Origin of the sequence: Brevundimonas sp. VNH65 (assembly GCF_049445955.1) — a bacterium.
In the GTDB taxonomy this organism is placed as follows: domain Bacteria; phylum Pseudomonadota; class Alphaproteobacteria; order Caulobacterales; family Caulobacteraceae; genus Brevundimonas.
The window spans coordinates 54,081-160,782 of sequence record NZ_JBMSDX010000006.1; the positions used below are offsets into that span (position 1 = coordinate 54,081).

At 67.4% G+C, this 106,702-nt stretch carries 122 protein-coding genes, 1 tRNA gene and 1 pseudogene (1 of these 124 running past the window's edge); 69 read left to right on the top strand and 55 right to left on the bottom strand.

Annotated elements, in window-relative coordinates; all coding sequences use genetic code 11:
- On the top strand, nucleotides 1-359 hold the final stretch of the coding sequence (locus ACO2Q1_RS10885) for an IS110 family transposase (RefSeq protein ID WP_292118595.1). Its footprint begins 748 nt before the window's first position; the window shows 359 of its 1,107 coding nt (coding positions 749-1,107); the start codon falls outside the window, past its left edge; it ends in the stop codon at nucleotides 357-359.
- 512 nt (nucleotides 360-871) lie between these two features.
- The gene (locus ACO2Q1_RS10890; RefSeq protein WP_293824796.1) at nucleotides 872-2,908 is read left to right on the top strand and encodes a ParB/RepB/Spo0J family partition protein; all 2,037 of its coding nucleotides are present in this window, start codon (nucleotides 872-874) and stop codon (nucleotides 2,906-2,908) included.
- A gap of 190 nt (nucleotides 2,909-3,098) precedes the next feature.
- Here the strand turns inward: ACO2Q1_RS10890 and ACO2Q1_RS10895 are convergent, their stop codons facing one another.
- The 7 genes from ACO2Q1_RS10895 to ACO2Q1_RS10925 form a co-directional block, all read right to left on the bottom strand.
- Nucleotides 3,099-4,322 (bottom strand): Swt1 family HEPN domain-containing protein, encoded by a 1,224-nt coding sequence (locus ACO2Q1_RS10895; RefSeq protein WP_191558088.1) that lies wholly within the window; start codon nucleotides 4,320-4,322, stop codon nucleotides 3,099-3,101.
- A 36-nt stretch (nucleotides 4,323-4,358) separates the two neighbouring features.
- Nucleotides 4,359-4,673, bottom strand: a complete 315-nt coding sequence (locus ACO2Q1_RS10900) for a hypothetical protein (RefSeq protein ID WP_191558089.1) — start codon at nucleotides 4,671-4,673, stop codon at nucleotides 4,359-4,361.
- A gap of 56 nt (nucleotides 4,674-4,729) precedes the next feature.
- The gene (locus tag ACO2Q1_RS10905; protein ID WP_423329521.1) at nucleotides 4,730-7,237 is read right to left on the bottom strand and encodes a S8 family peptidase; all 2,508 of its coding nucleotides are present in this window, start codon (nucleotides 7,235-7,237) and stop codon (nucleotides 4,730-4,732) included.
- Nucleotides 7,230-8,435, bottom strand: coding sequence for an AAA family ATPase (locus tag ACO2Q1_RS10910; protein ID WP_191558091.1), 1,206 nt, complete (start codon nucleotides 8,433-8,435; stop codon nucleotides 7,230-7,232). Before ACO2Q1_RS10910 ends, ACO2Q1_RS10905 begins: the two co-directional genes overlap by 8 nt.
- A 463-nt stretch (nucleotides 8,436-8,898) precedes the next feature.
- Nucleotides 8,899-9,447 carry a hypothetical protein gene (locus tag ACO2Q1_RS10915; RefSeq protein WP_185224672.1) on the bottom strand — a complete coding sequence of 183 codons (549 nt, stop codon included), beginning with the start codon at nucleotides 9,445-9,447 and terminating at the stop codon, nucleotides 8,899-8,901.
- Nucleotides 9,437-10,042 (bottom strand): matrixin family metalloprotease, encoded by a 606-nt coding sequence (locus ACO2Q1_RS10920; RefSeq protein WP_185224673.1) that lies wholly within the window; start codon nucleotides 10,040-10,042, stop codon nucleotides 9,437-9,439. Before ACO2Q1_RS10920 ends, ACO2Q1_RS10915 begins: the two co-directional genes overlap by 11 nt.
- A 13-nt stretch (nucleotides 10,043-10,055) precedes the next feature.
- A complete protein-coding gene (locus tag ACO2Q1_RS10925; RefSeq protein ID WP_404413584.1) occupies nucleotides 10,056-10,751 on the bottom strand; it encodes a hypothetical protein in 696 nt (231 codons plus the stop codon).
- A gap of 199 nt (nucleotides 10,752-10,950) precedes the next feature.
- Here ACO2Q1_RS10925 and ACO2Q1_RS10930 point away from each other — a divergent pair, with 199 nt between their 5' ends.
- Both ACO2Q1_RS10930 and ACO2Q1_RS10935 read left to right on the top strand, forming a co-directional pair.
- The gene (locus tag ACO2Q1_RS10930; protein WP_191558093.1) at nucleotides 10,951-11,364 is read left to right on the top strand and encodes a four-helix bundle copper-binding protein; all 414 of its coding nucleotides are present in this window, start codon (nucleotides 10,951-10,953) and stop codon (nucleotides 11,362-11,364) included.
- Between the two features lie 322 nt (nucleotides 11,365-11,686).
- Nucleotides 11,687-12,259, top strand: coding sequence for a manganese efflux pump MntP family protein (locus ACO2Q1_RS10935; RefSeq protein ID WP_185224676.1), 573 nt, complete (start codon nucleotides 11,687-11,689; stop codon nucleotides 12,257-12,259).
- Nucleotides 12,260-12,303: 44 nt separating this feature from the next.
- Here ACO2Q1_RS10935 and ACO2Q1_RS10940 read toward each other — a convergent pair whose 3' ends face one another.
- Nucleotides 12,304-12,711, bottom strand: coding sequence for a MerR family transcriptional regulator (locus ACO2Q1_RS10940; RefSeq protein ID WP_185224677.1), 408 nt, complete (start codon nucleotides 12,709-12,711; stop codon nucleotides 12,304-12,306).
- Nucleotides 12,712-12,773: 62 nt separating this feature from the next.
- On the opposite strand from ACO2Q1_RS10940, the gene ACO2Q1_RS10945 reads away from it, so the two are divergent.
- The 4 genes from ACO2Q1_RS10945 (at nucleotide 12,774) to ACO2Q1_RS10960 (ending at nucleotide 14,729) form a co-directional block, all read left to right on the top strand.
- A complete protein-coding gene (locus tag ACO2Q1_RS10945) occupies nucleotides 12,774-13,160 on the top strand; it encodes an MFS transporter permease (RefSeq protein WP_185224678.1) in 387 nt (128 codons plus the stop codon).
- Nucleotides 13,157-13,375 (top strand): GDCCVxC domain-containing (seleno)protein, encoded by a 219-nt coding sequence (locus ACO2Q1_RS10950; RefSeq protein WP_276568684.1) that lies wholly within the window; start codon nucleotides 13,157-13,159, stop codon nucleotides 13,373-13,375. Before ACO2Q1_RS10945 ends, ACO2Q1_RS10950 begins: the two co-directional genes overlap by 4 nt.
- 33 nt (nucleotides 13,376-13,408) lie before the next feature.
- Nucleotides 13,409-13,768 carry a bleomycin resistance protein gene (locus tag ACO2Q1_RS10955; RefSeq protein ID WP_185224679.1) on the top strand — a complete coding sequence of 120 codons (360 nt, stop codon included), beginning with the start codon at nucleotides 13,409-13,411 and terminating at the stop codon, nucleotides 13,766-13,768.
- Nucleotides 13,769-13,853: 85 nt separating this feature from the next.
- Nucleotides 13,854-14,729, top strand: a complete 876-nt coding sequence (locus tag ACO2Q1_RS10960; protein WP_224762134.1) for a HEPN domain-containing protein — start codon at nucleotides 13,854-13,856, stop codon at nucleotides 14,727-14,729.
- Nucleotides 14,730-14,808: 79 nt separating this feature from the next.
- Here ACO2Q1_RS10960 and ACO2Q1_RS10965 read toward each other — a convergent pair whose 3' ends face one another.
- Entirely contained in the window at nucleotides 14,809-15,045 is a 237-nt protein-coding gene (locus tag ACO2Q1_RS10965) for a hypothetical protein (RefSeq protein WP_185224681.1), read from the bottom strand.
- Between the two features lie 436 nt (nucleotides 15,046-15,481).
- On the opposite strand from ACO2Q1_RS10965, the gene ACO2Q1_RS10970 reads away from it, so the two are divergent.
- The 6 genes and pseudogenes from ACO2Q1_RS10970 to ACO2Q1_RS10995 all read left to right on the top strand — a co-directional run bounded on the left by ACO2Q1_RS10970 (nucleotide 15,482) and on the right by ACO2Q1_RS10995 (nucleotide 19,603).
- On the top strand, nucleotides 15,482-15,778 hold the full coding sequence (locus tag ACO2Q1_RS10970) for a DUF736 domain-containing protein (RefSeq protein WP_185224682.1): 297 nt from the start codon (nucleotides 15,482-15,484) through the stop codon (nucleotides 15,776-15,778).
- A 70-nt stretch (nucleotides 15,779-15,848) separates the two neighbouring features.
- The gene (locus ACO2Q1_RS10975; protein WP_185224683.1) at nucleotides 15,849-16,736 is read left to right on the top strand and encodes an ArdC family protein; all 888 of its coding nucleotides are present in this window, start codon (nucleotides 15,849-15,851) and stop codon (nucleotides 16,734-16,736) included.
- A gap of 51 nt (nucleotides 16,737-16,787) precedes the next feature.
- Nucleotides 16,788-16,985, top strand: a pseudogene (locus ACO2Q1_RS10980) (DUF4238 domain-containing protein); the annotation flags it as partial.
- Entirely contained in the window at nucleotides 16,925-17,899 is a 975-nt protein-coding gene (locus ACO2Q1_RS10985; RefSeq protein ID WP_423329522.1) for a DUF4238 domain-containing protein, read from the top strand. The pseudogene ACO2Q1_RS10980 and the gene ACO2Q1_RS10985, both read left to right, overlap by 61 nt.
- A 157-nt stretch (nucleotides 17,900-18,056) precedes the next feature.
- The gene (mobC, locus tag ACO2Q1_RS10990) at nucleotides 18,057-18,578 is read left to right on the top strand and encodes a plasmid mobilization relaxosome protein MobC (protein WP_185224685.1); all 522 of its coding nucleotides are present in this window, start codon (nucleotides 18,057-18,059) and stop codon (nucleotides 18,576-18,578) included.
- Between the two features lie 5 nt (nucleotides 18,579-18,583).
- Nucleotides 18,584-19,603: a relaxase/mobilization nuclease domain-containing protein gene (locus tag ACO2Q1_RS10995; protein ID WP_185224686.1), complete on the top strand. Its 1,020-nt coding sequence runs from the start codon at nucleotides 18,584-18,586 to the stop codon at nucleotides 19,601-19,603.
- 15 nt (nucleotides 19,604-19,618) lie between these two features.
- Here the strand turns inward: ACO2Q1_RS10995 and ACO2Q1_RS11000 are convergent, their stop codons facing one another.
- Nucleotides 19,619-20,050: an LPD7 domain-containing protein gene (locus ACO2Q1_RS11000; protein WP_423329523.1), complete on the bottom strand. Its 432-nt coding sequence runs from the start codon at nucleotides 20,048-20,050 to the stop codon at nucleotides 19,619-19,621.
- 225 nt (nucleotides 20,051-20,275) lie between these two features.
- Here ACO2Q1_RS11000 and ACO2Q1_RS11005 point away from each other — a divergent pair, with 225 nt between their 5' ends.
- Nucleotides 20,276-20,632: a DUF7662 domain-containing protein gene (locus tag ACO2Q1_RS11005; RefSeq protein ID WP_423329524.1), complete on the top strand. Its 357-nt coding sequence runs from the start codon at nucleotides 20,276-20,278 to the stop codon at nucleotides 20,630-20,632.
- A 60-nt stretch (nucleotides 20,633-20,692) separates the two neighbouring features.
- Here the strand turns inward: ACO2Q1_RS11005 and ACO2Q1_RS11010 are convergent, their stop codons facing one another.
- The 8 genes from ACO2Q1_RS11010 to ACO2Q1_RS11045 form a co-directional block, all read right to left on the bottom strand.
- Nucleotides 20,693-20,920: an ammonium transporter family protein gene (locus ACO2Q1_RS11010; protein ID WP_185224709.1), complete on the bottom strand. Its 228-nt coding sequence runs from the start codon at nucleotides 20,918-20,920 to the stop codon at nucleotides 20,693-20,695.
- A gap of 10 nt (nucleotides 20,921-20,930) precedes the next feature.
- Complete coding sequence (locus ACO2Q1_RS11015) at nucleotides 20,931-21,314, bottom strand: copper resistance CopC family protein (protein WP_423329525.1); 384 nt, start codon at nucleotides 21,312-21,314, stop codon at nucleotides 20,931-20,933.
- 14 nt (nucleotides 21,315-21,328) lie between these two features.
- Nucleotides 21,329-21,655 carry a hypothetical protein gene (locus ACO2Q1_RS11020; protein ID WP_185224711.1) on the bottom strand — a complete coding sequence of 109 codons (327 nt, stop codon included), beginning with the start codon at nucleotides 21,653-21,655 and terminating at the stop codon, nucleotides 21,329-21,331.
- Between the two features lie 11 nt (nucleotides 21,656-21,666).
- Complete coding sequence (locus ACO2Q1_RS11025; protein ID WP_185224712.1) at nucleotides 21,667-22,848, bottom strand: copper resistance protein B; 1,182 nt, start codon at nucleotides 22,846-22,848, stop codon at nucleotides 21,667-21,669.
- The gene (locus tag ACO2Q1_RS11030) at nucleotides 22,848-24,656 is read right to left on the bottom strand and encodes a copper resistance system multicopper oxidase (RefSeq protein WP_293824830.1); all 1,809 of its coding nucleotides are present in this window, start codon (nucleotides 24,654-24,656) and stop codon (nucleotides 22,848-22,850) included. The genes ACO2Q1_RS11025 and ACO2Q1_RS11030 overlap by 1 nt, the downstream gene beginning before the upstream one ends.
- Nucleotides 24,657-24,796: 140 nt before the next feature.
- Complete coding sequence (locus ACO2Q1_RS11035) at nucleotides 24,797-25,345, bottom strand: RNA polymerase sigma factor (RefSeq protein ID WP_292077791.1); 549 nt, start codon at nucleotides 25,343-25,345, stop codon at nucleotides 24,797-24,799.
- A gap of 9 nt (nucleotides 25,346-25,354) precedes the next feature.
- The gene (locus ACO2Q1_RS11040; RefSeq protein ID WP_185224715.1) at nucleotides 25,355-25,795 is read right to left on the bottom strand and encodes a Spy/CpxP family protein refolding chaperone; all 441 of its coding nucleotides are present in this window, start codon (nucleotides 25,793-25,795) and stop codon (nucleotides 25,355-25,357) included.
- Nucleotides 25,792-26,070, bottom strand: coding sequence for a hypothetical protein (locus tag ACO2Q1_RS11045; protein WP_045811507.1), 279 nt, complete (start codon nucleotides 26,068-26,070; stop codon nucleotides 25,792-25,794). The genes ACO2Q1_RS11040 and ACO2Q1_RS11045 overlap by 4 nt, the downstream gene beginning before the upstream one ends.
- Nucleotides 26,071-26,197: 127 nt before the next feature.
- On the opposite strand from ACO2Q1_RS11045, the gene ACO2Q1_RS11050 reads away from it, so the two are divergent.
- From ACO2Q1_RS11050 to ACO2Q1_RS11060, 3 genes are read left to right on the top strand one after another with little or no spacing between them, the layout of a single operon-like run.
- Nucleotides 26,198-27,352 (top strand): acyltransferase family protein, encoded by a 1,155-nt coding sequence (locus ACO2Q1_RS11050; protein ID WP_423329526.1) that lies wholly within the window; start codon nucleotides 26,198-26,200, stop codon nucleotides 27,350-27,352.
- Nucleotides 27,349-27,825, top strand: a complete 477-nt coding sequence (locus ACO2Q1_RS11055; RefSeq protein ID WP_423329527.1) for a DUF411 domain-containing protein — start codon at nucleotides 27,349-27,351, stop codon at nucleotides 27,823-27,825. The genes ACO2Q1_RS11050 and ACO2Q1_RS11055 overlap by 4 nt, the downstream gene beginning before the upstream one ends.
- A gap of 49 nt (nucleotides 27,826-27,874) precedes the next feature.
- Nucleotides 27,875-28,366: a YybH family protein gene (locus tag ACO2Q1_RS11060; RefSeq protein ID WP_185224717.1), complete on the top strand. Its 492-nt coding sequence runs from the start codon at nucleotides 27,875-27,877 to the stop codon at nucleotides 28,364-28,366.
- Between the two features lie 293 nt (nucleotides 28,367-28,659).
- On the opposite strand, the gene ACO2Q1_RS11065 is transcribed toward ACO2Q1_RS11060, so the two are convergent.
- From ACO2Q1_RS11065 to ACO2Q1_RS11085, 5 genes are all read right to left on the bottom strand, one after another.
- Nucleotides 28,660-28,992, bottom strand: a complete 333-nt coding sequence (locus ACO2Q1_RS11065; RefSeq protein ID WP_191558025.1) for a hypothetical protein — start codon at nucleotides 28,990-28,992, stop codon at nucleotides 28,660-28,662.
- Between the two features lie 62 nt (nucleotides 28,993-29,054).
- Nucleotides 29,055-29,969: a copper homeostasis membrane protein CopD gene (gene copD / locus ACO2Q1_RS11070; protein WP_185224720.1), complete on the bottom strand. Its 915-nt coding sequence runs from the start codon at nucleotides 29,967-29,969 to the stop codon at nucleotides 29,055-29,057.
- Nucleotides 29,970-29,973: 4 nt separating this feature from the next.
- On the bottom strand, nucleotides 29,974-30,336 hold the full coding sequence (copC, locus tag ACO2Q1_RS11075; protein ID WP_165117293.1) for a copper homeostasis periplasmic binding protein CopC: 363 nt from the start codon (nucleotides 30,334-30,336) through the stop codon (nucleotides 29,974-29,976).
- A gap of 117 nt (nucleotides 30,337-30,453) precedes the next feature.
- Nucleotides 30,454-30,933, bottom strand: coding sequence for a DUF305 domain-containing protein (locus ACO2Q1_RS11080; RefSeq protein ID WP_135196095.1), 480 nt, complete (start codon nucleotides 30,931-30,933; stop codon nucleotides 30,454-30,456).
- A 162-nt stretch (nucleotides 30,934-31,095) separates the two neighbouring features.
- A complete protein-coding gene (locus ACO2Q1_RS11085; protein ID WP_185224721.1) occupies nucleotides 31,096-33,450 on the bottom strand; it encodes a heavy metal translocating P-type ATPase in 2,355 nt (784 codons plus the stop codon).
- A gap of 103 nt (nucleotides 33,451-33,553) precedes the next feature.
- On the opposite strand from ACO2Q1_RS11085, the gene ACO2Q1_RS11090 reads away from it, so the two are divergent.
- Together ACO2Q1_RS11090 and ACO2Q1_RS11095 are read left to right on the top strand one after the other, a co-directional pair.
- The gene (locus ACO2Q1_RS11090) at nucleotides 33,554-33,829 is read left to right on the top strand and encodes a metal-sensitive transcriptional regulator (protein WP_040349360.1); all 276 of its coding nucleotides are present in this window, start codon (nucleotides 33,554-33,556) and stop codon (nucleotides 33,827-33,829) included.
- A gap of 58 nt (nucleotides 33,830-33,887) precedes the next feature.
- Complete coding sequence (locus ACO2Q1_RS11095; RefSeq protein ID WP_292077770.1) at nucleotides 33,888-34,313, top strand: DUF305 domain-containing protein; 426 nt, start codon at nucleotides 33,888-33,890, stop codon at nucleotides 34,311-34,313.
- 510 nt (nucleotides 34,314-34,823) lie between these two features.
- Here the strand turns inward: ACO2Q1_RS11095 and ACO2Q1_RS11100 are convergent.
- Entirely contained in the window at nucleotides 34,824-35,000 is a 177-nt protein-coding gene (locus ACO2Q1_RS11100) for a hypothetical protein (protein WP_423329528.1), read from the bottom strand.
- Between the two features lie 132 nt (nucleotides 35,001-35,132).
- Between ACO2Q1_RS11100 and ACO2Q1_RS11105 the strand changes: the two genes are divergently transcribed.
- The 6 genes from ACO2Q1_RS11105 to ACO2Q1_RS11130 all read left to right on the top strand — a co-directional run bounded on the left by ACO2Q1_RS11105 (nucleotide 35,133) and on the right by ACO2Q1_RS11130 (nucleotide 42,426).
- On the top strand, nucleotides 35,133-35,702 hold the full coding sequence (locus ACO2Q1_RS11105) for a hypothetical protein (RefSeq protein ID WP_423329529.1): 570 nt from the start codon (nucleotides 35,133-35,135) through the stop codon (nucleotides 35,700-35,702).
- Nucleotides 35,703-35,769: 67 nt separating this feature from the next.
- Complete coding sequence (locus ACO2Q1_RS11110) at nucleotides 35,770-36,246, top strand: hypothetical protein (protein WP_423329530.1); 477 nt, start codon at nucleotides 35,770-35,772, stop codon at nucleotides 36,244-36,246.
- Nucleotides 36,247-36,314: 68 nt separating this feature from the next.
- Nucleotides 36,315-37,631, top strand: a complete 1,317-nt coding sequence (locus tag ACO2Q1_RS11115; protein ID WP_423329531.1) for an outer membrane beta-barrel protein — start codon at nucleotides 36,315-36,317, stop codon at nucleotides 37,629-37,631.
- Between the two features lie 70 nt (nucleotides 37,632-37,701).
- Nucleotides 37,702-39,915, top strand: coding sequence for a polysaccharide biosynthesis tyrosine autokinase (locus ACO2Q1_RS11120; RefSeq protein WP_423329532.1), 2,214 nt, complete (start codon nucleotides 37,702-37,704; stop codon nucleotides 39,913-39,915).
- A 103-nt stretch (nucleotides 39,916-40,018) separates the two neighbouring features.
- The gene (locus ACO2Q1_RS11125; RefSeq protein WP_423329533.1) at nucleotides 40,019-41,296 is read left to right on the top strand and encodes an O-antigen ligase family protein; all 1,278 of its coding nucleotides are present in this window, start codon (nucleotides 40,019-40,021) and stop codon (nucleotides 41,294-41,296) included.
- Nucleotides 41,293-42,426 (top strand): cell wall hydrolase, encoded by a 1,134-nt coding sequence (locus tag ACO2Q1_RS11130; protein ID WP_423329534.1) that lies wholly within the window; start codon nucleotides 41,293-41,295, stop codon nucleotides 42,424-42,426. The genes ACO2Q1_RS11125 and ACO2Q1_RS11130 overlap by 4 nt, the downstream gene beginning before the upstream one ends.
- A gap of 9 nt (nucleotides 42,427-42,435) precedes the next feature.
- Here the strand turns inward: ACO2Q1_RS11130 and ACO2Q1_RS11135 are convergent, their stop codons facing one another.
- The 3 genes from ACO2Q1_RS11135 to ACO2Q1_RS11145 form a co-directional block, all read right to left on the bottom strand.
- Nucleotides 42,436-43,122 carry a sugar transferase gene (locus tag ACO2Q1_RS11135; RefSeq protein WP_423329535.1) on the bottom strand — a complete coding sequence of 229 codons (687 nt, stop codon included), beginning with the start codon at nucleotides 43,120-43,122 and terminating at the stop codon, nucleotides 42,436-42,438.
- Between the two features lie 194 nt (nucleotides 43,123-43,316).
- Entirely contained in the window at nucleotides 43,317-44,129 is an 813-nt protein-coding gene (locus tag ACO2Q1_RS11140; protein WP_423329536.1) for a metallophosphoesterase family protein, read from the bottom strand.
- Between the two features lie 21 nt (nucleotides 44,130-44,150).
- Nucleotides 44,151-44,726: a polysaccharide biosynthesis/export family protein gene (locus ACO2Q1_RS11145; RefSeq protein WP_423329537.1), complete on the bottom strand. Its 576-nt coding sequence runs from the start codon at nucleotides 44,724-44,726 to the stop codon at nucleotides 44,151-44,153.
- A 157-nt stretch (nucleotides 44,727-44,883) separates the two neighbouring features.
- Here ACO2Q1_RS11145 and ACO2Q1_RS11150 point away from each other — a divergent pair, with 157 nt between their 5' ends.
- Nucleotides 44,884-45,855, top strand: coding sequence for a hypothetical protein (locus tag ACO2Q1_RS11150; RefSeq protein ID WP_423329538.1), 972 nt, complete (start codon nucleotides 44,884-44,886; stop codon nucleotides 45,853-45,855).
- Nucleotides 45,856-45,864: 9 nt separating this feature from the next.
- On the opposite strand, the gene ACO2Q1_RS11155 is transcribed toward ACO2Q1_RS11150, so the two are convergent.
- Nucleotides 45,865-46,260, bottom strand: coding sequence for a hypothetical protein (locus ACO2Q1_RS11155; RefSeq protein ID WP_423329539.1), 396 nt, complete (start codon nucleotides 46,258-46,260; stop codon nucleotides 45,865-45,867).
- A 199-nt stretch (nucleotides 46,261-46,459) separates the two neighbouring features.
- Between ACO2Q1_RS11155 and ACO2Q1_RS11160 the strand changes: the two genes are divergently transcribed.
- Nucleotides 46,460-47,407: a transglutaminase-like cysteine peptidase gene (locus ACO2Q1_RS11160; protein ID WP_423329540.1), complete on the top strand. Its 948-nt coding sequence runs from the start codon at nucleotides 46,460-46,462 to the stop codon at nucleotides 47,405-47,407.
- On the opposite strand, the gene galE is transcribed toward ACO2Q1_RS11160, so the two are convergent.
- The 3 genes from galE to ACO2Q1_RS11175 form a co-directional block, all read right to left on the bottom strand.
- The gene (galE, locus tag ACO2Q1_RS11165; RefSeq protein ID WP_423329541.1) at nucleotides 47,404-48,390 is read right to left on the bottom strand and encodes a UDP-glucose 4-epimerase GalE; all 987 of its coding nucleotides are present in this window, start codon (nucleotides 48,388-48,390) and stop codon (nucleotides 47,404-47,406) included. The genes ACO2Q1_RS11160 and galE overlap by 4 nt on opposite strands.
- A 13-nt stretch (nucleotides 48,391-48,403) precedes the next feature.
- A complete protein-coding gene (locus ACO2Q1_RS11170; RefSeq protein ID WP_423329542.1) occupies nucleotides 48,404-50,626 on the bottom strand; it encodes an AGE family epimerase/isomerase in 2,223 nt (740 codons plus the stop codon).
- A gap of 102 nt (nucleotides 50,627-50,728) precedes the next feature.
- Complete coding sequence (locus tag ACO2Q1_RS11175; protein WP_423329543.1) at nucleotides 50,729-51,514, bottom strand: crotonase/enoyl-CoA hydratase family protein; 786 nt, start codon at nucleotides 51,512-51,514, stop codon at nucleotides 50,729-50,731.
- Nucleotides 51,515-51,633: 119 nt separating this feature from the next.
- Here ACO2Q1_RS11175 and ACO2Q1_RS11180 point away from each other — a divergent pair, with 119 nt between their 5' ends.
- From ACO2Q1_RS11180 to ACO2Q1_RS11200, 5 genes are all read left to right on the top strand, one after another.
- Complete coding sequence (locus tag ACO2Q1_RS11180) at nucleotides 51,634-52,323, top strand: hypothetical protein (protein ID WP_423329544.1); 690 nt, start codon at nucleotides 51,634-51,636, stop codon at nucleotides 52,321-52,323.
- A 125-nt stretch (nucleotides 52,324-52,448) separates the two neighbouring features.
- Nucleotides 52,449-54,278 carry an aminopeptidase P family protein gene (locus ACO2Q1_RS11185; protein ID WP_423329545.1) on the top strand — a complete coding sequence of 610 codons (1,830 nt, stop codon included), beginning with the start codon at nucleotides 52,449-52,451 and terminating at the stop codon, nucleotides 54,276-54,278.
- Nucleotides 54,279-54,326: 48 nt separating this feature from the next.
- Nucleotides 54,327-54,584 (top strand): type II toxin-antitoxin system VapB family antitoxin, encoded by a 258-nt coding sequence (locus ACO2Q1_RS11190; RefSeq protein WP_423329546.1) that lies wholly within the window; start codon nucleotides 54,327-54,329, stop codon nucleotides 54,582-54,584.
- A complete protein-coding gene (locus tag ACO2Q1_RS11195) occupies nucleotides 54,581-54,982 on the top strand; it encodes a type II toxin-antitoxin system VapC family toxin (RefSeq protein ID WP_423329547.1) in 402 nt (133 codons plus the stop codon). Before ACO2Q1_RS11190 ends, ACO2Q1_RS11195 begins: the two co-directional genes overlap by 4 nt.
- Before the next feature lie 62 nt (nucleotides 54,983-55,044).
- Nucleotides 55,045-56,031 carry an aldo/keto reductase gene (locus ACO2Q1_RS11200; protein WP_423329548.1) on the top strand — a complete coding sequence of 329 codons (987 nt, stop codon included), beginning with the start codon at nucleotides 55,045-55,047 and terminating at the stop codon, nucleotides 56,029-56,031.
- Between the two features lie 18 nt (nucleotides 56,032-56,049).
- Here the strand turns inward: ACO2Q1_RS11200 and ACO2Q1_RS11205 are convergent, their stop codons facing one another.
- Nucleotides 56,050-57,834, bottom strand: coding sequence for an acyl-CoA dehydrogenase (locus ACO2Q1_RS11205; protein ID WP_423329549.1), 1,785 nt, complete (start codon nucleotides 57,832-57,834; stop codon nucleotides 56,050-56,052).
- A gap of 136 nt (nucleotides 57,835-57,970) precedes the next feature.
- Here ACO2Q1_RS11205 and ACO2Q1_RS11210 point away from each other — a divergent pair, with 136 nt between their 5' ends.
- The 3 genes from ACO2Q1_RS11210 to ACO2Q1_RS11220 are packed head-to-tail and all read left to right on the top strand — an operon-like array spanning nucleotide 57,971 to nucleotide 59,654.
- Entirely contained in the window at nucleotides 57,971-58,519 is a 549-nt protein-coding gene (locus tag ACO2Q1_RS11210) for a cytochrome b (protein WP_423329550.1), read from the top strand.
- Complete coding sequence (locus ACO2Q1_RS11215) at nucleotides 58,516-59,439, top strand: L-threonylcarbamoyladenylate synthase (protein WP_423329551.1); 924 nt, start codon at nucleotides 58,516-58,518, stop codon at nucleotides 59,437-59,439. The genes ACO2Q1_RS11210 and ACO2Q1_RS11215 overlap by 4 nt, the downstream gene beginning before the upstream one ends.
- A 38-nt stretch (nucleotides 59,440-59,477) precedes the next feature.
- Complete coding sequence (locus ACO2Q1_RS11220) at nucleotides 59,478-59,654, top strand: hypothetical protein (protein ID WP_423329552.1); 177 nt, start codon at nucleotides 59,478-59,480, stop codon at nucleotides 59,652-59,654.
- Nucleotides 59,655-59,660: 6 nt separating this feature from the next.
- Here the strand turns inward: ACO2Q1_RS11220 and ACO2Q1_RS11225 are convergent, their stop codons facing one another.
- The 5 genes from ACO2Q1_RS11225 to ACO2Q1_RS11245 all read right to left on the bottom strand — a co-directional run bounded on the left by ACO2Q1_RS11225 (nucleotide 59,661) and on the right by ACO2Q1_RS11245 (nucleotide 64,417).
- Entirely contained in the window at nucleotides 59,661-60,749 is a 1,089-nt protein-coding gene (locus tag ACO2Q1_RS11225) for a patatin-like phospholipase family protein (RefSeq protein WP_423329553.1), read from the bottom strand.
- Between the two features lie 18 nt (nucleotides 60,750-60,767).
- Complete coding sequence (locus ACO2Q1_RS11230; protein ID WP_423329554.1) at nucleotides 60,768-61,574, bottom strand: 3-hydroxybutyrate dehydrogenase; 807 nt, start codon at nucleotides 61,572-61,574, stop codon at nucleotides 60,768-60,770.
- 69 nt (nucleotides 61,575-61,643) lie between these two features.
- Nucleotides 61,644-62,417 (bottom strand): peroxide stress protein YaaA, encoded by a 774-nt coding sequence (gene yaaA / locus ACO2Q1_RS11235; RefSeq protein ID WP_423329555.1) that lies wholly within the window; start codon nucleotides 62,415-62,417, stop codon nucleotides 61,644-61,646.
- Nucleotides 62,418-62,480: 63 nt separating this feature from the next.
- Nucleotides 62,481-62,981, bottom strand: coding sequence for a YybH family protein (locus tag ACO2Q1_RS11240; RefSeq protein ID WP_423329556.1), 501 nt, complete (start codon nucleotides 62,979-62,981; stop codon nucleotides 62,481-62,483).
- A gap of 11 nt (nucleotides 62,982-62,992) precedes the next feature.
- A complete protein-coding gene (locus ACO2Q1_RS11245; RefSeq protein WP_423329557.1) occupies nucleotides 62,993-64,417 on the bottom strand; it encodes an FAD-binding oxidoreductase in 1,425 nt (474 codons plus the stop codon).
- Between the two features lie 98 nt (nucleotides 64,418-64,515).
- On the opposite strand from ACO2Q1_RS11245, the gene ACO2Q1_RS11250 reads away from it, so the two are divergent.
- From ACO2Q1_RS11250 to ACO2Q1_RS11265, 4 genes are all read left to right on the top strand, one after another.
- Nucleotides 64,516-64,926 carry an NUDIX hydrolase gene (locus ACO2Q1_RS11250; RefSeq protein ID WP_423329558.1) on the top strand — a complete coding sequence of 137 codons (411 nt, stop codon included), beginning with the start codon at nucleotides 64,516-64,518 and terminating at the stop codon, nucleotides 64,924-64,926.
- A 75-nt stretch (nucleotides 64,927-65,001) separates the two neighbouring features.
- Nucleotides 65,002-65,997, top strand: a complete 996-nt coding sequence (locus tag ACO2Q1_RS11255) for an SPFH domain-containing protein (protein ID WP_423329559.1) — start codon at nucleotides 65,002-65,004, stop codon at nucleotides 65,995-65,997.
- Nucleotides 65,998-66,018: 21 nt separating this feature from the next.
- Entirely contained in the window at nucleotides 66,019-66,477 is a 459-nt protein-coding gene (locus tag ACO2Q1_RS11260; protein WP_423329560.1) for an NfeD family protein, read from the top strand.
- Nucleotides 66,478-66,480: 3 nt separating this feature from the next.
- A complete protein-coding gene (locus ACO2Q1_RS11265; protein ID WP_423329561.1) occupies nucleotides 66,481-67,029 on the top strand; it encodes a hypothetical protein in 549 nt (182 codons plus the stop codon).
- On the opposite strand, the gene rnhA is transcribed toward ACO2Q1_RS11265, so the two are convergent.
- Nucleotides 67,026-67,466 (bottom strand): ribonuclease HI, encoded by a 441-nt coding sequence (gene rnhA / locus ACO2Q1_RS11270; protein WP_423329562.1) that lies wholly within the window; start codon nucleotides 67,464-67,466, stop codon nucleotides 67,026-67,028. The two genes, ACO2Q1_RS11265 and rnhA, sit on opposite strands and share 4 nt — an antisense overlap.
- 59 nt (nucleotides 67,467-67,525) lie before the next feature.
- On the opposite strand from rnhA, the gene ACO2Q1_RS11275 reads away from it, so the two are divergent.
- The 6 genes from ACO2Q1_RS11275 to ACO2Q1_RS11300 all read left to right on the top strand — a co-directional run bounded on the left by ACO2Q1_RS11275 (nucleotide 67,526) and on the right by ACO2Q1_RS11300 (nucleotide 70,397).
- Entirely contained in the window at nucleotides 67,526-67,753 is a 228-nt protein-coding gene (locus tag ACO2Q1_RS11275; RefSeq protein ID WP_423329563.1) for an AbrB/MazE/SpoVT family DNA-binding domain-containing protein, read from the top strand.
- Nucleotides 67,750-68,145: a type II toxin-antitoxin system death-on-curing family toxin gene (locus ACO2Q1_RS11280; RefSeq protein ID WP_423329564.1), complete on the top strand. Its 396-nt coding sequence runs from the start codon at nucleotides 67,750-67,752 to the stop codon at nucleotides 68,143-68,145. Before ACO2Q1_RS11275 ends, ACO2Q1_RS11280 begins: the two co-directional genes overlap by 4 nt.
- A 94-nt stretch (nucleotides 68,146-68,239) precedes the next feature.
- Entirely contained in the window at nucleotides 68,240-68,458 is a 219-nt protein-coding gene (locus tag ACO2Q1_RS11285; RefSeq protein WP_423329565.1) for a twin-arginine translocase TatA/TatE family subunit, read from the top strand.
- A 38-nt stretch (nucleotides 68,459-68,496) separates the two neighbouring features.
- Nucleotides 68,497-69,093, top strand: a complete 597-nt coding sequence (gene tatB / locus ACO2Q1_RS11290; RefSeq protein ID WP_423329566.1) for a Sec-independent protein translocase protein TatB — start codon at nucleotides 68,497-68,499, stop codon at nucleotides 69,091-69,093.
- A complete protein-coding gene (gene tatC, locus ACO2Q1_RS11295) occupies nucleotides 69,090-69,968 on the top strand; it encodes a twin-arginine translocase subunit TatC (protein ID WP_423329567.1) in 879 nt (292 codons plus the stop codon). The genes tatB and tatC overlap by 4 nt, the downstream gene beginning before the upstream one ends.
- 129 nt (nucleotides 69,969-70,097) lie before the next feature.
- A complete protein-coding gene (locus ACO2Q1_RS11300; RefSeq protein ID WP_423329568.1) occupies nucleotides 70,098-70,397 on the top strand; it encodes a hypothetical protein in 300 nt (99 codons plus the stop codon).
- A gap of 92 nt (nucleotides 70,398-70,489) precedes the next feature.
- Here ACO2Q1_RS11300 and glnA read toward each other — a convergent pair whose 3' ends face one another.
- Both glnA and ACO2Q1_RS11310 read right to left on the bottom strand, forming a co-directional pair.
- A complete protein-coding gene (glnA, locus tag ACO2Q1_RS11305) occupies nucleotides 70,490-71,899 on the bottom strand; it encodes a type I glutamate--ammonia ligase (protein WP_423329569.1) in 1,410 nt (469 codons plus the stop codon).
- A gap of 79 nt (nucleotides 71,900-71,978) precedes the next feature.
- Complete coding sequence (locus tag ACO2Q1_RS11310; protein WP_423329570.1) at nucleotides 71,979-72,317, bottom strand: P-II family nitrogen regulator; 339 nt, start codon at nucleotides 72,315-72,317, stop codon at nucleotides 71,979-71,981.
- A gap of 121 nt (nucleotides 72,318-72,438) precedes the next feature.
- Between ACO2Q1_RS11310 and ACO2Q1_RS11315 the strand changes: the two genes are divergently transcribed.
- Nucleotides 72,439-73,278 carry an NAD(P)H-hydrate dehydratase gene (locus ACO2Q1_RS11315; RefSeq protein ID WP_423329571.1) on the top strand — a complete coding sequence of 280 codons (840 nt, stop codon included), beginning with the start codon at nucleotides 72,439-72,441 and terminating at the stop codon, nucleotides 73,276-73,278.
- Between the two features lie 264 nt (nucleotides 73,279-73,542).
- Here the strand turns inward: ACO2Q1_RS11315 and ACO2Q1_RS11320 are convergent, their stop codons facing one another.
- The gene (locus ACO2Q1_RS11320) at nucleotides 73,543-73,977 is read right to left on the bottom strand and encodes a type II toxin-antitoxin system PemK/MazF family toxin (protein WP_423329572.1); all 435 of its coding nucleotides are present in this window, start codon (nucleotides 73,975-73,977) and stop codon (nucleotides 73,543-73,545) included.
- A gap of 6 nt (nucleotides 73,978-73,983) precedes the next feature.
- Nucleotides 73,984-74,241 (bottom strand): type II toxin-antitoxin system prevent-host-death family antitoxin, encoded by a 258-nt coding sequence (locus tag ACO2Q1_RS11325; protein ID WP_423329573.1) that lies wholly within the window; start codon nucleotides 74,239-74,241, stop codon nucleotides 73,984-73,986.
- A 279-nt stretch (nucleotides 74,242-74,520) separates the two neighbouring features.
- Here ACO2Q1_RS11325 and ACO2Q1_RS11330 point away from each other — a divergent pair.
- Nucleotides 74,521-74,603: transfer RNA gene (locus tag ACO2Q1_RS11330), tRNA-Leu, on the top strand.
- Nucleotides 74,604-74,665: 62 nt separating this feature from the next.
- On the opposite strand, the gene ACO2Q1_RS11335 is transcribed toward ACO2Q1_RS11330, so the two are convergent.
- A complete protein-coding gene (locus tag ACO2Q1_RS11335; protein ID WP_423329574.1) occupies nucleotides 74,666-75,073 on the bottom strand; it encodes an MliC family protein in 408 nt (135 codons plus the stop codon).
- A gap of 65 nt (nucleotides 75,074-75,138) precedes the next feature.
- A complete protein-coding gene (gene tadA, locus ACO2Q1_RS11340; RefSeq protein WP_423329575.1) occupies nucleotides 75,139-75,597 on the bottom strand; it encodes a tRNA adenosine(34) deaminase TadA in 459 nt (152 codons plus the stop codon).
- Between the two features lie 12 nt (nucleotides 75,598-75,609).
- On the opposite strand from tadA, the gene ACO2Q1_RS11345 reads away from it, so the two are divergent.
- From ACO2Q1_RS11345 to ACO2Q1_RS11355, 3 genes are read left to right on the top strand one after another with little or no spacing between them, the layout of a single operon-like run.
- Nucleotides 75,610-77,046: a pseudouridine synthase gene (locus tag ACO2Q1_RS11345; protein ID WP_423329576.1), complete on the top strand. Its 1,437-nt coding sequence runs from the start codon at nucleotides 75,610-75,612 to the stop codon at nucleotides 77,044-77,046.
- A gap of 2 nt (nucleotides 77,047-77,048) precedes the next feature.
- Entirely contained in the window at nucleotides 77,049-77,612 is a 564-nt protein-coding gene (gene rsmD, locus ACO2Q1_RS11350; RefSeq protein ID WP_423329577.1) for a 16S rRNA (guanine(966)-N(2))-methyltransferase RsmD, read from the top strand.
- A 15-nt stretch (nucleotides 77,613-77,627) separates the two neighbouring features.
- Nucleotides 77,628-78,677 carry a Kelch repeat-containing protein gene (locus ACO2Q1_RS11355; RefSeq protein ID WP_423329578.1) on the top strand — a complete coding sequence of 350 codons (1,050 nt, stop codon included), beginning with the start codon at nucleotides 77,628-77,630 and terminating at the stop codon, nucleotides 78,675-78,677.
- A 60-nt stretch (nucleotides 78,678-78,737) separates the two neighbouring features.
- Here ACO2Q1_RS11355 and ACO2Q1_RS11360 read toward each other — a convergent pair whose 3' ends face one another.
- From ACO2Q1_RS11360 to ACO2Q1_RS11370, 3 genes are read right to left on the bottom strand one after another with little or no spacing between them, the layout of a single operon-like run.
- The gene (locus ACO2Q1_RS11360) at nucleotides 78,738-79,529 is read right to left on the bottom strand and encodes a TrmH family RNA methyltransferase (RefSeq protein ID WP_423329630.1); all 792 of its coding nucleotides are present in this window, start codon (nucleotides 79,527-79,529) and stop codon (nucleotides 78,738-78,740) included.
- 2 nt (nucleotides 79,530-79,531) lie between these two features.
- Nucleotides 79,532-80,422 (bottom strand): class I SAM-dependent methyltransferase, encoded by an 891-nt coding sequence (locus tag ACO2Q1_RS11365; RefSeq protein WP_423329579.1) that lies wholly within the window; start codon nucleotides 80,420-80,422, stop codon nucleotides 79,532-79,534.
- Nucleotides 80,423-80,431: 9 nt separating this feature from the next.
- Nucleotides 80,432-81,889, bottom strand: a complete 1,458-nt coding sequence (locus ACO2Q1_RS11370; protein ID WP_423329580.1) for a glycosyltransferase family 2 protein — start codon at nucleotides 81,887-81,889, stop codon at nucleotides 80,432-80,434.
- A 91-nt stretch (nucleotides 81,890-81,980) separates the two neighbouring features.
- Between ACO2Q1_RS11370 and ACO2Q1_RS11375 the strand changes: the two genes are divergently transcribed.
- The gene (locus ACO2Q1_RS11375; protein ID WP_423329581.1) at nucleotides 81,981-82,640 is read left to right on the top strand and encodes a TetR/AcrR family transcriptional regulator; all 660 of its coding nucleotides are present in this window, start codon (nucleotides 81,981-81,983) and stop codon (nucleotides 82,638-82,640) included.
- 6 nt (nucleotides 82,641-82,646) lie between these two features.
- Here ACO2Q1_RS11375 and ACO2Q1_RS11380 read toward each other — a convergent pair whose 3' ends face one another.
- Entirely contained in the window at nucleotides 82,647-84,719 is a 2,073-nt protein-coding gene (locus tag ACO2Q1_RS11380; RefSeq protein ID WP_423329582.1) for a transglycosylase SLT domain-containing protein, read from the bottom strand.
- 110 nt (nucleotides 84,720-84,829) lie between these two features.
- On the opposite strand from ACO2Q1_RS11380, the gene dapA reads away from it, so the two are divergent.
- Both dapA and smpB read left to right on the top strand, forming a co-directional pair.
- Nucleotides 84,830-85,726, top strand: coding sequence for a 4-hydroxy-tetrahydrodipicolinate synthase (dapA, locus tag ACO2Q1_RS11385; protein ID WP_423329583.1), 897 nt, complete (start codon nucleotides 84,830-84,832; stop codon nucleotides 85,724-85,726).
- Nucleotides 85,726-86,217, top strand: coding sequence for an SsrA-binding protein SmpB (smpB, locus tag ACO2Q1_RS11390; protein WP_423329584.1), 492 nt, complete (start codon nucleotides 85,726-85,728; stop codon nucleotides 86,215-86,217). Before dapA ends, smpB begins: the two co-directional genes overlap by 1 nt.
- A 204-nt stretch (nucleotides 86,218-86,421) precedes the next feature.
- Here the strand turns inward: smpB and ACO2Q1_RS11395 are convergent, their stop codons facing one another.
- From ACO2Q1_RS11395 to ACO2Q1_RS11410, 4 genes are all read right to left on the bottom strand, one after another.
- Nucleotides 86,422-87,321 (bottom strand): hypothetical protein, encoded by a 900-nt coding sequence (locus ACO2Q1_RS11395; RefSeq protein WP_423329585.1) that lies wholly within the window; start codon nucleotides 87,319-87,321, stop codon nucleotides 86,422-86,424.
- A gap of 60 nt (nucleotides 87,322-87,381) precedes the next feature.
- Entirely contained in the window at nucleotides 87,382-88,371 is a 990-nt protein-coding gene (locus tag ACO2Q1_RS11400) for a hypothetical protein (RefSeq protein ID WP_423329586.1), read from the bottom strand.
- A gap of 101 nt (nucleotides 88,372-88,472) precedes the next feature.
- A complete protein-coding gene (locus tag ACO2Q1_RS11405) occupies nucleotides 88,473-89,396 on the bottom strand; it encodes a hypothetical protein (protein WP_423329587.1) in 924 nt (307 codons plus the stop codon).
- A gap of 121 nt (nucleotides 89,397-89,517) precedes the next feature.
- Complete coding sequence (locus tag ACO2Q1_RS11410; protein ID WP_423329588.1) at nucleotides 89,518-90,057, bottom strand: NYN domain-containing protein; 540 nt, start codon at nucleotides 90,055-90,057, stop codon at nucleotides 89,518-89,520.
- 40 nt (nucleotides 90,058-90,097) lie between these two features.
- Here ACO2Q1_RS11410 and folK point away from each other — a divergent pair, with 40 nt between their 5' ends.
- The 11 genes from folK (at nucleotide 90,098) to ACO2Q1_RS11465 (ending at nucleotide 100,073) form a co-directional block, all read left to right on the top strand.
- On the top strand, nucleotides 90,098-90,622 hold the full coding sequence (folK, locus tag ACO2Q1_RS11415) for a 2-amino-4-hydroxy-6-hydroxymethyldihydropteridine diphosphokinase (RefSeq protein WP_423329631.1): 525 nt from the start codon (nucleotides 90,098-90,100) through the stop codon (nucleotides 90,620-90,622).
- A gap of 105 nt (nucleotides 90,623-90,727) precedes the next feature.
- Nucleotides 90,728-91,087 (top strand): DNA-directed RNA polymerase subunit omega, encoded by a 360-nt coding sequence (gene rpoZ / locus ACO2Q1_RS11420; RefSeq protein WP_423329589.1) that lies wholly within the window; start codon nucleotides 90,728-90,730, stop codon nucleotides 91,085-91,087.
- Between the two features lie 128 nt (nucleotides 91,088-91,215).
- Entirely contained in the window at nucleotides 91,216-93,369 is a 2,154-nt protein-coding gene (locus ACO2Q1_RS11425) for a RelA/SpoT family protein (protein ID WP_423329590.1), read from the top strand.
- A 190-nt stretch (nucleotides 93,370-93,559) separates the two neighbouring features.
- Nucleotides 93,560-94,381, top strand: a complete 822-nt coding sequence (locus tag ACO2Q1_RS11430) for a TIGR00730 family Rossman fold protein (RefSeq protein ID WP_423329591.1) — start codon at nucleotides 93,560-93,562, stop codon at nucleotides 94,379-94,381.
- Nucleotides 94,382-94,397: 16 nt separating this feature from the next.
- Complete coding sequence (gene pyrE / locus ACO2Q1_RS11435; RefSeq protein ID WP_423329592.1) at nucleotides 94,398-94,985, top strand: orotate phosphoribosyltransferase; 588 nt, start codon at nucleotides 94,398-94,400, stop codon at nucleotides 94,983-94,985.
- 1 nt (nucleotide 94,986) lies between these two features.
- On the top strand, nucleotides 94,987-95,763 hold the full coding sequence (locus tag ACO2Q1_RS11440; RefSeq protein ID WP_423329593.1) for a pyridoxine 5'-phosphate synthase: 777 nt from the start codon (nucleotides 94,987-94,989) through the stop codon (nucleotides 95,761-95,763).
- Complete coding sequence (gene acpS / locus ACO2Q1_RS11445; RefSeq protein ID WP_423329594.1) at nucleotides 95,760-96,161, top strand: holo-ACP synthase; 402 nt, start codon at nucleotides 95,760-95,762, stop codon at nucleotides 96,159-96,161. The genes ACO2Q1_RS11440 and acpS overlap by 4 nt, the downstream gene beginning before the upstream one ends.
- 57 nt (nucleotides 96,162-96,218) lie before the next feature.
- Nucleotides 96,219-97,145, top strand: a complete 927-nt coding sequence (lepB, locus tag ACO2Q1_RS11450; protein ID WP_423329595.1) for a signal peptidase I — start codon at nucleotides 96,219-96,221, stop codon at nucleotides 97,143-97,145.
- Nucleotides 97,142-97,858: a ribonuclease III gene (gene rnc, locus ACO2Q1_RS11455; RefSeq protein ID WP_423329596.1), complete on the top strand. Its 717-nt coding sequence runs from the start codon at nucleotides 97,142-97,144 to the stop codon at nucleotides 97,856-97,858. Before lepB ends, rnc begins: the two co-directional genes overlap by 4 nt.
- The gene (era, locus tag ACO2Q1_RS11460) at nucleotides 97,855-98,811 is read left to right on the top strand and encodes a GTPase Era (RefSeq protein WP_423329597.1); all 957 of its coding nucleotides are present in this window, start codon (nucleotides 97,855-97,857) and stop codon (nucleotides 98,809-98,811) included. Before rnc ends, era begins: the two co-directional genes overlap by 4 nt.
- Nucleotides 98,811-100,073 carry a serine hydrolase domain-containing protein gene (locus ACO2Q1_RS11465; protein ID WP_423329598.1) on the top strand — a complete coding sequence of 421 codons (1,263 nt, stop codon included), beginning with the start codon at nucleotides 98,811-98,813 and terminating at the stop codon, nucleotides 100,071-100,073. Before era ends, ACO2Q1_RS11465 begins: the two co-directional genes overlap by 1 nt.
- A gap of 6 nt (nucleotides 100,074-100,079) precedes the next feature.
- On the opposite strand, the gene ACO2Q1_RS11470 is transcribed toward ACO2Q1_RS11465, so the two are convergent.
- Both ACO2Q1_RS11470 and ACO2Q1_RS11475 read right to left on the bottom strand, forming a co-directional pair.
- Complete coding sequence (locus ACO2Q1_RS11470) at nucleotides 100,080-100,859, bottom strand: NAD kinase (RefSeq protein ID WP_423329599.1); 780 nt, start codon at nucleotides 100,857-100,859, stop codon at nucleotides 100,080-100,082.
- A 31-nt stretch (nucleotides 100,860-100,890) separates the two neighbouring features.
- Nucleotides 100,891-102,036: a DUF2336 domain-containing protein gene (locus ACO2Q1_RS11475; protein WP_423329600.1), complete on the bottom strand. Its 1,146-nt coding sequence runs from the start codon at nucleotides 102,034-102,036 to the stop codon at nucleotides 100,891-100,893.
- A gap of 180 nt (nucleotides 102,037-102,216) precedes the next feature.
- Here ACO2Q1_RS11475 and ACO2Q1_RS11480 point away from each other — a divergent pair, with 180 nt between their 5' ends.
- Both ACO2Q1_RS11480 and ACO2Q1_RS11485 read left to right on the top strand, forming a co-directional pair.
- On the top strand, nucleotides 102,217-102,981 hold the full coding sequence (locus ACO2Q1_RS11480; RefSeq protein ID WP_423329601.1) for a class II aldolase/adducin family protein: 765 nt from the start codon (nucleotides 102,217-102,219) through the stop codon (nucleotides 102,979-102,981).
- Complete coding sequence (locus ACO2Q1_RS11485; protein ID WP_423329602.1) at nucleotides 102,978-103,781, top strand: hypothetical protein; 804 nt, start codon at nucleotides 102,978-102,980, stop codon at nucleotides 103,779-103,781. The genes ACO2Q1_RS11480 and ACO2Q1_RS11485 overlap by 4 nt, the downstream gene beginning before the upstream one ends.
- A 3-nt stretch (nucleotides 103,782-103,784) precedes the next feature.
- On the opposite strand, the gene ACO2Q1_RS11490 is transcribed toward ACO2Q1_RS11485, so the two are convergent.
- A complete protein-coding gene (locus ACO2Q1_RS11490) occupies nucleotides 103,785-104,288 on the bottom strand; it encodes a c-type cytochrome (RefSeq protein ID WP_423329603.1) in 504 nt (167 codons plus the stop codon).
- Nucleotides 104,289-104,471: 183 nt separating this feature from the next.
- Between ACO2Q1_RS11490 and ACO2Q1_RS11495 the strand changes: the two genes are divergently transcribed.
- The gene (locus tag ACO2Q1_RS11495) at nucleotides 104,472-104,744 is read left to right on the top strand and encodes a FeoA family protein (RefSeq protein ID WP_423329604.1); all 273 of its coding nucleotides are present in this window, start codon (nucleotides 104,472-104,474) and stop codon (nucleotides 104,742-104,744) included.
- Complete coding sequence (feoB, locus tag ACO2Q1_RS11500) at nucleotides 104,744-106,627, top strand: ferrous iron transporter B (RefSeq protein WP_423329605.1); 1,884 nt, start codon at nucleotides 104,744-104,746, stop codon at nucleotides 106,625-106,627. Before ACO2Q1_RS11495 ends, feoB begins: the two co-directional genes overlap by 1 nt.
- Nucleotides 106,628-106,702 lie beyond the last annotated feature (75 nt).

Sequence of the window (106,702 nt, forward strand, 5' to 3'; positions counted from 1 at the left end):
ATCCGCGCAGGCTGATGGCCTATCTCGGCCTGGTCCCATCGGAGCATTCCAGCGGCGAGCGTATCCGGCGCGGCGGCATCACCAAGACCGGCAACCGCGAAGCGCGGCGCATGCTCGTGGAAGCGGCCTGGAGCTATCGCTACCCGCCGCGGGTCTCGACCGGCAAAACCGACCTCGTCTCTCGCCAGCCGAAGGTGGTGCGGGACGTGGCGTGGAAGGCCCAGGTGCGCCTGTGCGATCGATATCGCCGGCTCAGCGCCGGCGGCAAGCGGCCGACTGTCGTCATCGCCGCCATCGCTCGGGAGCTGTCGGGCTTCATCTGGGCGATCGGTCAAGAGGTGCGGCCAGCGGCGCCTTGAGCGCCGAGCCCTGGCCCGTCAGGCCGGGGGCGGAGCGGAAGGTCAGGGACATCCTCGAGAGCCCAGTGGGCAGGTCATGTGCCGACGCCCGATCTAAGTCAGAGGCCAGCCCGCGACGAAAAGCGTTCATGCGGTAACCAACACGCGAATGGAAGACTGATCGACCGTCGCCAGCGCCGCTCCGCCCCCAACCTGACGAACCTCTCATCCTGCTCATCTCCGCGCCTGCGGCGCGGAGGGGTTTTCGCACGTCCAGACACTTGAAAAAGGACATGGAAGGGCTCCGCCCTCGCGCGGGCCAGGGTGAAGCGGCTCCGCCGCCGGACCGGCCGGTCTCCCCGGCCTTCCGCGCGGTCATGCTGTTCATGATCATCATCATCATCGGCTTGTGCAGCCCGGGCGATCCCCCTCCGGCCGGTCCGCCCTGGCCCTTGCTACCCCGGTCTCGCCGACGGGCAGGGTTTCAGGCGCGCAGTTCGCGTGCCTGCAACCCATGCCCAAAGGAGGCAGACATGACTGCTCAATCCATCGAAACCGTCGCGACGGAGGCGACCGCGCCGCAGCACGGCGCGGAACTGATCGTGCCGCTGAACCGGCTCAAGGCTTCGCCGAAAAATGCGAGGAAGACCCCGCACAACGCGGCGACCATCGAGGCCTTCGCGGCCTCCATCAGGGCCAAGGGGGTGTTGCAGCCGCCCGTGGTCGAGGTCGAGCGGGACGGGGAGGGCGTCCCGACCGGGAACTATCTCGTCACCATCGGGGAGGGGCGCCGTCAGGGGCTGCGGCTGCTGGCCAAGCGCAAGGCGATCAAGCGCACCCATCCGGTGCGGGTGATCGTGGACGCCGACAACGACGCCCACGAAATCAGTCTGGACGAGAACATGACCCGCGAGGCCATGCATCCCGCCGACCAGTTTGAGGCCTTCCAGCGGCTGGCCGTGGAGAAGGGCTACGGCCCCGAGGAAATCGGCGCCCGGTTCGGGGTGTCGGCCCACGTCGTGCGCCAGCGGCTGCGGCTCGGGTCGGCGGCGCCGGAGTTGATGGCGGCCTATCGGGACGGGACGCTGGCGCTCGACCAGTTGACGGCCTTCTGCGTCAGCGAGGACCGGGAGCGGCAACGGCAAGTGCTGGAGCAGGTCGGGCCGCACACCCCGGCCTACGCCATCCGCCGCGCCATGACCGAGGCCAAGGTCCGCGTCGATGACCGGCGGGTGCGCTTCGTCGGCGTCGAGGCCTATGAGGCCGAAGGCGGGGCGGTGCTGCGCGACCTCTTCACCGAGGACGGCGGCGGCTGGCTGGAGGACGTGGGGCTGCTGGACCGGCTGGTCGGCGACAAGCTGGCGGGGCTGGCCGAGGAGGCGCGCGAGCGCGAGGGCTGGAAATGGGCCGAGGCGGGTCTTGAGTATCCGGACCTCTCCGCGTTCGGACGGGTCTATCCGGTGGCGGTCGAGCGGTCGGCGGCGGACGCCGCCGTCATCGCGGCCCTGTCGGAGGAATACGACCGTCTGGTTTCGGAAACCGACGCGGCGGAGATGCTGCCGCCCGAGGTGGACGCCCGGCTGGAAGAGATCGACAAGGCCTTGCAGGCCTTCGGCCCGGACTTCGCCTACACGCCCGAGGCCAGGGCGCGGGCCGGGATCGTGGTCCTGCTGGGCCACGACGGTCTGGCCCGCTTCGAGCGCGGGCTGGTCAGGGCCGAGGACGCGGTGGCGGTCGCCGAACCGCCGCCGCCCTTCGAGGACGGAGCAGCTGAGGACGTCGGGACCGGGGCCGGGTCGGAGGCGGACCGGATCCGAGCCGAGCCGGAGGAGGCGGGCGCGGCCCTCTCGGACCGGCTGGTCATCGACCTGACGGCCCACAGAACCATGGGCCTGCGAGACGCGGTGCAGGCCGATGCGGGGGCGGCGCTGGCGACCGTGGTCCACGCCTTGGCCCTGCAGGTCTTCTATCCGACCTACGGCGTCTGGACGCCGCTGCAGCTTCGGATGACGGTCAGCGGACTGGAGCGGCTGGCGCCGGGGGTGGAGGACGGTCCCGCCGGTCGCCGGGTTCGCGACCGGTGCGAGGCGTGGGGCGCGCGCCTGCCCGAGCGGGCGGAAGACCTCTGGAGCGTGGTGACAGGTCTGGCGCCCTCGGAGCAGCTTGACCTGATGGCCTGCTGCGCCGGGGTCGGCCTCTACGCCGTGCGTGACCCGAACGACCGGCGGCCCGGCGCCTTGGCGCAGGCCGAGACGCTGGCGGCGGCGGTCGGCCTCGACATGACGGGGACGTGGTCGGCGACGGCGGCCAGCTACTTCGCCCGCGTGTCCAAGGCGCGGGTGCTGGACGCCGTGACCGAGGCCGTCAACGCCGAGGAGGCGGGCCGGATCGCCGGGTTCAAGAAGGCCGACATGGCCGAGGCGGCGGAGAGGCTGGTCGAGGGCAAGGGATGGCTGCCAGTTGTCCTGCGGACGGCCGTGGCCGGGGCGCCGGAGGAAGACGACGAGGGCGAGGCGGCCGAAGCCGTGACGCCGCCCGACGCCGACGCCTACGCGTTCGCGGCCGAATAGCCGCCGCGCCGGATTGAGGAAAAACTCGCCGCGCGCCCTTTGGGGGCGCGCGGCTTTTTCGTGAGTTCGAATGTCGGCACGTGACTCTTAGCGGTCATTTGCCAGGTCCCCTTCGGGGGGACGCGCTCAGGATCTTCCGCTTGTCCCGGCGGCTACCGTCCTCGGCGAGCCGAATGTGCCTTACCGTTAGTTACTGGCCTCGGATCGCCTTCAGGACACGCTTCGTCTCGACCAGCAGAAGCAGTTCGTCGTCCCTGGTGATGAGACGGGCGTGCATCGTCGTAATGCGGACAGGGAACAGGCGCTGGAAGGATTCCCGCACATCCTCTGCGCGGCCGAACACCGGCTTGAACACCGCCCGCCAGTTGTCCTTACGTTCGATGATCGCTCGATAGTCGGTGAAATCCGCATAGTCGATTAGCGGTTGCTCGGGATATCCGGCTTTCACTGCTTTATCTCGCTTGTCGATCCAAGCGTCGAGCATGTTGGCGGGGAGTTGCCGCTTCATCCAATCGTCGCCAAAAGCGGCCTGCATCACACGCTCGATGAAGCGACGGAGCGCGACTTCGAAGCGTTGCAGTTGATCGAACGCCTCCTTGGCACGGACGAAGCCATCCTCCTGCTCGTCGGGGCTCTCGGTCGTCTCTGGTTCCCGCAGACCAGCGATCCTCAGGCTTTCGCCGAAAGCCATCGGGGTGAAATCGGTAAGATCCGGATCGAAGCCCCGCTCCACATAGAAGCCAGAACGCAGCACGGGGTCGATCAACTGCTCGGGTGTCGGCGTCAGTAGGTCGCGCCAATCGCCGAGCCCCGGCCGCAGCGCTGAGGCAAAAACATGATCGTACGGGGGGCGACTCTCGATACCGCGGCCCATCGCTATGATCTCGGAGAACGCCTTGGCCGACACTAGGCTTTCCTCGATCTGGAGCCAGGGTGACCGCATGGAAGCCATAGCCGCCTGCAGTCGATCCTCGGTCCCCAGCACAGTGCGCGTGAGGCGGGCCCCCTCCATAGCCTCTTGGGCGATCCGGCTGAGCTCCATGGTCTCCGGAAGTCTGAACAGGCGTTCGTAGGCCTGCTGCGCTTCCATTGTTGCGCTGATAGATTTTCGAATATCCGAGTTAGGGTCGAACAAACCTAGGCGTCTTGCTTCCTCGACCGGCCCTTCGAGCAGCTTGCGCTGTCGCTCGAAGTCTTGGGTGATCTTGGCGACGCTGCCGACATCCATGAGATCGGCAAGCATTCTGCGGCGTTCTTCTTCCTGTCGGATGAAGTCCATTGTTGCCGAACCGATTCCTAGCCCTTTGTAGGCATCGTGCACGGGGTCGATATGTCGCCACAGGTCGCCCGAAGGCTTCATCATTCGCCGCAGCGCTTCTTGTTGCTCCCAAAGACGTCGGAATTCATCGGACATTGCGGACTCGCTTGCTGATTGTGCGCCCAATGTGCCTCATGCTGCGATCGCCCTCAGCGCCTTCTCAAGCGAGAATTTACCAGTCGTCCCATCTTCGAAAGTCACACCATAGCATCGCGTGGTGTAGCCCGGACCGCGATCGTGCGTGGGATAGAAGGATGCCGGAGGGGACGGTAATTCCCACCCGGTCTTCGCGCAGTAGTCGTCGTAAATGGCGCGGATGTCGGCCAGTTCGTCCCCGGCAAATGCCTGCTTCAACTCTTGGCCGTTCAGGATGAGCGTAAAATGCTCTTTGGCGGCTGCAACGGTCTCGAAGACTCGTCCGGTTCTGAGTGACACTGATCTCGCCATGACAAATCTCCTTAAGGTCTCGCTATCCGGCGAGCGGCGGCATCCATCGATGAGGATCAGACGCGCGGCGTAATGCGTGCGGCGGTCCGGATGTCAGCGATTTGGGTGCCGAGCGCCTGAAGGTTTTGACGCATATCGGTGAACACCGGCTGTTCGGCGTCGGGGTCGCTGATGGTGACAATCGCCGTGAACGGCACGCCGTCCTCGGGCATAACCTCCCCGGCGCGGGTCAAATAATCGACGAACAGCCGCCAGTTCGACGAGGGGCCGACACCCTGTGGAAAGGTCTTAGCCAGAACTTTCACCGGGCTCCACTTCAGATCGTGTTCGATCAGTTCCGCTTCGACGGCTGGTGATTCCCGCTTTGAGGGGAGGTAGAGCGGTTCAAGGCGACCCTTCCATCCGCCGCCCGCCTGTTCCTGCTGCAAGGTGGCGTTGATGTTCACCCGCACGAACTCCGAACCGAACCGGGCATCCAGTGGCGGCGTGGAGACAAGGGTAATCTTCGCCCGGCCCCGGCACTTGCCGCCTGGTCCCACCAGCGACGCCGGCCACGCAAAGCGGAAGTTGATCTGCTGATCGCGCCGGATGCGCGAAGCGAAGACAAGCGTGATGGCGTTCGGGCCGGATTCGAGAATCCGGTCGGCGGAAGGCGGCATGCCGAAGCCGACCATGTGTCGCGCAATCGGCGCGAGCGCCTTGGACTGCAAGGGCTTCGGCATTTCGGAGTGATGGACCAGCAAGCCAATCAGGGTCTCTCGCGAGACTTCCCCCTCAATGGCGTGGTCCAGAACGGCGGCGGTTTTCGCGGCGAGGGGCGAGGCGTAGCTCGTGCCGCAGCCATCTATGATCGTCCCATCGGGCAGGATCGAAAACAGCCCGTGTCCGATGATGGGATGCTGGGAACCCGCGCCGCCGACATGCGCCAAGTCCGGTTTAACCCCGGCGCGTAGACCAGGACCACGGCGACTGTACCGCGTGGGTGCAAAGGGTAGGCACCCGTCATGTCCCGGCGGATTGAGCGCGGCGACAGCGACATTGCGGGCGCTTTCGGCCGGCGTGAGCAAGCCGTCGTTGCGAGCGTTCACGAGATTGGCGAGCGCTGCGGTCGCGTCGGCGGGCCATTCGGCGCGGAGATCCTGGGGCTGGATATTGCCCGCCGAAATGAACACGACCGCATTGTTGGTCTCGGCAATCTGATCGAGCCGTGCTGCGTGCGGGCTGTACCGATCCGGCGCCGCCGGTTGCAGGATGTTGAGGCTCATGTTGAACACCCGCACACCGTGCCGGGCGCGAGCGTCGGAAACGGCGGTTTCCATCTCGTCGAAGAACTGCGGCAGGCCCTCGGGATAATAGGAGGCGAAGGCTCCGGCCTTGCGCTCATTCGGAAACACGGCGACGTCGACCAGCTCCGCGCCATCGGGCTCAGGACAGGTTTCCGCGCCGTTCAAGGCGCCGCCGACCGCTGCTAGGCCGCCGATAAAGGTGCCATGCGCGAGGTCGGCGTCTTCGTCGGCGAGAATGTCCCACCGATCGATCACCCAGTCCGAGAGCGCTTTACTGATGCCGCCGTCGATGATGCCGAGCCGTGGATGGGTGCGGCGGCTGTCGCGAGTAGGAATGGTGAGGTTCGTCGGCCGCGTGCGCGGCGCGGGCGTGGTCGCGCCTGTAGCCCGGACGACGATGCCGGGCAGTTCGATTCGCCGGACAAGCGGATGGCTGTCTAGGAAGGCAAGCAGGCGAGCGTGGCGTTTGACGTCGGGGTTGAACAGAGCCAACTCGCGACGGCGCTCACTGAGCGGGGCTTCGTTCAGCCGCAAGACGGGCTGATCGCTGGATTGGTCGAGCCGGACGGAGAGGATCGGCTGCTTGTGGCGGTGATTGGGCAGCCGCTCGACCGCGAGCCCATGACCGAGAGCATTGAAGCCTGCGATGAAACTCTCGGCGAGGCGACGATGGCCTCCGTCGAGGAGATCCCATTCCGAACGGGGCGGTGGGCTATCGAACAGCTCGACTTGGTAGCTGCTGCCGGTCATCGGGTTTGAAAGCCATGCGACGGCCTCTTCCACCGAGAAGCTGCGGCGGTCGGCGGGGCCGTAGAGTTCGATCCGGTCAATGGCGCCGGTTTCGCTCTTCCGGGCGGACGGGTGAGGCTCATCCTTCTGCTTCTGTTCGTTGAAGCGCATTTGCGTATGCGTCTCGGCCTTGGCGATCTCGCCCGCGACTTGGCGGAGAGTGTCAGGGCGGGCTTCGATGATCATGACGCCGAGATCGCCGCCGCCGACGACCGGGGTGCGATCGTTGCGGAACAGGCTCGCAACCGGTCGGTGGCTTTTCGCCCAAGCTTCACGGCGCAGAATGACCTTCACAAAACCGACGTCGCCTTGCGACTGCGCGCTGAGAACGCCGCAGATGGTGTCGATCTGGTTTGTGAGGGCCGCACGATGCTTGGCAAATTCGGCGTCACGGTGGGCGAAGAAGTCCTTTCGGCCGCCGCCTCCGCCAGCTTCGCGCGCTTCCTCGTAGTGTTCCGGATTGAGGACGATCTGGATCGGACTAGCCATTCAGCACCTCGCTTTCGCCCGACTTGGCTGAACGGCCGAGCTGACGGCTGACTGTCGATTTATCCTTGCCCGCGATCTCGCCGATGTCGGCCATCGAGAAGCCAAGGATCGGATCATCCCGCATGGCCCGAAACAGGTTACTCGAATCGTCGAACAGCAGCGCGCGGCGTTCGCTTTGAACTCGAGCGGCGTTCAGCGTGGCGAACTGGCGGAGCGTATCGAGCAGCCCACGCTTGTCCTCCTCCCGAACGGTGGTGGCCTTCTTGTACGTGCGGACAAGGGACTCGATCTCGGCGCCGGTCGAACCTTCAGTAAACCATGCGATCAGCCGCAAATGGATGTCCGGAGCCTTCACGGGCGGCATGAAATGAGCGGCGATCGCTTTCCGCATCTCGAAGTCCGGCTTAGGAATTTCAAGCTGAACCTCGAAGCGTCGCCAGACGGCGGTGTCCAAGAGCTTCGGGTGATTGGTGATCCCGATTGTGAAGCCGATATCGCGGCGAACATCGAGGTTCTGCAGAAGCGCATTCACGACGCGCTTGATCTCACCGACTTCCTGCGGGTCGTCTCGGACTTTCGCGATGGCGTCGAACTCGTCGAGCAGAAGGATGCAGCGATGGCGGTTGGCGAACGTGAACAAGTTACCGATGTTGCGCGCGGTAGTGCCCAGGAACGACGACACGAGACCGTCCAACTTCACTAGGACAACGGGAAGGTCGAGCTGCTGCGCAATCCAAAGCGCCAAGCGGGTCTTGCCCGTTCCTGGCACCCCGTAGATGAGGCAAGTCTTCGACGGCCGGATGTCGATCTCGGATAGGGCGTCGAAATTTGCCCATTCTTCGATGATGGTTTCGATGGCTTGGCTGACCGTCGCGTTGAACAGCGGCGCGGTCGGTTGGATGTCCGCCGGGAAGATGATGTCTGCTAGCGCCGCCGCCGTTTCGCGATCGACGGGCACGGGGGTCTTGCGCGTCAGAACTTCGCCGGGAATCTGAGCCTTAGAACGCTCGATACGACTCGGTGAAAGCTCCGTCGTCCGATCTGCGGTCGTCAGTATGCTGGTCAAGGCGGCGGCCTGCTTCGCATCTCCATCCTTGGCCAGCGCATCACGCAAGCGCTCGATCTGCTTGCGCAGGGCCGGCGACGCATCGGCCATGGCCGCGCGACAGAGAGCCTGGATGATCGAGAAATGGTCCATAAGCGATTCCCATCGGGGCGTTGCACGATCGCGCCTGTATGGTGCGTGTATACGGCTTGGCGATGCAGTTCAATATGGATTTGTTGCGATTATGAGGTGATCTGGCGCGCTGTGCCGATTGATTGTTGCGGAGGCTTGGCGGTAGCGCCACCTATAGCGCGCCTGGAGATGAGGGCGGGCGATCGTCAATCGCGGCGTTGCCGGCCAACGAACTCGACCGCCACCTCTTGGCTGCGTGTGATGCAATAGTCTTCAACCTGGCGGCGCTGACTGGCATAGAAAGGTCGCTGTCCGCTTGCTGGCCTGCGAGGCCAGAATCAGCGCGCCGCGCGGGCGGCCCCAAGGCAGCTGAAGGTCTTCTGTGCGGCCCGGTCCCAAGTTCCGCTTCTGGCGCACTGCTGCCGTGGGGCCGGTAGAGCACTCGTCGGCGGCCCGGCACCCTGGCGCCACAAAGCCGTTCGAGTCAGTCGGCCCGCCGAAGCGGCGGCAGATCGATCGATCGATAAATTTGTTCGACCGTCGCGCAGCTGGCTTCGTCCCGGCAATGGCCGGTCGCGCCTAGCTCCATGCCATTAGCGGCGGCGGGCGCGGACTGCAGGGTCGGTACATCCGGCAGTCTCACCCTGAGACGAAGCGTTCGCCCGCCGGCAAATGCGTCTTGCGCATCGTGCCGAACCAAGTCGGCGTTCCGGCCGTCAACCAGAACGGTCTCTTTCGACCAGCCCGTCCGGCCCAAGGCACCTTCCGGGAAGCCGACCTGAGGCCGGTATTCGAAGGTGATTTCGGAGGACCCGTCGCCGACGGCGATGAAGCTCGGGTCGACCACGCCGGGCGGCTTCGGTATTTCCCGGAAACCAGGGGGGAGGGCGATCTCACAGCAACGGTCGAAGGTTATGGTGCGCCATTCCGGCGGGGTGATCGAGCCGCCTTCCGGTTCCTGTTCGCAGCCGCTGAGCAGAACCAGGGCGGTCGACGCCAGGGCAGGGACGACGACCGACCATCTAGCGCGCACCGTACTGCCTCCGAAGCTCGAGCGTCTCGGCCGAACAGGGGCGCGTCCTTGGATCCCCCGCATAGGTGCCGTAGCTCATGACGCAGCTATAGTCGCCATGGTGACCGAAGCCGAGCGCATGACCGAGTTCGTGAAGCGCCACGTATTCGTAGCTGTAGCGCGTCGATGAAACCCCGCCGGAGTGCGGGCACTGCAGATCCCCGTCTGCCGTATAGTAGCTGCCGTTCCAGAACAGCATCTGGTCGTTGATCCCGATCCAGGCCGAATTCATGGTCGTTCCTGTGCTGGGGTAGCGCGTGGTCTGGCCCGGCACGGACGGTGACAGCCGCTGGGGGGCGAAGGTTACGCGGCCAGTATAGGCCTGATAGTCGGTCTGGTAATTTTGCGAAGACCATCCGTAGTTCCACAGCGACCCTTGGCCATTCCAGGTGGAGATCGCCCTCTGGGTGGCCGGATCGCAGGCGGGCGGAAGGTCGACGTGAATAAAGACCTGGGCCGACGGAGAGGCCCATTTCCGCTCCATGGGCGGCGTCTGGGCGAGCGCCGGTGCGGTCGCCAGGGTCAGGCACGAGGCGAGGGTGACGAGCGTCTTCATTCGGAACTCCGGGTTAAAGACCTGCGGCGGTTCGGGCCGCGGCCAGCGAGCCGACGGGCGGCTGACCGATCACGGTCGGCAGCAACTGCTCGCCCCTCACGACGAAACCCGGCAGCAGCTGGGCATAGGCGCCTGTTCGCGGTGAACGCCCCGCTTCCGCGACGAGTTGTTCGTAATAGTCTCGCGAGAGCAGCAGCAGGAACCGGTCGCCGGCTTCCGGGCGCAGATCGGTGCTCACATCCATGTCCGCGCCGGAAACCTGGCGTACAACGAAGTCGGCGCCCGCTGGCAGGTCTCCCTTCAGGCTTTCGACGACGCGGAAACCGATAGAAGATCCGAACCCGTCGCCGCCGTCGGCTTGACGCGCCTGCACCGCCTCGGCGACGACGACAACGGGAGCCAGGGTCGCCTGCTGGGCGAAAGTCGCTTCCCCCCGAATGGCGGCGGACGCCGCTTCGAAGAGATCGACCCCGCGAGCGCGCAGCCGCCGCACGTCGCTGGGATTGGCCCCGGCGGCGACTAGGAGGTGAATGCTTTCCGTTGTCAGGGTGCTCTCCAGCCGCTCTCGCGTAGCTCCTTGGCGTCCCAGCCCAGGCGGACTTATGCGTGACGAGGCGAGCAGCGCGCGAAACTGCCCGTCCCTGCCGGAAAGTCCGCGTCTGGCGAAGGCGTTCTCCCGACCGCGCTGCCGTTCGGCTGTCCGCGCCAAGAAAGCCTCGACCGGGTTGGCTACGGCAGCCGGTCTCCCGACGCCCGGCGGCTGGGCGTCGCTCGCCCCCGAGGGCGCGGTCTGGCTGCCGGCTGGAGGGCTGTAGGCGACGGACGCAAACGCGAAGCCTCCCAGGCTCCACCGTTCGGAACATCAGTTCAACGCCCGGGTTTGATTCCGATCAGCCAAGGAGCCCCTGATGCAAATCCAACCGATGATCAGCACCCATCCGGACGTGCGCGGCAGCGTCAATGACAGCCTTGTTCGCGCGATCGAGGCGGCCTACGGCTGCGCCGCCGTGTGCCGCATCTGCGCCGACGCCTGCCTCGCCGAGGAGATGGTGAGGGATCTGACCCAGTGCATCCGCCTCGATCTCGACTGCGCGGATGTCTGCTTGGCCACGGCAGGCCTCGCCGCGCGGCGCGCCGGCAGCAACGAGGCCTTGATCAAACGCATGCTCGAAACCTGCGCCGAGATTTGCACCGATTGCGCTGTCGAATGCGAGAAGCACGCGGAGATGCATGAGCATTGCCGCATCTGCGCCGATGAATGCCGCCGCTGCGAAGGCGCCTGCCGGGCGGCCGAGGCCTCGATCACGCCTTCGCGCCACTGAGGCGAACGTCGTCGCCAAGGCTTGGCCCGACACGTGCTGGACGATGTCCGTCGCCCAAGCACCCTCGCCCGGGCCGGTGATCTCAACAAGCGCACGATCATGATGCGTCGTCTTGTCGATGGACCTCTGTACGCAACGCCGGCTAGAAGGCCGCTTCCTGTTGGGGAGTAGCTTCCGGCGATTCATCGTCGGGGCCGGGTCAACACACTCGCGCTTGGCGCGTGGTCCGGCCAGCGGAACCGCCGCCTAGCGAGACCAGCGCGTCCCACCGCCGCACCGGCCGGGAAGGGAGGCGCTGTTCGTTGCCCGGTGGATGCCCGTCATGACTCCCGTCGCCATCGCCGTCCTGTCCCTCAGCATGTCCACTGACGCGTTCGCGGCAGCGGTCGGCCGTGGCGCTTCGCATCGACCGACCCTGCCAGGCGCGGTCAAGGCGGGACTGGTGTTCGGCGTCATCGAGGCCATCACGCCCTTGATCGGCTGGGCGCTTGGCATGGTCGCCGCTGGCCTCGTCGAAAGGATCGACCACTGGATCGCGTTCGGCTTGCTGGCCGCTGTCGGCGGCAAGATGATCTGGGAAGCGACCCGTCCGCGGTCGGAGGAAGCGGGCGAGGCGCCCCGCCGGTCCGGACCGTGGGGGCTGATCGCCACGGCTGTCGGGACCAGTATCGACGCTGCCGCCGTCGGCGTCGGCCTTGCCTTCATTGGAGCCAATATCTGGGTCATCGCCGCTTCTATCGGCGTCACGACCTTTTTGCTGACCACTGTCGGCATGCTGATCGGTCGGGCGGTCGGCCAGCGCTTCGGCAAAATGGCCGAACTGATCGGCGGCCTTGCCCTCGTCGCGCTCGGCCTGACTATCCTGCTTGAGCACCTGGGCTTTATCGGCGCTTGATCTGGCGTGAGCCTGTCCGCTCCCCGGGGCGCTCCGGCCCGCATCTATGCGATCGAGCCCAGTTCTTCGATCACCGGACACCGGACTCGGCCGCCCTCACTGCAGTCTGCGACGGCCTGCTTAAGCACCAATCGCAGCCGTTCGAGGTCCGCGATCTTGGCGTCCACGCTGGCGAGGTGGTCCTGGGCCATGTCGCGAACTTGGCAACACGCCTGCACGCCGGGCTCGCTGAGCGCGATCAGCCGCCGAATGGCGTCGATGCCGAAGCCCAGCTCGCGTGACCGACGGATGAAGCGCAGGCGTTGGGCGTGTTCCGGCTCGTAGCTCCTGTGGCCGCCGTCGGTCCGGGCCGGGGCTGGCATCAGGCCGATCCGCTCGTAATAGCGCACCGTTTCCAAGTTCACTCCCGCGCTGGCCGCGAGACGCCCGATCGTCAAACTTCGTGTGGACATGGCTCTTGATCCCGTAGTGGCTACGGGTTGTAGCCTCTAGCAGAAATCGAACGGGAGGCTCCATGGCCATCGATCAACACCGACCGAGAGATCCTGAGGTCGCCGTCAGCGCCTCGGCGGCCATCGGCGCCGCCGCCTCGGTGTTCGCCTGGGCCGCCTGCTGCGTGCTGCCCCTCGCTCTGTCGGTGGCGGGCGTATCCTTCGCCGGGGCCGCCGTCATCGCTGGCGCGAGAAACTGGCTGACGCTCCTGGCCGCCGTCATCCTCGCCGCCGGCTGGTTGCTCCATTGGCGCCGTCTGCGCATGTGCAAGAAGGACGGCGCATGCCGGCGCCCTTCGCGCCTGGCGTTCTGGCTGCTGGTGACCGCCAGCGTGCTGATCGTCCTGTCCCTGGCGTGGCAGCCCTACATCGAGCCCTGGGCCACGCCCCGACTGGCGGCGATGCGATGACGGCCGCCTTCGTTCTGGAGTCGACGCTGACCTGCCCGCATTGCGGTCATGTCGCGACGGAGACCATGCCCACCGACGCTTGCATCTGGTTTTACGATTGCCTCGGGTGCGGCTTGAAGCTGAAGCCGTTGCCGGGCGACTGCTGCGTATTCTGCTCCTATGCCGACGTGCCGTGTCCTCCGATCCAAGTGGATGGGAAGGGCTGTTGCGGCTAGGCTTCGGTGGCATCGCCGCATTCGGAGCTCGCCGTGACCGACCACGCAACGCCCAACCTGCCGTCGCGGGACTTCGAAACCACCTCCCGGTTCTACGCCAAGATCGGCTTCGAGGAGGGCTGGCGCGACGAAGGCTGGATGATCTTCAAACGGGGCGAACTCACGCTCGAGTTCTTCCCGCATCCGGACCTGGATCCGCTCACCAGCAACTTCAGCTGCTGCCTGAGGCTCGACGATCTGGACGCATTTTACGCAGCCTGCCTTGTCACCGGCCTGCCGGAAACCTGTTGGGGTCAACCCCGCTTGCACCCGCCAAAGGTCGAGGATTCAGGGCTGCGGATCGGCGCGCTGATCGACCCGGACGGGACCTTGGTCCGCCTGATCCAGAACTGAGGCTTCGCGCCTTGCTCCGATGCACTCCTTGGGCGAGACTCGCCCGATGAAGACTTCGATCGATCATCTGCCGCCGCGCAAGCAGGTGGAGCTGCGCCGGGTAGTCGAGGTGATCCGCGAGTCGTTCGCCGAGGCCGTCTCGACCCGCCGGGCCGAGCGGCTGAAGAACGGCAATATTCTCAAGATCATCCTCTATGGCTCTTATGCGCGCGGCGACTGGGTCCACGATCCGGTCGGACGCTATTTTTCGGACTTCGATCTGCTGATCGTCGTCGATCATGAAGACCTGACCGACGGCGAGTTCTGGCACGACGCCGAGAACAAGCTGATGCCGGGCGAGACACTGATCCGCACGCCGGTCAGCCTGATCGTGCACAGTCTTGGCGACGTGAACGAGCAGCTGGATCGCGGGCGCTACTTCTGGGCCGACATCGTGCGCGAGGGAATCGTTCTGTTCGACACGTCTGGCGCCAAGCTCCACAAGCCGGCGGACTTGAAGGCGAAGGTCGCCTTGGCCGAGGCGGAACAGCACCTAGAAAAGTGGATGGCCAGCGCCACTGGGGCGCAAAAGGGAGCCCGATTTTTCATCGAGAACGATCAGCCGAACTGGGCAGCGTTCTTACTCCACCAAGCCTCCGAGCATCTCTATCACTGCGTCCTGCTCGTGGTGACGCTCTACAGCGGCAAGGCGCACAACCTCGCGTTCCTACGCAAGAAGTGCGAAGCCATCGACGTCCGGCTGGCCGAGGCTTGGCCACGCGAGACCAAGTTCGAGCGCCGTTCCTTCGAGCTGCTGCGCGAGGCCTATGTGAAGGCTCGCTACTCCAAACACTACAAGATCAGCGCCGAGGAACTGGCCTGGCTGACGGAGCGGGTCGAGATTCTGCGGGCCGTCGCGACGACCGTGTGTCAGGAGCGCCTCGACCAGTTGCGCGAGGCGGCGCGCGATGACGACGCCTAGGACCGCCGATCTCACGCCGTAACCGCGACCGATGCACCAGCGAGCGCGGCTTTGGATCGGCGGTCGCCGATACGGGCGTTCAGTGCAGCACTTCGCCGCCGACCGGATCGACCTGACGCAGCTGGCCGGCGGCGTCCTGGACGAAGACCTCGACCCGCGCGCCCCTGTCGATCAGGGTCGTCGCCTTGACGAGCGCGGACTCGATGGCGTCAACGCTGAAGTCGAAATGCCCCGAGGTTCGGCCGTCGCGAAGAACCCGCCAGTCGCCATCGCCGCGGATCACAGCGAACTGGATGGTGTCGGGGTGCATCGCCAAGCGATCGCCTCCTTACGCGTCCGCCGGTCATGCGTGCGGTCGTAGCCAATCTACAGGCCTTCTCTGGGCAGGTTCAAGAAGGCCCTGATCGAGCCGATGTGCAGGGCCAGAAGGTCGGACCGGAGCGGGTCATGCGCGGGGAGGGCTCCGAGGCGGGGTGAGGGTCTCTCGCCGGCGGGCCAGCCCGCGCGGCCTCTCGAAGGGCTTGATCTGACCGAAAGCCGTCCGTCTTCCGCAACCGGCGCGGGGCGAGTTTCTTCCCCGGCCTGGCGGCCTCCTCGCGCAAGTCAAGAAACACGCCCCGCCCGGTCCTTCGCATGCGCTGCGGGGTCTCTCACGCCTGCGGCGCTGCGACCTGCGGGCCGTCCGTCTCCCGGTCCGTCGATCGCCATCGAGGCCGCGGCAGGCGTGGCCCGACAGCAAAGGAGAGACTTCCATGGCCACCATCGGTTCCTTCACCCAGCAAGCAGACGGAAGCTACAGCGGTTCGATCAAGACCCTGACCCTCAACGTCAAGGCGGCCCAGCTCCGGGCCAACGAGAAGACCGACGACAAGGCTCCAGACTTCCGCATCTTCTCCGGCCAGACCGAGTTCGGCGCCGCCTGGAAGAAGACCAGCCAGCAGAACCGCGACTACCTGTCGGTCAAGCTCGACGATCCCAGCTTCCCCGCTCCGATCTACGCCTCCCTGGTCGAGATCGAAGGCGGACACAGCCTGATCTGGTCCCGCTGAGCGAGCCGCGGCGGCGCTGACGACAGCGCCGCCGCCCCTTCTTCACATCCCATTTTTCGAGGAGGCCGCCATGTCGCGCCCGGACGAACCCTCACGTTCCGATCTCCACACCCGCATCACCCGCCAGATCGTCGCCCAGCTCGAAGCCGGCGTCCGGCCCTGGACCCAGCCCTGGGCCGCATCCGAAAGCGTCAGCCGGCCGCTCAGGCACGACGGCACGCCCTACCAGGGCATCAACGTCGTCCTGCTGTGGGGCGAGGCCGCGGCCCGAGGCTTCCAGTCCGCCACCTGGATGACCTTCCGTCAGGCGCTGGCGCTGAACGCCTGTGTCCGCAAGGGCGAGCGGGGTTCCACCGTCGTCTACGCCGATCAACTGGTCCGCACCGACGCCGATGACGCCGGCGAGGAGGCGACCCGGCGAATTCCCTTCCTGAAGGCCTACACCGTCTTCAACGTCGAGCAGATCGAGGGCCTGCCCGCGTCGTACGCTCCGGCGCCGACGCCGGTCCTGAACTCGGGTCAACGCCTCGCTCGGGCCGAGGCGTTTTTCGCCGCGACGGGGGCGGAGGTCCGTCATGGCGGCGGATGCGCCTTCTATGCGCCGGAGCCGGACTTCGTGCAGATGCCGGCGTTCGAGAGCTTCCGCGATCCGGAAGCCTATTACGCCACGCTAAGCCACGAGCTGACGCACTGGACCCGGCATCCCAGCCGGCTCGACCGCGACTTCGGACGCCGTCGGCACGGAGACGCCGGCTACGCCCGGGAAGAGCTGGTGGCCGAACTCGGCGCCGCGTTCCTCTGCGCCGACCTCGGACTGGCCCTGCAGCCTCGCGAGGATCACGCCGCCTATCTCGCCTCGTGGCTCCAGGTGCTGCGCGACGACACCCGGTTCATCTTCTCGGCCGCCGCCCACGCCCAACGCGCCGTGGCGTGGCTCCATGCGCTCCAGTCGGGATGATGTCTGGTCTCCGGCGTCAGCTTCAGCCAGCCTTCGCTCAGGAGGGTGGCGATGGCCGACAACAAGAACCAGCATTTTGTCCCGAAGGCCCATCTGAAGCCGTTCTCGGTCGACGGCGAAGGCAAGGCCATTCACCTGTTCAATCTGGACGCCGGCCGGGCCATCCCGAACGCGGCCGTCCGCAAGCAGTGCTCCCACGACTATCTCTACGGTCGGGACGCACAGCTCGAGAGAGCCATCCAGACGATCGAGGGGCGTACGGGTCAGCGATCCAGCGGCTGGTCATCCAGGGCGCGGACCCGACCGGGCTCGATCGCCTCGTGCTTCGCCGGTTTGTGCTTCTCCAGCATCTGCGGACCGAGGCCGCGTCCGTCAGCGCCAGCCAGATCGCCGCCGCCCTGGCGCAGCTGCCGGGGGTCTTGCCGGACGGGGCGGCGTTCGACCCGAAGGCGGCGATGCTCGAGGCGGTTCAGGCGGCGATGCTGTTCTATGCGCGCTCGATGAAAATCGTGGACGATCTGCAGATGACGCTCGTCCGGAACCGGACCGCCACGCCGTTCGTGACCTCCGACGATCCGGCGGTTCTCACCAATCGATGGCACCTGCAGAACCCCCGGGCGCGCGGGCTGGCGTTCGGGGTTCGCAGCGGCGGCGCGGTGATGCTGCTGCCGCTGTCTCCGGAGCTGCTCGTCGTCTTCCACGATCCGGGCGTCTACGCCGTTCCGCATCAGGACGGCGTGATCGAGTTGCGACGCGAGGACGACGTGCTGGCGCTCAACGACCATCAGATCCTGAACTGCGCGGCGAACCTGTATTTCCGGAGATGGGAAGACCGCACCGTGGTCGCGGGCGCGGTGAGGGAGGCGGCCGACCGTCGCCAGACCCCGCGACACCGGACGACCTATGCGGTCCGGGACGAGGTCGTCGGCGAGCACGTTCGCTACGAAGTGCGCCCCCTGGCCGACATCGTTCCGCAGGCCGATCGGGATGTGCTCGTGCACACCGAAACGCTCCGCGCCCGGCCCGCCCGATGGCCGAGGTTTCTGCAGTATCGGCGGGACGGCCGTCTGTACTCCAACGGAACGCGCACCGGGTTCGTGCGCGAAGGATGCCTCGCAGCGGGCTTCGTCGAGGGTGCCGGCTACCGACGCGTCAGGGTCTGAACCCTCCGGCTGGGGCGTCCGGCAGGACGGCGGGCGAGCGGCCGTCTTCGGTCGCCGAGGGGAGGGCGGCTACACCTGAGGCCTACGGGGCGAGGGGGGTGACGGTCTAGGGCAGGATAGGCTTTGCGCCGGCAATGTCTGACAAAGCCCCCGACCGATGGACCGCCTCACCCTTCGTCTTCCACCTGATCTGGCGCGCCGCTTCGACGCCGCGGCGGCCGGTCGCGGCGGGCGCTCGCGGTTCCTGCGCAGCCTGATGGAGGCGGCCGCCCAGGCGCCCGTGCCCGAAGCTCCGGACCGTCCGCCGGGCGGCGGGGCCGGCAAGCTGACCCTGCGCCTCGGGGCGGACGACCTGGCCCTGGTCGAGGCCGTGGCCGCCGGCGTGGGCCTGTCCCGGACCCAATGGTGCGTCGCCCTGATCCGCCGACGTCTCCATGGGTCGCCGCAGTTCAGTCCGCCGGACGCGATCGTCCTCATCGAGGTTCAGCGCGAGCTCCGGCGCATCGGCGTCAACGTCAACCAGATCGCCCGGGCCCTGAACACGGCGGTGATGGAGGGCCAGGTGCTCGACCTGGAGACCGCGCAGCTGGCCGCCTTCACCGAGGAGATTCGCCGCCATCTTCTCGGGCTGCGCGACGCCTTCGAGGGCAATCTCGCCTATTGGGCGTCCGAGCCTTGAGCCCGATGCGGACCCCGTCCGGCTTCGAGGAGGCGCTGCGCCCCCCGGTGGACCTACGGCGGGCGCGGCTGACCCCCGCGGTGCTCGGCAAGCTCTCGTCCAGGGCGCCGGACGCGGCGCGCAGTCAACTCATGCGCGTGGTCCGGGGCGCGCCGGAGGTCATGGTCAAGATCACCGGGCGCACGCGCGACGGCGGCCATCTCGTGCGCCATCTCGACTACATCTCCCGCGACGGCGCCCTGGCTCTGGAGGGGCCGGACGGCGAGCGGCTGGTCGGCCGTGAGGCGGTGAGGACGCTGGCCGGGGACTGGGCGGCGGAGCTGGCCGTGGAGCCGCATCGCCGGAAGGATTCGCCGGCGTCCCTGTCCGTGGTCCTGAGCATGCCGGCCGGGACCGAGCCCTATCGGCTGCACGATGCGGCGCGGGCCTTCGCCGCCGCGACCTTCGGCGACCGGTTCGCCTATGTGTTCGCGCTCCACGACGAGGGACGGCATCCGCACGTGCATCTCACCGTGCGGATGCTGGGTCGGGACGGGGAGAGGCTGAACCCCCGCAAGGCGGACCTGCAGGCCTGGCGCGAAGGGTTCGCCAGGACTCTGCGCGAGCGAGGCGTCGAGGCGGAGGCCACGCCACGCAGGGCGCGAGGCGTGGTGCGCAAGGCCGACCCGATCGCCATCCGGAAACTGCGGGAACGCGCGATGGCGGGTGGGACCGACATGCCCCGCGTCCTCGCCTCGGCCTGGCGCGAGGCGGTCGAGGGCGGGACGGGATCGGAGCCCTGGCGGCGGCCGATCCGCGCCCGCCAGCTGGCGGTCCGTAGGGCCTTCGTGGCCGAGGCCGTCGCCCTGCAGAAGTCTGGGGACGCCGCTGACCAGCGGTTCGGAGAGGCGATCGAACGGTTCGTCCGCGCATTGCCCGAGGTCGAGACCCGCCGCGACCTGCTGCGACGACGGATTGAAGCGGCCAGGGAGACGCCATCCCGCCAGCGGGATGACGGGCGGGCGCCGGGCGGACGCGCTCGATAGGGGCTCGCGCCCCGGTCAGCGGTCGCGGCCGCCCCTGGAGGGCCGGTCTTGCGCGTCGCGCGAGCGCTCCAGATAGGGCGCGGCGCGGGTCCAGGCGCGGGCGATCAGCCGCGCCTGCATCTCGGGATCGACCACCACGGCGCGGACGACCTGGGCGGCCATGGCCAGGCGCGCCTCCACCGTGCGGGAGGCGGGCTTGCGCTCCAGCGATCGGTCGCGGTCCGCCGCGGGCGGGCCTTGGTCGCGACCGGCTGGCGCGGCCGCCGCGCGGTCCCGTTCGGTGGGTCGATGACCTTTCACCTCGAGGCCGAGCGCCTGGGCCTGGACCCAGACCTCGCGCCGGAATGCGTCATCGCCGGCGACGCGGAGGCTCGACCATCCCCGGTGTTCGGCCACCTTGAGCATGTCGGCCACGGTGTCGGGGTACATCGAGAAAGCCTGCGCCAAGCTTCGTGTCCGGACGCGCATCGAAGCTGTCGCGGCTGCGGTCCGCGCCGGCATCATCGATCCTGACGAAGACGGGTCAAGGCGCGAAGGGTGAGGGGGCGGGCCCGGAACTTCTGTGAGGAAGCCCGGCGTTTCGCCGCCGATCGCCGCCGACGCTCACGCGTCCCCTGGCTCTCGATCGGCGCCTATCGTTCCCGGAACCCGCCATCAATGACCCTACACCGCTTGCGGCTGGTCGCGCGAGTCGGGTTGACCGGAGGCCATCAGAGAAAGGAAAACACGCCGATGCCCAAATACGCCCCGCTCGCAGCCTTCCTCCGACGCCAGAAGCGCGCCGAGGTGGACCTGACCTTCCGGGACATCGAACGGATCGTGGGCGGCATCCTGCCGAAGGCCGCGGCCGTGGAAGGATGGTGGAGCGCGGATCCGGCCGGGCCGGTCATGCCCCAGCACATCGCCTTTGCCGAAGCCGGCTTCGTCGCCGAACCCAGGATTCGGGCCGAGACGGTGCGCTTCGTTCGTGTGGAAACGGCGAGCTCACCGCTGGCGTCAGCCGCTCTGGCGCACGGTGTGACGCTCTGACATCCGATCACTTCCGGCGGCTCCCCTGGAGGCGGCCGCCGGAAGCGCCGATGCGGAGGATCAGTTGTGGTCGGCGTGGCCCTGGGGCGCGGGCGCGTCCGACGGAGCCGGCGCGGGCGGCGCCGGTTCGGCCGGGGCGGCCGGCTCAGTCTTCATGTCGTCGCAGCAGGTCATGGCGGCGTCCGCAGCCATGTCCTTGCAGCAGGCGCAGCCTTCTGCGGCCAGGGCCGCGCCGGCGCTCAGCGTCAGGATCGCGCCGGCCGCGGCCAGCAGGTTGGAAACCTTCATCGTCGTTCTCCTAGTGGACCATGAAGCGGATGGAGCCGGACATCTTGTGACCGTCCGGACCTTCGGCGGTCCAGGCGGCAGTGTAGGTCCCCGGCGAGAGACGCGGCAAGGCCACGCTGACAGCCGCGGCGGCCGGTGTGGCGGGCGCGGTCACGACGATCGGTTCCTGACCTTCTGCGCTGAGGGTGACGGTCTTGAGGACCATCGGGTGCGGGAAGGTCGCGCTGAACCGTTCGGGTGAACCGGATGTCATGGCGCCATCGGCGGGGGTGGTGACGATGCCCGAGGCGGCCGGGGTCGGGTGCTGCATCCCGGCATGGCCGGCGTGCGGGTCCTGGGCGGCGGCGGCTCCGGCGAAAGCCAGGGCGGCGGTGAAGGCCAGGGTGCGGATCATGGGGTGGTCTCCTCTCATTGTTTCGGGGGCGCGGGCATGGCGGACATGTCGTGCCCGGAATGGTCGGTCATCGGCTCCGGGGCCGGCGCGGTCGACGGCGGCGGCGCCGGAGCCGGAGATTCGGCGGCTTTCGCCGCGGGTCTCGCGGGAGCCGCCCGCGAGGGAGCCGCAGCGGCCGGCGCGGGCGAGGCCGCAGGCTCCGCCGGTCCGGTTACGGCTCGCGGCGTCGGGACGGGCGCAGGGGCCGTCACTTCGACTCCGACCGGGTCGGCCGGCTTTTGCGCCGGCTCGCAGGCGACCAGACCGAACGCGGCGATCAGGGGCAGCATAGTGTTCTTCATGGATGCGGTCCTCAGAACCAGGCCTTGAGGCCGATGACGAAGCGGGTGTCGTCAGCCTCGCCGCCTCGGGCCTCGATGTAGTCGGCGGTGTCTCCGAACGCGCGGCTCCACTCGACGCCGACATAGGGGGCGAACTCCTTGCGGAATTCATAGCGCAGCCGCAGGCCCGCCTCGACTGAGGACAGGCCCGAGCCGATCTCCAGCTCCGGAATGTCGCTCGCCGAGACGTCGATTTCGAGGCGCGGCTGGAGGATCAGGCGCTGGGTGATGCGCTGATCGTATTCGGCCTCGACGCGGGCGGTCAGGTCGCCCTCGGTCGACAGGAAGGCGGCGGCGTCGATCTCCCACCAGTGGGGCGCCAAGCCCTGCAGGCCGAGAACCAGATGCGTGGTGTCCTCGCCGTCGGGACGAAAGTCCTGACGCACGCCGGCCTGAACGTCCCAGAAGGGCGTCACCGCGCGGCTGTAGAGCGCCTGGACCTCAGCCTCCTCGAGCTCGCCGCCGAAGTCGCCTTCGCCCTCGGACTTCCACCAGAAGCGGTTGATGTCGCCGCCCGTCCAGCCCTGGACGTCCCAGAGATATGATTCGCCGTCGTCGCCGAAACCGGCTTCGAGACGGTCGACGATGACGGCGGTGGTGCGGACGTCGCCGTTCTCGCGGACCAGGGTCCGGCGAGAGGCGGCCATGGCCTCGGTGCCAAAGACGAGATCGGCCGCGTGAGCCGGGCCGCCCAGGGCGGCGGCGGGGAGCGGGTCTTCGGGCGGCCGGCCGGGATTGTCGGCGCTGGTGGGGACGTCCGGCGGCCCCATGCTCATGGCCGACATGTCATGCCCGGCGTGGGGATCGGCCTGGGCGGGGGCCATGGCGGACATGTCGTGGCCCGCATGGGGATCAGGCTGCGCCGGGGCCGGGGCCGCCATGTCGTGCCCCGCATGGGGATCGACGGGCGCGGGCTGAGCCGGCATCCGGTGGCCAGCGTGAGGATCGGGTGCGGGCGGGGTCGGCGCCGCCGGCATGACATGACCCGCGTGGGGGTCCTGCGCCGCCGGCCGGGCGGGCGCCTGCGGCGTCGGGGCCGGAGCGGGGCGGGCCGGCGCCGGCATCGTATGGCCGGCGTGCGGGTCCTGGGCCTGGGCGCTGAAGGCGCTGGCGGCGAGGACCAGGGGGGCGAGGGCGACGGCGAGGCGGATCATCAGTTGGCTCCGTCCATGGGCCGCACCGTCACGACGTTGAACATGCCGGCGTGCATGTGCATCAGCATATGGCAGTGGAACGCCCAGTCGCCGGGCGCGTCGGCGGTCAGGTCGAAGGTCACCTTGCCGCCGGGCGCGACGTTGACCGTATGCTTGAGCGGCTGATGTCCGGCCGGCCCGCCCGTCACCAGTTCAAAGAAGTGGCCGTGCAGGTGGATGGGATGGGCCATCATGGTGTCGTTGACCAGCGTCACCCGCACCCGCTCGTTGCGTTCGAAGCGGATCGGCTCGACCAGTTCGCTGAACTTGCGGCCGTCGAACCCCCACATGAACCGCTCCATGTTGCCGGTAAGGTGGATTTCCATCGTTCGCGACGGCGGGCGCTGGTCCTTGTTGGGCTGGAGCGACACCAGGTCGGTGTAGACAAGGACGCGGTGATCGACGTCTGTGAGACCGATCGGACGCTCGCCGAGGCGGTTGGCCGGGGCCATGGCGATCGCATCGACGCCGACGCCGACCGCCATGTCCGGCGGGGCGTTCTCGGGGTCACGCATGTTCATGCCGGCCATGGACATCCCGGCCATTTCGCCCGCCGGCGCCGCGCCCTGGGCCGGGGCTCCGTGGTCCATGCCGGCCATCACGCCGTGATCCATCCCGGACATGCCGCCCATTGAGCCGTGATCCATTCCGCCCATGCCCATGTCGCGCATGGTCAGATTGGGAACCTCGCGCAGCGGCGGAACCTCGGCGGTCATGCCCAGGCGGGGAGCCAGGGTCGCCCGTCCCATGCCGGAGCGGTCGATGGCTTCGGAGACGATGGTGTAGGCTCGGTCATCGGTCGGCCGGACGATGACGTCATAGGTCTCGGCCACCGAAATCTGGAACTCATCGGTCTCGACCGGGCGGACGTTCTCGCCGTCGGCCTGGACCACGGTCATCGGCAGGCCGGGAATGCGGATGTTGAAGATCGACATGGCCGAAGCGTTGATGATGCGCAGCCGCACCCGCTCGCCGGGCCGGAACAGGCCGGTCCAATTCTCCTGCGGACCGTGGCCGTTGATGAGATAGGTGTAGGTCGAGCCGTTGACGTCGAGGATGTCGCGAGGGTCCATCCGCATCTGGCCCCACATCCGCCGCTCCTCCAGGCTCATGCGGTCGCTGCCATCCAGGAGGCCCGCCAAGGTGGTGCGCTGCTGGTTGAAGTAGCCGGGGCTCTTCTTCAGTTTGTCGAGGATTTCGTGCGGATGCATGAAACTCCAGTCCGACAGGACCAGCACATGCTCGCGGTCGTAGGCGATGGGATCGGCGCCCGCCGGATCGATGACGATCGGACCGTAGTGCCCCATCGCCTCCTGAAGACCAGAGTGGCTGTGATACCAGAAGGTGCCCGACTGCTTGATCGGGAACTCATAGACGAAGGTCTCGCGGGCCTTGATGCCGGGAAAGCTGATGCCCGGCACGCCGTCCATCTGGAACGGCAGGAGCAAGCCGTGCCAGTGGATCGAGGTGTCCTCGTCCAGACCGTTGGTGACCGCTAGCCGGACATTCTGGCCCTCCCGCAGGCGCAGCAGCGGCGCCGGCAGAACGCCGTTGATGGTCACCGCATGGCCCGTGCGCCCCCCCACCGTGAAGGGCGAGTGGCCGACGGTCAGGTCGACGTTCGGTCCGGTCAGCGTCGGCAGGTCCGACCGCAGCCCCGCCGAACCCGTCTGCGCCCAGGCCGGAAGCAAGCCTTGCAGTCCCAGCAATCCACCGCCGATGGCGGCGCCCCGGAGAAGCGTTCGGCGATCAAGGCGAGCGGTCGACATCAGAGAAGTTTTCCTTGGTCGGCAAGTGAGCCGTTCGTTCAGATACGCATCTGAGCGGCGCATCCCTTGCGTCAGGTCGCCACAGTCTTCGAGATAACGCTCTTGCGCGCGCGCTCGGCACCGCGACGCCGAACCGGCGCTCAAGCCAAGGCGTCGACCAGCTTTTTTCGCGCGCGGGCGATCCGCGTTTCCACGGCCTTCGGCGTGATGCCCAATATGGATGCGACCTCCGCATGAGAGCGCCCTTCAAGCGTGGCCAACAGGAGTGGGGCCTTCAGGGCGTCGGGAAGCTCAGACAGCGCGTGTTGCAGGTCCTGGGCCCTGCGCTGATCGTCCAGCCTAGCTTCAGGCATGGGTGCGTCTTCCCCCACCGCCGTCGCCTCGGGAGCATCGAGCCCCATCACGCCGCGCACGACACGGCGAACGGAGCGCCGCCGGCTCCAGTCCCGACACTTGTTCAAGGCGATGGAACGCAGCCAGACATCGAAAGGCCGCGCCGGATCATATCGCCGCATGGCGAGCCACGCTGAGGCATAGGCTTCCTGAAGCACGTCATGCGCTTCAGCCTCGTCGCCGACGTAGCGGCGAATGAACCGGTAGAGGTCGGCCTTGGTGGCGGTCATCAAGGCAGTGAAAGCGGCCCGGTCTCCACCCGCCGCTCGGACCTCGATGCTGGCTTCAACCCCCACGCGCCGCGCTTAGCCGGCTTCGTAGCGTACGGCGTCGACGACGGCCGCGTCGAACACCTCGGCCTGTGCCGGGGTCAGAACGGATCGCATCTCGAACACATGGGTAATCGTCGCCTTTTGCAGATCGCCCATGGCGGTATGGAAGTGATCGACAGCCGCCTGGACCTGCGGCGTGTCCCCGTCGCTTGCGGCGATGGCGGCCGCGAGTTCGCGATTGGCGGCACGAACCTCCGCCTCCAGTGCCGGGCGACGCGCGGCGAAGCGGGCTTCAATGACGTCTAGACGGCGGTCCTGCTCCGCGCTGAGGTCGAGTTTTTCATGGACGACGCTGTGCAGGCTCGGCGGCTGGCGCTCGCGCATGATCCAGGTCGCGCTCGCCCAGGTCGCTGCCCCGCTGGCGAGCGCCGCCAAGATCGCCGTGGCGACGATCGACTTCCACGTCGCCCTCATCCCCAAACATCCAGGCTGGCCATAGGTGACAGGCCGGCTGACACCGTGAAGATACGCAGCTCTGAAGGCTCTGGCCGTGGGGTCATGAGCATCAGACCGCCGTTCGCACCGCCGACGACAAGGGCGATCGCCACGGCGGCGATCCGCACCTGACCCATTCGGGCGCGATCCCGGCGCTCGCCAATCCGGGACCAGACGGCGTCCTCCACGCCCGCAAGCCGTGAAGCGTCGCCGGGCGCAGCCGCTCCGATCAGTCTTTCGATGTCGTCAGTCATTGCGCACCTGCCTCACGCCCCCCCTCCATACGCGCCGGTTTGAGCTTCCCCTCATGAGGGGAAAGGTCCGGCCCCGCGTAGATACCAGAGAACGACCGGAATAGCCGTGTCGTCCAGGGGGATCGATGTGAGCGACAGGTCAGGCCCCGCCCGGGCTCCCTTCCCGGACGTGCTCGATCCCCTCACCAGCGTGAGGTTTTTCCTCGCGCTCGGCGTCGTGCTCTTCCATTTCCAGCTTTACTGGACCTTGCCTGCGGAGAGCGCGGGCCTGCTGAACCGCGCCCGGCTCGGCGTGGATGTCTTCTTCATCCTGTCGGGCTTCATCCTCGCGCACGTCTATCTGCAAGGGAACGGCGCGCCCGACTACAAGCGGTTTCTGGCAGCTCGGTTCGCCCGAATCTATCCGGCTCACCTGTTCATCCTCCTGGCCATGCTCGGGCTTGTATTGATCGCCCCGATGGTCGGCGTCGGTCTGGAGCCAGGCCGATTCAATCCCGCCGATTTCGCGGGCACTCTGCTGCTCGTTCAGGCCTGGTTTCCGCGCGAAACCATGGCGCTCTGGAACGGACCAGCCTGGTCGCTGTCTGCCGAATGGTTCGCCTATCTGTTCTTCCCGGCCTACGCTGCTGTCGCCCTCCGCCTGCGGTCGAGGCCGTGGGCTCTGATCGCACTCTCCGCGCTGCTGTTCGTCGCGCTTGACGCCTTTTACCGGACGCAGTTCGGGCGGGTCCTGCCACGGGCGGAGGACAGCCTGGGCATCCTGCGCATCATTCCCGAATTCCTCTACGGCATTGGCCTCTACTATCTCGGTCAGCGCTGGACGCCTTCGCCGCGAATGTCCCTCATGGGCGCCCTGGTCGCCACGACCCTGCTGCTGACGCTCATGCAGATCGGCGCCGACGACCGGGTCATCGTGGCGGCGGCCGGTCTCTTCATCCTGTCGCTCGCCCTGTTGGCCAAGGCTCCGGTCCGGACCTTCCTGTCTCACCCCGTCCTTCTGTTCGCCGGCGAAGCGTCGTTCGCCCTCTATCTCGTCCACATCCCCATCCTGATGGTGTGGCGCAATGCGGCGCAGGCGTTCTCCGGCTGGGGTGCGGACTATCGAATGGGCCTGGTCGAACTGGCCGCCATGCTTGTGTTGACGCTCGCCGCCGCGGCCGCCATCCATGTCTTCGTCGAGCAGCCTGGCCGACGGTGGTTGCGGGCGCGGCTGGCGCCGCAGCGCGCCGACCCTGTCGAGGCGCAGCGATCCGTCCACAGCGATCAGGGAGAACCCTTTTGAATCCCGCCAATCTGAACCGTCGTCTACTCATGGGCGCGGCCGTCTTCATCGGCATGGGCGGGTCCGCCTGGGCCCAGACCCGTCCGTCCAGAAACCTCACGGTCTTCAAGACGCCCACCTGCGCCTGCTGCGACGCCTGGATCGCGCACATGCGCCAGGCGGGCTTCACCACCACCATCACCGTCCTTCCAAGCCTTCAATCGGTCCGGAGCAGCCGGGGCATGCCGGACGCGCTCGCCTCCTGTCATACCGGTCTGATCGATGGCTATCTGGTCGAGGGTCATGTGCCGGCCCCGGACGTCATTCGACTGCTGACCGAGCGACCGGCGGCGGTGGGCGTCGCGGTCCCGGGCATGCCGCTCGGTTCGCCCGGCATGGAGACGCCGCAGGGGCGCAAGGAGCCCTACGACACTCTGCTGGTGCTTCGCTCGGGCGCGACCCGCGTGTTCGCCCGCCACAACCCGCCGGCCTGACGCAGATCGCGCTCAGCCCGTTCAGATCACCCACAATCCGGAGTTCGCCATGTCCCGCACCTCTCTCGCCCTCGTCCTGTCGCTCGCCGTGCTTTCGGCGACACCCGCCTTCGCCCAGGACCACGCCCACGTGCATGCCCAAGCCGCCGGCTCGGTCGCCGCGGAAGCTGCGGACGCGGCGGCGGCCGTCGACGCCTTTCACGTCGCCCTGAAGGCCGGCGACACGGCCGTCGCCCTGGCCCTGATGGCGCCGGATGTGATGATCTTCGAGGAGGGTGGCGCGGAGCGATCGCGCGACGAGTATGCGTCCCATCACCTGGGCTCGGACGCCGCCTTCGCCGCCGCCTCTGAAGCGACGGTGACGCGCAGATCGGGATGGGCCGACGGGGACATCGCCTGGATCACCAGCGAAGGCCGCACCACGGGCCAATTCAACGGCCGCGCCGTAGACCGCCTGACGACCGAAACCATGGTCCTCAAACGCCATGCCGACGGCTGGCGCATCCACCACATTCACTGGTCGTCGCGCGCGCCCGGCTGACGCTCAGGCCCGCGCCAGCGGGTCGCCGGCCCTGCGACGTCGGTGAGGAACATCGAGAAGACGCCCGCCCTCGCGGGCGGGCGTCCCCGATCATACGATCAGCAGCAGGTGCAGGCTTCCGCGCAGGCTGCGATAGCGTCGCAGCAAGCGCATACGGCCTGCGCCACGGCGTGCGGCGCGGCCGCGAAGGCGGCTGAACCGGAAGCCAGCAGCACCAGGGCTGCGAGGGTGAGCGTGCGTTTCATGGTTTTGATCTCTGTTTGATTGAATGAGTTCGGTCTTCTTCAACAGGATCAGCGTCGCGGGGGCGGGTCGTCCGCCTCCGCGGTGAAATCGGCATGCCGCGCATCAAGGGATGGATAGAGGACAGACGCATAGACCCGTGCGGGGGTGGGTTCACCGCCCTGAGGGACCAGGCCCTGGCAGATGGCCAGACACGCCTTATGGCACGAGATCCTGACGGTCTTCGGCTCGCAAGGGACGCCGTCGCCGCTCATCGACATGGACGCCATATCCTGATCGACCGGAGCTTCGCAGGCGATCGAAGCGGTGGACACGAACAGCACGGCAAACGCCGCTAGCAGCGCGGTCGTCAGTCGGACGAGGTCATGACGCAGGAACGGCATCGTCTGATCATACTTCAATGGCCGGCGGAGCGACGACCTCATTCAGATCATCGCGATCGCGGCTACAGAGACGCCGGGGGCGGTAGGGTTCCCATGACCGCCACGACGCCGATCAGGGCGAGTCCCAGACCCGTTTCGACCAACAGGCTGCGCCGGAGCGCGCTCATGGCGGCGAGGGAGGGTTGGCCCGTCTCCAGCGCAGAGCCCAGTGTCGGCGTCAGCCGGAACCGGTTGCTCGCCGCCAGCGCCAGCATCAAACCGAAGAGGACGAGCTTGGCGACCAGAAGCTGGCCGTAGAGGTTGCCCGCGATCGACGCCACGCGCTCGGGACCGATCAGGAACCAGCTGTTCACGAGACCGGTCAGCACCAGCAACAGGACCGCCAGCGTTCCCAGACCGGCGAAGCCATGCAGGGCGCGATGGATTGCACGATCGTCCGGACCGGCTCGGCGCAAAAGCAGGGCCGTCAACGCCGCCAGGGCGCCCAGCCACAAGGCCGCTGCCACCGCGTGAATGATGTTGGCGACGAGATGTATGGGCCCGCCAGGGCCCTCGGTGGCCGCGCCATGACCCGTCCACGCGAAGCTGGCGGCCACGATCAGACCCAAGGCGGCCGTCACGCTCCAGAGCGCGCGACCGGGTTTCAGGGCGACCAAGGCGACAAGCCCAAGCAAGGCGGCGGCGGCCCGCACGACCATCGCCATGCCCAGGGCCGTGCCGGTGACCATGAAGGACAGGGACGCGGGTTTGACGGCTTCGCTCAGCGACCCCGCCATGACGGCCGTCTGGGCCACCAGGGCGGCGAGCGAGCCGAGCGCGACGATGATCGCCGCGAGGCGCAATGTCGGTCGCGACCATTCCAGGTTCGGCGCGTCGGGGTCTTTGAAGCTGTAGAGAAGGAACAGCGGCGCGCCGAGAAGGACGACGCCGCCGGCGTATTGAAGCCAGCGAAGCGCGATGACCGCGACTTCCAGCACGGCGTCAGCGCACCGTGAAGGTGTAGGATCCCGTCATGCGGTGGCCGTCGCTCGACGCGATACGCCAGTCGACACGGTAGGCGCCGGCGGCCAGCGGGCGAGCCAGCGCGCCCGTGAGGGTCCTGCCGTCCTCGGCGACCGAGGTGCGGATCGCGATCTTCTCCCCCGCCGCATTGACGACGTCGAAGCCGGAAAAGGCGGGAACGCTGCGTTCGCTGAAGGTCAGGGTCAGCGTCCGGGTCGCGGCCACGGTGGAGTCGGGCGCCGGGGTGGCGCTGACCAGGCGAGCGTGGGCCGCCGCCGGTCCGGCGGCGAAGGCCACGACCGCCGCGACGGCGATGAAGGGCGCGGGGTTGAAGTAACGCATACTCAGTCTCCAGACGTTTGGCCGGTCCCGGCCTTCTGCTTCTCTACGCGCCACACGACCGCGTCCCTCATGAAGAGGAAGCGGGCGGCGGCTGAGGCCTTCCCCCGCACGCCGGGGTCAGCGGCGACGCTTCTCGAGGAGCGCCTGCATCTGGGCGATCTCCTCCTGTTGACCACGCACGATGCCGTCGCACAGGGCGATGATCTCCGGATCGGTCAGGGAGGCTTGCTCGCACATCAACACAGCCCCGGAATGGTGCGGGATCATCGATCGCAGGAATTCGTCGTCGCCAACGAACGCCTGGGTGCGCATGCCGACGAAGCTGCCGACGAAGATCACGACGGCGACCGCTCCAATGACCAGGTTCGTTTTGCGCGACGGGTACATGGACCGCATGAAGACGAGCATGAGGACCGCCATCGGCGCGACCATCATCAGGGTCATGTAGACGTTGTTCAGGTTGAGATAGAAGTGACCGAGCGTGGCGATCATCGTGTACATGACCAGGTACATGATGACGAAATCGAGCGCCAACTCGAGGTACAGGCTCCGATAAGGGCCGAGTCCACGAGCGTTGCCTTGCCCGCCGTGGTCCATCTGTTGATGAGACATCGTCCGTATCCTCTTCAGAAATTTCAGTTCGTCTTCGCCTGCCGCTGCGAATGCCTGGAGACTGCGGTCAGCGTCTAAATCAATCCGGCCCGTCACAGCCGGTTCCTCCCTTGGGTGGGTGGGCGGACTGGTGATTGCCTATCCTGGCTAAAGCCTCACCGCGCGCAGTCTCAGCGCATTGCCGATGACGCTGACCGAGGAGAGCGCCATTGCGAGCGCCGCAAGGGCAGGCGAGAGAAGCCAGCCGAAGACGGGATAAAGCAGGCCAGCCGCCACGGGGATGCCAAGGGCGTTGTAGCCGAAGGCGAAAACGAGGTTTTGGCGGATGTTGCCCATCACCGCGCGGGACAGACGCCGTGCGCGCACGATGCCTTGCAGATCTCCGCCCAGAAGGGTGACGCCGGCGCTTTCGATGGCGACGTCCGAACCCGCCCCCATAGCGACGCCGACATCGGCGGCGGCGAGGGCAGGGGCATCGTTGACGCCATCTCCCGCCATGGCGACGATCCGACCCTGCGAACGAAGCTGTTGTACTACAGACGCCTTGTCCTGCGGCAGAACCTCCGCCTGGACTTCGTCGATGCCGAGGCGACGCGCGACCGCTTCGGCCGTCGTCCGGTTGTCCCCGGTCATCATCACCAGCCGCAGACCGGCCGCTTTCAGCGCGAGGATCGCAGCCGGCGTGGTGGCCTTGATGGGATCGGCGATGCCGATGACCCCGGCCGCCTTTCCGTCGATAGCCACGAATATGGCGGTGGCGCCGTCGTGGCGAAGGGCCTCCGCCTTCGGCTCCAGCGCGGAGACGTCGATTGAAAGCTCGCCGAGAAAACGGGTGTTGCCCAGGGCGACCTGGCGGCCCTCAATCGTCCCGCGGACGCCGCGACCGACCGGGCTGTCGAAGTCCACGGCCTCGGTAAGGGGGATGTCCCGATCCTTGGCTGCCCGGACAATCGCGTCGGCCAACGGATGTTCGCTGCCCCGCTCGAGGCTGGCCGACAGACGCAGGATGTCCGCTTCCACGAAGCCCTGGGCTGGCAGGATCGCCGTCACCGACGGACGGCCCTCCGTCAGGGTGCCGGTCTTGTCCAGAACGAGGGTGTCGACTTTCTCGAAGCGTTCGAGCGCCTCGGCGTTCTTGATCAGGACGCCGGCGTGGGCGCCACGTCCCACCCCGACCATGATCGAGATCGGCGTGGCCAAACCCAACGCACAGGGACAGGCGATGATGAGCACCGAAACGGCGGCGACCAGGGCGTAGGACAAACGGGGCTCGGGACCGACCAGGCCCCAGACGACGGCGGCGAGCAGGGCGATCGCGATCACTGTGGGAACGAACCATCCGGAGACCGTATCGGCCAGCCGCTGGATCGGGGCGCGACTGCGCTGGGCCTGGGCCACCATCTGGACGATCTGCGCCAGCAGGGTGTCGGCGCCCACCTTGTCGGCGCGCATGATGAAGGATCCGGTCTTGTTGAGCGCGCCGGCCACGACGCGGTCGCCGACGTCCTTGGTCACCGGCATGGACTCGCCGGTCACCATGGATTCATCGACAGCGACCCGCCCCTCCAGGAGTTCGCCATCGACCGGGATCTTCTCTCCGGGCCGGACCCGCAGGCGGTCGCCGACGGCGATCTGGTCAAGCGAGACATCTTCATCGACGCCGTCCGCCCGGATTCGGCGGGCGGTCTTGGGCGTGAGGTCCAGCAGGGCGCGGATCGCGCCCGAGGTCTGTTCGCGGGCGCGCAGCTCCAGAATCTGGCCGACGAGGACCAGCACGGTGATAACCGCCGCCGCCTCGAAATACACCGGCGCGCTGCCGTCGGCCTTCAGGAAGGCGGGCGGGAACAGGGTTGGCGCGACGACGGCCACGACGCTGTAAAGCCATGCCACGCCGACCCCCATGGCGATCAGGGTGAACATATTCAGCCGACGGGTGCGCAGCGATGTCCAGCCGCGCTCGAAGAAGGGCCAGCCGCACCAGAGAACCACGGGGGTCGCCAAAGCGAACTGGATCCAGTTCGACATCTGGCCCGGGATGAACATGTGGAGATTGGCCAGATGTCCGCCCATTTCCAGGGCGAAGACCGGCAGGGTCAGGACCAGACCGACCCAAAAGCGTCTGGTGAAGTCGATCAGCTCGTGGTTGGGCGGGGCTTCCGCCGTGACCGTCTCCGGCTCAAGCGCCATGCCGCAGATCGGGCAGGAGCCTGGGCCTTCCTGCCGGATCTCGGGGTGCATCGGGCAGGTGTAGATGGCGCCGGGAACGGCCGGCTCGGCCTCCACGCGAGGGTTCAGGTAACGCATCGGATCGCCGATGAATTTGGTCCGGCACCCCGCCGAGCAGAAGAAATAGTCCTGACCGCCATGACTGGCTCGGTGAGCGGTAGTCGTCGGATCGACCGACATGCCGCAGACGGGATCCTTGACCGTAGCCGCGCCATCCGAGGCCTTCGCCCCGCAGCAGGCGTGACCCGAGGCATGATTGTGAGGATGCGTGGACATGTCGCTCTCTCCGGCTGACCGAAGGGCTCACATATACCCATGGGGGGGTATATCGCAAGATACCCGTCTGGGGTATATGGGGGTGCTCAGGAGGACAGGCCGCATGCAAACCGACACGAAACCCAAAGTCCTCAACAGGCTCAGTCGGATCGAAGGCCAGGTGCGGGGAATCTCCCGCATGGTTGAAGATGACCGGTATTGCGTCGACTTGCTGACGCAACTTCAGGCCGTTCGAGCCGCGCTCCATCGCGTGGAGACCGAAGTGCTACGGGATCACCTCGACCACTGCGTCATGGGCGCCATGACCGGCGACGATCCCGAGGATCGCAAGGCCAAGGCCGGCGAGCTGATCGAGCTCTTGGCGCGGGCCGGACGGTAGGGTCGGCGGAACGAATGGGCCCTCCTGGTCGCTAACGTCGGGACCCCAAGGAGCCGTCATGAAACGCATCAGCCTCGTCCTCGCCGCCTGCGCCTTGGCTACGGCCTGTTCCCCGCAAGCCGAAGAGCCCGCCGTAGCCACGCCTGAGGCCGCCGCAGCGGCAGACGCCCATGGCGGAATGGAGGGCGGCATGGCTGCGCCTGCGCCCGGCGACTCCGTCGCCACCCAAGGCTACAAGGCCTCGATGAACACGATGATGGAGGCGATGCCCGCCTTCACCGGGGACGCCGACATCGACTTCATGAAGCAGATGCGAGGTCACCACGTCGCCGCCGTCTCGGTGGCCCGTGTGGAGCTCGCGCAAGGCAAGGACGCCCAAGCGCGGGACCTGGCCCAGGAGGTGATCACGGCGCAGGAGCGCGAAATCACCCTGATCGACGCCTGGCTCGCCCAGAAGGGAGCGTCGGCGGCTCCCGCCGCCTGATCGCGAGATCAGCGCACCGCGTCCGACGACCAACGATGTGCGTAATCCGCCATCTGTCGTCCTCGTGGCGAAAGACCGATCGGCCAGTCCCGCCGTCCTCGAAAATCAGGACGCCGTCGGCCGCAAAGCCAGTGCGGCGTTTGCATCCCGGTCGTCGCGCGCGGCATGACACGCGTCGACGACGCTTGTCGCTATCGCCATACGATCGAGCCGGTAAGCTCGACGACGACCGTGCGGATGAGATACAGTGTACGTCCAAGTGATGGTGCACAGTGGCAAGGCGAACCGAACTCGTTGCATTGCAGCTCAGTGCTCAGAGAGTCCGATAGACCGCAAAAGATGACGAATTCACGCAGATGTTATTGCTTAGAATTTTCTGAATGTTTTCAGAATACTTCCCGTCTGTCGGTTGTTCAATCGGTCCGCCGGTTGATAAGCGAGAAAAAACCCCAAGCCGATCAGCGGCTTGGGGTAATTTGTGTAATCGAGTGGGAGTGATGTCGTCGCCGATCACCTCAATATCAGCGCGGCAAGCCCCGCCCAGGCTCCGAGGCTGAAGGCCAGGCCCAGACCGTAGCCGATCACGCGAAAGGTGCGGGGAGGCGGCGTGCCGGGCATCTCTGCAGGCGGCGCCAGGTCATGGGGGCTCTGAGTGTTCCGGGCGATGCTTTCGATGGATCGGCTCATGGTTCCACTATGGCAGGCGCCGCTTAACATCCCGTCTTCGCAACTGGTGTTAGCGAAGAAACGCTGTTTTAGTTTCAGGTGCGGCGCGATGTGGGTGGCGTCCAGGACCGGTGCTTGGTCGGCGGGGATAGGATGTCGTTGCTCAAAGGGTGTGTCGGCCTGATCGGCGCCGTAGGTGTCGCCGCTGGAGTCGGAGCCATTTCAGCTTTCCTCGCTCCCCATCCGAACCATCCTTTGGCGAAGCTTGGATTCGGACTTGAGGAAATTGCGGCCGCAGCGGCCCGGACCGGTGAATCCCGAGCCAGCGGGATCAATCGTCGTCTGCTTGACGCCACGCCGGGGTCCAGTCGGGCCTGGAACCGCCAGGCCTGGCTGGAAGGGCGGACCAGCGTTTCACCGGCCGCTGTTGAGGCCCTGCGCCGCTCCTATGGGGTGTCGCCGTTCGGTCCTACCGACAGCGTCTGGCGACTGACCTATGCCTATAATCGCTGGGATGCCCTGCCGCAGGATTTGCGTTATCGGGCGCGTGTCGAGCACCGATTGCACGTGCGAACCCACGGCCGCAGCGGCGTGCGCCCGGGTGAGATCGCCAATCCCGCCGGACGTCTGGCCGCGCGAATGAACCAGCGTCGGCAGCCACACGGCGGCAGGGGCCAGCGTGGCGGCGATGTCACGCATTTTGCGATGCAACAAAAAAGATAACGACGACGTCTTTACAACGCCGTTCTTCGGAGGCTTCCTTGCCCGGTCGTTAACGATGGGGGCGGGTATGGCGAAGCGACCAATTTCTGCGCTGGCGATCAGCGTGGTTCTAACTGGGTTTCTGACGGTCGTCGCGCCGGCGGCCGCGACGGTGGTGTCGGTGGCGGTCAGCCAGCCCGATCCGGTGTCTTTGCTGGCGTCACAGATCGCGACCATCTTGCAGAACGCGGATCTGGATGCTGCCGGCAAGGCGGACCAGGTCGCCCTGGCGATCGAAGCCTCCGAGCTCACAGATGAACAGGTCCAGGCCGCCCTGAATTCACCGACGGTCGCGGCGGCCGCGCCGGCGGGGACAGCGGCCGCCGCGGCCCTGGCTCAAGTAAAGGCGGCTGCGAGCGGCGAGGGCGGCCCGGCCTCGGGAGGAGCGGGGAGCGGCGGCGCCGGCGGGTCGAGCGGCGGTCCCGGAGGCGGTCTGCCGAGCGGCGGATCGACGGGCGGCGGCGCAGGCGGCGGAGGCGGCTACAGCGGGCCTCCGACCAACTGACGTCGAAGCCGCCAGTCGGCATTTGGACACTTTGACATCGGTCCGCATGCGCGGACGAGGGGTGGGGCATGGGCAGGCGAACGGTCAGCGTCTATTGCGCATTGGGCTCGGTGTTCGGCTCGGTCATGGCGGTCGTGCCGGTCGAGGCCCAGACCACGGGCGGCAGCCTGCGCCAGGCTCAGGATGCGACAACTGACCTGTTCGCCCGGGACCGGTCTGTTTCAGTCCGGGCGCGGCCGCGACCGGAATACGAGGCGATGGGCCTGTCGCTCGGAGCCTTCGGCGTATTTCCGAAGGTTGAGGTGGGGCTGGAGCGCAACGACAACATCTACGCTGTGTCCACCGGCGAGGTCGGGGATTCGATCTGGCGCGTGAGGCCGGAGGTTTCCGTGGTGTCCAACTGGCCGCGACACAGCATCTCGGCCTACGCCCGGGCGAGCGTGAATCGCTATCAGGACTATGGGTCGGAGGACAGCGAGGACTGGAGCCTCGGCGGGTCCGGCGTGCTGGATTTCGCTGGCCGCACGACAGTGTCGTTCGGCGGCGACCACCTGAGCGCCGCCGAGCCTCGGTCATCGTCCAGCACGCCACGCGCCGCTGTTGAGCCGATCGAATATGCGGTGACTTCGGCCTATGCGGCGGCGGCGCGCACCGGTGGCAGGATGCGCCTGTCCGGTCGTGCGGACTGGCGCAGCCTAGACTACGACGACGGCCGGGATGCGACGGGCGCCGTCATTCAGCAGGACGACCGCGACCGCCGGATCGTCAGCGGACTGGTGCGTTCGGATGTGGCGATCAGCCCCGCGACGGCGGTCTTCGTCCAGGCCAGCGCCAATTCGCGCGACTACGATCTGCCGTCGTCTGTTGGATATGCGGCGCGGGATTCTGCGGGATATGAGCTGCTGGCGGGCGTCAATTTCGAGGTCGGGGCCGTGGCGCGGGGCGAGGTGGCCGCAGGCTATATCTCCCAGGCGTTCGACGACGGGGCCTATGGCGACGTCGACGGATTCGGGGCCAGGGGGCTGCTGGAATGGTTCCCGACCCAGCTGACCACCGTGACCCTCAGCGCGGCGCGCACCATCGAGGACTCGGCCATTGCGGGATCAGGAGGTTATCTCTCGACGACCGCCAGCCTTCAGATCGATCACGAACTCCTGCGCAACCTCATCGTCTTCGTGTCCGCGAACCTCGCCTCGGATGACTATGAGGGCATCGACCGGACCGACGAACGTAAGTCCGCCAGCATCGGGGCGACCTATTTCGTGAACCGGCGTGTCGGTCTCAGCGTCACCGCCGGCGCCTTTGACCAGTCGTCTGAGGGAGCGGCGGCTGGCCCTCGTTTCGATCAGAACCGCCTGATGCTGTCTCTGGTGACCCAGTTCTGAAAGGGCGCGTGCTTTGCTCAGAGTGCTCATGCCCCGATCATCGGAAGGCCGGGACGGTCCGGAATCGTCAATGATGGACGCCGAAGTCGAGGGCTGGCCGGGTGTCGAACGGTTGGATCCGCAGAAGCTGATCGCCGCGTTTCGACGTCGGCTCAAACTGTTCGTGGCGATCCTGCTGCTGGCGGTGACAGCGGCGATCCTGGTCACGGCGCGCGCCACGCCGCTGTTCACGGCCACGGCCAATGTGACGATCAACACGCGCCAGTCCACCGTCGTCGATTCCCAGGCGGTGCTGTCGGGTCTGACGGCCGATTCCAGCGTGGTGGACACCGAGGTCGAAATCCTGAAGTCCCGTCACCTCACCGAGCGTGTCGTGGACGGCCTCAAGCTCGAGAACGACCCGGAGTTCAACTCCGACCTAGTCCAGCCAGGGCCGCTGCAAATGACCTTGGGCGGCGTCGCCGCCCTGTTCGGCGCTCGCCCGGATACGGCGTCTGCGCGTCTCGACGCCGTAGCTCGGCAGCGGAACAAGGAGGCGGTCGTCGAGGCGGTGCGCGCCCGCCTCGGCATCCGCCGTGTCGGCCTGACCTATGTGATGAATGTCTCCTTCGCGTCAGAGAACCCGGCCAAGGCGGCGCGCATCGCCAACGCCTATGTCGAGCGATATCTGCTGGAGCAGCTCGAGACCAAGTTCGATGCGACGCGCCAGGCCAATGAATGGCTGAACGTCAGGCTGGGCGAGCTTCGAGGCGAGGTTCAGGCGGCCGAGGCGGCCGTGGCCCAATATCAATCGGCCAACAATCTGCTCAGCGCGTCGGGGGCCACCCTGACCGAGCAGGAGATATCGGCCTACAATCAGCAGCTCGCCACCGTTCGCGCCCAGCAGGCGGAAGCAGAAGCGCGTTTGCGCACGGCCCGGAGCCAGTTGGCGCGCGGGTCGACCGGCGATGATGTCGGCGAAGCCCTGGGATCCCAGGTGGTCCAGCAACTGCGGCAGCAACGTGCGGAGGTGTCGCGGCGCGTGGCTGACCTGACGCAACGATATGGCCCGCGGCATCCGGACATGCTGCGCGCCCAGCGCGAACTGGCCGATATCGACGGCCAGATCCAGGCCGAGATTCAGCGGCTGGTGTCGAACCTGGAGGCTCAGGCCCAGGTGGCTCGCGAGCGGACCGCCTCGATGGCGGGCAGTCTGGGAACCGCACGCGGAACCCTGGCCGCCAATAACGCCGCCAGCGTGCGGTTGAACGAGTTGCAGCGCAACGCCGAGTCCGTGAGGACGCTGTACCAGAGCTTCCTGACCCGGTTTCAGGAAACCAGTTCGCAGGAGGGGCTGGAGCAGTCCGATGCGCGGATCGTATCGCGGGCGGCCATTCCCAATGCGCCGTCCTCGCCCAACATCCCGCTCAACCTCGCCCTGGGGCTGATTTTGGGTCTCGGTCTGGGTCTGGCCGCCGTGGTTCTGGCGGAGATGCTGGACTCGGGACTGATGACCGGAGAAGAGGTGGAGCGTCGTCTGGGTCTGCCGCACCTGGGCGCGGTGCCGAGCCTGTCCTCGGTCGCGGCGGCGGCCGAGCGCGAGGAGGCGCCGGCCGACTATGTTCTGAAGCGTCCGCTGTCTGCCTTCGCCGAAGCGGTGCGGGCCCTTCGGACCTCCATCCTCTATTCCCGGACCGGTCAGGCCGTGAAGGTGGTGGCCGTCACCTCGGCCCTGCCCGGCGAAGGCAAGAGCACCACCTGTCTCACCCTCGCGCGCGTTTCGGCCCAGTCCGGCGCCCGGGTGCTGGTCGTCGATTGCGATCTGCGTCGGCGCAATCTGAACCGCATGCTGGGCTTTGAACCGGAAACGGGCCTGCTTGAGGTGCTCAACGGCAAGGTCGCCCTGGAGCAGGTGGTGCATCTGGACGAGGCCTCCGGCGCCCACGTCCTGCCCCTTGCGCGCAACAGCTTCACCCCCAAGGATGTGTTCGGGTCCAAGGCCATGGATCAACTGATCGCGGATCTGGCGGCGCGGTATGATCTGGTTCTGCTCGACACCGCCCCGACGCTGGCGGTGGCGGACACGCGCATCCTGGCGGCCCGATCCGACGCCGTGATCTTTCTGGCGCGCTGGCGCAAGACGCCGGAGAAGGCGATCCAGCAGTCGTTGCGCTTGCTGGAACAGGCGGGGGCCCATGTCGCGGGTGTCGCCCTGACCCAGGTCGATATGAACGCCCAGGCGCGCTACGGCTACGGCGACGCGGGCTTCTACTACGCCGACTACAAGAAATACTACGCCACCTGAGCGGCGCGCCTTGGCCTGGAACCCGGGAACGTCATCGTCAATCGCCATGACGCGACATGGTCGTCATGGAGGCGAGCGAGCATCGCTGGCCGGTTGGCTGGCCTTGGCGATCGCGCCGGTGGTGATCACAGGCGGTCATTTCGTGGTCGGCGGCGGGACGAACATTCAGTCGGCAGTCCTGGTCTTGGCGCTTGCGGGGATATTGTTGATCCGGACGCTGCGGCCCGACGCGCGCGAGGCGCTGGAATCGGTCCCCGCACTTTGGAGCATGGGCCTGCTGTTCGGCGGCGTGATGATCCTGGCGGGTCTATCCTTGACGTCCTGGGCGCCGGGCGGACCGCATCCGATCTGGGCGATGACCGGGTCGGATGTCCGCGCGGGCACCCTGAACCGGTTCCAGACGACGATGGAGATGATCAAGCTGACCGGACTGGCTTGCGCCTTCCTGCTCGGTATTTTGCAAGGATGGCGGCCGGATCACGCTCGTCGAACGGTTCATCTGATCCTGACGATCGGGGCGGTCTATGCCATGGCGGCGATCCTCATGCTGGGCACGGGAACGCAGGCACTTGTCACGCCGCGCCTGACCGGCGGGTTCCTGTCGCCGAACAGTGCGGCGACGGTGTTCGGAGTGCTGACTGTGATCGGGACCGGGGTCGGGTTGAGGCAATGGCGACGTTCAGGTGGGGCGGGGTGGCGGGAGTCCCTGGCGACGGTCGGGCCGATCGGCGCCGCCCTGGCCTTGTTCGCGACCTGTTTGCTCCTGACCGGCTCGCGCGCCGGACTGGCGGCGACTGTGGGGGCGATGTTGATCTTGCTGGCGTGGCAGACCGCAACGGCCACAAGACGCACGTCGGCATTGTGGCTTGCTGTCGCGGTCTTCGCGGTGTTGGCGTTTTCAGCCATTGGCGGGTGGGGCCAGGTTCTCGGCGACCGCCTTGGATCGATCGGCGTCGACGCCGAGGTTCGGCGGGGGATCATGAGCGCCCACTGGCGCGCCTTTCTCGACGCGCCAGGGTTCGGCCACGGTCTGGGGTCGTTCCGCGAACTGAATGCGATGGCGATGACCGAGGCGACTTACGCGGATCTCTGGCCGATCCGGAGCGCCCACAACGTCTATCTGCAATGGCTGGAAGAAGCCGGATTGGCGGGCTCGGCCGCCATGTTCTCTCTGATCGGCCTCGTGATCTGGATCGGTCTGCGTCGAGCCGCGAGCGCGCGACGAGGCACAGAATTGGCCAGGGGCCTGGTCGCGGCCAACGTCGTCGTCCTGTTGCACGGCATGACCGACTATGCGCTGCAAGAGCCGTCGATCGCGGCGCTTTGGGCGTTCCTGCTTGGGCTGCAGGTCGCGTGGGGCGCAGAAGGCGCGCGGACATGAGCCGTCTGCCCGAAGAGCGGTCCCGGTCCCCCGTCCTCGTCTGGGCCCGGAGATGGGGCCGCCGTATCGCCCAAACCCCCTACCTTGCGCCGGTCGCCATGAGTGGAGCGGCCCTGGGCGTGGCGAGCTTGGCCGCCACGACGATTCTGGCCCAACAGCAAAAGGTTCGGCAGGCGATCGCGGCGCCGACGCCCATTGCGACCATGGATGACGATCTTGTCGGGCCGCAAAGCCTGTCCGCTGAAGCTTTCGTTCTGAGCGCCGAGACGTTGCAGGACGTCTCGGTCGCGGGCGCCAAGGCGTTCAACGCAAGCCTGCCTGTTTCAACTGCCCCGCTCCAGTCGGCCGCTCCGTTCGTGATCTCTTCTGACGACGTCGTCCACTACACACGCGCGCTCGATTGCCTCACGGCCGCTGTCTATTACGAGGCGGCGTCGGAAAGCCTCAACGGGCAACGCGCGGTCGCCCAGGTGGTGCTCAATCGCGTTCGCCATCCGGCCTATCCTCGAACGATCTGTGGCGTGGTGTTTCAGGGGGCGGAGCGCGCGACGGGCTGTCAGTTCACCTTCAGTTGCGATGGAGCCCTGGCGCGACGACCGACGCGCGATGGCTGGGCGCGCGCGCGTGCGGTCGCCGGCGCCGCCCTGAACGGCGCCGTGGTCGCCCAGGTGGGTATGGCCACCCACTATCATACCGACTGGGTCGCGCCTTACTGGGCCCCGAAGCTCACCAAACTGGGTCAGGTCGGCGCACACATCTTCTACCGCTGGCCGGGGGCCTGGGGGTTGAAGTCGGCCTTCACAGGCCGTTACGCCGGGGTCGAGGTCGAGCCAGTAAAAATGGCGACTCTGGCGACCGGAATATCGCTGGACGAGGCGCCCGCGATCATCGTCGAGGCGCCGCTGTTGACGGCGGTGTTTCCACAGCCGGTCATCGCGCCGGTCGCTGAGCCGACATCAGGTCCGGAGGTTACAGTTGCCCCGAGCGACGTCGCCGCTTTGCCGCCGTTGTCCCCCTCGCCGCCGCTAACGACGGCCGAGCGTCGGCCGGCGACGCCGTCGAACCCGCTGCAACCGCCTCAGCCTCAGTCTACGCGTCGCCCCAGGTTGCCGACGCCGAGCTCATGGTGACGCCGCGCCTCAATAGGCGTTGGTGCGCTTCAGCAGGAGGGGTACGGTTTCAGCGATGATGGCCAGGTCACGACGGAACGACCAGTTCCTTGCGTAGTCTGCATCAGCGGTCGCGCGTCTCGCCATGCAGTCCAGCGATCGAATTTCGCCTCTCAGTCCCTGGATCTGAGCGAAGCCCGTCAGACCGGGGCGAACCGCGAACCGCTGGCCGTAGTGGGGCACCAGCGACCCGTAGCGGTTGTCGTGCGCCAGAGCGTGAGGGCGAGGGCCCACGATCGACATGTCGCCGCGCAGCACGTTCAGAAGCTGGGGCAGCTCGTCCAGACTGGTGCGACGCAGCAGGGCGCCCAGCGGCGTCACTCGGCTGTCATTGCGGACTGCATGGGCGATGACGTCGCCGTCCTCGACCACCGTCATGGAGCGGAACTTCAGGATGAAGAAGATCTGTCCGTCCTTCCCCGTGCGACGCTGCCGAAACAGGACGGGACCGGACGAAGTGGCGGCCACAAGGACGGCGATCAGTAAAAGGAGAGGAGCGAAAACGATCAGGACGGCAGCAGCGCAGATAATGTCGAACGCGCGCTTCAGCGCCGACGACAGTCGTCGTCTGGACGGCGCGGCCCGCGCCGGACAAAGCGGCGCAAGGGTGCGCGCGGGAAACAGGATCGTCGTGTCTGCAACTCGCCCATCGAACATGTCGATAACCCCCTTCGGCGTATGCTTAACGACGATTTAAGAGCGTTGTTATGTTGCGCTGCAAGAAGATTCTGGGCTGCGCCGATCTGCCATGCCGCCTCGTGGCCGATGGGTCACGGTGAATCGCTCTAGCGTTGAACGCCTGCGAGCGAGATCGCCAATGACGCGTGCGGTTGCCGCGGCTCAATCCGCCGTCAGGCCCGCTTCACTGCGACCTTGCCGCCGACGACGCGGACCTGCAGCGCGGCGCGGTCGGCGTCCTGAAATCTCATCGCGCTGAGGACGCCGGTGGCATAGGCGCCGGTATCCAGACCGATGCGCCGGTGATCTGCGTGCAACTCCGGCGTCGGGGTATGGCCATGGACAATGATCCGTTCGAACCGCTCCTCCGCCCCGAGGAATTCCTGGCGTATCCACAGCAGGTCCTCGGGGGATTGGCGCTGAAGGGGAACGCCTGGTCGCGCGCCGGCATGACAGAAGAAATAGTCGCCAGACTCAAAGCTGAGTTCGAGCCGATCCAGAAAGGCGCGATGCACGGCGGGAAGGGCGGCAGACAGGGCGATGGAAGCCTCCCGCCATGAGGCGGCGTCCTCACGGAAGGTCGGCGCCGCCACGCCATAGGCATTGAGAGTGGCCCGACCGCCGTGTTCGCACCAGATCGGGCCGGCGTCCGGTCGATGTAGAAACCTGTCGAGGAAGGCCTCGTGGTTTCCACGCAGCAGCCGCACCTCCAGGTCCGATCGTAACTGAGCCCGGATCAGCAGGTCGATCACCCCGGGCGAATCAGGACCGCGATCCACATAGTCGCCAAGACCGACAATGACGCGTCGCTCGGCGTCGCAACGCTCGAGATCGGACATGATCGCGGCCAGTAGGGGCCCCAGAAGATCGGACCTGCCGTGGACGTCGCCGAAGGCCCAGACGACGGTGTCGGGAGCGGTTCGCGGCGCCGCAGATGGCCTAGGCGCTTCGGCACGCCGTCGGATCAATGAACGAAGCATCGCCATATCGGCTTCGGGGTCGGCGTCTCAGAAAAATCGCTCGCCAATCCGGATCGTATCCCCGGGAGCGACCTGGATGGCGGTGGTCAGCGGGTAGGGCTGTTCGGCATTGGAGTCGGCGCGTTTGATGAACACCCGACGTGTGTCGGCCCGATAGGTGAAGCCTTCGGCGGTGGCCACGGCGTTCACCACCGTGAGGGCAGAGGTGTAGGGGTACTCGCCGGGCTTCTTCACTTCGCCGAGGATGTAGAAGGGGCGATAGTTGAGCACCTCGACGCTGACCCGGGGCTCGTTGATATAACCCTCGGCGAGGGCCCGGCTGACCCGATCCTGGAACTCCGGCAATGAAAGACCTGTCGCCTGGATTTCTCCTATGAGCGGCATGGACACCTGGCCGGACCCATTCACCAGAAACTCGCCGCTCAGCGCCTCCTCCCCGAAAACGGTGATCCTCAGCTTGTCAGCTGCCCCCAGCCGATAGATCGGCGCCTGGCGGACCGGATCGGCCATCTGCGCGATGGGCGAGGGCTCCGGCGCGGTTGCACAGGCCGCGGAAGCCAGCAGAGCCAGGCTGATCAGCACAAAGCGCCAGGTGGAGGCCATGGCACGCTCCCGAACCGGTTAACGAACGGCGACACTCTAACTGACGCAATGCAGCATAACAAACCGTCTGACGGGATCACTGTCCAGAAGGCGAAGGGTTTCGCCGTGCAGCGCGAAAGCCATTGCATCAGACGCGTCTGCGCCGGATAGACAGAGCATGAACGCTGCGGAACCCAGGGTGCGAGCCGACGCCGTCCTTCGGGATCAATTCAAGGCCTATTTCCGCCGTCGCCCCATAGCCGAACTGCGGCTCGACCTGCAGATACTCGAAAAGGCGGCGCATCGCGCGGATCTGAGCCCGGCCGGCTGCGAACTGGCCAGCTCCGAGATCCGGGCGGCGATCGAGGGTGCTCGACCCTTCTCTCTGGTGCGCATCGGCGATGGAGAGGGAAACGTCCTGGCGGCCGACGATCCCGATTTTCCAGAATTGTCGCGATCCTGCGCCGGCGAGATCATGCGCATGATGTTCGGTTACGGCGCCATCCTCCCGACATCCGTGATGCGCGTGCGTCAGGGGCTGATCGAGGCCATCCAGGAAGCCGACATTCTGGGCGTTTCAGATAGTCACCGCCTTGATCTGATGGAAGCGCGCCTCGCTCAACCGGAAACCATTTCGGACCTTCGTGGTCTGCATGGCTCTGCGGAGTCGATCGTCAGGGTCAAGAACATCCTGCTTGCGGCGAGGGACAACCGGGTGCTCGCCGTGACCAACCACATCCACCGGTTCCTGGCGTCTGATTATGCGACGATCCTGTCCGAGCTGGACTACATCGCCTATGTCGCGCCCTATGATCTGGACGCGGCCCTTTCGCGTAGGTTCGGCGCACCTCAGGTCATCGGATTCCGCATTCCCAACCAGGCGTCGAATTGGATTGGCGTCGCAGATCGATGGTATGGATCAAGGTTCGAGCAGCTGATCCAGGATATGCGTGTTCCCGAAGGACGCGGGGTGTTCCTGGTCGGCGCCGGCCTGCTCGGCAAGGCCATATGCACTGCGGTCAAACGCAAGGGCGGCGTGGCCCTCGACATCGGCAGCATGATCGACGTGTGGGCCGGTCACAGCGTGCGTCGCTATCATGACGAGGCGTTTCTGAGACAGCACGCGCTCGTCGCGAACGTGACCGCATGATGAGCTTATTCAGGCGTCGCTGACCTGCATCAACTGGCGACGAAGGATGGCCAGTTCTTCGTTCCTCTCGATCGCGATCCGTCTGAGAATGTCGTTCTCGAATTCCAGACGCGGGGCGCGCGGTTCGATATCGATTCCGCCTGCCTGAACCCGGCCCGAGCCCTGCTGGCGATGGTTCAGGTCGGTCGCCAGACCCATCGCCATATCCAGATCGGCGCGAAGTTCGGCGACGTCACGTTCCGCTCTCGCCATATCGGCGGCGTGCTCGGCGTCCCTCGCCGCCATCATCCGCTGCAGAAGGGCGAGTTCGCGATAGCGGTCTTCCAGCGAAGCTCGCAACTGGTCCAGCATGACCTCGGCGGCGAGATCCGAGATTGCGACATTGTCGGTCAAGTGCTTCGCCATCGTCTGGTCCCGGTCGTCGCCACTCTCGCTGCTCGTCATCTAGCGACCTACGACGAAGTTTGTCCATGCGGCGAATGGTTCACGCGGCGTACACCATTAACTCGCGATAACCAACTGCTTTATATAAGAAATAATCTAGTTTGTAAGCGCGACCTTATGCGTCGTCCCCGATCATGCGCCCAGGCACGAGGGCGTCGCGATGGGACCGGCCAAATCTCGAACGGTTCTCCTTCTGGGCGCGACCATCGCGACGGTCAGCCTGGGAGCGGGCGTTGCGACGGCGCAGGACGCAGACAGCCGGGCGCCTGCCATGGTCCTGGGCGACGAAACGCATGCGCCGCCCGGGTTTCTCGACATGTGCCGACGATCGCCCCAGGACTGCAGTCCCCGGCGGCTGACGGCCGAGCAGAGCGCTGACGCCTCGCGCGCGTATGCGCGACTCTACTGGCGAGCAGTGTTCGCGCGACCGGTCGAAGCGCCGGCTGCGGCGGCGGACCTTGTTCGCAGTCTGCCGGGCACTGCGAAAATCGACGTCGACACGAACCTCGTCGAAATGGGGCGGACGGCCGGACCTGATCAGGCGGAGCCTGAAGATCCTGCCAAAGCGGCGACGCGACCTGCGGTCATCGACGCCCTGCCTTCATCCGTGGTGCGCCTGTTTCAAGCTTACGCGATCGAGGTCACGAAGCCGATGCCGCCGCACGATTCCGCTTCGGCCGGGACGGCGACCGAGCCGGCGCCGCAGGTCACCCTGGACACGGCCACATGGGCGACCCTCAATGGCGTCAATCGGCGACTTAACCGCAGCATTCGCCATACGCCGGACGCCGTTCAGTTCGGCAAGGAAGATCACTGGGCCGAACCCACAGGGCGAAAGCCTAAGGGCGACTGCGAGGACTACGTCCTGGCCAAGCGGCGGGAGCTGATCGAAGCGGGGATTTCCCCAGACGCCCTGTCCATCGCCCTGGTCCGCACGCCTTGGGACGAGCTTCACGCCGTCCTGCTGGTGAATTCGGATCGCGGCGAGATGGTGATGGACAATCTGTCGCCATGGATCACGCGATGGGATCGCACCCAATATGAGTGGCTGGAGCGCCAGACGCCGGGCCAACCGCTGCGCTGGACGCGGGTGATTTCCCCGACCTAGTCGGCCGTCTGTTCAAGCCCTGAATGCCAGCGCCAGGCGGACTGAACGATGTCGCCCAGATTCCGACTGGGACGCCATCCGAGGACGTCACATGCACGGCGGTTGTCGGCGACGAGTGAGGGAGCGTCTCCCTCGCGGCGCGGCGCCGCCTCGGCGATGAATGGACGTCCTGTCACGCGGCGCACTTCGGCGATCAGTTCCTTGACCGTGACGCCCGTCCCCGTGCCGAGGTTGAAGACCGCGCTCTCACCGCCGCTCAGCAGATAGCGCAGCGCCCGGACGTGGGCGTCCGCCAGGTCGCTGACGTGGACATAGTCGCGGACGGCGGTGCCGTCGCGGGTGTCGTAGTCGTCGCCGAACACGCGGAACGCCGACCGCTGTCCGAGCACCGTCTGCAGGGCGAGGGGTATGGCGTGGGTTTCCGGATCATGCCGCTCGCCAATGCGCCCCTCTTCGTCGGCCCCCGCCGCGTTGAAGTAGCGAAGGCAGACCGAGCGAAACCCCGCATAGATCGAATAGTCGGCGAGGGCCTGTTCAATCATCAGTTTGGAGCGGCCGTAGGGGTTGAGCGGCGCTTGGGGATGATCTTCATCCATCGGCAGGCGGACCGGCGCGCCGTAGGTGGCGCAGGTCGAGGAGAAGACCATCTGGTCCACCCCTCCGCGACGGGCCGCCTCGATCAGGCTGATCGCGCCGCCGACATTGTTGTCATAGAACCGGCCGGGCTCACGGACCGACTCCCCAACTTCGATCAGGGCGGCGAAATGCAGGACTGCGACAGGGCGATGGCGCGCGATGACCTCGTCTAGCCGATTGCCATCGCGGATATCGCCTTCCTCGAGCGGCCCCCAGAGGACATGGTCGGCATGGCCGTTGCTGAGATTGTCGTAGACGACCGGCAGGAAACCGGCCTCGGCGAGCGCCAGGCAGGTATGAGAGCCCACATAGCCCGCGCCGCCGGTGACCAGGATCGGCTTGGACATCGCGGGGTCTTTCTCAGCTCAGGCGGAAGGGGGCGGGGTCCAGCCCGACCTGCGCGGCGCTGGCCTGAAGCTGAAGCTGGGCTCCGAGAATGTGATAGAGCGAACTGGCCGGCGCCGGCTCGTCGATGAATTGGCCGTCGTCCAGCAGCTTGTCCCGCCACAGCCCTTCCGGCGTCAGATAGCGCCAGATGGCGCGCTGGGCGGCGGCGGCGTCCTCGAGCAAGGCGGTCCGATCGCTGTCCTGGGCTGTCTCGGCGAGGATCAGCGCGGCCTTCATCCACTCGGTCTGGGGCCAGAGGCGGGCGCGCCGGCTGCGGACCGAGCCATTGTCGTTCAGGGCGTCGAGCGCGACCTGCCGGCGCGGACCCACGCCTTGGCGACCGAAGGCGTAAAGACGCCTGGCGTCGGCGATGACCTCAGGGGCGCCGCGGGAGCGTGCATAACGCGTGAGCAGCCAGGCCCATTCGAACTGGTGGCCCGGTTCGATCAGCCGGCCGTCGTCGCCGGGCGCCAGCGACCAGTCGGCGTTGAAGAATTCCCGGAGGAATCCGCCCTCCCGGTCGATGAAGTGCGACCGGGCGAGGGAGACGATGCGATCCGCGAGGCGGGCCCATTCCTTGTCGCCGCCGGCTTCTTCCCAGGCCAGGCAGGCCTCGAGCAGATGCATGTGGGCGTTGGACTGATGCGGATGCGGGCCCTGTTCCACCAGGCCGCCGTCGGCGGGGGCATGCGCCAGAAGGGCGTTCCTGACCGCCGCTGCGGCCGCCTCGTGATCGCCGGCGAGTCCGGCCTGCTGAACTGACGCCCGCGCCAGGATGTGGAAGGCCTGGTCGTACAGCATGGCCGTTCCGTCCAGGGGCCTGGCGGTTTCGTCGAGCAGGGCGCGCATCAGACCGTCCGGGCGCAGATAACGGCCTTCCAGGAAGGAAAGGCCGTCATCGACTACGCGACGCCAGCAACCGCTCCAGCCATGGCGGCCGGCCTCGGCGAAGACGTATATTTGTCGTGCCTGCACCCTCGCCCTGCGGGGAGCGGCGATGACTCTGCCCTCCAGAGAAAGCAGTTGAGCGAACGGGCCGCCAAGACCCTGGCCGACAGCACTCCACAGGGGTAGAGCTCTCAGTCGCAGCCAGTCAGAAAATCTTGATCCGCCTTGCTGAAGTCCTTGCACGGGAGGCTGTGGGAAGTCCAAATGTTGAGGCGAGGCGGCCCGAAGGCGTTCAACAATCTTCTTGACTTCCTGGCTACGGTTCATGTCGCAAACGAGGACGGCATCCCTTTCGGCGATGATCGCCAAATTCCGGACACCGATCGCCGCAACCACCACCCCGTCCGATGCGCGAGCCATACAGTTCTCGACATCTTCAAATACGAACGCGCCGAGATCGCCCTCGCCGGTTTTGGCGACGGCATCCCACGAGCCAAGATCGGACCATTCGAAGTCGACAGGCAGCACAGACGCGCGCGAAGTTTTCTCCATGACCGCATAGTCGATCGAAATTTTTGGAGCATTTGAGAAAACAGGCAGAAGGGTCTCTGGATCGACAGCATCTCGCCCTCCTGTCGTCGGAGGTAGCGCAGCCGTTGCGGCAATTGCGACGGCGGGGGCCTGGGCTTCCAGCTCTTCAAGCAATATCGCCGCAGAAACGATAAAGTTTCCGCTGTTCCATAAGTATCCGTTGGCTATGTACCGCTCGGCGGTCTTGGCATCCGGCTTCTCAACAAAAGCCTTCACAGGCGATAGCCGATCCGCGCGTTCGGCGGCGATATATCCATAAGCGGAAGAAGGCTCTGTGGGCCTGACGCCCAGCGTTACGACTTGACCTGATCGAGCCGCGTCTGCTGCTTCGCGTGCCGCCAAACGAAACGCTTCTTGGTCGGGAATGTGGTGGTCCGAGGCGACGAAAACATTGATGCCTTCCGGATCGGCGCGATAGGTCCAGGCTGCGGCCGCCGCCATCGCGGCAGCAGAGTCTCGCGCTTCCGGCTCGAGCAGCACCTGGGCTTCCAGCCCAAGCTCGCTCAACTGATCAAGGATCGCTGCGCGATGAGCCGCTCCACCGACAACGATCAATCGACCTCCATTGAGCGCAAGCGGCGCTACACGAAGGGCGGTGTCCTGGAAAAGCGAGCGATTGCCAGACAGCGGCATGAACTGTTTCGGTCGCGAAGGGCGTGACGCTGGCCAAAGCCGAGTGCCCGCACCGCCACACATGATTACTGGATAGAGGCCCATGGCGGCTATCTTGCAGATTGTTGGGATGAGCAAAACATTCTTCGGCCAGCCAGTGACACATTTGATAGAATGCCGTTACTGGAATGCCGCGTCGATCGGGTGTCAGTCGATAAATTCGGCGGGTCGTTTCGATAGATTTGCGCTGACGGCCTCCATCTGGTTGGGCGATCCGATCAGAGCGCCCTGCTCGCGGCTTTCGGCCGTCAGGATGCGTTCGACGCTCTGCTCAGCTTCGAGATTCGCCAGCCGCTTCGCCGCCCGCACGGCCTGTGGATTGCGCCCGGCGATGGTTACGGCCAGGTCCAGCGCGTCGGCGAGCGGTTCCTCGGACAGACGGGTGACGAAGCCCAGCCCGATCGCCTCGACGCCATCGAACTCACGGTGGGTGTAGGTCAGTTCGCGCAGCACGTCGTCACGCACCAGGCCACGCCACAGGGCGAACCCGGCCATGTCGGGAACGATGCCCCACTTCATCTCCATGATCGACAGCCTGAGATCGGGACGGGCGAGGCGGATGTCCGCTCCTGACAGAATCTGGAGGCCGCCGCCGAACGCCACCCCGTGCGCCGCCGCGATCACCGGGACGGGCAGGGCGCGCCAACCCCAGGCGACCTGCTGGAACAGATTGGCCGGGCCGTGGGTGCGGGCCATGATGTCGAAATCGTTGGCGGCCAGCCCGGCCATCGACTGCATGTCCAGTCCGGCGCAGAATCCTCGACCCTCGCCAGACAGGACCACGGCCCGCAGGCCAGGCGTGGTCGACAGCTGATCGATGACGGCGGCGATCGCGTCGATCATCGTCGAATCGAGGGCGTTGATCTTGTCGGGCCGGTTCAGCCGCACATCGGCGACGCCGTCGTTGAGGCTGAGGGTCACGCGGTCGGTCATGGCGTTGCTCCGAAGTCGCCTGTTGGTACGGGCCGGCGCGCCGGGAGGAAAGCGGTAAGGTTCGGAAAGTCGTCGGGCGTCGGCGCCTTGCTTAGGATGGCGGCGAACCCGGAGGTCTCATGCCTGTCGCCCTCTTCCTCGCCCTGTCTCTGCAAACCCCGATCCCCGCCGATGTGCGGTTGGAGACGTTCAAGACCCTGTGCGTGCCGGATCGTCGCGACATGGCGGCGACGTCGGCGCGTCTGGCGGCGGCCGGCTGGGTACGCGCCGAAGAGACCGACCATCCGGAACTGGCCGCCAGCGTCGCCATCGGAAGGGCCGAGGCGAACGATCCCGAGTTCCCCATGGAGATGGAGCAGGAGATCTGGAAGGATCCCGGCGGACCGGCGGGCAGATATGTCATCGTCAACAAGGTCAGCGCCGTGATCGGCGAAGACGAGGACAGCGACGGCGACGGCGTTCTGCAGTCCTGGGAGAAGGCCGACGATCTGGTCTTTCTGGGATGCGGCCTGTGGGATTTCGACGCGACGGAGGGCGTGCACCCTGGCCTGATGACGGCCTGGACCACCCAGACGGCTGCCCAGAGCATCGAGCTTCCGGGACAGATGATCGGCGGAACCTGGAACGTCTACCACTTCATGCCGGGGACGGCCGACGTGAAGATCGGCTTCATTCCCGACGAAAGCCCGTGGGTCGCGCGCACCGGCTTCAGCGGCGCGATGATCACCATGACCTCCGCGCCGGAAGAAGAGGTCGAGGACAGGGAAGAGGCTGCGTCGGCGACGGACGCTGGACCCCAAGGGGACTGAAGACGCCGGTCAGTCCTACCGCTTCCCGGTCGAAGGCGGGCTATCGGCCAGGGCTCGCCGACGACGACGTGGCCTCGCCACGATCCGCCCTTGAGCCTGGGTTCGACCCGGCCTAATCGCTTCCCATGCGCCAATCCTTCGACGAAACCACCGATCCGTCCTTCGGGGCGAAGCATCTTCCGCTTGTGCGCGCCCGGATGGCAGAACAGGGGCTCGATGGCCTTCTGGTCCCGCATGAGGACGAATATCAGAACGAATATCTGCCCGAGGCCAATGAGCGGCTGGCCTGGGTGTCCGGCTTCACCGGCTCGGCCGGCGCGGGGGTCGTGCTGAAGGATCGCGCCGCCGTCTTCACCGACGGCCGCTACACGGTGCAGATCCACGCCCAGGTCGACGCCGACCAGTTTGAAATCCTCGACATCGTCGATCCCGGCGTTCCGGCGTGGCTGGAGACCGTGCCCGCCGGATCGGTGATCGGCTATGACGCCCGCCTGCACAGCCCGGACGCCCTGACCGGCTTGCGCCGTGCCGTGGAAAAGGCCGGGGCGACGCTGAAGCCCGTCTCGCCCAATCCGCTGGACCTTGCGTGGGGCGATGCCCGTCCGACGCAGCCCGCCGCGCCCATCGTTCCGCATCCGGTCGACTACACCGGGGAAGACGCCGCCGCCAAACGCGCCCGCATCGGTCAGGCTGTGGCCGACCTCGGGGCCGACGCCGCACTGCTGACCGCCCCGGCTTCTCTGGCCTGGCTGTTCAATATCCGGGGCGGGGACGTCATCCGCACCCCGCTGCCGCTGGGCCAGGCCATCCTCAATGCGGACGGCTCGGCGAAGCTGTTCCTGGACCCGGCCAAGATCGCCAACGAACTGCCCGGCTGGCTCGGCGACGCCGTTGAGCTGGCTGATCCCGACGCCATTGACGCCGCGATCCACGCCCTGTCCGGCCGCACGGTCGTCGTCGATCCCGCACAGTCGGCCGCCGTCTGGTTCGACGCCCTGGAGGCGGCCGGAGCGAAGATCGTCCGCGCCATGGACCCCTGCGCCCTGCCGCGCGCGACCAAGAACGCCGTCGAGATCGAGGGCAGCCGTCGCACCCACATCCGCGACGGCGCCGCCCTGACCCGCTTCCTGCATTGGGTCCAGACCACGGCCGAACGGACCCTTCCGGACGAACGTGAGATCGCCGAGGCCCTGGAGCGGTTCCGAGAAGCCACGGGCGAACTGAAGGACCTCAGCTTCGACACCATCTCCGGCGCCGGCCCGAACGGGGCCCTGCCGCACTACAAGCCGGTCGGCGCAAAGATCCGTCGGATCGAGACCGGCGTCCTCCTGCTCGTCGATGGCGGCGGCCAGTATCTGGACGGTACGACCGACGTCACCCGGACCGTGGCGATCGGCCACGCGACTGACGATCAGCGGCGCATGTTCACCCTGGTGCTGAAGGCGCACATCGCCATGGCGACGGTCCGTTTCCCGGCGGGGACGACCGGGCATCAGCTTGACGCGGTCTGCCGTGCGCCGATGTGGGCGGCGGGCCTCGACTACGACCACGGCACGGGCCACGGCGTCGGCTCCTACCTCGGCGTCCACGAAGGCCCGGCGCGCATCGCCAAGGCGGTCAACACCCAGCCGCTCCTGCCCGGCATGATCCTTTCCAACGAGCCCGGCTATTACCGCGAGGGCGCGTGGGGCATCCGCATCGAAACCCTCCAGGTCGTCACGCCGGCTCAGCCCGTTCCGGGCGGCGAACGCCCTATGCACGGCTTCGAGCAACTGACCTTCGCGCCGCACGATCGCCGCCTGATCGACGTCGATTTGCTGACGCCCGACGAACGCGCCTATGTCGACGCCTATCATGCCGAGACCCTCGCCAAGATCGGGCCGTTGCTGGCGGGGGGTGTCCAGGCGGATCCTGCGGCTCTGGCATGGCTGCAGGCCGCCTGCGGCCCGCTTTGAATTCCCAGTTTTGAGACGCCGGATGGCTATGGTAGAAATGCGTCTACCATGCTGAACATCAAGAACCCGCGCGCGCATGAGTTGGCCGTTGAAGTGGCGTCGGTCACGGGCGAAAGCCTGACGGATGCGGTCATCCATGCCCTGGAAGAGCGCAAGGCGCGGTTGCAGATTGCGTCGAACGACATCGACATGGCGAAGGTCGAAGCCATCCTCGGCGAACTGAAGACCCGCCTGCCAAAATCGTTCTTTGAGGAAGAGGATCCCAGCGCCTTCCTCTATGACCCGGTTACCGGCCTGCCCGCGTGATCGTGGACACCTCGGCCATCGTCGCGATCGTGAGAGGCGAACCGGAGCAGATGGCATTTTTGGTGCGGCTGAGCCAGGCTCGATCCGCAGGCGAGCCAGCCCGGATGTCTGCCGCGACGCTGACAGAGCTCACGATCGTGATCGACAGGTTCAAAGATGCGCGGGCGTCCGAACTTCTGGACGCCTTGCTCGCTGAACTGCGACTGGAAATCGTACCGGTAGGACAGAACCTGGCCGACCATGCCCGGGCGGCGAACCGTCGCTTTGGCAAAGGCTTCCATCCCGCGCGCCTGAACTTCGGGGACTGTTTCGCCTACGCCCTGGCCAAGGCGACCGAGGAAGCCCTTCTGTTCAAAGGCGACGACTTTGGTCGGACGGATGTGATTTCGGCTCTGTGAACCTTGCATGCGGTCGGATCGACACCGACCTGAGCCTCTCCAGCCCGACACGGAGCCTCCCCATGAAGATGCGCAAACTCGGCCGGAACGGCCCCCAGGTCTCGGCCATCGGCCTCGGTTGCATGGGGATGAGCGCCTTCTATGGCGCGCATGATGACGCCCAGTCCGCTGCCGTGATTCATCGCGCGCTCGACCTCGGCGTCACCCTGTTCGACACCGCCGAGATGTACGGCCCCCTCACCAACGAGATCCTGCTGGGCCAGGCGCTCAAGGACCGTCGCGACCGAGCCTTCATCGCCACAAAATTCGGCATCCGGTACAACGAGGATCGGTCCGCGCTGTTGGTCGATGGCTCTCCGGCCAATGTTCGGCGGTCGATCGAGGGCAGTCTGCAGCGTCTGGGCGTCGATCACGTCGATCTCTACTATCTGCACCGGGTCGATCCCGACACGCCCATCGAAGAGACGGTCGGGGCTATGGCGGATCTGGTCAGCGAGGGGAAGGTCCGGTTCCTCGGCCTGTCCGAGGCCGCGCCCGACACCCTGCGCCGGGCCCATGCGACGCATCCGATCACGGCGTTGCAGACCGAATATTCGCTGTGGTCGCGCGAGCCGGAGGACGAACTGTTCGATCTGTGCCGCGAACTGGGCATCGGCTTCGTGCCGTACAGCCCGCTGGGGCGCGGCTTCCTGTCGGGCGACATCCGCTCGATCGACGACTTGGCCGACGACGACTTCCGCCGGTTCAACCCGCGTTTCCAGGGCGAGAACTTCCAGAAGAACCTCGATCTGGTCGAGGCGGTGAAGACGCTCGCCGCCGACCGTGGCGTCACGGCCGCCCAACTGGCCCTGGCCTGGGTGCTGGCGCAGGGCGATGACCTGGTGCCGATCCCGGGCACGCGGCGGATCGCCACGCTGGAGCAGAACGTGGCCGCCGCAGACCTGGTTCTGAGGGCTGATGACCTGGCGGCGATCGAGGCCGTATTCCCGCGCGGCGCCGCCTCGGGCCACCGCTACCATGCCGCCGCCCGGGACGCCCTCAATCGCTGAGGATCAAGCCGGCAGGGCTCAGGCGACGAGCACCTCGCGCGACATCCGCGACAGCAGGTCGCCGCCCTGGCCGATCGCCGCCAGCCGACTGGAGCAGTGGCCCAGCACATTGGCCGCATAGACCTCATACAGGGCGATCTTGCCGTTCAGCCACGCTGTATCGCCGTCGCCGGCGTCCAGGCGCGCCTTGGCCGCCAGGGCGCCCTTGGCCAGCATCCACCCGCCGGTCACGTCGCCGAGCAGCTTGAGATAGGCGTCGGCCCCGGCCAGGACGTCGGCGGCCGATTCCGGTTCGGCCTTGCGGTCCAGCATCCAAAGCGTGGCGTCCTCGACCGCCTCAATGGCCGCCTGGAAGCGTTCGACCGGCTTGCCGGAATAGAGTTTGCCGAGGACCGGCAGGGTGGCTTTGAAGTCGGCGATCAGGGCCTTGGCGGATTCGCCCCCGTCCATCGACAGCTTGCGACCCACAAGGTCCATCGCCTGAATCCCGTTGGTGCCCTCATAGATCGGGGTGATGCGGGCGTCGCGATAGTGCTGCGCGGCGCCGGTCTCCTCGATGAAGCCCATGCCGCCATGGACCTGCACGCCCATCGACGCCACCTCGCAGCCCATGTCGGTGGACCAGGCCTTGGCGATCGGGGTGAAAAGGTCCTCGCGGCCCTTCCATCGCCTGCGGTCTTCCTCGGTCGCGGCGTGGCGCGCCAGATCGGCCGCGACCCCGGTCGACAGGCAGATGGCCCGGGCCGCCTCGATCTTCGCCTTCATGACCGACAGGGTGCGGCGCACGTCCGGATGATCGAAGATCGGCGACGACGCCTCGCCGGTCCAGACCGAACGGCCCTGTTTGCGATCCAGCGCATAGGTCAGAGCATGCTGATAGGCGCGCTCGGCGATGCCGACGCCCTCGACGCCCACGGCCAGGCGCGCGGCGTTCATCATCACGAACATATGGGCCAGGCCCTCGTTCGGCCGCCCGACCAGTTCCGCCCGCGCGCCCTCATAGCTCATGACGCAGGTGGGCGAGGCGTGGATGCCCAGCTTGTGCTCGACGCCCACCGGCCGGAAGTCGTTGCGGTCGCCCAGCGAGCCGTCGTCCTTCACCTCGAACTTTGGGGTCAGGAACAGGCTGATCCCCTTCGGCCCCTTGGGTGCGTCGGGCAGGCGCGCCAGCACCAGATGGATGATGTTGTCCGTGGCGTCGTGGTCGCCCCAGGTGATGAAGATCTTCTGACCGTTGAGGGCATAGGTCCCGTCGCCGTTCGGCGTCGCCGTGGCGGTCAGGGCGCCGAGGTCCGACCCCGCGCCCGGTTCGGTCAGGACCATGGCGCCGGTCCATTCGCCCGACACCAGCTTGGTCAGGTATTTGGCCTTCTGTTCCTCGGTGCCGACCGCTTCCAGGGCTTCGATCGACGCCAGCGACAACATGGGGCACAACCCAAAGGCCATATTGGCGGCATGCACCGTCTCATAGGCCGCCAGTTCCAGAGCTTTCGGCAGGTGCTGGCCGCCGGCCTCCGTCGAGGCGGTCAGGCTGGTCCAGCCGCCCTCGGCGAACTGGCGATAGGCGTCCGCGAAACCCGGCGCGGCCGTCACCGATCCGTTCGCATAGGTCGCGCCCGCCAGATCGCCGGGCCGGTTCAACGGGGCCAGCACCTCCTCCGAAAACTGGCCCGCCGCTTCCAGCACGGCGCCCATGACGTCGGCATCATAGTCAGGGAACGCCCCGGTCGCCGCCACGGCGTCGATATCGGCGACGGCGGCCAGGCTGAAGGCGATGTCCTTGACGGGCGCGCGATAGGTCATGGGACGGGTTCCTTGCGTAAACAGACGAACGGGGCGTCGAATCCTTCATGCCGCGTTGCCGCATCGGCATGCAAGCGCCTTGGCGCGACAGTCGCGCTTTGCCAATGTGATCCGACGTTCAGAAAGGCGTCTCTCCATGGCTGAGCCCCGACATCGCTATTCGACCGTGTCGCTGACCCTGCACTGGGGCATCGCCCTGTTGCTGGTCGCCCAAATCCTGCTGGTCAGCGACGCCAATACGGATGGGCCGGACGCCCGGATGTGGGTGGGCCTGCACAAGTCGGTGGGGCTGAGCATCCTCATCCTGACGCTGGCCCGGCTCGGCTGGCGGATCGCCAATCCCGCCATCCCCCTGCCGCCGGGCACGCCGACCTGGCAGAGGATCGCCGCACGAACCAGCCATGTCCTGTTCTATGCGGTGCTGATCATCCTGCCGCTGACCGGCTGGCTGGCCTCGTCGGCGGCGGGCCGGGACATCGCCTGGTTCGGTCTGTTCGACTGGCCGCTGCTGCCGATCGGCGGCGGGCGCGACACGGCGCGGGCGTTGATGTCGGTCCACCATGCCCTGCCGAAGCTGCTGTATGTGCTGGTCGCCATCCACGTTCTGGCGGCGCTGAAGCATCAGTTCATCGATCGGGACAATGTGCTGCGGCGCATGATCCCCTTCATCCCGCGCCGTCCGTGACGGTCGCCGCGATCGAACGTGCGGGCCAGGCGCTCAGGGACGGACGGCTGGTCATCCTGCCGACCGAAACAGTCTATGGGCTGGCTGCAGACGCTGCCAATCCCGAGGCTGTGGCCGCCATTTTCGAGGCCAAGGGACGGCCGCGCTTCAATCCCCTGATCGCCCATGTGGCCGATGCGGCGGCGGCGGAGCGTCTCGCCGTGTTCGACGATCGCGCACGGCGTCTGGCTGACGCCTTCTGGCCCGGACCGCTGACGATCGTGGCGCCGGCGCGGGACAGAGAGGCGGTCTGCGATCTGGCGCGGGCGGGGCTGGACAGCGTCGCCGTCCGGGCGCCGGGCCACGCCCGGGCGCGCGCGGTGATCGAGGCGTTCGGCGGCGCGGTGGTCGCGCCCTCGGCCAACCGGTCCGGGCGGCCCAGCCCGACCACCTTCGAGGATGCGATGGAGGAGACCGGCGCCTTCGCGGCCGAGGCCGTCGATGGCGGGCCGTGCGCCGTGGGGGTCGAGAGCACGGTGGTCTCGGTGCTGGACGGACGCGTGTCCCTGCTGAGGCCTGGGGCGGTGACGGCCGAGGAGCTGGAAGCCCTGGTCGGGCCGCTGGATCGCGCGGCCGGGGAGGGGCATCGTTCGCCGGGTCGGTTGGCCCTGCACTATGCGCCGGATGCGCCGGTCAGGATAAATGTGACGGAGGCGAATGAGGGCGAAATCCTGCTGGGCTTCGGACCGGGCGCCGGCGATCCACGCTGGAGCCTGAGCCCCGAGGGCGACCTGCGGCAGGCTGCGGCGCGGCTGTTCCGCCTGCTGCGCGAGGCGGACCGCGAACGACCGGTCGGCATCGCCGTGGTCCCGATCCCGGCGCAGGGTCTGGGCGAGGCGATCAACGACCGCCTGAAGCGCGCGGCGGGATTTGTGGGTTAGGTGCTCCGTGCCCGTGTCCGCTGTGTTAAAGGCAGGGCATGACCGAACCGACAGATGACGCCGCGCCTGCCAATGAAACGCCGATTCAGCGCGCCCTGCGACTGAAGCAGGCGGGTATCGACGCGCGGGCGAAGCCGCCCCGCGGCGGGCGTTTCCAGCGTGAGCAGGCGGCGCGTGTGGCGGCGGGCAAGTCCAAGCCCTGGATGACCAAGTAGCGCCGGTTAGCCGAACCTCGCCTGTAGATCGACGCTGGACCGGGTTCCGACGGCGTCGAGGCAGGATGTCAGCCATTCCTCGGCGGCGTCCCGTCCCTTGGCCTTGAGACCGTTGAGGAAGGTCCACTCCGTATTGAACTTGGACCCGGCCGACAGGTCGTCCAGCCAGCCGTCGGCCTCGATGGCGTGCATGCGGACGTGGCGATAGGAGCGGCGGCCGTCTTCGGTCAGGCGGCCCTCCTCGAACAGTTCCTGCATGAAGGCCACGGCGCGCAGTTCGGCCATCAGGGGGGCGGAAAAGGCGATCTCGTTGATCCGGTCCATGATGTCGCCGGCCGCCCTGGGCGTGCCGACGCTTTCGAACGGATTGAGGGTCATCAGCAGGATGTCGTCGGGCCGGTCGCCCTCATACAGCGGCCATAGCGGCGGATTGGCCAGGTATCCGCCGTCCCAATAGGGCTCGCCGTCAATTTCCACCGCCTGGAAAAGATGCGGCAGGCAGGCCGAGGCCATCAGCACACGGTCGGTGATTTCCGGCGAGGCGAAGATACGGGATCGGGCATGGCGCACCTGGGTCGCCGCGACGAAGAACCTGATATGCGACGATCGCACCGCCTCGAAATCGACGCTGGCGTCCAGAACGCGTTTGAGAGGATTCAGGTTGAAAGGGTTGAATTCATACGGACTGAGCGAGCCGGCCCAGCTCTCCATGGCGCGCCAGGCGGGGGCGTCCTTCAACCAGCCGGGCGTCAGCGCCGCGCTCCAGATCGCGCTGTCGCCGAAGACGTTGCGACCGCCCGACTGGTTGGTTTCGCGCCACAGCTTGTCCAGCGCCGCCCGCCCCCCCTGCGGGCCGCCCGTGGTCAGACCGGAGATCAGGGCGGCGCCGTTCATGGCCCCGGCCGAGGCGGCCGAGACGGCGCGGATGTCGAGCCGGTCGTCTTCGAGCAGCCGATCCAGCACGCCCCACTGGAACGCGCCATGCGCCCCGCCGCCCTGAAGGGCCAGGCAGATCGGACGTCTGGCGTCGGGAGCGGTCGAGGCGGCGGCGCTCTTGCCGGCCGGTTCGGAGGTCTTGCGTTTGAAAAGCGCCATCGTCCCCCGACGTGATCCCTATTGCGCGGTCCAGCCGCCGTCCACGGTCAGGGCCGCGCCGTTGGTGCCGGCGCCCGCGTCCGACGCCAGATAGAGGAAGGCGCCGACCAGTTGCTCGACCGTGATGAATTCCTTCGACGGCTGCTTGGCCAGGATGATGTCCTGCATCACCTGTTCGCGCGGCATGTTGTTGACCCGGGCCTGGTCCTCGATCTGCTTGTCCACGATCGGCGTGTGGACGAAGCCGGGGCAGATGGCGTTGCAGGTGATGTTGTCGCGCGCCAGTTCCAGGGCGACCGTCTTGGTCAGGCCGATGACCCCGTGTTTGGCGGCGACATAGGCGGATTTGAACGGGCTGGCAACCAGACCGTGGGCCGAGGCGATGTTGATGATCCGCCCGCGCCCCTGCGCCTTCATCAACGGCACGGCCGCGCGAATGGCGTGGAAGGCCGACGACAGGTTGATGGCGATGATCTGGTCCCATTTCTCGATGGGAAAGTTCTCGATGGCCTCGACATGCTGGATGCCGGCGTTGTTCACCAGAACGTCCAGCCGACCCAGCTCTGCCTCGGCGTAGGCCACCATGTCGGCGATCTCGGCCCCGTTCAGCATGTTGGCGGCATGGTAGCGGACGCGCACCCCATGTTCGGCTTCCAGCGCCGCGCGGGTCTTTTCGATCTCCGCCGCATCGCCCAGTCCGTTCAGCACCACGTCGCCGCCGCGCGCCGCCACCGCTGTGGCCAGGGCCAAACCGATGCCCGAGGTCGAACCGGTGATGACGACGACCTGGCCGCTGAGATCTTCGGGGCTGCGATAGGCGGGCATGACAGGTCGTTTCCGGAGGGTAGTTTCTGATTTGGGCCGTAGCTTATTCTGTTGCAGGCGCGAAGGCGATCAGGAATTTCCCGATCGGGTGAATATCCACTCCGTATCTGACGAGGCCGAGGCGACGAACCGATAGCCGTCGTGGTCAAAGTCCTTGAGATCCTGCGGGTCTTCGATCCGGTTCTCGATGGCGTAGCGCGCCATGGTCCCGCGCGCCTTCTTGGCGAAAAAGGAAATGATGCGGCTTTCGCCGTCCTTCTCTTCGCGGAACTGAGGCGTGATGACCGGCAGGGTCAGGGCCTTGGCGTCCACGGCCCCGAAATATTCCTGGCTGGCCAGGTTGATGAGAACCTTGTGAGGGTGTCCCTCGGCGTCGGCGTTCAGCTGCTTCGAGATGCGATCGTCCCAGAAGTCATAGAGACTGGCCCCGCGCCGGGTCCGCAACCGGGTTCCCATCTCCAGGCGGTAAGGCTGGATCCGGTCCAGCGGGCGCAGCAGGCCGTAGAGGCCCGACAGGATGCGCAGGTGATCCTGGGCCCAGTCCAGCTCGGCAGAACCGAACCGCCGCGCTTCCAGCCCCTGATAGACGTCGCCGGCGAAGGCCATGACGGCCTGGACGCCCTGATCGGTCGCGGCCTCGTCGAAGTCGCGAAAGCGGGCCTGATTCAGCTTCGCCAGATCCTCGGAAATGCCCATCAGGCGGCGCAGATCGGCCCGGGTCTGGCGTCGGGCCGTCTTGATCAGGCTGGCCGTTTCGTCGGCGAAGCGAGGCTGAGTGGCGGGGATGGCCGCGTCGGGCTCGGTGAAGTCCAGCCGCTTGGCTGGGGAAATGACGATCAGCATGGCGGCTCCTTGATGCGCCGCTGCATAGGCCGCTTCGGCGACGATTTGAACCGCGCAGGGATCTTAGGGCGTCTCGATCGGCCGCGCCGAGACATGGTTCAGGGCGATGACCCAGCGCCCATCGACCTTGCGGAAAAGCCGGGTGTTGATCCCTTCCATCGCATTCTCCGGCCGGATCAGGCGGTAGCGGCCGATCAGTTGCGCCGCGTCGGGCGCGAGAAATTCAATGGTCATGTCCGAGAAGGTCAGGTCCCCGCGGCTCTCGGGCGTCGGACCGTAGTTGCGGATGTATTCGTCCAGCGCGCCCTGCCAGCCGTCCTTGATTCGCCCGCCCGAAACAAAGACCACGTCGGGGTTCTTGAAGCCCTGCATATAGCCGCGGTAGTCGCCCCGGTTCCACGCCGCCTGCATGTCCGCGACCACGGCCAGGATCGCCGCGCGCTCCGCGGCTTCGTCGAAACGCGCGGCCTCGACCGGAACATGAGCGGCCGCTACGTCCGTCCGCGCCGCAGCGGGCGCAGCGATCGACAGCATGAGGGCCGCAAGGAGGACGTGTCGACGCATGGCGGGCTTCCTCAGAACAGGACGCGGGGGTTCATGATGCGTTGCGGATCCATGGCCCGGCGGACGGCGGCCATGAGGGCGATCTGTTCCGGCGATTTATGGTCGCGCGCCTCGTCGGTCTTGAGCCGGCCGAGGCCATGTTCCGCCGAAATCGAGCCGTCGTAGCGGCCGACCACGCCGTGGACGACGGCCGACCCTTCCTTCCACCGGCCGATGAAGTCGGCGCGGTCCTCGGTCTCGGACGGCAGGACGTCGTAGTGCAGGTTGCCGTCGCCGATGTGGCCGAAGACCGAGATCCGTGCGCCGGGGTGGAAAGCCTGAACCGCCGCGTCGGCCTCTTCGATGAAGTCGGGGATACGGCTGATCGGAACGGAAACATCGTGCTTCCAGCCGCCGCCTTCCGGCTTGAGCGCGGCTGAATGCTCTTCCCGCAGCCGCCAGAATTCGGCGCGCTGGGCGTCGTTCTGCGCCACGGCGGCGTCGGAGATCAGCCCGTCCTCGAAGGCGCTTTCAAGCAGGCGCTCCATCGCCGCCTCGGCGCCGCCCTCCGCGCCGTCGGCCAGTTCGATCAGAACATACCAGGGCGGGGTGCTTTCCAGCGGCTCGCGCGTGTCTGGGATGTGCTTCAGCACCCAGGTCATGCCCAGGCGTTTCATCAGTTCGAACGCCTCGACGGCCCCTGCGGTCTCGACCTTGGCGCGGGCCAGAAGCTCGATGGAGGCGGCGGGCCCGTCCACCCCGACCATGGCCACGGCGCGGGAGCGCACGCGGGGGAACAGCTTCAGCGTCGCCGCCGTGACGATGCCCAGCGTGCCCTCGGCGCCGATGAACAACTGCTTCAGATCATAACCGGTGTTGTCTTTCCGCAGCCGTTTCAGGCCGTGAAATACCTCTCCATTGGGCAGCACCGCCTCGATGCCGAGCACCAGATCGCGCATCATGCCATAGCGCAGAACCTGCGTGCCGCCCGCGTTCGTCGAGATATTGCCGCCGATCGTCGCCGTGCCCTCGGCGGCCAGACTGAGCGGAAAGCGGCGACCGGCCGCCTCGGCCGCCTGTTGCGCCTCCAGCAGGGTGACGCCGGCCTCCAGCGTCATGGCGTCGTCCAGAGGCGTGACCTCGCGCACTCGGCGCAGTTTCTTCGTCGAGAGCAGAACCTCGCCATAGGGAATCTGCCCGCCGACCAGGCCGGTGTTGCCGCCCTGGGGCGTGATCGCCACGCCGTGGGCGGCGCAGATGCGAACGACGGCGGCGACCGCTTCGACCGTGCGCGGGGTCAGCAGGATGGGCGTGTCGCCGGTCCAGCGCCCGCGCCATTCCGTCAGGTGCGGCGCGATCTCGAAAGCGTCCTCGGACCATTCGTCTGGGCCGAGGACGGATTTCAGTTCGGCGATCACGGCGGGATCGACAGGGGGAAGGGCGGTGGGAGCGTCCATGACGGCCTTGTCGCAAAGGCCTCGGCGCAGCGAAAGCCGAAAGCGATGGCTCGCGCACGGTTTTTGCCGTCTTATCGGCTCTGATGACCGTGCCGCCCATGAACTCGCCTGTTCCCGCCGTCGGCGTGGTGTGTTTTCGCGAGGACGATGTCCTGCTGATCCGGCGGGGGACGCCGCCGCGACAGGGCGAGTGGAGCCTTCCCGGCGGCCGGATCGAGCCGGGCGAGCGGGCGGCGACGGCGGCCCAGCGCGAACTTCACGAGGAAACCGGGGTCCAGGCGCGTCTGCTCGGCGTCATAGACGTCGTGGACGGCGTCTTTCCCGAGCTTGGCCGTCACTATGTGCTGATCGACTATCTGGCGCAGTGGACGTCCGGCGAGCCCCATCCCGGCGACGATGCGGTCGAGGCGGTGTTCGTGCCGCTGGACCGGGCGCTTGACCTGGTCGCCTGGGAAGAGACGCGGCGCATCCTGTTGCGCGCCCGGAAGATGCTCGATCAGGAACCGTGAGGCCGCAGGCGTCCGGTTTTCGTGGCGCGGCCGACGACGGTGCCCTAAGCTCCACGGCAAAGAGGAGGCGCGTTCATGGTGTGGTTCGTCGGGGTTCTGATCGTCTTTGCGATCATCTTCCTGTTCAGCGTGGTCAAGATCGTGCCGCAGGGGCGCGAGTTCACGGTCGAACGGTTCGGAAAATACACCAAGACGCTGAAGCCCGGCATCAGCGTGCTGACGCCGTTCGTCGAGCGGGTCGGTCGCCGCATGAACATGATGGAGCAGGTGCTCGACGTCCCGACGCAGGAGGTCATCACCAAGGACAACGCCGTGGTGAAGGTCGACGGCATCGTCTTCATCCAGGTGATGGACGCGGCGGCCGCCGCCTATCGTGTCGATGATCTGAACTACGCCATCAGCCAGCTGTGCATGACCAACCTGCGGACGGTGGTCGGCTCGATGGAGCTGGACGAGGTGCTGTCCCAGCGCGACGCCATCAACACCCGCCTGCTGCACGTCATCGACGCGGCGACCGAGCCCTGGGGCGTCAAGGCCAACCGGATCGAGATCAAGGATCTGACGCCGCCGTCCGACATCACCAACGCCATGGCCCGGCAGATGAAGGCGGAGCGCGAGCGCCGCGCCGTCGTCACCGAGGCGGACGGCGAGAAGCAGGCCGCCATCACCCGCGCAGAGGGCGCCAAACAGGCCGCCATCCTGGAAGCCGAGGGCCGCCGCGAGGCCGCTTATCGCGACGCCGAGGCGCGCGAACGCGAGGCCGAGGCCGAGGCCAAGGCGACGGCCATGGTGTCGGAGGCCATCGCGCGCGGCGACGTCAACGCCATCAACTATTTCGTGGCCCAGAAATACGTGGAGGCCTTCGCCGAACTGGCCCGCAGCCCGCAACAGAAGACGGTCATCGTGCCGTCCGAAATGGGGGCCCTGGTCGGCTCGATCGCAGGCATCGGCGAACTGGTGGGCCTGGCCCGGAACCAGCAGGAAGGCCGCGCCGTGACGCCGAGCCGCGCCCCGGCCCCGCCGTCCCGCACCGCGCCGCGCGGCGGCGGTTCGGTTCCGCCGACCAGCTGACCCTGAACGGAGGTCCTGACCATGCAGAATGTGATCGATCTCTATGTCGCTCAGCCGTTCTGGTTCTGGCTGGCGCTGGGCGTGGCCCTGCTGGCGATCGAGGCGGCCCTGTCGACCGAATGGCTGCTGTGGCCCGCCGTCGCCGCCGGGGTCGTCGCCGTCCTCGGCGCCATCGGGCTGAAGCTCGGGTTCTGGGGGGAGGCGGGCCTGTTCGCCGTTCTGACCATCGCTGCGACGGCGACGTCGCGCCGGCTGGTGAAGCAGGTCAATCCGTCGGATGCGCCCGACATCAACGACCGCGACCTGCGTCTGGTCGGTCAGAAGGCCAGGGTGACGGAGGATTTTGTCGGCGGTCGCGGTCGAGTTTTCGTCTCCGGCGCCGAATGGTCGGCCGAGATCGACGGAGCCTCGCCAGTGGCCGGCGACAGCGTCATCGTCGAAAGCGCGGCGGGCTCGCAGCTGAAGGTGCGGTCGGCCTGAGCCATGGGGACGCGCGCGCAGGGTGTGGATGACGAGGCCCTGGTCCGGGCGACCGGCCGTGACTGGTCGTCGTGGGAGTCGTTTCTCCACAACGATGGCGCGTCCGATCTGGATCACACCGCCATCGCGCGCCGCCTGCATGAGGTGCACGGGGTCCCGGGCTGGTGGAGCCAGCATCTTACGGTTCGTTTCGAACAGGCCATCGGTCGGCGAGCGCCGGGCCAGAGGTGCACGGGCGATTTCGCCGTCAGCGCGACGGCGACGCGGGCGGGCGACATGGACGGGCTGTTGGAGGCCTGGCGCGCCGCCCACGACGGCGACAGTGACTTCGACGGCGTCCTTCTGGAGGCGCCGCCGAGCCATTCCGCGACACCGCGATGGCGGTACTGGCGCGCCGCTCTGACCGACGGCGGTCGGGTGACGGTCATGTTCTCGGAGAAGGCGCCCGGCAAGATCGCGATCGCCGTCAATCACGAGAAACTGGACAGCCCGGACGCGGTCGAGCGGTGGCGCGGCTGGTGGAAGAGCGTGCTGAGCGGCTTCGCCGTCTAGCGAGCGCGGGTTTCGGTCACGCCCAGATTGGCCAACTGGTCGGCGCGTTCGTTCAGTTCATGTCCGGCATGGCCCTTGACCCAGCGCCAGTCGACCTTGTGCCGGGCGCGGGCGGCGTCGAGGCGTTTCCACAGGTCATCGTTCTTGACCGGCTTGTTGTCGGCCGTGCGCCAGCCGCGCGCCTTCCAGCCGTGGATCCACTTGCTGATCCCGTCCATGACGTAGCGGCTGTCGGTATGCAGCTCGACCTGGCAGGGGCGTTTCAGCGCCTCCAGCGCCATGATGGCGGCGGTCAGCTCCATGCGGTTGTTGGTCGTCATCGCCTCGCCGCCGTGCATCTCCTTGGTCTTCCCGCCCGACTGCAGGATCGCGCCCCAGCCGCCGGGGCCGGGGTTGCCCTTGCAGGCGCCGTCGGTGTGGATGATGACTTGGGTCAAGAGGCGATCGTCTTTCGTTATAACTTGTGTTATACAGATGGGCGAACGGGAGGTCACCCATGATCGCGCTGAAAGTCACTAAAGTCGGGAATTCCGTCGGCGTCGTGCTGCCTAAAGAGGCGCTCGTGGAGTTGGGTGTAGAGAAGGGCTCAACCCTTTATCTGACTCGTGCACCGGACGGATCGATGCGGGTTTCGCCGTATGACGATAGCGTTCAGCAGCAGATCGCCTTGGGCGAAAAGCTGATGGATGAGCATCGGGACGTCTTTCGCGCCCTGGCCAAATGAACAGGCGCGAGCCGATCTGGCTCGAAAAGGCGGCGATCATAGCCCTGCATGATCGCAGTCTGGCCCTGCATGGGGGCCCTCCGGGTATCCGAGACGAAGGGCTTCTCGATTCGGCTCTCCAACGGCCGTTGAATCGGTTTCACTACGAAGGCGCGGATGAAATCGCGGCACTGGCGGCGACCTATGCCGTCGCGGTGGCCTCAAACCATCCCTTCATCGACGGCAACAAGCGCGCTGCCTATCAGGCGCTAATCCTGTTTTTGGCGCTGAACGGTCTGCCGTTGAGGGCGGACAAGGTGGACGCCATCCAAACCATGCTGGACGTGGCGGCAGGCCGGATCGATATCGAACGACTGACCATTTGGATTCGTGACAACACCACGGACCTGTGACGCCGAAACGCTTGGCCCAGCGCCATGACACCGCCTATATGACGGCTAGGATTTGTGCGGGGCGGCGTTCGCCTCGAACCAGGAGACTTTCGTCATGGGCGCCATGAGCATCTGGCACTGGGCTATTCTCGCCGTCGTGGCCCTGCTGCTGTTCGGCGGTCGCGGCAAGCTGTCGGGCCTGATGGGCGACGCCGCCAAGGGCATCAAGGCCTTCCGTGAGGGCCTGAAGGACGACGACAAAAAGGACGGCCCGGCCGCCGGCGTCTCGTCCCTTCCGCGCACCGAGGCGGAAAAGGACGAGCTGAAGAACTGATCCGCGTTCCGGAAGAGCCTCGGGCGAGACGTTAGAATATGGGTGGCCTGGGTCCCGGAATCGGGGGCGGCGAGTGGCTGGTGCTCGGCGTCGTGGCGCTGCTGGTCGTGGGGCCGGAGCGTCTGCCCGGCATGCTGCGCGAAATGGGCAAGTGGGTCGCGAAGGCCCGGGGCATGGCCAACGAATTCCGCGCCAGTTTCGACGACATGGCGCGTCAGTCGGAACTGGATGACCTGAGGCGAGAGGTCGAGGCGCTTCGCAGCGGCTCGCCGGTCAAGCTGGGGGCGGACGCCGACGCCGCCTTCAAGGACATCAAGGCGGAGTTCGACAAGCCTCTGTTCGACGCGACGGCGCCGACCGCCGAGCCGACGGTTGAGCCCGCGATGACGCCTTCGCCCAGCGAGTGGCCGGTGGACACCGGCGCGGTGGTCGATACCCAGGCGCCGAAACCGGCCGAGGTCAGTTCGGCTCCCAAGACGCGGCGCGCGGCGAAGGCCAAGTCCAAGGTCGCGACAAAGGCGGCCTCCAACGCCTCCACGACAGCGGCCTCCAAGGCCGCTCGACCCAAGACAGCGACGCCGAAGGCCAAACCGGCCAGGCCCCGGGTCAGCCGCGCCAAGGCCGCCGACCTATGAGCGCCTATGATCCCGAAGCCGAGATCGAGGCGTCGCGCGCCCCGTTGATGGACCACCTGATCGAGCTGCGGAAACGGCTGCTGATCTGCGTCCTGGCCTTCATCGCGGCCTTCATCCTGTGCTTCGCCTTCGCGGGGCCGCTTTACGTCTTTCTGGTGAGGCCGTTCCAGGCGGCGGCCGCCTATCACGCCGCCGCCGGAGGAACGCACGTCAACCCGATCGACCTGGTCCTGTCGATGCTGCATCTCCGACCGCTGCCGGGCGACGGCGAGGCCGTGAACCTGATCTATACGGCGCCGCTGGAGATCCTGTTCGTGAAGATGAAGCTGGCCGGTCTCGGAGCGGTCGTCCTGGCCTTTCCGGTGATCGCGTTTCAGCTGTACCGCTTCGTCGCGCCGGGCCTTTATCGGAACGAGCGCGGGGCCTTCCTGCCGTTCCTGCTGGCCGCGCCCCTGCTGTTCCTGCTCGGCGCGGCCCTTGTCTACTATGTGATGCTGCCGTTCGTGATGCTGTTCTCGCTGGGTCAGAGCATCAATCAGGACGGGGTGTCCGCCAATCTGCTCGCCACGGTGTCGGACTACATGAACCTGGCCACGGCGCTGATCCTGGCGTTCGGCCTGTGCTTCCAGTTGCCCGTGATCATGACCCTGCTGGGCCTGGCGGGGATCATCTCATCTGAACTGATGGCCAAGGGGCGTCGCTACGCGATCGTCGCCGTGGTGGCCGTGGCCGCCGTGGTCACGCCGCCGGATCCGATCAGCCAGCTGATGCTCGCCATCCCCATGTGCCTGCTCTACGAGGTGTCGATCTGGTGCGTGCGCCTGATCGAAATGCGCCGGAAGACGGCGGACGAGGCGGCGGAATCGGCGGCGTGAAGCCGTCGTGGCTTCCTGATGCTCACCCCCGTGTTCGCGCGCAGCGCAGTCAGCAGGCATGATCGGTGAACTTCGCATCGCCGATCGGTGTTCTTATGCTACGGTCGCGGATCGTTTCATGTGGAGGTCATGACTATGCGCGTCTCGGGTTTGATTCTCATCGCCGGCGCAGGCGTGACGCTTGCGGCCTGCGGAACCACCGGAACCCGGCCCCTTTCGGTGGCTGATCTGACGGAGCGGTGCACAGCCGTGCGCGGCGAGCTGACGCCGACGGGCGCCCAAACGGGGGACCCTCGACGCGATTTCGCCTGTGTCGGCGCTGAGACCACGCGCGTCGCCCTGGTGCGAAGCCCCGGTCGGATGGCGGCCCGGAACACGGCGATCGATCGCGCCTTCAGCTCGCCTCATCGCTCGCATCGGGGCTACTGATCGTCCACGCGTTGTCGTCAATGACGCTCAACTGAAAAGGCGCCGGGTGGGGAGCCACCCGGCGCTTTCCATTTCACTGCCGGATCGGTCGATCAGCAGCTGTAGTACATGTCGAACTCGACCGGGTGCGGATGCAGCTGCAGACGCATCACCTCTTCCATCTTCAGCTCGATGAAGCTGTCGATGAAGTCGTCATCCATGACGCCGCCCTTCTTGAGGAAGGCGCGGTCCTTGTCGAGGTTCTCGAGCGCCTCACGCAGCGAGCCGCAGACCTCGGGGATCGAGCCGCGCTCTTCCGGCGGCAGATCGTAGAGATTCTTGTCGGCCGCCGCGCCGGGGTCGATGCGGTTTTCGATCCCATCCAGACCCGCCATCAGCAGGGCGACGAAGGTCAGGTAGGGGTTGCCCATCGGATCGGGGAAGCGGGCCTCGATACGCTTGGCCTTCGGCGACGACACCCACGGAATACGGATCGAGGCCGATCGGTTGCGGGCCGAATAGGCCAGCTTGACCGGCGCTTCGTAGCCGGGGACCAGCCGCTTGTAGGAGTTGGTCGTCGAGTTGGAGAAGGCGTTGATGGCCTTGGCGTGCTTGATGATGCCGCCGATGTACCACAGGCATTCCTGCGACAGGCCGGCGTACTTGTCGCCGGCGAAGACGGGCTTGCCGTCCTTCCAGATCGACTGGTGCACATGCATGCCCGAGCCGTTGTCGGCGAACATCGGCTTGGCCATGAAGGTGGCCGTCTTGCCATAGGCGTGGGCCACATTGTGGATCACGTATTTGTAGAGCTGCAGCCGGTCGGCCATGGTCACCAGCTCGGCGAACTTCAGGCCCAGTTCGTGCTGCGCCGGGGCCACCTCGTGGTGATGCTTTTCAGGCTTCAGGCCCAGATCGCGCATGACCGCCAGCATCTCGCCACGCAGGTCCTGGCCGGAATCCACCGGATTGACCGGGAAATAGCCGCCCTTGGGTCCCGGACGGTGACCCAGGTTGCCCTCGGTGTATTCCGAGCCCGTGTTGGCCGGCAGTTCGGTCGAGTCGTAGGAATAGCCGGTGTTGTGCGGCTGGGTCGTCCAGCGCACGTCGTCGAAGATGAAGAACTCGGCTTCCGGACCGAAATAGACCGTGTCGCCCACGCCGGACGACGCCACATAGGCCAGGGCCTTCTTGGCCATCGAGCGGCTGTCGCGATTGTAGGGCTCGCCGGTGTCGGGGTTCAGGACGTCGCAGAACAGGAACAGGGTGGTCTGCTGGTAGAAGGGATCGATGTACCAGTGATCCAGGTCCGGCTTCAGCAGCATGTCGGACTCGTTGATGGCCTTCCAGCCGGCGATCGACGAGCCGTCGAACATCGTGCCTTCGGTCAGGAACTCCTCATCGACCAGGTCGATGTCGAAGGTCACATGCTGCAGCTTGCCGCGCGTGTCGGTGAAGCGGACATCGACGTACTGCACGTCCTTGTCCTTTATCTCCGAGAGGATCTTTGAGACGGCGCTCATTCTCGTTTTCCCTTTTTTCTTGTTGGAGGGTGGGGAGGAACAGAAACGGCCTCACCTGACGGAGAGGCCGCATCATCGGTCATACCGCCTGGGCTCCGGTTTCGCCGGTGCGGATGCGGATAACGTCGTGGACGTCGGAGACGAAAATCTTGCCGTCGCCGATCTTGCCCGTGCGGGCGGCGTTCTGGATGGCCTCGACGACCGCTGGATAGAGGTCGTCGGACACGACCACCTCGATCTTGATCTTGGGCAGGAAGTCGATGACGTATTCAGCGCCGCGATACAGCTCGGAATGGCCCTTCTGGCGGCCATATCCCTTGGCCTCCAGCACCGTCATGCCCTGCACGCCGATGTCCTGCAGGGCTTCTTTGACGTCGTCCAGCTTGAACGGCTTGATGACGGCTTCGATCTTCTTCATGGGCGACCCCGAGACGCGGCGCGGATGTGCGCCAGACGCTCGGGAAGCGAGAGGACACCGCATTGCAACATATGGCAAGGGGCGCGCCTTATATTCCCGACGCTGAAATGGGGTTTGATCGGTGAGCACACGGACGAAAGTCGGACCAGCGCCCCAGGCGGATTGGGTTTCGCGCCTGCCCTGGCCGGACGACGGGGTCCACAAGCACAGCCGGGGCCGCCTCGGCGTGGTGTCCGGCGGTCCTTTGAGCACGGGTGCGGCGCGACTGGCCGCGCGGGCCGGGTTGCGCGCCGGCGCGGGGCTGGTCCGCATTTTCGCCCCCACGGAAGCCGCGCCCATCGTCGCCGGCGCGGTCGAGGCGATCATGGTGTCGGAGTTCTCCAGTCCCGAAGGACTGGGTCGGCTGGCTGAACCGTTCGACGCCGTGGTGATCGGTCCCGCCGCCGGACTGACGGAGATGACCACCTACAATCTCGCAGCCCTGGGGCGAACCGGCGCCGTTCTGATTGTGGATGCGGACGCACTGACCGTGTTCAGGGGCCGGCCGCGGGAACTGTTCGACCATCTGGATCGCGACGACATCCTGACCCCGCACGAGGGTGAGTTCGAACGCCTGTTTCCCGGACTGCTCGCGCAGGGCCGCGACGCCGCCGCGCGTCGCGCTTCTGAAGAAGCTGACGCGGTCGTCCTCCTCAAAGGGCCCCAAACCGTGATCGCCGCGCCCGACGGCCGGGTCGCGGTCAATCCGAACGGGACGCCCTGGCTGGCCACGGCGGGATCGGGCGATGTGCTGGCGGGCCTGATCGGCGGACTGGTGGCGCAGCGCATGGACAGTTTCGACGCCGCCTGCGCTGCTGCATGGATGCACGCCGAGGCCGCTCGCACCTTCGGTCCCGGCCTGATCGCCGAGGACCTGCCTGAGGCTTTACCGGGCGTCTTGGCGGCGCTGTATCCGTCGTAGGTCTCTCGGGGGAAGGGCCAAGGACGGGGGGCAAGGCAGCTCTCGCGCGATGCTGTTGTGCAGATCGTCCCGCAGGGGCGGCGCGAGGCGACTTCAGCGGCTGGCGAAAGACACCCCGCCGACGCGCAATCCCGCGCGGAGGTTCAAAGAGGAGGTTCCTATGACCTGGACGGAATTCGCATTGATGCTGACGGCGGTGGCGCAACTGGTGCTGGCGGCCGCCGCCGTAATCGGCTTGAGCCGGGGCGCGCCCTAACGGCGCGCCTACTCGGTGCGACGGGTGATGTCGGATCGGCCCGCTTTGGCGAGCGCGACGATCCGGTCGCGCAGTTGTATGTAGAAGGCGGCGGGCAACAGCCCGTAGGCGTAGGTCTTCGCGCCCTGGCGCACCGGGCGAAGATCGACGCCGGGCCATACGAAGCGATTGAGGTCGGCGGCGACGACCCAGGATCGTTCGCCGTCGAGGCCCAGACGTTGTTTGGTGGCGGCGGGGATTTCGATGGCGCTTTGCGGATGCGCCGGCGGCGTATGGGTGACGGGCGCCACCGTCACGACTTTGCGGCCATTGGCCTCTTCGACAGCCAGCACGACGACGCAGGGGCGGTCCTTGCGGCCTTCCTCCTGTCCGCGCAGGGCTTCGTCACGCCAAAGATAGGCGTAGGAGATGACGAGACCGGGGACCGGATCGGGCAGCAACACGCGAAATCAGCGCAGTTCGTGATCGTGCTCGGCGGCCTCGGCGGGCGGCATGGCCTCGGCCAGGGCGCTCAACGCCCCGTCGTCCATTTCCCACGGGTAGAGGGCGGCGCGGTCGTTCTGTTTGAGGCGGTGATATTCCTCGGCGGACAGGAGCACCAGGCGCTCGCGCCCATGGCTGGTGATGGACACTGGCTCGCGCATCGCGGTCTCGGCGATGCGGCCGTAGGATTTCAGGAAGTCGGCGGACGAGATCGTGTGAGTCATAGCTACCTCTCAGCACCAAGATTACTCGAATTATTCGAGTTTTTCAAGTTTTCTATGGCGGTGCCTGGGCGTTCGCCTGCGACACCGGAGTGCGATGGCTGCGCCCCTTTGGTCGCCTGGACGCCACCGGCAGAACCCGTTCGGCTTCTGCCTTCGCGCGCGTCGGGTCGGTCGGTTCCGACCTGTGTCCCCGTCGGTTAGAGCCGGTGGGGCGGCGCCCCCACCTAACTGACGATTTCCTTGCCGTTTTCTCCTCGCCAGCTATAGACGGGATCGTTCGCGGCTATGGCGAAATTGGTAGACGCAGCGGCTTTAGGTGCCGCCGGGCAACCGTGGGGGTTCGAGTCCCTCTAGCCGCACCAATAACCGGCTTGGCCGAACTTGAGGCCTGCCCCCTGAACACCCGGTCGAACTCGCAGGTCGATCAGTCCACCGCCCGGCATTCGGTCGGGTCGCGATCCTCGACCGTCCAGGTGGCCAGGGCGCCCCTGCCGCGCAGGTCGTGGGCCGAGGCCCGGTACCAGATGCCGTCGGCCGCGCGCTCCTGATAGAGATCCACCGCCAGCCCGCCGGAGGTCCGCACCGTCGCCATCTCGCGCGGATTGTCGAAGTCGACCGTCAGGTTCTCGCCGTTCTGACAGACATACATGGTGCGGATCACCCGGTTCAGGGCGCGGTCCTGAAGTTCGGCGCCTGTGCGTTTTCGGGCGGTCTGGGCCTCGATCGCACGCTGCTTCACCGCCTCGCTGTCGGTCGGCGCGTCTCCGGAACCGCAGGCGCCCAGAGGCGAGCCGGCCGCCAGGGCCGCTATGAGCAGAACTCTCTGATGCACCGGCCGTCTCCCCCAGGGTCGTTCGGCCAAGCGTGGCCGTGTTCCGGGCCAATAACGCCGCGGGCCTAACCCTGTTCCGTCGTCGCTCGCTTGCGGCGCGCCCGGAAGAAGCCGCGCAGCAGTTCCGACGAGTCGTCCGACAGCACGCCGCCCTGGATCGCGGGCCGCCAGTGGATCGTCGGCTGGTCGAACAACCTGGGGCCATGGATCAGGGCGCCGCCCTTGGGATCGTCGGCGCCCCACACCACCCGGCCGATGCGGGCGTGGCTGATCGCTCCCGCGCACATGGCGCAGGGCTCCAACGTCACATAGAGTGTGAGCCCCGTCAGGCGATAATTCTCGCGGGTTTCCGCCGCCCGGCGCAGGGCCGCGATCTCGGCGTGGGCGGTCGGATCATGGGTGGCCACGGGCCGATTGAAGCCCTCTGAGACGACTTCGCCCGTCGATTCATCGACGACGATGGCCCCGACCGGAACCTCGCCTTCGTTCGCCGCCGCTTGCGCCAGGGCCAAGGCCATGCGCATGAACCGCTCATCATGGTCCGCCATACAGACGACAACGACAAGAAGCCCCGCCCGCGTCAAGACGCCGGCGCCCGTAAACCTGCCTCACGCGGTTCGCGTCCCGAGGGCGAGATCCGTGGAAAGCGCTATTCCGCCGATCCCAAGGCCGGCGCCAAGGCCCCCAAGGCTCCGCCCGAGCCCAAGCGCACCGAACGCATCGCCAAGGCCATGGCCCGCGCCGGCATCGCCTCGCGTCGCGAGGTGGAGCGGCTGATCGGCTTGGGCAAGGTGGCGGTCAACGGCCGAATCCTGGACACCCCCGCCACCCTGGTCACGCGGGACGACAAGATCACGGTGGACGGCAAGCCCATCGCCGCGGCCCAGGCCACGCGGGTCTGGCGCTACAACAAGCCGGTCGGCCTGCTGACGTCGCACAATGACCCCGCCGGTCGGCCGACGGTGTTCGACAATCTGCCGAACGGCCTACCGCGCGTGATTTCGGTCGGACGGCTGGACATCAACACCGAAGGCCTGCTGCTGCTGACCAACGACGGCGAGCTCAGCCGGGCGCTGGAGCTGCCGGACACCGCCCTGGTGCGTCAGTATCGCGCCCGTGCGCGGGGTCGCATCACCCAGGCCCAGCTGGACACGCTGAAGGACGGGGTCACCGTCGACGGCGTTCGCTATGGCCCGGTCGAGGCGACGATCGAAAAGGCCAAGGAGGCCGCGGAGGCCAGTTCGGCCAATCTGTGGCTCAGCGTCCGGATCACCGAGGGCAAGAACCGCGAGGTCCGCAAGGTGCTGGAATCGGTCGGTCTGACCGTCAACCGGCTGATCCGCCTGGCCTATGGCCCGTTCCAGCTGGGCGAACTGCCGAGCGGCGCCGTCGAGGAGGTGGGGCCGCGCGTCATCCGCGAACTGCTGGCCGAGCACATCCGGCCGGAGAACCTGCCGCAAGGGAATACGGTCGCGACGCCGGCGCCCATTCCGGGCCGCCGCAACGCGCCGGTCGTGCGCGGCCGCTCGGGCTCGGCGATGAGTGATCCATCGCGCAAGCCGAGCCGTGTCCGCGCCGCCGACGCCGCCATCGAAGAGGCCGCCAACCGGCCGGAGAAGAAGACCGGCTGGGCCAAGGCCAAGCCGAAGTTCGAACACCCCAAGCGCGAGTTCAAGCCACGCGCCCGGCCGGACGGGGAGGGCGCGGCCGCAGATCGTCCGCGTCGCAGCCCCCGGTCCATCGAGGACAAGCTGATCGGCGCCAAGTCCGAAACCTGGGCCCGCGACGCGAAGAAGGGTGACGCCCGGCGCGGCGACCGTCCGTTCGGCGACCGCAAGAGCCCTGGCGGCGGACGACCGGCGGCGGGACGTCCGGGCGGCAAAGGCCCCCGGCCCGCCGGTCCCGGCCCCGCCGGATCCGGATCCCGAGGTCCCGGATCTGGGGGTCGCGGCGCGCCGCGCGGCCGCCGCTGACCATGCGGATCGTCGCGGGCAGCCTGAAAGGCCGGGCCATCACGGCGCCGGAAGGGCAGGGCACGCGTCCGACCAGCGACCGGGCGCGTCAGGCGATCTTCAATGTGCTGGAGCACGCGCCCTGGGCCGAGGGGCTGCATGAGGCCCGCGTCCTGGATTTGTACGCCGGGTCCGGCGCCCTGGGCTTGGAGGCCCTGAGTCGGGGCGCCGCCTTCTGCCTGTTCGTCGAGACCGATGACGGCGCGCGCGGCGCCATTCGCGAAAACATGGACGCCTTCGGGCTGTTCGGGCGCTGCCGCGTGCATCGCCGCAGCGCCACGGACCTGGGCCAACGACCCGGTTCAGCGGGCGAGGCCTTCACCCTGGTCTTCCTGGATCCGCCCTATCGTCAGGGCCTGGGCGAGCAGACCCTGGTCCGGCTTCTGGAAGGCGGCTGGCTGGCGCCCGGTGCCATCGTCGTGTTCGAACGTGGTTCGGACGAGCCGGACATCGACACGCCCGGCTATGAACGACTGGACGCCCGCGACTACGGCGCGGCGCGGGTGTTGTTCCTCCGCGTCAGCTGAGGCAGCCTGCGGGCCATGACCTCCCTGACCCGACGCATGATGCTGGCGGCGACCGCCGCAACGCCCCTGACCATCGTCGCCGGAGCCGCACGGGCCCGCGCGGGCGGAGCATGGACCGCGCGCGCGCCCATGCCGGCCGTGGCCCAGGAAATCTACGCCGCGCGCCAGGGGCCGCTGATCTACACCGCCGGTGGGCTGGTCGGGCGGCCGGGCGGGCTGTTCATCAATGACGACTGCTTCGTCTATGACGCGCGCCGGGACGAATGGACCGGCGGACCGCGCCTGCCGGAGCCGCGTCATCATCTGATGCTGGTCGACGGTCCGGGCGACCGCATCTGGGGCTTTGGCGGCTATGACCGGCGTGATGGGGGCGAATGGACGGCCATGACCCAGGTCTGGGTCATCGACCAGGGCCGCTGGCACGAGGTTGGACGGATGCCGTCGCCGCTGTGCGAGACCGTGGGCCTGCACCACGACGGCCTGATCCATCTGGCCACCGGCCGGTCGCCCAAGGGCGAGGCCAACGGTCAGTGGAACGACCAGGGCGATGTGGACACTCACCTGATCTTCGATCCGGCCGACCTGAAATGGACCACGGGCCGTCCCTGTCCCATGGCCCGTAACAGCGCGGCAGGGGCCGTGCTGGACGGCGCCCTGTGGATCGCGGGCGGGCGGACGGTGACGGGCGGAGGGACCGGCCGGCTGGATCGCTATGACCCGGTCGCCGACCGTTGGGACACCCTGGCGCCGATCCCGGTCTCGCCGCGCACGGGCAAGCAGGTCGGCGGCGGCCTGGCTCTGGCGGCGGCGCGCGGCAGGCTGGTCGCTTTCGGCGGTGAATGGTTCGCGCCGCGCAGCGAGGGCGGCGGGGGCGGGGTCTTCGCCGAAACCTGGATCTATGACCCGGCCCGCGACGCCTGGACCGAGAGCGCGCCGATGACCACCCCGCGCCACGGCCTGGCCGCGGTGACGATCGACGACGTCGTCTATGCCCTGGGCGGCGGCGAGGTCGTCTCGGGCGGCGCGGCCTCGGAGCGGACGGAGGCGTTCAGGTTCGAGGGTTGAGGGACCAGCCTCTCGGCGCGCCCTCGGCCGGCAAGGGCGTCTGACCCAACGGCGGCGACGCTAGACCCCGTCCGTCATCGCATAGACCATGATCCCTGTGGCGATGGCCAGGTTCAGGCTGTCAGCGCGGCCCCGCATCGGAATCTTGACGTTGACGTCGCAGGCGGCCGCGAGGACGTCGGTCAGGCCGGCCTGTTCGTTGCCCATCAGCACCAGCGACGGACGCCGCACCTCGGCCCCGCGATAGTCGGCGGTGGCGTCCAGCCGGGTGCCGATCACGCTGCCGGGCCATTTCGCCCGCCAGGCCAGGAATTGTTCGGGCGTGGCCTTGCTGATCGCCACGGCGAAGACCGAGCCCATGGTCGCGCGCACCGCCTCCACCGAGAAGGGATCGACGCAGTCGCCGATCAGGATCACCCCGCCGCATCCGGCCGCGTCGGCCGTGCGGATGATGGTGCCCAGGTTGCCGGGGTCGCGCACCTGCTCCAGCGCCACCCAGCACGGCGCGCTGTCGGGCGTCAGGTCGTCCAGCGGCGTGTATTTCTGCTCAAACACCGCCAGCACGGTCTGCGGATTGTCGCGGCGGCTGATCTTTTCGAGGATGGCGTGGGTGACCACAATGACCTCGCCGCCAGCCCGGGTCGTTTCCGCCCTGGCCCGGTCCAGCAGCGGATGCGGCCGGGCGTCCTGGCCGACCAGGAGGGTCTTCGGGACGCGGCCCTGATCGAGGGCCTCGCCGATGAACTTCAGCCCCTCGGCCAGGAAACGGCCGGTCGCCTCGCGCTCCTTGCGCATGTGCAAGGCGCGCACGGCCTTGACCGTCTCGTTGGTCAGGGAGGTGATCTCGCGCACGCTCACCGCGACCACCGCGCGAAGAAGCTCAGGCCGATGGCCCGCCCGTCCGGCCCGTCCTCGCTGAGGGCCAGTTCGCCCCAGTCGATGCGGCCGCCGCGATCGGCCGTCGCCTCGGCCATCAGGTGGGCCAGCGACAGGCCCGAGATGCGCGCCGCATAGGCGTTGAGCAGCAGGAAGTCGGCGTCATCGGCCAGCAGGGCGACGCAATCCTTCAGCAGCGCAGGCATGTCCTCGAACAGCCGCCACACCTCGCCGGTCGGCCCGCGTCCGTATTTGGGCGGGTCGAGGATGATCCCCTGATACTTGGACCCCCGCCGCACTTCGCGGGCGACATATTTCCGCGCGTCGTCGACGATCCAGCGGATCGGATGGTCGGCCAGGCCCGACTGCTCGGCGTTTTCGCGCGCATAGTTGACCGACTTCTTGGAGGCGTCGACGTGGGTGACCTCCGCGCCCGCCGCCGCCGCCGCCAGGCTGGCCACGCCGGTGTAGCCGAAAAGGTTCAGCACCTTCGGACGTTTCAGCCGGGCGATCCGTCCATCCAGCCATTCCCAGTTCGCCGCCTGCTCCGGGAAGAAGGCCAGATGCCGGAACGGCGTGAACCGGCCGGTGAACCTCACATCACGCCAGGACAGGGGGAAGGTCTCGATCGGCTTGCCGGAAAAGCGCCACCGGCCGGCGTCCTCCTCGTCCTGGGGATCAAACACGGCGTCGGCGCGGTCGAAGGCGCCGGGGTCGCGCGGGGCCCACCAGCACTGGGGCTCGGGCCGCACCACCGAGAACCGGCCGTAGCGTTCAAGCTTCCGCCCATGGCCGGAGTCCAGCAGCGCATAGTCCGACCAGGCCTTGGTCAGCAGGGTTTCGGGGGTGGGAGAGAGAACGGGCGGCATCGCCGCTGCTTAATGCGAGACGGTCCCGAAGCGAAGCGCCTTGTCGATTTCCAGCAGCGGGTCGTCGGCGTCGATCTGGGCCTCGACCTCGATCCGGTCCGGCTCGTGCGCCGTCTTGTCCCAGGCGAACGGCTCCCGCAGCAACCGCCAGACCGCATGCGCCAGGGCCAGGCTGAGAAGGGCCCAGACGACAGGCGAGGTGGCGATCTCGAACAGGCCGAACCGCACGCCGGCCCGCCGGGCCCCGATCGCGCCGTTGATCCAGGCCGAGACGATCCCCAGGCTCATCACCCCCATCGCCGCTATGGGCGCAGCGGGCGGCAACCCCGCCAGAAGCGCCACCATCACCAGCACCGCGATCACCGCCAGCGACCCCGCATGACAGGCGGCCGAGACCAGGGGCGCGCCGATGGTCATGACCAGCGCCAGATTGCCTCGCCAGCCCAGGCCGCGGGGATCGCGCGTGTGCACGCCCCAGGTCTGCAGGAAGCCTTTCAGCCATCGCGTGCGCTGGGGCAGCCAGTCGTGCAGTCGGCGCGGCGCCGTCTCCAGGGTCGGCAGGCGCGCCACATCCAGTCGCCATCCGTCCCGCCAGAGCGCCAGCCCCAGGTCGGCGTCCTCGGTGACGTTCCACGCGTCCCAGCCGCCGGCCTGTCTCAAGGCTTCGATGCGGAAGTGGTTGCTGGTCCCGCCCAGCGGAAAAGGCAGGCCCAACTGCGCCATCGCCGGCAGGGTCACCTCGAACAGGGCGGCGTACTCCACCGCGAACTGCCGCCCCAGCAGCCGTCCGCCCAGATCGGCGTGGTCGACCGGCCGGATTCGCAGGGGCGACTGGATGCAGCCCACCTGTTCCTCGACGTCGGCGGCGAACCGCGCGGCCGTCTCACGCAACTGGCCCGGATGCGGCTGATCCTCGGCGTCATAGATGGTCACCAGGTCGCCTGTCGCGCGGGCCAGACCATGGTTCAGCGCCCTCGGCTTGGTGCGCGGGCGGCCGTCCGGCACGATCACCACCTGCAGCCAGTCCGGACGCGGGGTCGTCAGGGCGGCGGCGATCGTGGGCGCGTCGTCCGTCTCGAGCAGCAGCATCGCCTGCAGCCGGTCCGGCGGATAGTCGATGGCCGCCAGTCGCCGGATCAACTGCGGCACGACCTCGGCCTCATCATGCAACGCCGCCAGGATGGTGTAGCGCGGCAGGTCCGGGGTCGGAACAGGAACCGGGGCGGCCGGACGCCTCAGCCCTGTCGTGGCCAGGGTCAGGCGCCAGAGCCCGACCGCGAGGAAGGCGGCCTGCACCAGCGCGAAGCTGATCAAGGCCAGCAGGTCAGGGGCCTGAATCAGTCCCAATACGGCGATGGCTGGCAGGGCCGCCCAGAACGACCACTGGCCCAGGCTCAGCCCGCGATAGGCGGCGGTCGGGCGAGGCGGAGGCGATCCGGTCCAACTCTCCGCGATGTTTCCGGACATTCCAGATACGTAACGATGTTACGCCAATGTCGCAAGCCTTGGCGGTCGGCCGGGAATGGGCCTATTCAGGAGACGCAGCAGGAGCCGCCCATTGTCCAGTATCGCCAGGGATCGCACGTCGGTCGGGGTCGAGAAGTCGTCCAGGACCCGCAAGCCCAAGGGGGAGGGCCACTCCCGCCGCGCCGAAATGCTGGCGGCCGCCGAACGGATTTTCGTGGAGCACGGCTACGAGGGCGCCACCATCCGCAAGATCGCCGACGAGGTCGGACTGTCGTCCACCGCCCTGTACATGCATTTCGCCGACAAGGGCGAAATCCTGCATGAGATCTGTCGTGAGACGTTCGAAAAGCTGATCGCCTCCAACCGCCGCATCCTGGCCGACACCGCCGACGCCGAGCAGCAGCTGAAGCGCATGCTGGACGCCTACGTCGCCTTCGGCTTCCGCAATCCCAACGCCTACCGGCTGGTCTATCTGACGCGTCCGATCGAGGCGCGGGACGGCGCCGAGACCGCGGCACAGCAACTGGGGGCCGAGCTGTTCGGCTCGCTGCAGAGCGTGCTGGACCGGCTTCAGGCCGACGGCCGTCTGATCGTGCCGGACGCACGGGTGTCTGCCCAGCTGTTCTGGGCCGGGGTCCACGGCGTGGTGTCCCTGATCATCACCAAGCCCTATTTCGAATGGGGCGACGGCGAAGCCTTGGGGCAGGCGATGGGCGCGGCCCTGCTTCGGGGTCTGATCGAGCCGGTCTGAGCCGCGTCAGGGAATATAGGGTCGGGGGCCGCTGCCGACCGACGACGCGCCCATCCCCGCGACGCCGCGTGCGATGTCGGACGAGGTGGTCAGAGGCGCCGTTCCGCCGTTCAGCCGCGCCTTGTAGACGGCCATGTTCTCCATCACTCGCATCATGTAGTTGCGCGTCTCGGTGAAGGGCGCGCACTCGATGAAGTCGACGGGATCGACCTGACCGCCGCGCGGGTCGCCGCAGCGGGCGATCCACTGGGACGGGCGGCCGGGCCCGGCGTTGTAGCCCACGGTGGTCAGCAGCATCGATCCGCCGAACTGATTCATCAGCTCGCCCAGATGATAGCTGCCCAGGGTCATGTTGTAGTCAGGGTCCCACAGCCGCTCGGCCGAGTAGGGCATGCCCAGCCGACGGGCGACCCCAGAGGCCGTGGAGGGCAGGAACTGCATCATGCCGCGCGCGTCGGCGTGCGAACGGGCGCGGGGGTCGAAACTCGATTCCTGGCGGGTGATGGCCAGGGTGAACTCCAGCGGCGCCGCGCCGGGAACCGAGGGCGGAATGCGGACCGGATACATCCGCTCGGGCATCAGCACGCCGCGCTGGCTGGCCGCGCGGCCCACCATCATGGCGGTGAAGCCCTCGCCGTAGCCGCGCGACAGGTCCATCAGCAGGGCCAGGTCGGTCGGCAGGGGCACGGAGTCGTCGAGGTGGTAGGCGAACACCCGGAACAGGCCCATCTCGCCCGTTTCGCCGAGAATGCGCATGGCGCGGACCAGTTCGCGGTTCTCGAACTGGGCGACGTCGGCCGAGGTCGGCGACGGATCGCCGGGCAGGGTGATCGAGCCGTACCCGGCCTTCTCCGCCGCCAGCTGGCCGTAGAAGGTCTGGATGTACTGGGCGCCGGACCGGTACCACTGCTGGGCCCCGGCCTGGTCGCCCCGCGCCTCGGCGGCGCGACCCAGCCAGTAGGCTGCGCGCCCCTGGGTGATCGGGGTCGAGGACACGGTGCGCAGCCGTTCGAAATGCTGGGCGGCGCGGCCGGGATCGCCCAGCTTGGTCAGGGCGACCCAGCCGGCGAAGAACTCGGCGTCCACCAGACGGTCGCCCGACGGGAAGCCGTGGCCGTTCATGGCGTCATAGGCCGCCTGCCAGTTTCGGTCCTGCAAGGCGTCGATGAACAGATTGCGACGCTCGCTCCACAGCGTGTCCTGGCCGTCCCGATGCGAGGGCGCGGCCGGCAGATAGCGGAGCAGGGGGTAAGCTTCATTGTTGCGGTTGGCCGCGCGGAGGATCCGCACCCGTTCCTGCACCACGGCCGGATCGAGCGCCTGGTTCGGGGTCAGATCGGCCACGACAGCATCGGGGCTGTAGGCCGATCGCAGGGTCATGGCCGCCTGGGCGGTGGCGCGGCGGTCGGCCGAGGCCAGGTTCACCATGGCGCGGGTCGCCGGCCCGTGCGGCCCGCTGAGCAGCACGCCGAGGCGGGCGTCGTGGTCGTCCTGGCTCAGCCAGCCGCTCCAGCGGGCCAGAAAGCGGCTCTGGTCGGCCTCGGCGAAGGACTGCGTCCGCCACCAGTCGCGCACCAGCCGCTGCGCCTCGCCCTGGCGGCCCGTCTGCTCCAGCGCCCAGGCTAGGGCGATGGCGCCCTGAACGGTGGCGGGCTGGTCCGACCCGAAATAGCCAAGCACCTCATTGGCCGACACGCCGGCGCGATCGAGGGCGATTTCGGTCGCCGAAACGCGCGCGTCGGCGCGCGGCCAGTCGCGAAGCGTCCGGGCGTCATCCGACAGTTCGCGCCAGGACATCCGGTCAGCCGAGGTGTCGACCAGGGCCCATTCGACCAGTTTGCGCGCCGCCGGATCACCGATCTGATTGATCGCACCGCGGGCGCCGGCGATGTCCTTCGCGCGGGCGGCGGCCAGGCCCTGGCGGAAGGCGGCGGTGTCGGCGTCGTTCAGCACGCGCGGCTGATAGGAGGCGCCGGCGACCTGGCTGTACGGCGTCGGGCCTTCGGCGTTCAGGCCGGCCGTGGTCTGGGGCAGCGGAGCGAGAACCGCCAGTGCGGCCGCGATCGAGGTCGCCAGCATGATCTTCCTTACCCCATTCATACAGTTGCGGCGCGCGACACGCCGACCTACCCTTTACGGCTTGTCGCGGGTAGATACCCGCCGTTTCCCATTCAGGTAGAGTTCTCACCATGACCGCCCCCCTGTTCAAGGGCGTGATCACCGCCCTGATCACACCACTTCGTGACGGAAAGGTGGACGAAGCCGCTTTCGACCGCCTGCTGGAGCGCCAGATCGCCGCAGGGGTGGAGGGCGTCGTCGCCATGGGCACCACCGGCGAGAGCGCCAGTCTGACCACCGCCGAGCGCCTGGCCGTCATCGAACGCTGCGTCAGCGTCGCCGCCGGTCGTGTTCGGGTTCTGGCCGGGGCGGGGGCCGCGGCCACAGACAAGGTCATCGACCTGGTTCGTCATGCCAAGACGGTCGGGGCCGACGGCGCCCTGATCGTCACCCCCTACTACAACCGCCCGTCGCAGGCGGGTCTGCAGGCGCATTTCGAGGCCGTGGCCGAAGCGGTGCAGTTGCCGATCGTGCTGTACAACGTGCCCGGCCGCACCGGCTGCGACCTGTCCAATGAGACGACGGCGGCCCTGGCGGCCCATCCGAACATCGTCGGCATCAAGGACGCCACGGCCGACATGGCCCGCGTCAGCTGGATGCACGCCAACATCCCGGGGGCCGCCGACGGCCGTTTCGCCCTGATCTCGGGCGATGATTCCAGCTTCCTCGGCTATGTCGCCCACGGCGGGGTGGGTGTGATCTCGGTCACCTCCAACGTCGCGCCCGAGGCCATGGTGGCGTTGCAGAAGGCGCTGACGGCCGGCGATCTGGCCTCGGCCCGGTCGTGGCAGGATCGGCTGATTTCGCTGCACAAGGCGCTGTTCCTCGACAATTCTCCGTCGCCGGCCAAATACGCCCTGGCGAAGCTGGGCCTGTGCACCGAGGAAATCCGTTTGCCCCTGGTGGTCACCCGCGACGAGGTGAAGCCCATCCTCGACGCCGCCATGGTCGCGGCCGGAGCGCACTGATGGCCCCTCCGCCCCGCGGCGAAAAGAAGAAGACCGGCCAGGCGAAGACCATCGCCGAGAACCGCCGCGCGCGCTTCGACTACTTCCTCGAGGACAATGTCGAGGCGGGGATCCAACTGCTGGGCACAGAGATCAAGGCCTTGCGCGACGGGCGCGCAAATATCGCCGAATCCTACGCCGCCGTCGAAGGGCGCGAGATCGTCCTGATCAACGCCGACATCCCGCCCTACAAACAGGCCAATCGTTTCAATCACGAGCCGCGCCGGCCCCGGAAGCTGCTGCTGCACCGCAAGCAGATCGACCGCTTCATCGGCGCCGTCCAGAAGGACGGCCAGACCATCATCCCCGTCCGCCTGTATCTGAACGAAGACGGCAAGGCCAAGCTGGAGATCGCCCTGGCCAAGGGCAAGAAGCTGCACGACAAGCGCGAGGCCTCGGCCGAACGCGACTGGCAGCGCGACAAGGCCCGGCTGATGAAGGAACACCGGTAAAGGCGTTAGGGCGCCACGCCACACCGTGCACCCCGGCGAAGGCCGGGGTCCAGATGGCGATACACCTTGTCCGACGTTGATCCTCTTTAGGAAGACCCTGCCACGGGCGTCCGGATCTGGTCCCCGGCCTTCGCAGGGGCGCTCGGCTGAAAAGGGTCGGGGCAGGAACTGGGCGTCGATCCGGGTTCGACGTTATCGTCCGGCCTACGGTTCGGTCGCCGCTGCATCCCGGTTCCGCTGGCGGTCACGGAGCATGGAGTCTGCGATTTCGCCCGTCTGCTGGTTGGAAGCCCTTCGGTTCAGTTCGGCGCCGTAGAGGGCGTGCAAATAAGATCTGTCCCATTCGGTGAGGGCGACCTCGTGTCGCTCGTCACGGAACAGATTCAGGACTGTGTCGAAGGTCGAGGTCTCGGCCAGGGGATCGATCTGCGACAGGGCGACCATGCCGACATAGTCGCCCAGCCGCCGAATATCGACGCCCTCGGCCGCCGCCACATCGACGATGACGAAAACCTTCTGAAGATCGTTTCTAATGGGGTTCTGTAGGCGATTTCCGCCCGCGATGAACGGCGCTCCCTCGCCGAACATGCGCACGGCGGGGCGGTTGGTGTCGCGGATCATGGGCATGCTGATGTGCCACCACCGGACTGGCGCGGACGTGTCCTGAAACCGCTGCAGCGCCGCCGAATGTCGCGGCGCGCCGGCATAGGGCGCCCGAAAGGCCTGGGGCCGTTCGGCCACCAGCCCTCGTACCAGGCCCGATCCATCGTCGGTGGCGATGATCAGGACATTGGGGCTGCATCCCGGTTCGCCGATGTCCAGCCCGGCCTCCAGGGCGACAGAGGACACCTGATCCGCCAGGACCTGGGCCGCCTCGCGCTGGAAGTTGACCACCCCGACACAGACGCTGCGGTTCCACCGCGCGGGGCCGCGTCGGTCCAACGGGGCGACAACCTCGTCCACGAACTCTTCGACGGCCCGTCGCAGCGACTGCCCCTGCACGACCACATCGGCGACGACGTCCGGCGGCGGCTCGTGTGTCTGAGACTGGGCGGGCCCTCCGGTCGCCGAGAGGGTGATCGCTAGAACAATGGCCGCGAACATCTGGCGTTTGCTTTCCTCGCTCCTGGCGCCCGTCGGTTTTCAATCGGGCGTGGCTCGGCCTCAGTTTCCTTCGGGCGGCTCCGCCGCTTCCATGTCACGGCGCGCATCGACGATGGAGGCGATGATCTCGGTCGCGCCGGCGCGCAGGTCCTTGCGGGTGCGGACGGCGTCGTACAGGCCGCTCAGATAGGCCCGATCCCATTGGGTCAGACCCGACGCCTGTGTCGGCTCGTCGAAGACGTTCAGCACCGAGAGATAGCCGCTTGTGTCGGCCTCGGGGTCGATCTGGGCCAGGGTGACGAAGGCGATGTAGTCCGCCAGTTGTTCCGTCGTGACCTCGCCGATCTTGTCCACATCGACGATGACGAAGACCCGCTTGGTGTCGTCCACGATCTGCGTGGACAGTCGAGATGCGCCGCGGAGATAGATCTGGGGCGCGAAATTCTCCGGCTTCTCGAAAGCGGAGGTGCTGGTGTTGTGGACGTAGTTGTGATGACCGAACAGGCGGACGGCGATCTGACCGGTGTCGTTGTCCGTGGGCGCCGACACGACCCACCAGCGCACGGGCTGATCGTTGTGGATGAACCGCTCCAGAGCGGCCCCGCCGAGATCCATGCCCGCGCCGCCGACGCGGAACAGGCGGGGGCGCTTGGCGACGAAATCAGGCGTGAAGGCGTTGGCGTCGGCGACGGCGACGATCAGGGCGGTCGGCGTGCAACCCGGCTCGCCGACGACCAGTCCCATGTCCTCGGCGACCGTGGAGACCCGATCCACGATGTACTGGGCGACGTCGTTCTGAAGGTTCGCAACCCCCACGCACAGGCCGCTGCGCCAGCGCGCCAGGCCGCGGTTTCTCGCCGGGGCGGCCACCTCCTGCACGAAGCTGCGGGTCATGTCTTCCAGACGTCGGCCATCGACTGTGATCTCGCCCAGATCGACCGCTCCGGGGGAGCCGGCGACGGGGGCCGCGTCCTGCATGTGGCGGGTCACGCCCTCGTCCGCCGGAGAGGCGCTGAACAGGGCGAGGGCGGCGGCTAGGGCGATGGGCATCGGGAACCTCCAGACCAGCGGCGCATGGCGTCTGGCGACGGTCTCACGATCCCCGACGAATCACAACGTTCGCCGCCGGTAGACAGCGGATTCGGGCGATGTCAGTCGGTGACGTCGGGCTCGGCGCGGTCCATGGCGCGGCGCGCCCGGACGATTGACGACACCACCTCCATCGAACTGGCGGCGGGGTTCCGTCGCGTCCGGATCGCCTGGTAGAGGCCCGTCAGATAGGCCTTGTCCCAGTCGGTGAGGGTGGGGGTGGCCTCTGGATCGTCGAAGACGTTCAGGATCGACCGATAGCCGCTGGTGTCAGCCTCCGGATCGATCTGGGCCAGGGTGACGAAGGCCAGATAGTCGGCCAGTTGCTCGGTGCTGACGTCCCCCAGCTTGTCGACGTCCACGATGATGAAGGCGCGTTTGGTGTCGTCCACGATCTGGGTGTTCAGGCTGGAAACGCCTCGCCGGCTGATGAAGGGCGCCTCTTCGCCGAACAGCCGCACGGCGATCGTCCGTGAATCATCATCTACGGGGGCGGACACGATCCACCAGCGCACGGGCAGGTCATTCTGCTTGAACTGCTCCAGGGCCGCGCGACCCCTGTCCATGCCCGCGCCGCCGACGCGGAAGAGCCGCGGTCGCTTGTCGACAAAGCGCGGGGTGAAGGCGTTGGCGTCGGCCACCGCCACGATAAGCACCGACGGTGTGCATCCGGGGACGCCCGGACGCAGTCCCACGTCCTCGGCCACGGTCGACACGCGATCGACGATATACTGCGCCAGGTCGTTCTGCAGATTGGCGACGCCGACGCACACGCCGTCACGCCAACGCGCGATGCCCCGGTTTCGCGCCGGCGCAGCGATTTCGCGGACGAAGTCCCGGGTCATGTCCTCCAGCCGGCGGCCCTCGACCGTCACTTCGCCGAGATCGACGGCCTCCTGTTCGGACTGGGCTGCCGGAGTGGGCGGCGGTGCGCTTGCGGCGGGTGCGACCTGAAGCGCCAGGGCGGTGAGAAGTGACGCCAGCATGCGAACTCTCCGAGATCATGCGCGCCGTAGCGGCCCGCGAACTTGTGCTGCCGGGATCATGTCCTGCCGATCATCGAATGTCGATCTGTCCGGGCGTCCGCTGCGGAGGCCGCAGAAGGCCTCAGCCCGCGCCGCGCGGCCGGCACCAGTCGCCGGTCATGTCGTTCAGATCGACATAGGCGTCCGCCTGACGGCGCAGGTCGTCGGCGATCATCGGCGGTTGGCTCTTGAGGGTCGACACCACCGTCACCCGCACGCCCCGCGCCTGGACCGCCTGCACCAGCCGCCGGAAGTCGCCGTCGCCCGAGAACAGCACGGCGTGATCCAGCCGGGGGGCCAGCTCCAGCATGTCCACGGCGATCTCGATGTCCATGTTGCCCTTGGTGCGGCTGTGGCCCTGGGCGTCGGTGAACCGCTTGACCGGCTTGGTCACCGTCGAGAACCCGTTGTAGCCCAGCCAGTCCACCAGCGGCCGCACCGCCGAGAACTCCTCGCCCTCGACCACGGCGGTGTAATAGTAGGCTCGGACCAGTTGGGCGCGGTCGCGAAAACTGTCCAGCAGCTTGCGGAAATCCATGTCCAGGTTGAGATTTCGCGCGGCGGAGTAGAGATTGGCGCCGTCGATGAACAGGGCGACGCGTTCGGTCGGATGAAGCTGCATGGGCGATCCTGCTGAAATATCGATCTCCGGCGCCGCCAATATGGACGGCGCGGGTCCGGGCGCGGACGGCCTGGACGACGCTGTCTTCGTCGCCCTGGGCTGCAATGACAAGGGGGTCTGGGCCTCCTGTCGCGAGGCGCTTGAGGCGGCGCTGGCCCGCTTCCGGCCGGAGGGCGTGGATGTCGTCGCCCGCTCCGGCTGGTGGTCCTCGCAGGCCTGGCCCAACCCTGAGGACCCGCCCTTCCTCAACGGCGTCGTTCGCGTGGAGACGGCGCTGGCTCCGACGGAGCTGATGGCCGCTCTGGGCCGCATCGAGGACGCCATGGGCCGGGTTCGCGGGGCCCGCAACGCGCCCCGGACCCTCGATCTGGACCTGATCGCCTATGGTCGGCTGAGCGGCGATCTGGACGGACTGATCCTGCCGCACCCCCGCGCGGCCGAGCGCCTCTTCGTCATGGGGCCCCTGGCGGAAATCGCGCCGGATTGGGTGCATCCGTCCGGAGGATCAGCCGTTGAACTGGCGCGCGGGGCGACTGTGGGCGGCGACGCGCGGCCTGACCGCTGACTTCCGGTTCGGCCCGCCGCCCAAGATTCGCCCATCTGGCGTTGCACAACGCCCCGGCTTTCTCTATTTTCTCCCGCTCTCCCGGATCGCCCCCGAAGGATTCCCATGGCTCGCGTCACTGTCGAAGACTGCATCGAAAAGGTGCCGAACCGTTTCGGTCTGGTCCTGCTGGCCGGCAACCGCGCCCGCGCGATCGCCAACGGCGCGCCCCTGATGCTGGACCGCGACAACGACAAGAACCCGGTCGTCGCCCTGCGCGAATTGGCCGAGGACAAGGTCATCCCGGATGAGCTGACCGAGACCATCGTCGTCGCCCTGCAACGCGTCGATGAGCGCACCGAGGCCGAGGACGAGGCCGAGGTCGTGGCCCTGCTGGCCGAGCCCCAGCACATGAACATGGCCGAGCAGGAGCTGATCCGCGCCCTGCAAAGCGACCGCGACGGCGGTCAGGAGGAACGCTACTGACGGCCGAGCCCGTCACCGGCGTCACCATTCTTCCGGCGCGGACCGACAGCTCCCCGCCGGTTCCTGACATCGCGATTCGACCGGCGGCGGCCGAACCCGTCGCTGCGCCCGAAACGCGCGCCCGCGTCATGCGCCAGTTCGAGCTGGTCGAGGCGGTCAAGGCCTATGATCCGACCGCCGACGAGGCCCTGATCAACCGGGCCTATGTTTACGCCATGCGGATGCACGGCTCGCAGCTGCGCGCCTCCGGCGATCCCTATTTCGCTCATCCGATCCAGGTCGCCGGCATTCTGACCGACTATCGGCTGGACACGGCGACCATCGTCACGGCCTTGCTGCATGATGTGGTGGAGGACACCACCGCCACCCGCGACGACATCGCGGACATGTTCGGCGAAGAGATCGCCGTCCTGGTCGAGGGCGTCACCAAGCTGAGCCGGCTGGAGCTTCAGGCCGAGCACACCCGTCAGGCCGAGAACCTGCGGAAGTTCATTCTGGCCATCAGCCGCGACGTGCGGGTGCTGCTGGTCAAACTGGCCGATCGTCTGCACAACATGCGGACGCTACATTTCGTGAAGCCCGAGAAGCGCGAGCGCATCAGCCGCGAGACGCTGGAAGTCTATGCGCCGCTCGGCCGCTCGATCGGCATTCACTCCATCGCTTCCGAACTGGAAGAACTGGCCTTCGAGCATCTCAATCCGACGGCGCGCACGGCGATCCAGCGCCGGCTCGAGGCCCTGAAGCTGGAACACGGCCACGCCATCGAGGGCGTCGCCCACGAGGTCGAACGGGTGCTGGACGAGGCCGGCATCGACGCCCGCGTCTTCGGCCGGCAGAAGACGCCTTATTCGATCTGGCGCAAGTTGCAGCGCAAGACGGTGGGCTTTTCGGCCCTGTCGGACATCTACGGCTTTCGCGTCATCGTGCCGTACGAGGATGACTGCTACCGCGCGTTGGGCGTCCTGCATCGCGCCTGGCCGGTGGTGCCGGAGCGGTTCAAGGACTTCATCTCGACGCCAAAGTCGAACAACTATCGCTCGCTGCACACGACGGTGATCGGTCCCGGCGGCCTGCGCATCGAGATGCAGATCCGCACCGAGGCCATGGATCGCGTGGCCGAGGACGGGGTGGCGGCGCACTGGGCCTACAAGAACCAGTCCTACGGCCTGGACACCGAGGCCATGCAGGCCGGCGGCGGGCGGGACCCCCTGCAGAACCTCCGTCATCTGGTCCAGGTGATCGAACATGGCGAGGGCGGCGAGGACTGGGTCGAGCACGCCAAGCTGGAAATGTATCTGGAGCAGGTCTTCTGCTTCACGCCCAAGGGGCGGCTGATCACCCTGCCGCGCGGCGGCATGCCCCTGGACTTCGCCTATGCCGTCCACACCGAGGTTGGGGACACGGCGGTGGGCGTCAAGATCAACGGCGAACTCAAGCCGATGCGGACGGTGCTGCAGAACGGCGACGTGCTGGAGATCATCCGCGGCGCCAAGCGGGAAGCCCATGCGGACTGGCGCTCGCTGACGGTCACGGGCCGGGCGCGTTCGGCCATCCGCCGGCACCTGCGCGGGGCCGAGCGGGAGGAGTTCGCACGTCTGGGCAAGGCGTCGCTGGAACAGACCCTGACAAAGGTCGGCAAGTCGCTGGACGGCGTGTCGCTCAAGTCGGTTCTGGAGACCCTGGTCATCGACAACGAGACCGACCTGTTCGAGGGCATCGGCCGGGGCCGGGTGTCGCCGGTCAAGGTCGCCGAGGGCCTGTTCCCGCAGCTGAAGGGCGTGATCGGTCCGGGCGCGAACCGCAAGCGGATCCAGGACGGCCAGGCGCGCCTGTTCGTGCGCGGCGGCGGCCTGACGCCGGGCGTCAGCATCCATTTCGGCCAGTGTTGCTCGCCCCTGCCGGGCGACCGCATCGTCGGCATTCTGGAACCGGACAAGGGGCTGACGGTCCACACCATCGATTGTCAGCGCCTGGCCGACTTCGCCGATGACGACAGCGCCTGGCATGATCTGCAATGGACGCCCCAGGCCGAGAAGCAGGCGCTGGCGATTGCACGCCTGAAGGCGACCGTCCGGAACGGGGTCGGCGTCCTGGGTCAGGTCACCACCACCATCGGCGAGGCCGGCGGCAATATCCGCAACCTGGTCCTCAGCCACCGCGCCGAGGACTTCTTCGACCTGAACTTCGATGTCGAGGTCGAGGACGCCAAACACGCCACCGCCATCATGGCCGCCCTGCGCGCCAACCCCGCCGTCGAGGCCGTCGAGCGCGCCAGGGGCTGAGGGACTTCTAGCTGACTTCCTTCAGAGCCGTGCACCCCGGCGAAGGCCGGGGTCCAGGCTCTGACATTTCCTCCGAACAGGAGGCCGTGGCGGTGGTCGGCGGCCGGACCGGTGCTGGATCCCGGCCTTCGCCGGGATGCACGGTGAGAGGGGGCTCCCGCCGGCGCGTCTCAACTCCTAGACTGACGCCATGACCGACGTCGCATCTCCCCAACCGCCTCGCTCGAACGCCGACCAGATGGCCTCCCCGTCCTACCGGATGGCGGCGATGGATCAGGACTTCCTGCTGGGCGATTCCATGCGCGGCGTGCGCTTCCTGCTGGAGTACGCCAAGGCCGAGGAGGCGCTCAGGGCCTGGGGCGTGCGCTCGACGATTGTGGTGTTCGGCACGGCGCGGGCGAGGGCGGGGGACGCCGGCCCGCGCGGACGCTGGATCGATCAGGCGAGGGCGTTCGGCCGTCTCGCCTCGGAGCGCGGCGGGGCCCTGCGCGGCGCCGTTGGCGAACCGCGCGACAATGTCATCGCCACCGGCGGCGGTCCCGGCGTGATGGAGGCCGCCAACCAGGGGGCGACCGAGGCCGGGGCGCCGTCGATCGGCTTCAACATCACCCTGCCGCACGAACAGGAGCCGAACGCCTGGTCGACGCCGGACCTGACCTTCCGCTTCCACTATTTCGCGATGCGCAAGATGCATCTGGCGATGCGGGCCAACGCCCTGGTGGTGTTCCCGGGCGGGTTCGGCACGTTCGACGAACTGTTCGAGATACTGACCCTGCGCCAGACGGAAAAGGCGCCGCCCATCCCCATCGTCCTGTTCGACGAATCGTATTGGCGATCGGTCGTCAATTTCGACGCCCTGGTCGAGCACGGCATGATCTCTGCCGATAATCTGAAACTGTTCGCCTTCGCCGACGACGCCGAAGGGGTGTGGGCGCGCTTGCTGGAGGGCGGGCTGCGACCGGGTGAAAACATCGATCAGAACAGTCCCGACCCTTCATCCGACTCTCGATAGGCAGTATGCGATCGCCATGACCTCCGATGATGTTCTCGACGAATTCCGCGGCGCCGGCGCCCTGCGCGAAGGCCATTTCGTGCTGTCCTCCGGGCTGCACAGTCCCGTCTTCCTGCAGAAGAACCTGGTGTTCATGGACGGAGAGCGTTGCGCCCGGCTGTGCAAGGCCTTGGCGGAGAAGGTGACGGCGGCGGTCGGGCCGGTGGACGTGGCCATCTCCCCGGCCGTGGGCGGGATCATCCCCGGCTATGAGACGGCGAAACACCTTGGCGTCCGCTCCATGTATGTCGAGCGCGAGGGCGGCGAGTTCAAACTGCGGCGCGGCTTCCATGTCGAGCCGGGCGAAAAGGTGGTCATGGTCGAGGACATCGTCACCACCGGCCTGTCGTCGCGCGAATGCATCGCCGCCATCCAGAAGGCGGGCGGGATCGTGGTCGCCGCCGCCTGCATCGTCGATCGCTCCGGCGGCCGGGCCGATGTCGGCGTGCCCCTGATCGCCCTGGCGACGCTGGATGTGCCGGCCTATCCCGCCGACGCCCTGCCGCCCGAACTGGCCGCTCTGCCGGTCGAGGATCCGGGCAGCCGGCGGTTGAGCGGAGCTTGAGTTGTCGAAGCCACTGAGACTCGGCGTCAACATCGACCACGTCGCGACGGTGCGGAACGCGCGGGGCGGCCTGTATCCGGACCCTGTCCGGGCGGCGCAGGAAGCTCTGGCCGCAGGGGCGGACGGCATCACCGCCCATCTGCGCGAGGATCGCCGCCATATCTCGGACAGCGACATCGACCGCCTGTCGGCGCTGTTGAACGCCGAGGCGCGCCCGCTGAATCTAGAGATGGCGGTCACGCAGGAGATGCTGACCATCGCCCTGCATCACCGCCCGCACGCCGTCTGCCTGGTGCCTGAGAAGCGCGAGGAGAGAACGACCGAGGGCGGCCTGGACGTCGTCGCCGGGCACAACTGGGTCACGCCCTTCGTCAGCAGACTGAACGAGGCGGGGTCGCGCGTGTCCCTGTTCATCGGCGCCGATCCGGCCCAGATCGAGGCCGCGCACCGCACGGGCGCCGCCGTCGTCGAACTGCATACCGGCGCCTATTGCGACGCCGTGCGCGAGGGACGTCCGGAGGAGGCCGATCGCGAGATGGCCGCCCTCGCCGCCGGCGCCGCCCAGGCCGCCGCCCTGGGGCTGGAGGTCCACGCCGGACACGGCATCGACTACGACACGGTCACGGCCGTGGCGGCCATACCGGAGCTGATGGAACTGAACATCGGCCACTTCCTGATCGGCGAGGCCATCTTCGTGGGCCTCGGCCCGTCGATCCGCCGCATGCGCGATCTGATGGACGCCGCCCGGGCCGGCGACGGGCGGGAGGGCGAGGCGTGATCATCGGCGTCGGCGCGGACCTGTCGGACATCCGCCGCATTCAGGCGTCGCTCGACCGCTTCGGCGATCGCTTCAAGTACCGCTGCTTCACAGAAATCGAGCGTACGCGGTCGGACCGCAAGCCCGACGCCGCCTGGAGCTACGCCAAACGGTTCGCCGCCAAGGAGGCCTGCGCCAAGGCCCTGGGCACCGGCATGCGGCGCGACGTCTACTGGCGCGACATGGGGGTGGTGAACCTGCCTTCGGGCCAGCCGACCCTGGCGCTGACAGGCCCGGCGCTGGCGCACCTGCGCCGCCTGACGCCGCCGGGACATGAGGCGAAAATCCACCTGACTCTCAGCGACGAACACCCCTATGCGCTCGCCTTCGTGGTGATCGAGGCCTTGCCGCTGGCCTGATCAGACTATAGTCGGGCCGAACGCGCCGGATTCCGGCGGAAACGGACACGCCGAACGATGAGCGACGACAAGAATTCCACCGACGCCGGGACCGCGCCGGACGCGACCCCCTCTGTGGAGCCGTCGCCGAAGTCCGATCGCCGCCCGATCTGGAGTGACGACGGCGACGCCCCGTTCGAGGACGGCCCGCGCGGCGAACCCATCCCCAAGGCGGCCCGCGTCAAGGATGAGCCGGAGCCCCGCTCGGCCGCCAGCGAGACGGTCGAGGTGGTGAAGACCGTGGTCTTCGCCCTGCTGATCGCCTTCGTGCTGCGTGTGCTGCTGTTCCAGCCCTTCACCATCCCCTCGGCGTCGATGGAGCCGAACCTCTACGAGGGCGACTACATCGTCGTCTCCAAGTGGTCCTACGGCTATTCGAAGTATTCCAGCGGCCTGCCGATCAACCTGCCGCTGGGCGAGGGACGCGTGCTCGGCCGCGATCCGAACCGCGGCGACATCGTCGTGTTCAAGCTGCCGCGCGACAACAAGACCGACTACATCAAGCGCGTGATCGGCCTGCCCGGCGACACGGTGCAGATGATCGCCAACCAGCTCTACATCAACGGCCAGCCGGTGCAGGACGCCGAGGTCCGTTCGACCCAGGTGGTCGATGCCTTCGGCCCGCGCGGCGCGACGATCTCGCGTGAGACCCTGCCGAACGGCAAGACCTTCACCACCCAGGACTTCGGTCCGGGCGGCGATCTGGACGACACTCCGGTCTATACCGTGCCCGAGGGCCACTATTTCATGATGGGCGACAATCGCGACAATTCGATCGACAGCCGGGTGGAGCGCTCCGCCGGGGTCGGCCTGGTTCCGGCCGAGAACCTGGTCGGCAAGGCGCAGATCATCATGTTCTCGTGGCAGCCCGGCGCATCGCTGTTCAACCCGGTCAGCTGGTTCACCAAGGTCCGGCCCAGCCGCTTCTTCCGCATCCTGGAATGACCACCAACGGTCGCGCCGAAGCTGCGGCCGAACTGGTCCGCCGGCTCGGTCACGACTTCCGGAACCGGGCCCTGCTGGACCGGGCCCTGACCCATGCCAGCGTGGGCGAGGGGGTTCAGCCCCAGACCCACAACGCGCCGCGCGACAACGAGCGGCTGGAATTCCTGGGCGACCGCGTCCTGGGATTGCTGGTCGCCGAGCGCCTGCACCGCGATTTCCCCGAGGCCGACGAGGGCGCCCTGTCGTCGCGGCTTCACGCCCTGGTCGACAAGACGGCCTGCGCCCGCGTCGGCGCCGCGCTCGGCGTCGGCTCGGCGCTCAGGCTTTCGCCGGGTGAGACCAAGAGCGGCGGCCGCCGCAAGGACGGGCTGATTGCCGACGCGGTCGAGGCCCTGCTGGCCGCCGTCTATCTGGACGCCGGGATCGAGGCGGCGCGCGAGGTGTTCGACCGCGCCTGGGCCGAGGAGTTCGCACGGCCCGCCGATCGCTCGGTCGCCAATCCCAAGTCCGCGCTCCAGGAATGGGCCCAGGCGCAGGGTCGGCCGCTGCCGGCCTATCGAATCGTAGCAAGATCAGGCAGCGATCACGCCCCGACCTTCACCGTCGAGGTCGCGGTCGAAGGCTATGCCCCCGCCGAATCCCAGGGCCGATCGCGCCAGGAGGCGGAAAAGGCGGCCGCTATCGCCATGTTGCAACGGGAAGGCGTCCTTTGACCGAGACCCCCACGACCGAGAACCAGCGCGCCGGTTTCGCCGCCATCATCGGCGCGCCCAACGCCGGCAAGTCGACCCTGGTCAACCGCCTGACGGGGACCAAGGTCTCCATCGTCACCCAGAAGGTCCAGACCACCCGGTTCCCGGTGCGCGGCATCGCCATGCAGGGCGACGCCCAGATCGTTCTGGTCGATACGCCAGGGGTCTTCACCCCGCGTCGCCGTCTGGACCGCGCCATGGTCGCCTCGGCCTGGGCGGGGGCGGAAGACGCCGACGTGGTCGTCCATCTGATCGACGCCGCCTCCCATATCGCCTCCGAAGGCAAGGACGGTTCGGCCGCCGACCGGCGCTCGGCCGAGGACACCGAGACCATCATCGCCAATCTAAAGGCGACGGGGACGAGGGTCATCCTGGCCCTGAACAAGATCGACGGCATGCGCCGCGACACCCTGTTGGCCCTGTCCCAGACGCTGTTCGAGACGGGCGTCTATTCCGAGGTCTTCATGATCTCGGCGCTCAGCGGCGACGGCGTCGAGGATCTCAAGACGCGCCTGGCCCTGGCCATGCCCGCCGGTCCCTGGCTCTATCCCGAGGATCAGTCGGCCGATGTGCCGCTCCGCGTCCTGGCCGCAGAGATCACGCGCGAGAAGGTCTATCTGCGCGTCCACGAGGAACTGCCCTATTCGGCGGCCGTCGAAACCACGGCCTTCGACGAAAAGGGCGACGGCTCGGTCCGTATCGAGCAGACCATCTATGTCGAGCGCGAGAGCCAGCGTCCCATCGTCCTGGGCAAGGGCGGTCAGACGCTGAAATGGATCGGCCAGAAGTCGCGCGAGGAACTGAACGTCCTGCTCGACCGGCCGGTGCACCTGTTCCTGACCGTCAAGGTCGACGCGCGTTGGCAGGACAGCCGCGCCCTCTACGCCCAGTTCGGTCTGGACTACGACGTCTGATGGCGGTCTGGCGGCGTCGCGGGGTCCTGGCCGGGGCGGTCGCCGCCCTGGTGCTGGCGGGCGCCCTGGGCGGGGCCTTCGCCCTGCGCGCCGACCGCGCGACGGCGACGGCCAGCCAGGCCGGTCCCGAAGGCGTTTCCGCCTCTGAGCCTCCGCGCGTCGTCGAGGCCCTGCCCCTGCTCAAGGCGCGGCTGGACGCCAATCCGAACGCCTTCATGGGGGCCGTGCTCGTCGCCCGCGGCGACCAGATCCTGTTCCGTCAGGTCTATGGCATGGCGGACATCCAGAACGCCGTGCCGCTTCGCGTCGGCAGCCGGTTTCGTCTCGCCTCGATCAGCAAGCAGTTCACCGCGGCCGCGATCCTGAAGCTTCAGGACGAGGGGCGTCTGAAGACCGGCGACAAGGTTTGCGCCTGGATCCAGCCGTGCCCCGAGGCCTGGGCCGATCTGACCATCGCGCATCTGATCTCGCATACTTCGGGCATTCCAGACGTCATGCAACGTCCGGGCTGGGGCCTGCGCCGGGTCACCCCGACCAACCTCACGGAATTGACAGAAGATTCAAAGCTCTATCCGCTTCGGTCGATCCCCGGTGAGAAGCTCGCCTACAACAACGCCGGCTTCAACCTGGCCGCCGACATCGTCGAGCGGGCGTCCGGCGTGCCCTACGCCGACTATCTGAAGGCGACCTTCTTCCTGCCGCTGGGCATGACCGACACGGGCCTAGGCGATACCCCGGACGACGGCAAACCGATCGTCGTCGGCTACGCCAATCTGCGCGAGGGGCTGATCCCCCAGAACCGCCCGAACGTCAGCGTCGTGGAGGGCGCCGGCGCCCTCTATTCCACCCTGGACGACGTGCTGAAATGGCAGCGCGCCCTGCACGGCGGCAAGCTGCTGTCGGCGGCCGCCTATGCCGAGATGACCGCGAACCATGCGCCGCCCGTCCGGCCGGACGAGACGCGCAATCCGGATCGCCACTGGGGCTATGGCCTGTTCATCATGCCGCTGGGCACAGAGGTCGAACCCGCCTTCACCGATCGTCAGATCTATCACACGGGCAGTTGGTCCGGCTTCCGCAACCTGGCCACCTACCAGCCGGACAGCGACGTCACCGTGATCGTCCTGTCCAACAGCTACTACCAGCGCGAGGAGGTTCTGCTCATCACCCAGCAGGCCCTGGCCGAGGTGCTGGGACGTCAGATCCCCGAACGACTGAAGCCCCGCGAACCCGCCGGCGCGGTCCCGGCCGGCGCGCGCTGACCGGGCTCAGCTGGCGAACTGCTCGGCCAGCACCCGCTCCTCGAACGACTTCCCGGCGTCGAACAGCATGGTCAGGGCGACGTCCCGGCGCTCATGCACCTGCACGCGGCTGACCCGTCGCACCTCCAGGCTGTCGGCCACGGCGCTGACCGGCCGCTTGTCGGCCTCGAGAACCTCGAACGTCACCCGCGCCTGATGCGGCAACAGGGCGCCGCGCCATCGACGCGGACGGAAGGCGCTGATCGGCGTCAGGGCCAGAACCTTGGAATCCAGCGGAATGATCGGGCCGTGCGCCGAAAGATTATAGGCCGTCGATCCCGCCGGCGTGGCGACCAGACACCCGTCGCAGGTCAGCTCGTCCAGCCTCACCTTGTCGTCGACGCGGATCCTCAGCTTGGCGCTCTGGCGCGTCTGGCGCAGCAGGGACACCTCGTTGATGGCCAGGCCGCTGACCACGTCGCCGGCCTCGCCCCAGGCGTCCATCTGCAGCGGGTGGATGACGGCCCGGCCCGCCGCCGCGATCCGCGCCGGCAGGTCGTCCTCGTCGTAGTCGTTCATCAGAAAGCCGACCGAGCCCCGGTTCATGCCGTACACAGGCGTGCGTCGCTTCAGATCCGAATGCAGGGTTTCCAGCATGAAGCCGTCGCCGCCCAGGGCCACGATCACGTCCGCCTCCTCGATAGGAACCGACCCGTAAAGTTTGGCCAGGCGCGCCCGCGAAAACTGGGCTTCGGGCCGTTCGCTGGCGGTGAAGGCGAGAGCCGGGGAGGCGGGCAGGTTCGTCATTGCCCAACGCAAGCCGAGCCTTGGCCCGATGTCAAACGGTCGCCGCCGGCGACGCCTCCATCAGCACGCGGAATCCATAGCCGGCCTCGACCGGCGACAGCACGCGGCCCGACAGGTCCGGCGGCGCTTCGTCGCCCGGCAAACCGGCCGTCAGCTGCCGCATCTCCTTCAGCACGGTCGGAAACACAGCCCGATCGATCCCCACTCCGGCGCAGGCCAGAAACAGGGCGTCGGCCGAGGGCCGGCGGACCGCGCTGCGGATCTGTGAGAGCGGGTGGCCGCTCAGGCTGGCCAGGGCGTGTTCGAACAGGCCCAGCTGCTTCTCCCGCACCGCCCGGATCAGGAAGCCGGCGCGGAGTTGCCCGGACGTCGCCAGCTTGTCGACCAGCCGGCGGTCCATTTCGTCCCGATCGCCCGCGCCCGCGCTGCTGGGGGACAGCAGCACCGTCATCGCCGGTCTCGGACGATCCACGGCGCTCTCGATCGCGGCGGCGATGGCGGGTGCGAGGGCGGGGCCGGCGTCCGCGAAACGGCCCTGCAGCTCCTGGCGCAGGGTTTCTCCGACCAGGCTGAACAGGGTCTGGGCCAGGCGGCGATTCAGGCGTGGGTGGCGGGCCAGGGGCACGCGCAAGGCCGCCATCCGGCGCGCCTCCTCGATCATGCGCTGCAGGCCGCCCTCGCTGATCTCGGCGCTGGCGTTGTCCGCCAGGGCCGCCATCGGACCGGGCTGTCCGCCCTCGATCACGGCGTCGGCGACACGGGCGCTGATCCTCGGCCGTCGGGCCACCTCGATCTGGTGTTCCAGGGTGGCTTCGGCCAGCACGCGCAACAGGTCTTCGTCGCGCATCAGGGGGCTGCGCGCGATCACGGGCCGGGCGATATCGATCTCGTCCAGCATCAGCAGTTCGATCAGGCTGTGCGGCGCCCAGGCGGCCTCGGCCAGGTTTTCCGCCAAGGTCTGGCGAATGTCGCGCTCGGCGTCCGAAATCAGTTTCAGGAAGATGTCGCCCAGCATGGGCTCGGCGGCCGCGCCGGGCGGACGGGCCTTGCACAGGGCGACCACCCCCATCATCAGCCGTGTCCGGTCGTCGCCGGACCGACTGGCCGCCAGCCCCAGCAGATCGGCGGGGCCGATCGCGGTCGTCTCAGGGCTCTCGGACATCGGCAGGGCGGCCAAAACAGGCTCCAGCGCAGGGATTTGCAGCCTTTGCCGCAGGGTGCGCCCGCGATGGTGAAGGCAGGGTTAACGAATGCTGAACCGCTTAACATTTCGCAGCGGCTTGACGGCAGGCCCCGCCCGGCGCGACGTTATCAACGTAAACCGCCCGGAGAGGCGCATCTTCGGAGGAGAAGCCCCATGGCCGACGGCGCCGATCTATCGCTAAAGTCCCGCGTGTCCGAGGCCGAATGGCAGGCGCGGGTCGATCTCGCCGCCCTGTACCGCCTCGTCGCCCTGCACGGCTGGGACGACATGATCTTCACCCACATCTCGGCCCGGGTCCCCGGACCGGAGCATCATTTCCTGATCAATCCCTACGGCTGGTATTTCGAGGAGATCACGGCGTCGTCTCTGGTGAAGGTCGATCTGCAGGGTCAGATCGTTCAGGAGACCCAGAACTTCATCAATCCGGCCGGCTTCACCATCCATTCGGCGGTCCATGCGGCGCGCGAAGACGCCCACTTCGTCATCCACCTGCATACGGTGGCGGGCGTCGGCGTCGCCGCCCAGAAGGAAGGCCTGCTGCCCATCGGCCAGAACGCCTGCCTGATCCAGCATCAGGTGGCCTATCACGGTTACGAGGGACTGGCCCTCAACCCCGACGAAAAGGAACGGCTGGTGGCAGATCTCGGCGACAAGCCTCTGATGCTGCTGCGCAATCACGGCACCTTGGCGGTCGGCCAGACGGCGGCGGCGGCCTGGGTCGGCATGTTCTTCCTCGAGCGCGCCTGCGCCCAGCAGGTCGCGGCCCTGTCGACGGGTCGTGACGGCGTCCTGTTCGCCCCGGACGCGGCCCAGGAGGAGACCAAGGGCCAAGGCGGCGGCCTGTCGTTCATTTCGGCCCTCGCCTGGCCGGGCGCCCTGCGCATGCTCGACCGCCGTTCTCCAGGTTACGACGCTTGAGGTCGGGCGCGGCGATCCTTCTGGTCGTCGCGCCGATCATCGGCGTTGGGCTCCTGGCCGCAGACGCCCGCGCGGGCGCCTGGGTGCAGCCCAGGGGCAAGGGCCAGGCGATCCTCAAGCTGGAGCAGATGCGGGCGGACCAGGGCTATGGCCCCTCCGGCGAGGCCGTCGTTTTGCCTGCGCCGCGCCGCGACACTTCCGCCGGGGTCTTCGCCGAATACGGCCTGACGGAGCGCCTGACGCTTCAGCTCAAGGGCGACTGGCAGCAGGGGCGGGATTTTTTCGTCGACTATGAGGGGCGCGGACCCGTCGAGGTCGGTCTGACCTGGCAGGTCGCCCGCACCGACAAATGGGCGGTCAGTGTCTATGGCGGGTACGCACAAGGCGGGGAGGGGCGCAACGCCGGCTACGCCGCCCCTGGCCAGGGCGATCAGGACTGGGAGGCCAGGGCGTCGGTCGGCCGCAGCTTCTCCGGCGGCGATGGACGGTTCGCGGCGTCGGGTCGTTTCCTCGAACTGCAGACGGCGCGTCGATTCCGGCAGGGTCTGCCGGACGAGACCCGCATCGACCTGACCTGGGGCAGCCACTATGGACCGGACTGGATGATCCTGGCTCAGGCCTTCGCGGGTCAGGCCGACGACGATCAGGGACGGCCCGGCGCCCGCTGGCTGGCCGTCGAAACCTCGGCTGTCCGGCGGTTCGGGGACTGGAGCGTCCAGGCCGGCTGGCGCAGCACCGTCGCGGGCCGCGAGACGCCGGTCGCCAACGGCCCCGTCATCGCGATCTGGCGTCGATTCTGAGGCTCAGGGCGCGGCCGGCCGCACCGCCGTCTCGATGCTCAGATAGGCGACCAGATCGCGCCGGTCGGCAGGGTCGGGCAGGCCGGGATAGGCCATCTTGTTGCCCGGCAGGAAGGTGCGCGGGTTCTCCAGCCAGTGATCGATCCGGTCCGCGTCCCAGGCGAATCCGGCCCCGCGCACCGCCTTGGAATAGTTGAATCCCGGATGCGCGCCAGCCTGGCGACCCATGACGCCGTACAGGTTGGGGCCCGTCATGTTCGGTCCGTTCGGCGTCAGGGTGTGGCACGACCGGCAGCGCGCGAAGGCGGCCCGTCCGTTGTCCAGATCCGCCTGCGCATAGGGCGCCGGCAGGGCGGTCAGCATCGTCGCCCGCTCGGCGTCGGTCAGAGGCGGCGGCGTCGGCGTCGGCGCGACGGGACCGGCCGACTGCGGCTGCGGCTGGCCGCACCCTTGCAGGACGGCGACGGCCAGGGCGGCCAGGGCGGCCAGGACGAACGAATGACGCATGGACGGCGGCCTCCCTCGGGCCGCCCCGTGATAAAGCAAGCCGCCGCCCGGGCAAGTTGGACGGAATGTCCGCCTGCGACCTTGCGCCCGAAAGCGGCACTGGACCTGTTGCTGTCGCACCTGATAATCACTCACACCAAATCGGAGCGAGGCCGAAACGCCCGCCCGCCAGAGTGAGCATTCATGGCCAGGACCATCAGATTGAGCGAGGCGCGCCTCGGTGATCGCGGCGTCATCGTCGAAGTCGGCGACCATTGTCACCATCAGGCCGAGGCCGTCGATCTGGAACGTCGCCTGCTCGAACTGGGCTTTGTCGAAGGCGCGCAGGTCGAACTGCTGCACCAGGGCCTGTTCGGCGCCGACCCCATCGCCATCAAGGTGGACGACATGCGCGTGGCGCTGCGCCGTCATGAAGCCGCCAGCCTGACCATCGAACTGGCCGAGGTCGCGGCCTGATGGACGTCGCGCTCCGCACCGCTCGCGTCGCCCTGGTCGGCAATCCCAACAGCGGCAAGACCGCTCTGTTCAACGTCCTGACCGGCGCCCACCAGAAGGTCGCCAACTACGCCGGCGTGACCGTCGAGCGGAAGGAGGGCTTCGTGCGCGGCGCCGCCGGCCGCACCCTGTCCGTGCTCGACCTGCCCGGCACCTATTCCCTGCGCGCCCGCAGTCCCGACGAAGAGGTCACCCGCGACGCCGTCCTGGGCCGTCTGGCGGGCGAGCCCACGCCGGACGCCATCGTCTGCGTCGCCGACGCCACCAACCTGCGGCTGGTGCTGCGCCTGATCCTGGAGCTGAAGCAGGTCGGCCGGCCGATGGTGCTGGCGCTGAACATGTTCGACATCGCCGAACGCCAGGGCCAGCGGATCGATCTGGACAAACTCTCGGCTGAACTCGGCGTGCCGATCGTGACCACCACCGCCACCCGGCGTCGCGGGATCGACGATCTGGTCGCGGCGATGGAAACCGCCGTCGCTCACACGGATGCGGGCCTGCCGTCGGCCTGGCGGGCGCCCGAAGCCTCGGATATCCGCTCCGCCCACCGCGAGGCGGAACGCATCCTCAAGGCCACGGTCCGTCCGCCGGAACGCCCCGACACCGTGACCGGCCGCATCGATTCGGTGCTGCTGCATCCGGTCGGCGGCCTGGTCATCCTGCTGGGCCTGCTGTTCGTGATGTTCCAGGCCGTCTTCACCTGGGCGACCCCGGCCATGGACGGCATCGAGGCCGGCTTCGGCTTGCTGGGCGAATGGATCGGCGCCGTCGTGCCCAATGAACTGCTGCGCAGCCTGCTGGTGGACGGGATCATCGCCGGTGTCGGCGGCGTGCTGGTCTTCCTGCCGCAGATCGTGATCCTGTTCGCCTTCATCATCCTGCTGGAAGACTTCGGCTACATGGCCCGGGCCGCCTTCCTGATGGACCGGATCATGGGCGGCGCCGGTCTGCACGGCCGGGCCTTCATCCCGCTGCTGTCCAGCTTCGCCTGCGCCATTCCGGGGGTCATGGCCGCGCGCGTGATCGATTCCAAACGCGACCGGCTGACCACCATCCTGGTGGCGCCGCTGATGACCTGCTCGGCGCGCATCCCGGTCTATACGCTCATCATCGCCGCCCTGATCCCCAACGAGCGCGTCTGGGGCTGGGTCAGCCTGCAGGGGCTGGTGATGTTCGGCCTGTACGCCCTCGGCATCCTCAGCGCCCTGATCGTCTCCTTCGTCATCCGCAAGGTGTTATGGCGCGGGGCGGTCGAGCCCTTCATGATGGAGCTCCCGGCCTACAAGACGCCGCACCTGCGATCGGTGCTGATGAACCTGTGGCTGCGCGCCCGCATCTTCATCGAGCGCGCAGGGCGGATCATCCTGCCGCTGATGATCGTGGTCTGGGCCGCCGGCACCTTCCCCTATCCGCCGGAAGGGGCGACCGGACCGGCCATCGACTACAGCTTCGCCGGCATGCTGGGCCATGCGCTGGAGCCGATCTTCCGACCCATCGGCTTCACCTGGGAGATGGTGATCGCCCTCATCCCCGGCATGGCGGCGCGCGAGGTGGCTGTCGCCGCCCTCGGCTCGGTCTATTCCATCGCCGATCCCGAGGCGATCGACAGCGGCCTGGCCGCCCTGATCGGCGCGCGCTGGTCCCTGGCCACCGGCCTGTCCTTCCTCGCCTGGTATGTGTTCGCGCCGCAGTGCGTCGCCACCCTCGGCGTGGTCAAGCGCGAGACCAACAGCGCCAAGTGGATGTGGATCATGATCGGCTACATGTTCGGCCTGGCCTATCTCGCCGCCTTCGTGACCTACCACGTCGCCGTGGCCCTTGGCGGAGGCACGGTCGGGGGCTAAGCCTTCACCGCCTTCGTCACCCTCGGGCTTGTCCCGAGGGCCCATGGTCAGCTTGGATTCGGACCCCGCCGCCGG

Coding starts and splice junctions, on each gene's coding strand:
- ACO2Q1_RS10890 (WP_293824796.1), top strand. CDS start 872: ATGACTGCTCAATCCATCGAAACCGTCGCGACGGAGGCGACCGCGCCG.
- ACO2Q1_RS10895 (WP_191558088.1), bottom strand. CDS start 4,322: ATGTCCGATGAATTCCGACGTCTTTGGGAGCAACAAGAAGCGCTGCGG.
- ACO2Q1_RS10900 (WP_191558089.1), bottom strand. CDS start 4,673: ATGGCGAGATCAGTGTCACTCAGAACCGGACGAGTCTTCGAGACCGTT.
- ACO2Q1_RS10905 (WP_423329521.1), bottom strand. CDS start 7,237: ATGGCTAGTCCGATCCAGATCGTCCTCAATCCGGAACACTACGAGGAA.
- ACO2Q1_RS10910 (WP_191558091.1), bottom strand. CDS start 8,435: ATGGACCATTTCTCGATCATCCAGGCTCTCTGTCGCGCGGCCATGGCC.
- ACO2Q1_RS10920 (WP_185224673.1), bottom strand. CDS start 10,042: ATGAAGACGCTCGTCACCCTCGCCTCGTGCCTGACCCTGGCGACCGCA.
- ACO2Q1_RS10930 (WP_191558093.1), top strand. CDS start 10,951: ATGCAAATCCAACCGATGATCAGCACCCATCCGGACGTGCGCGGCAGC.
- ACO2Q1_RS10935 (WP_185224676.1), top strand. CDS start 11,687: ATGACTCCCGTCGCCATCGCCGTCCTGTCCCTCAGCATGTCCACTGAC.
- ACO2Q1_RS10940 (WP_185224677.1), bottom strand. CDS start 12,711: ATGTCCACACGAAGTTTGACGATCGGGCGTCTCGCGGCCAGCGCGGGA.
- ACO2Q1_RS10945 (WP_185224678.1), top strand. CDS start 12,774: ATGGCCATCGATCAACACCGACCGAGAGATCCTGAGGTCGCCGTCAGC.
- ACO2Q1_RS10950 (WP_276568684.1), top strand. CDS start 13,157: ATGACGGCCGCCTTCGTTCTGGAGTCGACGCTGACCTGCCCGCATTGC.
- ACO2Q1_RS10970 (WP_185224682.1), top strand. CDS start 15,482: ATGGCCACCATCGGTTCCTTCACCCAGCAAGCAGACGGAAGCTACAGC.
- ACO2Q1_RS10975 (WP_185224683.1), top strand. CDS start 15,849: ATGTCGCGCCCGGACGAACCCTCACGTTCCGATCTCCACACCCGCATC.
- mobC (WP_185224685.1), top strand. CDS start 18,057: ATGGACCGCCTCACCCTTCGTCTTCCACCTGATCTGGCGCGCCGCTTC.
- ACO2Q1_RS10995 (WP_185224686.1), top strand. CDS start 18,584: ATGCGGACCCCGTCCGGCTTCGAGGAGGCGCTGCGCCCCCCGGTGGAC.
- ACO2Q1_RS11010 (WP_185224709.1), bottom strand. CDS start 20,920: ATGAAGGTTTCCAACCTGCTGGCCGCGGCCGGCGCGATCCTGACGCTG.
- ACO2Q1_RS11015 (WP_423329525.1), bottom strand. CDS start 21,314: ATGATCCGCACCCTGGCCTTCACCGCCGCCCTGGCTTTCGCCGGAGCC.
- ACO2Q1_RS11020 (WP_185224711.1), bottom strand. CDS start 21,655: ATGAAGAACACTATGCTGCCCCTGATCGCCGCGTTCGGTCTGGTCGCC.
- ACO2Q1_RS11025 (WP_185224712.1), bottom strand. CDS start 22,848: ATGATCCGCCTCGCCGTCGCCCTCGCCCCCCTGGTCCTCGCCGCCAGC.
- ACO2Q1_RS11030 (WP_293824830.1), bottom strand. CDS start 24,656: ATGTCGACCGCTCGCCTTGATCGCCGAACGCTTCTCCGGGGCGCCGCC.
- ACO2Q1_RS11040 (WP_185224715.1), bottom strand. CDS start 25,795: ATGAGGGCGACGTGGAAGTCGATCGTCGCCACGGCGATCTTGGCGGCG.
- ACO2Q1_RS11045 (WP_045811507.1), bottom strand. CDS start 26,070: ATGACTGACGACATCGAAAGACTGATCGGAGCGGCTGCGCCCGGCGAC.
- ACO2Q1_RS11060 (WP_185224717.1), top strand. CDS start 27,875: ATGTCCCGCACCTCTCTCGCCCTCGTCCTGTCGCTCGCCGTGCTTTCG.
- ACO2Q1_RS11065 (WP_191558025.1), bottom strand. CDS start 28,992: ATGCCGTTCCTGCGTCATGACCTCGTCCGACTGACGACCGCGCTGCTA.
- copC (WP_165117293.1), bottom strand. CDS start 30,336: ATGCGTTACTTCAACCCCGCGCCCTTCATCGCCGTCGCGGCGGTCGTG.
- ACO2Q1_RS11080 (WP_135196095.1), bottom strand. CDS start 30,933: ATGGACCACGGCGGGCAAGGCAACGCTCGTGGACTCGGCCCTTATCGG.
- ACO2Q1_RS11085 (WP_185224721.1), bottom strand. CDS start 33,450: ATGTCCACGCATCCTCACAATCATGCCTCGGGTCACGCCTGCTGCGGG.
- ACO2Q1_RS11090 (WP_040349360.1), top strand. CDS start 33,554: ATGCAAACCGACACGAAACCCAAAGTCCTCAACAGGCTCAGTCGGATC.
- ACO2Q1_RS11095 (WP_292077770.1), top strand. CDS start 33,888: ATGAAACGCATCAGCCTCGTCCTCGCCGCCTGCGCCTTGGCTACGGCC.
- ACO2Q1_RS11100 (WP_423329528.1), bottom strand. CDS start 35,000: ATGAGCCGATCCATCGAAAGCATCGCCCGGAACACTCAGAGCCCCCAT.
- ACO2Q1_RS11105 (WP_423329529.1), top strand. CDS start 35,133: ATGTCGTTGCTCAAAGGGTGTGTCGGCCTGATCGGCGCCGTAGGTGTC.
- ACO2Q1_RS11110 (WP_423329530.1), top strand. CDS start 35,770: ATGGCGAAGCGACCAATTTCTGCGCTGGCGATCAGCGTGGTTCTAACT.
- ACO2Q1_RS11115 (WP_423329531.1), top strand. CDS start 36,315: ATGGGCAGGCGAACGGTCAGCGTCTATTGCGCATTGGGCTCGGTGTTC.
- ACO2Q1_RS11120 (WP_423329532.1), top strand. CDS start 37,702: ATGATGGACGCCGAAGTCGAGGGCTGGCCGGGTGTCGAACGGTTGGAT.
- ACO2Q1_RS11130 (WP_423329534.1), top strand. CDS start 41,293: ATGAGCCGTCTGCCCGAAGAGCGGTCCCGGTCCCCCGTCCTCGTCTGG.
- ACO2Q1_RS11135 (WP_423329535.1), bottom strand. CDS start 43,122: ATGTTCGATGGGCGAGTTGCAGACACGACGATCCTGTTTCCCGCGCGC.
- ACO2Q1_RS11140 (WP_423329536.1), bottom strand. CDS start 44,129: ATGGCGATGCTTCGTTCATTGATCCGACGGCGTGCCGAAGCGCCTAGG.
- ACO2Q1_RS11145 (WP_423329537.1), bottom strand. CDS start 44,726: ATGGCCTCCACCTGGCGCTTTGTGCTGATCAGCCTGGCTCTGCTGGCT.
- ACO2Q1_RS11150 (WP_423329538.1), top strand. CDS start 44,884: ATGAACGCTGCGGAACCCAGGGTGCGAGCCGACGCCGTCCTTCGGGAT.
- ACO2Q1_RS11155 (WP_423329539.1), bottom strand. CDS start 46,260: ATGGCGAAGCACTTGACCGACAATGTCGCAATCTCGGATCTCGCCGCC.
- ACO2Q1_RS11160 (WP_423329540.1), top strand. CDS start 46,460: ATGGGACCGGCCAAATCTCGAACGGTTCTCCTTCTGGGCGCGACCATC.
- galE (WP_423329541.1), bottom strand. CDS start 48,390: ATGTCCAAGCCGATCCTGGTCACCGGCGGCGCGGGCTATGTGGGCTCT.
- ACO2Q1_RS11170 (WP_423329542.1), bottom strand. CDS start 50,626: ATGGGCCTCTATCCAGTAATCATGTGTGGCGGTGCGGGCACTCGGCTT.
- ACO2Q1_RS11175 (WP_423329543.1), bottom strand. CDS start 51,514: ATGACCGACCGCGTGACCCTCAGCCTCAACGACGGCGTCGCCGATGTG.
- ACO2Q1_RS11180 (WP_423329544.1), top strand. CDS start 51,634: ATGCCTGTCGCCCTCTTCCTCGCCCTGTCTCTGCAAACCCCGATCCCC.
- ACO2Q1_RS11185 (WP_423329545.1), top strand. CDS start 52,449: ATGCGCCAATCCTTCGACGAAACCACCGATCCGTCCTTCGGGGCGAAG.
- ACO2Q1_RS11190 (WP_423329546.1), top strand. CDS start 54,327: ATGCTGAACATCAAGAACCCGCGCGCGCATGAGTTGGCCGTTGAAGTG.
- ACO2Q1_RS11200 (WP_423329548.1), top strand. CDS start 55,045: ATGAAGATGCGCAAACTCGGCCGGAACGGCCCCCAGGTCTCGGCCATC.
- ACO2Q1_RS11205 (WP_423329549.1), bottom strand. CDS start 57,834: ATGACCTATCGCGCGCCCGTCAAGGACATCGCCTTCAGCCTGGCCGCC.
- ACO2Q1_RS11210 (WP_423329550.1), top strand. CDS start 57,971: ATGGCTGAGCCCCGACATCGCTATTCGACCGTGTCGCTGACCCTGCAC.
- ACO2Q1_RS11220 (WP_423329552.1), top strand. CDS start 59,478: ATGACCGAACCGACAGATGACGCCGCGCCTGCCAATGAAACGCCGATT.
- ACO2Q1_RS11225 (WP_423329553.1), bottom strand. CDS start 60,749: ATGGCGCTTTTCAAACGCAAGACCTCCGAACCGGCCGGCAAGAGCGCC.
- ACO2Q1_RS11230 (WP_423329554.1), bottom strand. CDS start 61,574: ATGCCCGCCTATCGCAGCCCCGAAGATCTCAGCGGCCAGGTCGTCGTC.
- yaaA (WP_423329555.1), bottom strand. CDS start 62,417: ATGCTGATCGTCATTTCCCCAGCCAAGCGGCTGGACTTCACCGAGCCC.
- ACO2Q1_RS11240 (WP_423329556.1), bottom strand. CDS start 62,981: ATGCGTCGACACGTCCTCCTTGCGGCCCTCATGCTGTCGATCGCTGCG.
- ACO2Q1_RS11245 (WP_423329557.1), bottom strand. CDS start 64,417: ATGGACGCTCCCACCGCCCTTCCCCCTGTCGATCCCGCCGTGATCGCC.
- ACO2Q1_RS11250 (WP_423329558.1), top strand. CDS start 64,516: ATGAACTCGCCTGTTCCCGCCGTCGGCGTGGTGTGTTTTCGCGAGGAC.
- ACO2Q1_RS11255 (WP_423329559.1), top strand. CDS start 65,002: ATGGTGTGGTTCGTCGGGGTTCTGATCGTCTTTGCGATCATCTTCCTG.
- ACO2Q1_RS11260 (WP_423329560.1), top strand. CDS start 66,019: ATGCAGAATGTGATCGATCTCTATGTCGCTCAGCCGTTCTGGTTCTGG.
- ACO2Q1_RS11265 (WP_423329561.1), top strand. CDS start 66,481: ATGGGGACGCGCGCGCAGGGTGTGGATGACGAGGCCCTGGTCCGGGCG.
- ACO2Q1_RS11275 (WP_423329563.1), top strand. CDS start 67,526: ATGATCGCGCTGAAAGTCACTAAAGTCGGGAATTCCGTCGGCGTCGTG.
- ACO2Q1_RS11280 (WP_423329564.1), top strand. CDS start 67,750: ATGAACAGGCGCGAGCCGATCTGGCTCGAAAAGGCGGCGATCATAGCC.
- ACO2Q1_RS11285 (WP_423329565.1), top strand. CDS start 68,240: ATGGGCGCCATGAGCATCTGGCACTGGGCTATTCTCGCCGTCGTGGCC.
- tatB (WP_423329566.1), top strand. CDS start 68,497: ATGGGTGGCCTGGGTCCCGGAATCGGGGGCGGCGAGTGGCTGGTGCTC.
- tatC (WP_423329567.1), top strand. CDS start 69,090: ATGAGCGCCTATGATCCCGAAGCCGAGATCGAGGCGTCGCGCGCCCCG.
- ACO2Q1_RS11300 (WP_423329568.1), top strand. CDS start 70,098: ATGACTATGCGCGTCTCGGGTTTGATTCTCATCGCCGGCGCAGGCGTG.
- glnA (WP_423329569.1), bottom strand. CDS start 71,899: ATGAGCGCCGTCTCAAAGATCCTCTCGGAGATAAAGGACAAGGACGTG.
- ACO2Q1_RS11310 (WP_423329570.1), bottom strand. CDS start 72,317: ATGAAGAAGATCGAAGCCGTCATCAAGCCGTTCAAGCTGGACGACGTC.
- ACO2Q1_RS11325 (WP_423329573.1), bottom strand. CDS start 74,241: ATGACTCACACGATCTCGTCCGCCGACTTCCTGAAATCCTACGGCCGC.
- tadA (WP_423329575.1), bottom strand. CDS start 75,597: ATGCGCATGGCCTTGGCCCTGGCGCAAGCGGCGGCGAACGAAGGCGAG.
- ACO2Q1_RS11345 (WP_423329576.1), top strand. CDS start 75,610: ATGGTCCGCCATACAGACGACAACGACAAGAAGCCCCGCCCGCGTCAA.
- rsmD (WP_423329577.1), top strand. CDS start 77,049: ATGCGGATCGTCGCGGGCAGCCTGAAAGGCCGGGCCATCACGGCGCCG.
- ACO2Q1_RS11355 (WP_423329578.1), top strand. CDS start 77,628: ATGACCTCCCTGACCCGACGCATGATGCTGGCGGCGACCGCCGCAACG.
- ACO2Q1_RS11365 (WP_423329579.1), bottom strand. CDS start 80,422: ATGCCGCCCGTTCTCTCTCCCACCCCCGAAACCCTGCTGACCAAGGCC.
- ACO2Q1_RS11370 (WP_423329580.1), bottom strand. CDS start 81,889: ATGTCCGGAAACATCGCGGAGAGTTGGACCGGATCGCCTCCGCCTCGC.
- ACO2Q1_RS11380 (WP_423329582.1), bottom strand. CDS start 84,719: ATGCTGGCGACCTCGATCGCGGCCGCACTGGCGGTTCTCGCTCCGCTG.
- dapA (WP_423329583.1), top strand. CDS start 84,830: ATGACCGCCCCCCTGTTCAAGGGCGTGATCACCGCCCTGATCACACCA.
- smpB (WP_423329584.1), top strand. CDS start 85,726: ATGGCCCCTCCGCCCCGCGGCGAAAAGAAGAAGACCGGCCAGGCGAAG.
- ACO2Q1_RS11395 (WP_423329585.1), bottom strand. CDS start 87,321: ATGTTCGCGGCCATTGTTCTAGCGATCACCCTCTCGGCGACCGGAGGG.
- ACO2Q1_RS11400 (WP_423329586.1), bottom strand. CDS start 88,371: ATGCCCATCGCCCTAGCCGCCGCCCTCGCCCTGTTCAGCGCCTCTCCG.
- ACO2Q1_RS11405 (WP_423329587.1), bottom strand. CDS start 89,396: ATGCTGGCGTCACTTCTCACCGCCCTGGCGCTTCAGGTCGCACCCGCC.
- ACO2Q1_RS11410 (WP_423329588.1), bottom strand. CDS start 90,057: ATGCAGCTTCATCCGACCGAACGCGTCGCCCTGTTCATCGACGGCGCC.
- folK (WP_423329631.1), top strand. CDS start 90,098: ATGGACGGCGCGGGTCCGGGCGCGGACGGCCTGGACGACGCTGTCTTC.
- rpoZ (WP_423329589.1), top strand. CDS start 90,728: ATGGCTCGCGTCACTGTCGAAGACTGCATCGAAAAGGTGCCGAACCGT.
- ACO2Q1_RS11425 (WP_423329590.1), top strand. CDS start 91,216: ATGCGCCAGTTCGAGCTGGTCGAGGCGGTCAAGGCCTATGATCCGACC.
- ACO2Q1_RS11430 (WP_423329591.1), top strand. CDS start 93,560: ATGACCGACGTCGCATCTCCCCAACCGCCTCGCTCGAACGCCGACCAG.
- pyrE (WP_423329592.1), top strand. CDS start 94,398: ATGACCTCCGATGATGTTCTCGACGAATTCCGCGGCGCCGGCGCCCTG.
- lepB (WP_423329595.1), top strand. CDS start 96,219: ATGAGCGACGACAAGAATTCCACCGACGCCGGGACCGCGCCGGACGCG.
- rnc (WP_423329596.1), top strand. CDS start 97,142: ATGACCACCAACGGTCGCGCCGAAGCTGCGGCCGAACTGGTCCGCCGG.
- ACO2Q1_RS11465 (WP_423329598.1), top strand. CDS start 98,811: ATGGCGGTCTGGCGGCGTCGCGGGGTCCTGGCCGGGGCGGTCGCCGCC.
- ACO2Q1_RS11470 (WP_423329599.1), bottom strand. CDS start 100,859: ATGACGAACCTGCCCGCCTCCCCGGCTCTCGCCTTCACCGCCAGCGAA.
- ACO2Q1_RS11480 (WP_423329601.1), top strand. CDS start 102,217: ATGGCCGACGGCGCCGATCTATCGCTAAAGTCCCGCGTGTCCGAGGCC.
- ACO2Q1_RS11490 (WP_423329603.1), bottom strand. CDS start 104,288: ATGCGTCATTCGTTCGTCCTGGCCGCCCTGGCCGCCCTGGCCGTCGCC.
- ACO2Q1_RS11495 (WP_423329604.1), top strand. CDS start 104,472: ATGGCCAGGACCATCAGATTGAGCGAGGCGCGCCTCGGTGATCGCGGC.
- feoB (WP_423329605.1), top strand. CDS start 104,744: ATGGACGTCGCGCTCCGCACCGCTCGCGTCGCCCTGGTCGGCAATCCC.